Origin of the sequence: Streptomyces olivochromogenes, from assembly GCF_021538895.1 — a bacterium.
In the GTDB taxonomy this organism is placed as follows: Bacteria; Actinomycetota; Actinomycetes; order Streptomycetales; family Streptomycetaceae; genus Streptomyces; species Streptomyces olivochromogenes_A.
Map to the genome: position 1 here is coordinate 56,530 of NZ_JADDRL010000004.1, position 114,052 is coordinate 170,581.

Genomic DNA, 114,052 nt, shown 5'->3' on the forward strand with positions numbered 1-114,052 from the left:
GCTATTGGGAGGACCGCTCCATCGAGGAGACCGCCGACGCGATGAACGCCAGTTCGGCGGCCGTGCGGACGCGGTGCGTGCGGGCTCTCGCACGGCTGCGGGAACTGCTGGGCGAGGACCTCGCCGAGTACGCGCGACCCTGACGACTCCCCGCCCCTTCCAGCCAATTACCTCTCAGTACCTCTCATTTCCACTCATTGCCGTTCACTTCCTTCGCGTCACTTCAATCCCTGGGAAGCGGTGGTTCGCCATGTCCGTTGAACAGCACAACGACCCCTTCGAGGACCGGCTCTCCGGCGCCCTGCGCGAGACCGGTGGCGGCTTCGACACCGACCGGGCCGCGCTCGCCGCCGCCGGCCGGGTCCGCGGGCAGCGGCTTCGGCTGCGGCGCCGGGCCGCGGTCATGGGCGGGGCGGCCGGGCTCACGCTCATCGGCGTGGGCGGGGCGCTGCTCCTGCCGTCGAGCGCTTCCCGCGATCCGCAGCACTCCTCCGTGGCCGCGAAGCCGCAGCCCACCCGCACCACGGCTCCCGTCAGCGGTGACCAACTCATCCGCACGCTGGAGCATCTGCTGCCCAAGGGCAAGACCAGCGGCCAGGATGCGCGCGGCACGGACGAGTCACCGACGGCGGCGTACGCGAACCTCGTCTTCGACGACGGCAAGGGCGCGGGGGCCGTCGGTGTCAGCCTGGACCGGGTCGAGGCGGGCAGCGACCGGGCGCGTCAGACCACGACCTGCCCGGACAAGGCGTTCACCGCGTACGAGCACTGCGCCACCAGCCGGCTCCCCGACGGGTCCACGCTCATGCTCTTCAAGGGGTACGAGTATCCCGATCGCCGTGTGGACACGAAGTGGTGGAACGCGGAACTGGTTACCCCGGCGGGGCAGCACGTCTCCGTGAGCGAGTGGAACGCCGCCGCCGAGAAGGACGCGCCGGTCACCCGGGCCGAGCCGCCGCTGACCGAGGCCGAGCTGAAGAGGCTGGCCACGGCCGAAGCGTGGCGCGGATACATCGACTCGATCCCGCAGGACTCCGGCAAGCCGACCGCGGGTGCGATCCCTCCCCCCGCGATCGTCGGCGCCCGCACCACTCTCCTCGGGCTGCTGCCCAAGGGGCTGCACGTGGTGTCCAAGAGCGCCGACGACACCGACTTCGCCTACGCCGTCGTCGACGACGGCAAGGGCAAGAGCCTCGTCCAGGTCAATGTGCAGGCCGATATGCGGGATGTCGGCGACGACCTCTTCGGCACCGGCTCCGAGATCCTGGCGAACGGCACGCGGCTCGCCGTCCGCCAGGGTCCGGGCGAGAAGGGTGGGGAGGGAGTGGTGATGTGGACGGTCGACACCATGCGGTCCGACGGCCGGCGTGTCGTGATCAGCGCCTTGAACTCCGGCACTCAGCACGACGCCGCGACCCGCAAGACCCCCGCGCTCACCGTCGAGCAGCTCCGGGAGGTGGCCCTCAGCCCGAAGTGGGGTCGGTGACCGAAGTCGAACCAGTTCACGTTCACGCAGTCGGCCGACTGTCCGCTGGTGAACGTCAGATACACGTCATGGGTGCCGGTGACGGAGCCGATGTTCGCCGGTACGGCTGCTCGCCCACACGGACCTGCCGATCGGCCGCGTGGGCGCGGCCGTCGGCTTCCCGGACGCGGCGAACTTCGCCATGTTCTGCCATGTTCTTCAGGGTTCTTCCATCTGCACGCCGGCCGGACGTCGGTGGCCTTCCGCGCCGGGCCGCGCTGAAAGGGGCGGACCGCGCGGCCCGCCCCCTCCTCACCGCTCGTGCATCACCAGCCGATGCCGAGCGTCAGCCCGGTCGGCGGGTTCGAGTTGCCCAGGATCTGCACCGACGACTGGTCGTTGACGTCGTCGTAGGGGAAGGCATAGGCACGCTTGTCGAGGCCGACGGTGTGCAGGAACGCCGCGTAGTCGTTCTTCACACTCCCGGTGTAGTAGGCGGACGGGGTGTACCAGGTCGAGGTGTCGAGGGCCACGCCCCGGTTGAACGCGGCGCAGAACTCCGCGCCCAGCTGGTGCTCGGGGTCGCTGCCCGAGGCCAGCGCGCCGGCGCAGGCCACGACGTCCGGGGAGGACGGCTTCTGAAGCGTGTAGGGGCCGGCGCCGTTCTTGGTGAAGGTGAGGGTGTTCCCGGCGACCTGCCCCGAGAAGGTCTCACCGAGCCGGGTCAGCTTGAAGGGATGGGTGGAGTAGTAGGACCAGGTCTGATCGATGTACTGCTGGAAGTGGTTCGCCTGGGAGCCTCCCGCGAGGAAGAGGTTCGAGGAGCGCGGCGCGATGATCCGGTACGTGTTCTGCAGCGGCTTGAAGGCCGCGCCCACCGAGGCGGCGTACTGCGACATGACCTGGGCGCGGGTCAGCGTGATGCCCCGCGTGGTGTCGTAGCCGCTGGAGGTCTGCGTCAGCCGCGAGGCCATCGGGAAGCCGAACTGGTCGACCTGGGTGGTGTTGCCACCGAAGGCCACCTGGCCGTAGACGTACGTGTACTCGTACCAGTCGTAGGAGACGTCGGTGTTGGGGTCGTTCGGGTTGCGCAGGTCGGGGCCGCCCCAGCCCTGGTCGTCCAAGGAGACCGGGATGTACAGCGGGGAGCCGAGGGAGATGTAGATCCGGCCGCCGCGGATCGACGTGGGGGAGGGGACCGAGCCGCCGGACTGGGCCATCGTGAACGACATGTTGGGGTAGTTCACACCGTTCTTGGTGAGATGGCCGGGCGCGTTCGCGTCGAAGTGGTTGATGTGGGCCATGGTCCCGTCGGACTTCATGTACGACCACTGGCCGGGCGTCACCTGACCGAGGACGGTGACGTAGACCTGTGAATCGGCGTACGTGCCACGGGTGTTGTTCCGGAAGGAGATCGGGAAGCTGCCGGTGCCGCCCCCGCCGCCACCCCCGCCTCCTCCTCCGCTGCCGACGGTGTGGGTGAAGTGCGGGGTGTCGTAGAGCGGACCGCTCTTTTCGTACGTGAACCAGTACTCCAGGGTGAAGCCGCTCGGCAGGCCGCTGACGTTCTGCTGCCAGGTGCCGGCGCTGTTCGTCATCCGGAAGTTCTGCTGGCCGGCGCTGGGAGACAGGTAGTGCACGTCGACGAGCGACGCGGGTGTGGCCGGCTTGAACCAGATCTGCACCGAGCCGGAGCCGGTCGGGGTGATGCCCTGGGTGTAGTCGGTGGCGGCACTCGCGGGTACCGCCCCGGCCAGGCCGAACGCCAGCACCGTGAGGAGGGCGGTCAGGACGGCGGTGGCCAGCCGCCCGACCTCGGAGTGTGACGCGGCCGGCCCGGCCGGGGAGCATGTGATCATTGGTCAACTCCCCTTTCAGTGACCGAAGTCGAACCAGTTGACGTTCACGAAGTCGGCCGGCTGGCCGCTGGTGAAGGTCAGATAGACGTCGTGGGTGCCGGTGACGGAGCTGATGTTCGCCGGTACCGTCTTCCAGCTCTGCCAGCCACCGGTGTTGGCGACGGCGAAGCTGCCGATGGGGGAACTCGTCCGGCTGTCCAGGCGGACCTCCACCAGGCCGCTGACTCCGCCGGCCGCACCGCTGGCGACCCGGCCGTAGAACTGCCGGGCCGCCGTGGAACCGAAGTCGACGCCCTTGTAGAGCGCCCAGTCGCCGTTCGCGAGGGAGCCGATGTCCTGGCCGCCGCCCGAGTCGGTGGTCGCCTCGGTGCTCGTGCCACCCTGGCCGTCGTAGGACTCGGCCTGGATGGCGCTGTACGCGTCACGGTTGCCGGACGGCGGCGGGGTCGTACCGCCGCCACCCCCGTCGCCGCCGCCGGTCGACTGCAGGACCTGGACGTAGTCGACCAGGAGCGGGTGGCCGGGGTCGGTGCCGCCGTCGGGCCCGCCGCCGAAGGCCGCCGGGAACTCGCCGCCCATCGCGACGTTCAGGATGACGAAATAGCCGTGGTTGGTGGCGTTGGCCCAGGTCGTCGCGTCGACCTGGTTCTGCCGCACCGTGTGGAAGTTGACCCCGTCGAGGTAGAAGCGCATCTCCTCGGGGCTGGTCGACCGGTCCCATTCGACGGCGTAGGTGTGGAAGCCGCCCTGGCAGGTCGTGCCTGCGCAGACCTTCTGGCCGCCGATGCCGGACTTCTCGTTGCAGGGGCCGCCCGGGCTGGTGCCGCAGTGCATCGTGGCCCACTCGTTGTTGATGCCCTGGACGTTCTCCATGATGTCCAGCTCGCCGACGCCGGGCCAGTTCCACCAGTTGCCGCGGTAGGGGGCGCCCAGCATCCAGAAGGCGGGCCAGTAGCCCTTGGCGGCGGCGCCGGTCACGTTCGGCATCTGGAGCCGTGCCTCGACGCGCAGCTTGCCGCCGGCGGGCGGCTGGAAATCGGAACGCGTCGTCTCGATGCGGCCGGACGTCCAGTTGCCCGCACCGTCGCGGCGTGGCGTGATCCTGAGGTTTCCGGCGCCGTCGAGCGAGACGTTGTTGGTGCTGGAGGTCATCGTCTCGACCTCGCCGGTGCCGAAGCCCGCGGGGCCGCCGGGATAGCTCGTACCCGTCGTGTACTGCCAGTTGGCGGTGTTGATGCCTGATCCGGCGGCCCCGTTGAAGTCGTCCAGGAAGACCTGGGACCAGCCGGAGGGGGGTGGGGGAGCGGAGGCGTTCGCGGGCAGCGTCGCGGCTGTGGCCGCGGCCGCGGCCAGGCTCAGCGTGCCCAGTACGGCGACGAGCACGCGCCGCAGGGAACGGCGTCTGCCGGATGAGCCGGATGAGCCGAGTGTGCCGGAAGTTTCACTCATGGGTGCCTCTTCGCGTACGGAGTGGGGTGCGCGGGTGCCTTTTTGAGAGCGCTCTCAAGGCGCTGCGCGGCCAATGTGCTCCCCGTCACTCCGACCGTCAAGAGGTGAAGGCGAGAAAGTCCGTACGGCCTACGAGAGTTCACGCCTTGAAGAAAATCGTGAGGGCGTGCGTGAAAGGCGGGTCCCGGCACCTCGCCGGGATCCGCCGCGCGGCTCTCCTGTCAGTGACCGAAGTCGAACCAGTTCACGTTCACGAAGTCCGCCGGCTGACCGCTGGTGAACGTCAGATACACGTCATGGGTGCCGGTGACGGAACCGATGTTCGCCGGTATCGTCCGCCACGTCTGCCAGCCGCCGGTGTCGGCCAGGGCGAAGCTGCCGATGGGGGAGTTGCTGCGGCTGTCGAGGCGTACCTCGACCAGACCGCTCACCCCGGAGGCGGCGCCGCTCGCCACCCGGGCGTGGAACTGGGTGGCCGGCGTGGAGCCGAAGTCGACACCCTTGTACAGCGCCCAGTCGCCGCCTGCGAGCCAGCCGATGTTCTGGCCGCCGCCGGTGTCCGACGTGGCCTCGGTGCCCACGCCGGACTGGCTGTCGTAGGACTCGGCCTGGATGGTGCCGTAGGCGTCCCGGCCGCCGGACGGCGGAGGTGTGGTACCGCTCCCACCGTCCGCCGACTGGAGCACCTGGACGTAGTCGACGACCATCGGGCGGCCGGACGCGGTGTCGCCGTCCAGGCCGCCGCCGAGCGCGTCCGGGAAGGCGCCGCCCATCGCCACGTTGAGGATGACGAAGTAGCCGTGGTTGGTGGCGTTGGCCCAGGTCGTCGCGTCGACCTGGTTCGCCGTCACCGTGTGGTAGTTGACGCCGTCGACGGAGAAGCGGATCGCCTCGGGGCTGACCGAGCGGTCCCACTCCATCGTGTAGGTGTGGAAGCCGGACTGGCAGGTGCTGCCCGGGCAGGCGATGTTGTTGCCGATGCCGGTGGTCTCGTTGCAGGGGCCGCCGGGGTTGGTGCCGCAGTGCATCGTGGCCCAGACCTTGTTCAGGCCCTGGACGTTCTCCATGATGTCGAGCTCGCCGACGCCGGGCCAGTTCTGGTAGTTGCCGCGGTACGGCGCCCCGAGCGTCCAGAACGCGGGCCAGTAGCCCTCGGCGGCCGTGCCGGTGACGTTCGGCATCTGGAGGCGGGCCTCGACGCGCAGCTTGCCGCCGGACGGGGGCTGGAAGTCGGTGCGGTTGGTCTCGATGCGGCCCGACGTCCAGTTGCCGGCCCCGTCGCGCAGCGGGGTGATCCGGAGGTTGCCGTTGCCGTCGAGCGAGACGTTGTTCGTGCTGGACGTCATCGTCTCGACCTCGCCGGTGCCCCAGTGCGCGGGGCCTCCGGGGTACGAAGTGCCGGTGTCGTACTGCCAGTTGGCCGTGTTGACGCCGGAGCCGGCGGAGCCGTTGAAGTCGTCCAGGAAGACCTGGGTCCAGCCGGACGGGGGCGTGGGCGCGGAGGCGTTGGCCGGCAGGGTGGCGGCCGTGGCCGCGACGGCCGCCAGGCCGATCGTGGCGAGGACGGCGACGAGGGCCCGCCGCCGTCTGGGGATACCGGAGGTTTCACTCATGGGGGTGCCTCTCGGGTGCGGGGGAGTTGCGGGGGTTCCCTTGAGAGCCGGGCTTGAGAGCGCTCTCAAAGTGGGCCCAATGTGCTCTCCGCTCCTTCGGCCGTCAAGACTTGAATCAAAGAAAGTCCTTGTTTCTCAGTGGAGTTCATCCGGCGAAGCCACCCGCGTACGGCACGGCGCTGCCCGCCTTCGAGCCCGCCCCAGGACGGATTCCAGCCGTTCAGGCCGGTACCGCCGCCCGGGATTCGGGTGAGGACCCGCGGACGACACGGCCAAAAAGTGCGGTTGCCCCTGTCTATCCCGGTGTGAACGAGGTATGAACAGCCGACCGGCGTCCTGCTTTTCCCGGTGGGATCCCGCGCCCCGTACAGCATTTCCGGAGGTATCCGTGACCGAAGTCCGCAAGCGGCACACCGTGGCCGTCGTCGGAGCAGGCGCGGCGGGCACACTGACCGCCGTTCAGCTCTGCGAGACGGCGTCGCGCCGCCGGACTCCCCTCGACGTCGTCCTGATCGACCCGGCCCCGGAGGCGGGCCGGGGCACCGCCTACGCCACACCCGACCCGCGGCACCGCCTCAACGTGCCCGCCGGCAACATGAGCGCCTACCCCGACGACCCCGGCCACTTCACCCGCTGGCTGTGCCGGCACGGCGAACCCGAGGTCACCGGCGCCGACTACGCCACCCGCTACCGCTACGGCGCCTATCTCGCCGACACGCTCGGCCAGGCCGTCGTCCGCGCCCACGGCACGGTCGCCGTACGCCGTCTGCGCACCCGCGCGGAGAGCTGCGGCGCCACCCCCGACGGCCGGGTGGAACTGCGCCTGGCCGACGGGACACTGCTGGCCGCCGACGCCGCCGTCCTCGCCACCGGACCCGCCGGACCGGCCGCCGCCTGGGTGCCGCCCGCCCTGCGCGACTCGCCCCGCTTCGTCGGCGCGCCGTGGACGCCGGGTGCGCTGGACGGAGCGCGGGAGAGCACCGAGGCCGTGCTGCTCGTCGGGACCGGTCTGACCGCCGTCGACCTCGCGCTGACCCTCGACCGGCCCGGCCGCAGCGTGCACGCCCTCTCCCGCAACGGACTGCTGCCCCAGCCGCACACGCTGCGCCCGGCCGGTGTGATGCCCGCCCCGGCGGACCTGTCCGACACCTCGCTGGCACGGCTGCGCCGGGCGGTCTACCGCCATCTCAGCCGTTCGGTCCGCACCCACGGCGACTGGCGCCCCGGCCTCGACAGCCTCCGCCCGCACACCCCCCGACTGTGGCGCAGTCTCTCGCCCGAGGAGCGCGCGGAGTTCCTCGCCCGCGAGGGCGCCCTGTGGAACACCCACCGCCACCGCATGGCCCCCGCCACCGCCGAGCACGTCTCCCGCGCGCGGACCGCGCGGCGCCTGCACGTGCACACCGGCACGGTCGCCCGGGTGACCGCGCCGGACGACGGCCCGGTCGCCGTCGAGCTCTCCAACGGCCGTACCCTGCACGTGGGTTGGGTGATCGACTGCACCGGTCCCGGGCGGCTGCCGGACGGCCCGCTGTGGAGTTCGCTGTTCGCGGGCGGTACGACGGTGCCCGGTCCGCTGGGCATGGGTGTCGCCACCCGCGACGGCCGGCTCCTCGACGCGAGCGGCGCCGCCGGGCTCCCGCTGTTCACGCTCGGCGCTCCACGCCGCGGCGAGCTCTGGGAGACCACCGCCATCCCCGAAATCCGGGTCCAGGCAGCCGAGTTGGCCCAGCAGCTGCTGGCGCCGCTCGCCCCCCGGCGCCGTACCACCCGGCGCCCCGTCGACGGGCACGGACTGGCCCTGTCCACCCACGCCGAGGCGGCCACCGCCTACCGCAGCGGGCTCGACCGGGTCCTCAAGGTCCGCTCCGGCGCCCGGGACGCCTTCGCCCGCGCGGTGGCCCTCGACCCCGGCTTCGCCCTCGGTCACGCCTCGCTCGCCCTGCTGGGCCACGAGTGCGGCGCCGCCGTCGACGTGCCCCGGGCCCTCGCCGACGCCCAGCGCTCGGCCCGCGAACGGGCCGACGAGCGCGAGCGGTCCTTCGTGGACGTGGTCACGCGCCGGGTCACCGGCGACGACGGGGACGAGGCACTCGTACGCCATCTGCGGGAGCACCCCGGCGACGCGCTGGCGCTCGCCGCCGCCGTGCCCACCATCGCCTTCTCCGGCGTGAGCGACCTGCACGACGACGACGCGCTCGGCCTGCTCGACGTGACCTCACCGGCCTACGACGGGCACTGGTTCCACACCTCGCTGCTCGCCTTCCTGCGCCAGGGACAGGGCCGGCTGCACGAGGCGGGCGAGCTCGCCCACCGGGCGCTGGCCACCGAGCCCGCCTCCGGGCACGCGGTGCACGCCCTCGCGCACGTGCACTACGAGTCCGGCGCGCACGAGGCGGGCCGCGACTGGCTGGAGAAGTGGGTGACGGGGCGGGGCCGCGGCGCGGTCCACCGGGCGCACTTCTCCTGGCACATCGCCCTGCACGAACTCGCCCTGGACGACCCGGCGGCGGTCCGCAGGCGCTGGTTCGCCCAGCTCGCGCCCGGCCGGGTGACCGGGGTGCGGGCGCTGGTCGACTCGGGGTCGCTTTTGTGGCGGGCGCGGCTGAGCGACAGCTGGCGGGGCGACCTGCCCGCGACCGACGTGCTGGACGCCGTCGAGCGCGAGGTGCTGGAGCGGCCCGCGACCGCGTTCACCGCGCTGCACGCGGCCGTCGCCCTGACCGCCGCCGGGGACCTGCCCGCCCTGCGCCGGCTGCGCGACCACGCGGCCGGCGCGGATCCGGTGCAGCGGGAGGTCGTCGCGCCGCTGTGCGAGGCGTTCGCAGCGCTCGTCGAGGAGCGCTTCTGGGAGGCGGCCCGCGGACTCGACGCGCTGCTGCCCGTGCTGCGCCGGGTCGGCGGCAGCGCGGCCCAGCGCGAGGTGGTCGAGGAGACGCTGCTGTACGCGCTGGTGGCGGCCGGCCGCTGCGACGCGGCCCGCCGTCTGCTGGACGCCCGCCTCGACCGCAAACCGGCGCCCCGCGACCGGCGGTTGCTGGCCACCCTGCCCGGCTGACCCGGCACCCGTCTCCACCGGGCCCCGATCCGAGAACGAGTCGGACTCGGGGCCCTCTGGGTTCGTACACGTTCCTCGCCCCGGACAGGGGCACACTCCGGGCGGGCCGCGCACCCTCGCGCCGCACGAAAGCCCGGGTCACAAGCGCGGAACGAATGGTTCCGTACCCGGTGCTCGGCATATGCGGCGCTAGTCACGGGCGGACAGCCGCGTCCCCGATGTTCATCATCCTTTAACTATCAGCGCTTACCTACGTCTCCGTAACCTCACGGCCTGCTCAGCTTCACGTGCCTCTTCACCCCACAGAAGGGACGTACCGAGGTGATGTCACGCAGGTTGAGGAAACCACTGCCCAGACGAGCCGCACTCGTCGCCGCCACCGCCCTGCTCGGCGGACTGCTGACGGTGCCGGCGGTCTCCGCCGCCGCCGGGACACCGCGGGTGTGCGACGCCGCGGACGCCGACATCTACCGGCCCCCGGACCGCGCGAGCGCCGCGCCCGGTGCCGTCGTCGCGTGCCGCCGCGTCGACTCCCTCCCCATGGTGGTCGGCGCACCGCCGCTGGACGCCTGGAAGGTGCAGTACGGCTCCACCGACGGACGGGGCCGGCGGGTCGTCGTGGCCGGCACCGTCGTCGTACCGCGCAAGCCCTGGACCGGGCCAGGCGAGCGGCCGTTGGTCGCCTTCGTGCCCGGCACCCTGGGCATCGGGCCGCAGTGCGCGTTCTCCAAACAGCTCGCCGGCGAGTACCAGGACGCCTACGAGGGTCCGAACCTCGCGGCGCTGCTCAACGCCGGCTACGCCGTCGCCGCGACCGACGGCCAGGGGTACCTGGACGGCCAGGTCCATCCGTACGCGGTCGGCGCCGAGGCGGGCCACGCCACCCTCGACATGGCCCGCGCCGCCTCCCGGGTGCCCGGCAGCGGGGTCAGCCCCCAGGCGCCGGTGGGCATGTGGGGCTACTCGGAGGGCGGCTCCGGCAGCCTGTGGGCGGCCCAGCTGGCCCGCTCGTACGCGCCCGAACTGAACGTCGTCGGCTCGGCGTCCGGCGGCATCCCCGCCGACCTCAAGCAGGTGGCGCGCAACCTCGACGGGCAGTTCTTCGCCGGGTTCCTGATGGACGCGTTCATCGGTCTGTCCGTCACGCATCCGGACCTGCCGTTCGACGAACTCCTCGACGACGACGGCCGCAAGGCGGTACAAAACGCCGAGTCGTCGTGCGCCGTCGGCACGGTCGCGCGGTTCGCGGGCGCCCGGATCGAGCGGTACACCAAGGGCGGGCTGACGCTCGACCAGATCTACGCCCTGCACGCACCCGACGGCACGACATGGAGCGAGGCCGTCGACGAGAACAAACTCGGGACCGGCGTGGGCGCACCGGGCTCAGGCGCCCGCTACCAGATCGGCTTCCCCGTCCTGCAGTACCGCGGAATCCTCGACGAGGTGATCCCCGCCGAGACCGCCGACGCCACCCGCCGCGCCTACTGCGCCGCCGGCATCACCACCCAGTGGACGCCGTACCTCGGTGACCACCTCTCCGGCGACCCGCAGACGATCGGCGACGTCGTGAACTGGCTCGGGGACCGCTTCGAGGGGAGGAGCACGAAGGGCAACTGCTGACCCGGGCCACGAGCACCGCGGACGGCGGCGGGAGACCCGCCGCCGTCCTGCGGCGTCCGTCGCGGATCTACTGCAGGCGGTACGAGTAGACGGTCGTCGCCACCGCGCACACCCCCGGCGGGATCACCTCCGCGCGCAGGGTGCCCGACTTCGTGTCGTAGTCGACGCCCTCCGCCTCGAAGGTGCCCGTGCAGATGCTGGACTGGGGCACGGCGAACAGGCTCCGCACCGAACCGGTGACCGGCTTTCCGTCGAGCCGGTGCGGGAGGTCGACCTGGAGCAGTGGCCGGATCTCGGGGAACAGCGCGCCCGAGGCGTCGTCCGAGGCGCACACCAGACGGGTGTCGGTGACGAAGTCGCAGCCCTGGATGTCGCGCACCGGCCGGTCCAGGGTGATCTGGCCCGCCTCCGGCAGGTCGCCGCCTCTGGCCGGGGTGGACGGGTTGAGCAGGGGAGCGGGGAAGACCTGGAGCCTGCTCTGGTCACCCCACTCGCCCGACACCAGCCACTGCCCGTCGGGGGAGACGGTGGCGAAGGAGTTGTTCACCTTCTCGCCCGGGTTCAGCCGGTGGGTGTAGTCGTAGCGCTGACCGGACGGCGTGGTGACCGCGTACATCTTCGACGTGGCCGAGTCCGCGCCCTGGTAGGCGTCGAAGACGTAGCCGCGCGCGATGTCCGGGTCGCCGACGTGGTTCCAGCCCTTGATCCGCAGGTCCAGCGGGATGTCCAGGAGCCCGCGGTACAGCAGGGAGCCGTCCGCGCGGTCCGCGAGTCCCTGCCCGCCGCCGAGGGTGTCCGTGTACGACGTTCCGGTCTGCGCCCAGTGCGGTTCCCCGGCCGCGAAGGCGCTCGGGGTCCCGAGGGTCAGGGCGGCCGCTAAAGCGGTGAGGGTGAGCAGCTGACGCTTCATCAACAACCTTTCACGTCCACGAAGATGGGGTTGGAATAGAACCATGTGTCGACCCACGGGTCACCATTGCCGGGCTCGTGCGCGATCGGGCCGTGCGGGTCGACGGACGCGCCCAGAAGGCCCGCGCCGTGCCGGTTGCCGTCGCTGCCGCGCAGCCGCACGTAGAAGGACTCGTCACCGGCGGTCAGCGGGATGCGCAGGGTGTACGTCCCCGTGCGGCCGCTGACGTCCTTGGACCGCACGACCTTGGTGTCGGGCGCCTGCCAGGTGTCGCGGTCCCTCACCGGGCCGCGCACCGCGCCCCGGATCACGTCCACGTGCGCCAACTCGGGCAGGATGCCGTGCGGGTTGGGCCGGGAGGCGGTGGTCACCGTGACGTACAGCGTGAGCCGCTCGCCCTTGCGGACGCGCAGCCGGCCGCCGAGGGTGACGCCCCGCTCGCCGTCGCAGTCCCGCTTCAGCCGGACGTCGAGCCCGTCGAGCAGGTGCCCGTGGTCGAGCCAGACGCGGCCCGCGCGCAGGCCCGCCATCACGGCGCGGTAGCCGTAGCGGGTGACGCCGACGTGGGTGCGGCTGAACTCGCCGGGCCAGAAGTCGCTGCCCGGCTGCGGGGTGTCGGTGTCGACCGGGTCGGGCAGCCGTCCGGTGTTGTCGAAGTTCTGGCCGGGCGGCCAGTCGCCGTTCTTCCAGGTGTCGAAGACGACCCGGTGGACGTCGGAGTTGGTGGTGACGGAGAACAGCCGGCCCTCGGCGAGCATCGCGTCCCACAGGCCGCCCACGGTCGCCGTCGCCCAGTCGAAGCCGCCGTAGGTGACGTAGGCCTCCGCCGGGTAACCGGCCCAGGAGTTGGCGGACGGTTTGTTCTCGTACTCGCCGCGGATCGACGTGGTCGCGCCGCGCCAGCCGGGGATGGCCGCGCCCTGGGCGCCGGGCGCGCCCTCCATGCCGATCATGATCTCGGGCGCGGCGTCCCGCCAGTTGCGCAGCTCGTGCGGGGAGTCGATGCCGAGGCGCAGCGGGTGGTTGGCGAGGACCAGGACGTCGTCGACGTAGCCGGTGCGGCGCTGCTCGGCCAGCCACTGGATGGCCTTGACCGCGTGGGCCTCGTTGCGGGCGGTGTTCGGGTTGTCCGGGGCGCCGTCGGTGTAGCCGAGCAGCTTGCCGTCGTAGGCGAGCTCGAACTGCGTGAGCAGGTCGACCTCGTGGGGGCCGGGCGCGGCGAAGATCGTGGCGTGCTCGGCGCCCGGGATGTACCACTCCAGGCCCTGGAAGATCAGCTGGCGCGGGTTGGCGGCGCGCGCCTTGACGATCTCCTCGTGCTCCAGCTGGGCGCCGTAGCGGGCGTGCCCGAAGTTGGAGTGCTCGTTGAACACCATCCAGTCCAGGCCGTACCGGGCGGCGGCGCCGGCGATCTGGGCGAACGTGTACTTGGCGTCGTGGCTGTAGACGGAGTGGACGTGGTGGTCGCCGACGACGTAGGCGAGACGCGGGTCGCTCCCGCCCAGGGCGGGGCCGCGCCCGGCGGCCAGCGCCGGGGTCGCCGCCGAGCCCAGGGCGAACGCGGCGCCGAACAGGCCCGCGCGGCGCAGGAGATGGCGTCTCGACACGCCCTGGGGGTCGAGGCTCGCGGGGGAGACGGACGGGTCGGCCCAGGAGGGCAGCTGCTGCTCGGTCATGGTGATCCTCGGGGAGGTCCGCGGACAGGGGGTCAGTGGTTCATGAACGACGTGACCGGCAGCGCCCGTTCGACGATCCGGACGTCGCCGAGCCGGCCGTGCAGGATCTGGTCGATCTTCCCGCCGTACTCGTAGCCGCCGACCAGCCACGGCAGCCCGGCCGAGGCGAGCCCTACGGCGGGCGCGTGCGGGTTGCGGGCCACGGGGCAGCCCTGGACGTACATCGTCGTGTGCCGTCCGTCGTTGACCACGGCGACGTGCCACCAGGTCTCCCGCGCGGTCTCGTCACCCCAGTTGGTGGCGAGCTGCTGCTGGTTGAGCGGCCGGGCCGCCCACTGCGGACCGGGCCCGTCGGAGACGGACAGCGTGGCGAGCGGCTCGTCCGGATCGTCCGTGGACGGCCCGGCGGTCCCGTTGCGGCCGGCCCGGCCGACCAGCCCGGACCAGGCGTTGTGCGAGGCGTCCCAGTCCGTCGGCAGCCAGTAGAAGGCCTCGATGGTGTAACCGGAGCGGAGGGTGGCCGAGTTGAGCGGCGCTCCGTCGACCGTGCGCAGGTAGGCGCCCCGCAACGGGGACTTGTAGCCCTGGAACTCCAGGCTGCCGTGGCCCGGCTGGTCCGGGTGGTGCGCGGCGGACCACACGAGCCGGCCCTCGCCCACCGTGACCGGGACCAGGTCGTTGCCCCGCCCGGACAGGTCGCGGACCGTGCCGGTGAGGGCGGCGCCGTCCTCGTGGCCGTCGAAGCGCCAGTAGGCGACCGTGCCCGGGACGAGCATCCGCGCCACGGGACGCGCCGGACGCGGCGGCACCGGCACGAAGCCGGAGAACCGCTTCTCGAAATCGATGTCGACGGAGAACCGGTCCGCGGTGCCGGACAGTTCCATCTCCTGCCGCTCCAGCTCGTTCAGCCCCTGGGCGGCCCGGCCCAGGATCCACGGCGACAGCGTCTCGACGTCGATGGTCTCGCGGTCGAGGTCGAAGTGGTAGAGGCGGATCATCGCCGCGCCGCCGAAGTAGCGGTTCTGGTAGTTCGTCAGGTGCAGGTGGACGTCGTTGCCCGCCGCGTTCTTGCGGATCGCCCGCCCGGCCGGCCAGTAGTGGCCGTTGAGGGTGAGGAAGATCTGGTCGTGGTCCTCGATCAGCTGGTCCCACAGTTGCTGACCGTGGTCCGACAGCGCGTCGTCCGCCGCGACCAGTTCGTGCGTGGTGAGCACGACCGGCGTCCTGGGGTGCCGGGCCAGGACCTCCTTCGCCCAGGCGTAACCCTGCGCCGACGGCCGCCAGTCGAGCGCGAGCACCATCCACTCCCGCCCGGCCGCGCGGAAGAGGTGGAAGGTGTTGTAGCCGTCCGGGGAGGCACCGCCGAAGGTGGGCTTGCCCTGGAAGCGCCGCGGACCGAACGTGTCCAGGTACGGCGTCGGGCCGCGCTGGTCGTCCGTCGAGGACCGTACGTCGTGGTTGCCCGCGAGGACGCTGTAGCCGACGCCGCGCCGGTCGAGCAGCCCGAACGCCTCGCCGATCGCGGCGCATTCCTCCTTGGCGCCGTTCTGCGTGAGGTCGCCGAGGTGGGACAGGAAGACGATGTTGTCGTCCCGGCCGTGCTCCAGCAGATAGCGCAGCGAGGCCTCGATCGGCTTCTTGTCGATGCTGGGCCCGTCGAACAGGTACTGGGTGTCGGGCATCACCGCGAGCGTGAAGCGGCGGCTCTCGGCGTCGGGCCGCCACGCGGAGGCCGTCTCGGCGGTGGCCGCCTCCGCGGTGGCCGGGAGGACGGCACCGGCCGTGGCGGCGGCACCCAGCAGCGCGGTGGCCCTCAGGAAACTGCGTCGTCCGGCACCGGCCTGCGCGGCCTCGCCCTGGGCATGGTCATGCGACGTACACACGTGTGCTCCGTAAAGGTGGCAGTAGAGGTGGCGGAGGTGGCAAAGGGAGGAGGAGGTTCAGAGAGCGCGCAGCGTCCAGGTCCAGCGGTGGACGCCCGGTGCGACGAGGTGGGACGGCGAGGTGTCGGGGCCGCACGAGGCCGTACCCAGCCCCCGGTGCGCCGCGTCCAGGTGCACCACGCACCCGGGGCGCGGGACCAGTTCGTCGTGGTGGGTGGCGGAGGTCAGGTCCTCGGCGCGGTACCGGGTGACGGACACCTGGCGTGGTTCGTCCAGTTCGACCGCGAGCCCGGTGGCGTCCGGCGCCGACAGCGTGAAGCGGCGTACGCCGTGCCGGCCGCCGCTCTCCTGCGGCCGTAGATACGGGGTGAACAACTCGTCCACGCGCACCGCGTGGTGGCCGACGGGCGCGCCCGCACTGCGGTCCGGGTACGACTCCCAGGGTCCCTGCCCGAACCACTCCAGCAGGTCCTGCCCTGACACCGTCTCGAACACCGAGCCGACCCGTGCCACGTCGTCGAACTCGGCGGGCAGCTCGGCCGTTTCGGCCACGCGGACGCCGCCCGCGAGGGGCGTGAACTCCTGCCGGTGCCGGACGACGCCGACCGCGCCGGCGTACTCCGCGAGCACGGTCACCCGGTCGTCGTCCCGCCGTACCGACACCACCTTGCGGACCAGGGAGTCGAGCCCCCACCCGCGCCAGCGCCGGGCGATGCCGCCCAGCTCGTCGTTGTCGGTGGGCGCCCGCCACAGGGACAGGGTGGGGCCGGCGGTCAGCAGCGGGTGGATCAGCAGGCCCTCCCCGTCCACCTCGACGCCACGGTGCGCCGCCGGGGGCTCGCCCGCGGGGGCGGTGGCCGCCCGCAGCCGCACCTGCGGCGTGCACACCCGCGTACCGCGCGGCGCCCACGGCAGGTCCTCGGCCGTGGTCACCCGCAGCGTCAGCCAGGCCTCGCCGCCGTCGTGCGGCACGGCGAAGGGAAGCGGCACCGCGGCCGTCTGGCCCGGCCGCAGGTCGGGCAGCTCGGCGGGTGCGGTCAGGGTGCGGCCGTCGGCCAGGGACAGCTCCCAGCGCCCCGCCAGCCATTCCAGGCCGCGGAAGTGCTGGTGGTTGGAGAGGACGATGCCCTCGTGCCGGAAGCAGGCGATCCGCACCGGCGCCGCGAGTTCCCGGTGCTCGTACAGCACGGGCTTCGGGGTACGGTCCGGGAAGACGACCCCGTCCGCGATGAACGCGCCGTCGTGGATGGTCTCGCCGAAGTCGCCGCCGTACGCCCACCGGTACCCGGGCGCGGCGACACCGTTGTCATAGAGTCCGGCGCCCGCGCGCCCTGCCGGTCTTCCGTCGCTCACGCGCTGCAGAATTCCGTGGTCCCAGAACTCCCAGATGAAGCCGCCCTGAAGACCCGGGGTGGACTCGATGGCAGCCCAGTGGTCGGCGAGCGTGCCGTTGCTGTTGCCCATCGCGTGCGAGTACTCGCACAGGATGAGCGGTTTGGTCTGCCGACCGGACAGCGCGTGCGCCACGCAGTCCTCGATCGGCGCGTACATGGGGCAGGCGATGTCGGAGGCCGAGTCCGGGTCCGCCCAGCCGCGCTTGGCCGCGCCCCCCGACAGGTCGAACTCGGCGGCCAGGTGCGAGTCCTTGGAGATGCCCACGGGCCGCTCGTCGACCTGGACCAGGAGCACGCTCTCGGCGGCCCCGACCTGGAGCACGATCCGCCGGCCCGTCCAGTCGGCCGGGATGTCCACCGCACGCTCGTAGACGCCCGTCGGATTGGCCGCGGGCGCCAGCGGCGGAAACTCGGCGAACGGCATGCGGACGTTCGTGTACCGCGGCAGGTCGTCCGTGTCCTGCAGCGTCCACGCGCCGGGGACGCGGGCCGTCGACCAGGTGCCGTCGGCCGGCGCGTCCGGCGCCGGCAGCAGCCGGAACCGCCAGTCGCCGTCCAGGGACACCGCCCCCGGCCGACGGTCGACGGCACTCATCGGCAGCCGCCCCCAGGAGGTCACCTCGGGTGCCTCCCAGGGGCGCAGGGCGATCAGGGGATCGCGGGACATCAGCGGATGGCCCCCTTGGCGAGGTCGCCGATGATCTGCCGGGCGCCGACCGCGAACACGATCAGCAGCGGGACGAGGGCGAGCAGGGCGCCGGTCATCACCATGCCGTAGTCGGTCGTGCCGTGGGTGCCGTTGAGCTGGGACAGCGCGACCTGGAGGGTCACGTTGTCCGGGTTGGTGAGGGCGATCAGGGGCCAGGCGTAGTCGTTCCATTGGCCCATGAAGGTGAAGATGCCGAGGAAGGCCAGCCCCGGCCGGACCACCGGGAGCGCCACGTGCCAGTACTGGCGCAGGAAGCTCGCCCCGTCGATCCGGGAGGCGTCCAGGAGTTCGTCGTGGATGGCGCCCTTCATGTACTGGCGCATCCAGAAGATGCCGAACGCGTTGGCCGCCGCCGGGACGATCAGCGAGGTCATCGTGCCGATCCAGCCGAGCTTCGCCATGATCACGAACTGCGGGATGGCGGCGAGCTGCGCCGGCACCATGAAGATGGCCATCAGCAGGGCGAACAGCACGTTCTTGCCGGGGAAGTCGAACTTGGCGAAGACGAAGGCCGCCAGCGAGTCGAAGAACAGGACCAGGAAGGTCACCGAGCCCGCCACCAGCAGGGAGTTGAACATCGAGCCGAAGAAGTCGATGTTGTCGAAGAGGTGCCGGGCGTTCTCCAGGAAGTGGGAGCCCGGCAGCAGCTTCGGCGGGTAGGAGAAGATGTCCGACGTCGTGTGCGTCGACATGATGACGGCCCAGTAGAACGGGAAGGCCGACAGCAGCAGTCCGACGATCAGGACGGAGTGCAGGGCGATGCCCCGGCTCCGGGTGCCCTTCACGGCCCTGGGCCTGCGTGTGCCTGGGATGGTTGCCATGGTGAGCGGCCTTCCTAGTCTTCGCCCCGGCGCTGCACCAGGCGCCAGTTGACGATCGAGAAGAGGATGACGACGAGGAAGATGCCCCAGGCCACGGCGGCGCCGTAGCCGAAGTCGTTGTTGTCGAAGGTCTGCTGGAAGAAGTAGAGGACCATCGTCCGGCCGGCGTGGCCGGGTCCGCCGGAGAACGTCGAGTCGTTGGCGGTCGTCTGCAGCAGCACCTGCGGTTCGGAGAAGCTCTGCAGACCGGTGACCGTCGAGACGACCAGCACGAACAGCAGCACCGGCCGCATCATCGGCAGCGTGATCCGGAAGAAGGTCTGCACGGGACCGGCACCGTCCATCCGGGCCGCCTCGTACAGCTCGCCGGGGATCGTCTGCAGTCCCGCGAGGAAGATGATCGCGTTGTAGCCGGTCCACTGCCAGGTCATCAGGGTCGCGATGGCCACCTTGATGCCCCACGGCGTGTTCAGCCACGCCACCTGGTCCAGGCCGACGGCCTGCGACAGGGCGTTCACCAGGCCGAAGTTGGTGGAGAACACCGACCCGAAGATGATCGCGACGGCCACCACCGAGGTGACGTTCGGCAGGAAGTAGGCGAAGCGGTAGACGTTCTTGAAGCGGACCGCCGAGTTGAGCATCACGGCCGTCACCATCGCCAGCAGGACCATGGGGAAGGTGGCCAGCGCCCAGATCACGACGGTGTTCCCGACCGAGCCCCAGAAGTCGCTGTCGCCCAGCAGGTACCGGTACTGGGACAGGCCCGCCCACTCCATCGGGCCGAGGCCGTCCCAGCGGTGCAGGGAGACGTAGAGCGAGAAGCCGACGGGTATCAGGCCGAAGCCGAGGAAGAGGAGGTAGAAGGGGGAGATGGCGGCGTAGAGGTGCCAGTACTTCCGCCGGCCCCGCCGGGTTCGCGCGGCGGGCGCCGACGCCGGCGCGGCGGTGGGTTTCTGCAGTGCGGGGACGGTGGCCATCAGTGGCTCACCCCCAGGTGGTCCGCTATGCGCCGGCATGTGCTCATGGCGTCCCTCCAGGCCTTCTCCGGGTCCTTGCCGAGGACGCCGACGTTCTTGATCTCGTCCTTGACGGGCTGCCCGAGCGCTACGTCGAACGGGCTGTTGTAGGCGACCGCGATCTTCCGCGCGGCGGGCCCGAAGACGTCCATCGTGACCTGGCCGCCGAAGAACGGGTCGGGCTCGCGCAGTTGCTTCAGGGCGTAGGAGGCGGGGGTGGAGGGGAAGAGTCCGGCGTCGACGAAACCCTGGGCCTGGTTGGCCGCGTCGAGGATCCAGATGATGATCTCGAAGGCCCGCTCGGGCTCCCGGCACGCCTTGGTGATCGACAGGAACGAGCCGCCGTTGTTCGAGGGCCGCACGGGCATCTGCGCCACCCGCCATCGGCCCTTGGTCTTCGGCACACCGGTCTTGATGTCGTTGGTGGCCCAGGAGGCGCCGAGCTGGCTGGGCAGCTTGCCGTCCTGGATGGCGGACAGCTGGTCCGGGGTGCCGGTGACGAGGTCCGAGACGATCCCGCGCCGCTTCGCCTCCACGGCCAGCGCCCAGGCGGCGCGCACATGTTCCTGGTCGCCGATGAAGTGGCGGTCCCGGTCGACGAACCGCTTGCCGCCCTGCTGCACCGCGTTCTCGAAGACGGCGTTGACGTCGGTGAGCAGATAGGTCCCGGGGATCCGCTTGCGGAGCTGCTCGCCGGCCCCGAAGAACTTCTCCCAGGTGTTCAACTCCCGGGAGACGTCGGCCGGTTCGTGGGGCAGTCCGGCCTTGCGGAAGACGTCGTACTGGTAGAAGTGCGCGACCGGGCCGCAGTCGATGGGGAAGCCCACCATGGTGCCGTCGTCGGCGATGCCCTGGTCCCACTTCCAGGGCAGGTACTGGCTCCTGTACTTGTCCGCGCCCAGCGTCCTGAGGTCCACGAACTGGTCGGCGTTGGGCAGGTAGGAGGCCATGTCCTCGCCCTTGAGGCCCGCGATGTCGGGGATGTGGGCACGGCCGGTCATCGTGGTGATCAGTTTGGCGCGGTAGTAGCCGCCGATCTTGACGGCCCGCAGGTCGACCGACCTGTCGTAGCGGGCCCTGGCCTTGTTGACGACGGTGTCGCCGAGACCGCCGTCCCAGTACCACAGGACCATGTTCCGGCCGGTCGAGCCGGTCGGAACGGCGCAGCCGGTCGCCAGGCCGCCGAGCGCCGTGGCGGCCGAACCGGCCAGGCCCGCGCGCAGCAGGCCTCTTCGTGAGAGCCGCACAGCTCCCACCGCCTTTCGGATCTGTTCGGGACTTACGTACGGGGATCAGTGCTGCCGGTCGGGCGGGGTGACGGGGGCGTACGTCACGGGCGGGCCCACCCGCGCGGGGATGCGGTCGGCGAGGAAGCCGTACGACCGCCGGAGCTCGGGGTCGGTCAGCGCGCGCCACCAGCGGTCCACGCCGTACCAGCCGGGGGCCGCCAGCGCTCCGCCGTGGTGCCGTACGGACAGTCCCGCCGCCAGTACCGCGAACCGCAGCCGCTCCGCCAGCGGCCAGCCGCCCAGCGAGGCCGCGACGAAGCTCGCGCCGAAGACGTCACCGGCGCCCGTGGCGTCGAGGACATCGATGTCGAGGGCCGGGACCTCCGCGTACTCGCCGGTCGTCTGGTCGACGGCGACGGCCCCGTCACCGCCGCGGGTGACCACGGCCACCGGGACGAGCTCGCAGAGCGTGCCGAGGGCCGCCACCGCGCTGTCGGTGCGCGTATAGGCCATCGCCTCGGCCTCGTTGGGGAGGAAGGCGTGGCACAGGGCCAGCTGGTCGAGCAGGTCGGTGGACCACTGTCGGCTGGGGTCCCAGCCGACGTCGGCGTAGACGTGCGTGCCGTTCGCGGCCGCCTTGGCGATCCACTCGCGCGGTTCGGCCTCGATGTGGACGAGGGCCGTGCGCGCCTCGGGCGGGTCGCCCATCAACGCGTCCTGCGAGTAGGGAGGTTCTTGGCCGTGGGTGACGAGCGCCCGGTCGTGACCGTGGGCGAGGGCGACGGTGACCGGGGTGGGCCAGCCGTCGGCGGTGCGGGAGAGGGAGAGGCCGACGCCCTCCTGTCCGTCGAGGACGTCACGGCAGTACGCGCCGTAGAAGTCGTCACCGAACACCGTGGCCAGCGAGGTGCGCAGGCCGAACCGGGAGGCGGCGACCGCCAGGTTGGCGATGCCGCCCGGCCCGCAGCCCATGCCCTTCGTCCAGATCTCCTCGCCCGGTGTGGGCGGCTTTCCCAGTCCCGTGAGGACGAGGTCGTAGAAGAGCAGCCCGGTCAGCAGCACGTCGGGCCGGTCGTCGTCCACGTGCACGTCCTCTCGCTCGGGAGAGCTCGTCAAAACTCTTCATTTCGGTGACCGGAATCGTGCGCCGCCCCCACGAGATTGGTCAATACCCGAGCAGAACTGAGCATGGATTTGATTGAAGATGACGAGTAGTGTTCATGGCGTGCTGGCAGAACGACGACATCAACTCATCCTGCGGGCCCTGCGCTCCGGTGGCCCCGCGGCCGTGACCGACCTCTCCGAGGAACTGGGCGTCAGCCCCGCCACGATCAGGCGCGACCTGGTCAAACTGGAGGAGGACGGGCTGCTCACCCGGGTGCACGGCGGCGCCGTGGCGGACGAGGGCGACCAGCCCTTCGCCGAGGTCGCCGAGGTGCGCGTACCCGAGAAGGACGCCATAGCGGTGCGCGCGGCGGGCATGGTCCGGGACGGCCAGTCGGTGCTGCTCGACATCGGCACCACCGCCTACCGCCTCGCCCGCCAGCTGCACGGCCGCCGCCTCACCGTGATCACCAGCAACCTGGTGGTCTACGAGGAGCTCGCCGACGACGAGGGCATCGAACTCGTCCTGCTCGGCGGCATGGTCCGCCGCGAGTACCGCTCCCTGGTCGGCTTCCTCACCGAGGACAACCTGCGCCAGCTGCACGCCGACTGGCTCTTCCTCGGCACCAGCGGGGTGCGGCCCGGCGGGCAGGTGATGGACACGACGGTCGTCGAGGTGCCGGTCAAGCGCGCCATGATCAAGGCGAGCAACCGGGTCGTCCTGCTCGCCGACGCCGCGAAGTTCCCGGGTACGGGTATGGCGAAGGTGTGCGGTCCCGAGGACCTGGACGTGGTGGTGACGAACGCGCCCGTGGACCCGGCGACCCGGGCCTGTCTGGAGGAGGCCGGCGTCGAGGTGGTCGTGGCGGGAAAGGTGCAAGCGTGAGACTGACGATTCTGGGCGGCGGCGGATTCCGGGTGCCGCTCGTGTACGGCGCACTGCTGACGGACCGCGCCGAGGGACGGGTGACCGAGGTCGTCCTGCACGACCTGGACGACGGCAGACTGCGCGCGGTCGCCCGTGTCCTGGCCGAACAGGCGACGGCCGTCGCCGACGCCCCCCGGGTGACCGTCACCACCGATCTCGACGAGGCGCTGCGCGGCGCCGACTTCGTCTTCTCCGCGATCCGCGTCGGCGGCCTGGAGGGCCGGGCCGCCGACGAACGCGTCGCCCTGGCGCAGGGCGTCCTCGGCCAGGAGACGGTCGGCGCTGGAGGCATCGCCTACGGACTGCGGACGGTCCCCGTGGCCGTCGACATCGCCCGGCGCGTGGCCCGGCTCGCCCCCGATGCCTGGGTCATCAACTTCACCAACCCCGCGGGCCTGGTCACCGAGGCCATGTCCCGCCACCTCGGCGAGCGGGTCATCGGCATCTGCGACTCGCCGGTCGGCCTCGGCCGCCGTATCGCCCGCGTGCTCGGCGCGCACCCGAACGAGGCGTGGATCGACTACGTCGGCCTCAACCACCTCGGCTGGGTCCGCGGCCTGCGTGTCGCCGGGCGCGACCAGCTCCCGCGCCTGCTCGCCGACGACGACCTGCTCGGCTCCTTCGAGGAGGGCAAGCTCTTCGGCGTCGACTGGCTCCGCTCGCTCGGCGCGATCCCCAACGAGTACCTGCACTACTACTACTTCAACCGGGAAGCCGTACGGGCCTACCAGCAGGCCGAGAAGACCCGCGGCGCCTTCCTGCGCGACCAGCAGGCGCGCTTCTACGCGAACGCCCGGCACGCCGACATCTCGGCCCTGGACCTGTGGGACCGCACCCGCGCCGAGCGCGAGGCCACCTACATGTCCGAGAACCGGCAGACGGCCGGCGCCGGCGAACGCGACGCCGACGACCTCTCGGGCGGGTACGAGAAGGTCGCGCTGGCGCTGATGCGGGCGATCGCGCGCGACGAGCGCGCGACGCTGATCCTGAACGTGCGCAACCGGGGCACCCTGTCGGTCCTGGACACGGACGCCGTCATCGAGGTCCCGTGCCTGGTCGACGCCAACGGCGCCCACCCCGTCGCCGTCGACCCGCTGCCCGATCACGCCACCGGACTGGTGTGCGCGGTCAAGGCCGTCGAGCGCGAGGTGCTCGCCGCCGCCGAGTCCGGTTCCCGCGCGACGGCCGTGAAGGCCTTCGCGCTGCATCCCCTGGTCGACTCCGTGAACGTGGCCCGCAGGCTCGTCGAGGGCTACACCGCCGTCCACCCCGGCCTGTCCTACCTTGCGTAAGGGCTTTCACCCCGCCTCCTGGAGACTTCCATGCACGACGAACGCCGTCGCATCGAGGAGCGCGTAGAGCGCCTCCACCACCAGCGCGTCAAGCCGGCGATCCATGCGGCCACCGTCCCCTTCGAGGTGGAGGCCTGGCAGGCTCCCGGGGAGCCGGTGTGCTTCGAGGAGGCCGCGGCCGCCCCGTACGCACCCTTCGCGATGGACACCCCCTGGGGGCCGCCCTGGGGCACCACCTGGTTCCGGATGCGCGGACAGGTGCCGGCCGATTTCGCGGGCCGGCGCGTCGAGGCCGTCATCGACCTCGGCTTCGTGGGGGACTGGCCCGGCAACCAGGCCGAGGCCCTCGTCCACCGCACGGACGGCACCCCGCTCAAGGCGGTCAACCCGCTCAACCAGTACGTGCCGATCGCCAACCCGGCCGTCGGCGGCGAGGAGATCCACTACCTGGTGGAGGCCGCCTCCAACCCCGACATCCTCGCAGGCGACTTCGCGGGCCCGACCCCCTTGGGCGACGTACTGACGGCGGGCGACCGTCCGCTCTACACCTTCCGGCGCGCCGACATCGCCGTCCTCGACGAGGAGGTCTGGCACCTCGACCTCGACCTCCAGGTGCTGCGCGAGCTGATGCTGGAGCTCGGCGAGCACGACCCGCGCCGGCACGAGATCATGCATGCCCTCGACCGGGCCATGGACCTGATCGACCTGGACGACATCTCCGGCTCGGCGGCCGAGGTGCGCACCGCCCTGAAGCCGGTCCTGTCGAAGCCCGCGCACGCGAGCGCGCACATCCTCTCCGGTGTCGGCCACGCCCACATCGACTCCGCCTGGCTGTGGCCGATCCGCGAGACCAAGCGCAAGACGTCCCGCACGTTCTCCAACGTCACGTCCCTGGCCGACGAGTACGAGGAGTTCGTGTTCGCCTGCTCGCAGGCCCAGCAGTACGAGTGGGTGCGCGACAACTACCCGCACGTGTGGGCCCGCATCCAGGAGTCCGTCAAGAAGGGCCAGTGGGCGCCGGTCGGCGGCATGTGGGTCGAGGCCGACGGCAACCTGCCCGGCGGCGAGGCGATGGCCCGCCAGCTGATCCACGGCAAGCGCTTCTTCATCGAGCACTTCGGCGTCGAGACCAAGGGCGTCTGGCTGCCGGACTCCTTCGGCTACACCGCCGCCTACCCGCAGCTGGCCAGGCTCGCCGGCAACGAGTGGTTCCTCACCCAGAAGATCTCCTGGAACCAGACCAACAAGTTCCCGCACCACACCTTCTGGTGGGAGGGCATCGACGGCACCCGCATCTTCACGCACTTCCCGCCGGTCGACACCTACAACGCCCGCTTCAGCGGCGAGGAGATGGCCCGCGCGGTGCGCAACTACCAGGAGAAGGGCGGCGCCACGCGCTCGCTGGCCCCCTTCGGCTGGGGCGACGGCGGCGGCGGTCCCACCCGCGAGATCATGGAGCGGGCCCGGCGGTTGAAGGACCTGGAGGGCTCCGCGAAGGTCGAGATCGAGCATCCCGACGCGTTCTTCGCCAAGGCGCGCGCGGAGTACCCGGACGCCCCGGTCTGGGCCGGCGAGCTCTACCTGGAGCTGCACCGCGCCACCTACACCTCCCAGGCCCGCACCAAGCAGGGCAACCGGCGCTCCGAACACCGCCTGCGCGAGGCGGAGTTGTGGGCGACGACGGCCGCCCTGCACGCGCCGGGCTACAGCTACCCGTACGAGAAGCTCGACCGGCTGTGGAAGACGGTCCTGCTGCACCAGTTCCACGACATCCTGCCCGGCTCGTCCATCGCCTGGGTGCACCGCGAGGCGGAGGCCGAATACGCCCGGGTGGCGGGGGAGTTGGAGGAGCTGACCGCCGAGGCGGTCGCCGCGTTCGGAGCCGGCGAGGCGCGGGTGTTCAACACCAGCCCGTTCGACCGCGCCGAGGTGCTCCGCACGGCCGAGGGCGCACCGGCCTATGTCGAGGTGCCCGCCGGCGGCAGCGCGCCGCAGGCGAACGCCGAGCCGCCGCGGCCGGTGACGGTCGACGGGACGGTGCTGGACAACGGGCTGGTCCGGGTGCGGGTGGCGGACGACGGAACCCTCTCCTCCGTCCTCGATCTGCGGGCGAACCGCGAGGTCCTCGCCGACAGCGGCAACCTGCTGCGCCTGCACACCGACCTGCCCAACTACTGGGACGCCTGGGACATCGACAAGCACTACCAGAACCGCTACACCGACCTGCGGGACGCCGACTCCGTCACCGTCGTCGCGGCGGACCCGCTCCTCGCCGCCGTTCGCGTCGAGCGTTCCTTCGGCAAGAGCTCCAGGATCACCCAGACGATCACCGTTCGCGCGGGCAGCCCCAGGATCGACATCGAGACCGACATCGACTGGCACGAGACCGAGAAGATCCTCAAGGCGGCCTTCCCGGTGGACCTCCGGGCGCCGCACTCCTCGGCGGAGATCCAGTTCGGCCACGTCCAGCGCCCCACCCACACCAACACCAGCTGGGAGGCGGCCCGTTTCGAGGTCTCGGGCCACCGCTGGGTGCACATCGGCGAGCCCGGCTACGGCGTCGCCGTCGTCAACGACTCGACGTACGGCCACGACGTCTCCCGCACGGTCCGCGAGGACGGCGGTACGACGACCACCGTCCGCCTCAGCCTGGTGCGCGCCCCGCGGGTCCCGGACCCTGGCGCCGACCAGGGCCGGCACCGCTTCACCTACTCCCTCCTGCCGGGCGCGAGCATCGCGGACGCGGTCGCCGAGGGCTACGCGCTGAACCTGCCGCTGCGGGTGGCCCGGGCGGCGGGCGCGCCCGCACCCGTGGTCACCGCCGACGGCGAGGGCCTGACCGTCGAGGCGGTCAAGCTGGCCGACGACCGCTCGGGCGACGTCGTCGTACGCCTCTACGAGTCCCGCGGCGGCCGGGCCCAGGGCGTGCTGCGCACCGGCTTCCCACTGGCCGGCGCCCAGGTCACCGACCTGCTGGAGCGGCCGCTGCGGGACGCGGAGCTCGACGCGGGCGATGCGGTCCCCGTGACGCTGCGCCCCTTCCAGATCCTGACCCTGCGCCTGCGGCGCGCCGGGGTGAGCTGACCCGTGCCCATGCAACCCTGGTTCACCGACGCCAAGTTGGGGATCTTCGTCCACTGGGGCGTGTACGCCGTCGACGGCGTCCAGGAGTCCTGGTCGTTCTACGACGACCTCGTGCCCTACGACCGGTACATGTCCCAGCTGGACCGCTTCACGGCCGCCCGCTACCAACCCCGCGACTGGGCGGCCCTGTTCGCCCGCGCGGGCGCCCGGTACGCCGTGCTGACCAGTCGGCACCACGACGGCGTCGCCCTGTGGGACACCGCGCACGGCGGCCTGAACGTGGGCCGCGACCTGATCGCCGGCTACGCCGACGCGCTGCGCGAGCGGGGCCTCAAGGTCGGCCTCTACTACTCGCACTCGGACTGGAGCCATCCCGACTACGCCTCCACACGGAGGCCGGGCCGCCCGCCGGAGCTGGAGGACAACCGGTACTCGGAGGTCGCCGCCGGGTTCGAGGACCCGGCCGCCTGGGAACGGTTCATCGCCTACCGCGACGGCCAGATCCGCGAGCTCACCGGCCGCTACCGGCCCGACCTGATGTGGTTCGACGGCGAGTGGGAGCGCGCCGCGGAGCAGTGGCGCATCCCCGAACTCGCCGCGCTGATCCGCTCCGAGGTGCCCGACGTCGTCCTCAACGCCCGGATGCTCGACGAGGGCGACTACGCGACACCCGAACAGGGCGCTCCCGTAGTACCGCCTGAGGGGCCCTGGGAGCTGTGCCTGACCGTCAACGACTCCTGGGGTCATCAGCACCACGACCACCACCACAAGTCGGTGGACCAGCTGATCCGTTACTTCACGGAGACGATCGGCGGCGGAGGAAATCTGCTGCTCGGCATCGGCCCGCGCGAGGACGGCACCATCCCGGACGAACAGGCCGAGCGGCTGGAGGGACTCGGGGCCTGGATACGCCGGCACGCGGACGCCGTGTACGGGACTGTGCGGGGGCTGCCCGCCGGACACCACTACGGCCCGAGCACCCTGTCCCCGGACCGCCGCACGCTGTATCTGATGCTCTTCGACGCCCCGCGCGCCGAGATCAACGTCCGCGGGCTGCTCGGTTCGGTGCGCCGGGTCACCGTGCTCGGCAGCGGTACCGAACTGGCCCACCGGGTCACCGGTGGCCTGCACGAGACTCCCGGGGTGCTGTGGATCGAGCCGCCCGCCGGGGCCGACCTCGACCCGCACGCCACGGTGCTCGCCGTCGAACTCGACGGGGAACTGGAGTTGTACCGCGGCGGGGGCCGCTTCTAGGGAATTTCATCGGGTCGGCCGGTCGCTCCCCGTGACCGCGGCCGACCGACCCGATCCCCCGTTCCCCCGTTGGTGCATCCCCCGTTGGTTGGTGCTTCCCCCGTCGGGTTTCCCCCGTGGTTCCCCCGTTCCTGGTATGGAGAGCGCCCAGTTCGCCGCCTGATACACCCTCCGCGGAAAAAAAATCCCCCCGGCCCTGAGGCCGGGGGGATCTCGGTGGTGCCGGTGCGCCGGTCAGCCGGTGAAGCCGGCCGTGATCGAGGTGAACTGCCAGTTGTTCTGGCTGATCCCGGAGCAGTTGCTCACCACGCCGCCGCCCGGGCAGGGCCGGTCGCGGTTGGCCGACCAGAACGCGAGGCGGGCGATGTGGTGGGAGTTGGCCCAGTCGCGGATCTGGGTCCAGATCGCCGGGGTGGTGTTCTCCTGCTGGTCGGACAGTCCGTTCATGCCGGATATGCCGATGTGGGAGTAGGCGGTGGCGTCGTCCCAGCCGAAGGTGGACTTCAGCTTGGCCTTCAGCCCCTCGGCCGCGTTGACGGTGTTGCCGTACATGTCCGAGCCGCCGCCGAAGTCGAACGGCATGATGGTGAAGACGTCGACGTTGGCGCCGAGCGACTGCGCCTGCTCGATGAGCCGGTTGCCGTAGTAGGTCGGGCCGGTCGTCGAGGTGCCGAAGGTGACGATGGTCTTCAGGCCGGGGTTGTTGGCCTTGACCGTCTTCAGGGCGGTCAGGATCTTCGCCTGGACGGCCTCGTTCTCGAACTCGTCCGAGTTCTCGATGTCCATGTCGATCGCCTTCAGCGAGTAGGCGTCGATCACCCTCTGCAGGGCTCCGGCGAGCGCGCTCGCGGAGGAGCAGTTGGCGCCGAGCTTGCTGCCCTGCCAGCCGCCGAACGACGGGACGATGTCACCGCCCGCGGAACGGATCTGGTTGATGGCGCTCTGGTCGACACCGCCGGTCAGCGGCCTGCTGCCGTCCCAGGCGGGAGTGCAGCCACCGGAGTCCAGCACGAACGCCATCGTGAACCACTTGATGCCCGTCGCGCTCATCACCGTGGTCGGGCTCGGCGGATCGCCCCAGCCCTCGTACAGATACGGCGCGGCCTGCTTGAAGCCGGTGCCGCCGCCACCGCCCGCGTTCGTCGTGACGCTCACGGAGTTGGAGGCCCCGGAAGTGTTGCCGGCCGCGTCGCGCGCCCGGACCGTGAAGGTGTAACCCGTGCTCGGGGACAGCCCGCTGACCGTGGCGGACGTACCGGCGACGGTCATGACGTTGTTCGACCCGCTGTAGATGTCGTACCCCGTCACCCCGACGTTGTCCGTCGAGGCGTTCCACGACAGGGAGACGCTGGACGAGGTCTTGCCCGTGGAGGTCAGGCCGGTGGGCGTGGTCGGCGCCTGGGTGTCGCCACCGCCCCCGCCGCCCGGGCCGTCCAGGTTGATGTCGTCGGCGTAGTACGTGCCCTGCGCGTACCAGCCGTGGACGTAGATGGTGGCGCTGGTCTGGGAGGCGCCGGTGGTGAACGACACCGACAGTTGGCTGTACGCCGACGGGGAGGTCGTCCACGTCGAGGCGCCGCCGTTCACGCCGAGGTACACATAGCTGCCGCGTACCCAGCCGCTCAGGCTGTAGGTGGTGTTGGGCTGGACCGCGACGGTCTGGGTGCACTGCGCGTTGTCGCTCGAAGTCACCGCCCCCGCCAGGGCCTTGGAGCCGCCGTGCACGGGGGAGGAGACGATCGAGCCGAGGTTGCCGGTGCAGGTCCAGGGGGAGAGGCCGCCCGACTCGAAGCCGGGGTTGGTCAGGATGTTGGCCGCCTGGGCCGTGCCGGGGAGGGCGAGGGCCCCGCCGAACGCGAGGGCGACGGTGCCGAGCAGGGCGAGGAGACGGCGTCTGGAACGCCGGAGTGTGTTGCGCACGCGATCTCCCTGAGGAATGGGGGTGTTCGGGAGTGCACGGATGTGCGGAGGGGGTGCGCAACCAAGTTGGTATGGACCAATCCGGGTGTCAAGGGCTGCGCCGGAATTGGTCCATACCGGTGGCCGGCCGCGCGGCCGGCCACCCGAGTGTGCGGTCGACGACCTACAGGGGCAGCGCCGGAGCCGCGGCCCCGGTCGGTGCCGACTCCACGGGCGCGGCCACGGCCGGCGCGGAGTCCGCGGGTGCGGGCACGGCCGGCAGCAGCACCTCGGTCTCCTCGATCCGCTGCGAGGGCAGCGTCACCGGCCGCACCGGCCGCGGCCCCGAGACCACCGCGTAGTCCTGGCCCAGGAACGGCGGCGCCATGACCCCCGGGTCCTCGCCCAGAGCCAACTGCACCGCCGCCCAAGGCGCGTTCACCCCGCAGAGGGACAGCTGGTGCAGGCCTCCGGCGGGCCGCGTGTTGACGTCGAGCAGCACCGGCTCGTCCTCGTACATCCGGAACTGGATGTTGGACAGGTAGTGCAGCCCGAAGCCCTCGGCGATCAGCCGCGCCGGCTCCAGCCACCGCTCGTGCAGGGTGAACCCGCGACGGCGGCCGTTCTTGGTGCGGCCCACGGCCAGCCGGATCCGGTTGTCCGGGCCGGTCAGGCAGTCCACCGACACCTCCGGCTCCGCCAGGCGCGGCATCACCAGCCAGTCCACCGGGTGGTCGGCCTGCCTGAGCGCCTCGACGACCAGGTCGAGCTGGACGTACGGGCCGGGGAACCCGCTGAGGTGGAGGAGCGAGAAGGGTGCGCGTGTGATCACCCGGAAGCCCACGCCGCCGGCGCCGGCCGCGGGCTTGAAGCACGCCTTGTGTCCCGCCGCCTCCAACTCCTCGACGGCCGCGACGAGTTCGTCGGCCGTCCGGACCCGCCACCACGGCGGCACCGGGACCCCGACCGAGCGGACCGCCTCGTAGGCCGTGGCCTTGTCCTCGAAGACGGCCACCGCCTGCGGCGTCGGCGCCAGCAGCGCCGTACCGACCGCCTCGAAGTCGGCCCGGTGCGCCACGATCGCCGCCTGGTGCAGCCGGGGCACGAACACGTCGATGCCACGCCGTACGCACTGGTCCAGCGCGTACTCCATGTACGCGGCCGGGGACAGGCCCTCGGGCTCCAGGTCCGCGGTGTCGGCGGCGGCCAGCACGGGGGAGTCGGGGTCGCCGTGCGTCGCATGGATCTCGACCGCCCGATCGCTCGGATTTCTCCGCAGCTGATCCAGGAAGAACACGTTCTCCGCGTACGTGCGGTTGAGCCAGACGCGTACGCCAGAGAGCATGCAGGCCGCCTTTCGGGGAAATGCGGGCAGGACTCGGCGGCCCGTGCCCGGGCAGGGTGGTGTGGAGGGACACCAAACCGCCCTGTCGAAAGGGAAGTTCATGGCGGTGGTGTTGGGGCGATCATACGGGTTTCAAGGGCCTCGTCGTGCAACGCGTGTGTTACGGATTTCCCACCGGCAGGCGACCCGCCGTCCGGGTTTCCCCTTGTTCGGCGACCGTGGATGTGTTCTCGTGTTGCCATTGGGTGATCGGAAGGGGCGACGGGTGGAATCGACGGCCGGCGGTGCCGGACAGTTGCTGGCCATCAGCGACCTGCACATCGCGTACGCCGAGAACCGCGCGCTCGTCGAGCGGATGCGCCCCGAGACCCCCGACGACTGGCTGATCGTGGCCGGAGACGTCGCGGAGACCGCGGCCGACGTCCGCTGGGCCCTCCAGACGCTCTCCGCGCACTTCCGCAAGGTCCTGTGGGTCCCCGGCAACCACGACCTGTGGACCCACCCGAAGGACCCCGTCACCCTGCGCGGCGCCTCCCGCTACGAGCACCTGATCCATGTGTGCCGGGAGCTGGGCGTGGTCACCCCCGAGGACCCCTACCCCGTGTGGCACGGCCCCGGCGGTCCGGTGGTCGTGGCCCCGCTGTTCCTCCTGTACGACTACTCCTTCCTGCCGACCGGCTGTTCCACCAAGGAGGAGGGCCTCGCCTACGCGCACGGCACCGGCATCGTGTGCAACGACGAGTACCTGCTGCACCCCGACCCCTACCCCTCCCGCGAGGCCTGGTGCCACGCCCGGGTCGCCGAGACCGAGCGCCGGCTCGCCGAACTGCCGCCCGAGCTGCCCACCGTCCTGATCAACCACTATCCGCTGGACCGGCACCCGACCGACGTCCTGTGGCACCCCGAGTTCGCCATGTGGTGCGGCACCGCCCTCACCGCCGACTGGCACCGCAGATTCCGCGTCGCCACCATGGTCTACGGTCATCTCCACATCCCGCGGACCACCTGGCACGACGGCGTCCGCTTCGAAGAGGTGTCCGTGGGATATCCCCGCGAGTGGCGCAAGCGTCCGGAGCCCCCGGGCAGACTGCGTCGTATTCTGCCGATGGAGGTCGGATCCGGTGATCGAGGAGCTACTCCCGGACTCGGTCGTCGCCGTGGAACTGCACGGTGACGACGCGATCCAGGACGCCCCGCTCTACCCCGAGGAGGAGGCGCTCATGGCCCGGGCCGTGGCCAAGCGCCGCCGTGAGTTCTCTTCCGTGCGCGCCTGCGCCCGGCGTGCCATGGAGAAGCTCGGAGTACCCGCCCAGCCCGTGGTGACCGGCGAGAGCGGGGCCCCGCGCTGGCCGGCCGGCCTGGTCGGCAGCATGACCCACAGCGACGGCTACTGCGCCGCCGCCCTGGTCCGCGCCACCGACCTGGCCTCCCTCGGCATCGACGCCGAACCCGACGAGCCGCTCCCCGAGGACGTCGTCTCCTACGTCTTCCTGCCCGCGGAGAACGAGCGGCTGCGCCTGCTGGAGGCGCGGAGTCCCGACGTCCACTGGGACCGGATCCTGTTCAGCGCCAAGGAGTCCGTCTACAAGGCGTGGTTCCCCCTCACCGGACAGTGGCTCGACTTCGGCGAGGCCGACATCGAGCTGAGCGCGGACCCCGGCGAGCGGCGGCGGGGGACCCTGCGCGCCGAACTCCTCGTCCCCGGCCCCCAGGTGGGCGGCAGCCGCCTCCAGCGCTTCGAGGGCCGGTGGAGCGTGCAGCGCGGCGTCGTGACCACGGCGGTCGTCGTGCCGCACGCCGCCTGAGCGCCGGGCCCCGGTCCGGGTCCGGGTCCGCGGGCACCGGCCGGGCTCAGGTGCTCGGGCACCAATGGCGCAGCAGCCGGAAGAACTCCTCCTCGTTGCCCGACAGCCCCGCCCGCGCGAGGGCCCGGTCAGCCTCGGCGAGCACGGCGGGCGGGACGAGGGCGGGCCGGCCGCCGTCGGGTGGGCCGTCGAAGGCGGCGCGCACGGTATGCAGCAGGCGCAGATAGGCCTGTACGGCGGTGCGCTCACGGTCGGTCAGTACGGCGGTGGGCATCGTCGGCTCTCCCCTGTCGGCATCTCGGTCGCGCGCCCGCACGGCGCGTACCTCCAGCTTGCCGCCCACCACTGACAACGCCCTTTCTCCCGCGCTCTCGGCTTCGCCCGACCGGGGGGAGCGCGAGGGGAGCGCATCGGGTCGCTTCGCACGCTCGGCGCGGGCGGGAGCGCGGCTAAACCCCGTGGCGGAGCGACACGATGCGGGCCGACCCCGATCCCGGCTCCGTTCCTGGCCCCGGTCCTGGCCCTGGGGCGGGGCTCAGCCCTGCGGCCCCAGATAGCCCAGCGACGCCTCGATGCGCCCCGCCAGATGGTCCCGCTGCACGGGGCCGCGCACGGACGAACCCGCAAGCCAGGTACGGCACTTGCTGGCGAGAAGCAGGCCGAAGGTCTCGGCCTCGCGTTCCTCGTCGAGGTCGAAGCGGGTCCGCGCGGCGACCTTGTGGATGGTGGCCTGGAGGGCGTCCTGGTCGGTGTCGTCGCTCAGCAGGCGGGTGGCGACGCCGACGCCGACACCGTCGACGTGGTGGCCGCAGTGGTCCGCCTTCATGTGCCACAGCTCGTGGCCGAGGATCACCAACTGATGGTCGGGCGCGGTGCGTTCCTCGACGACGATCAGGTCACGGTCGGCCATGTCGAGCCACAGCCCGCTCGCGGTGCCGATCGGGAAGACGGCCGTACGGAACAGGACCGGGCGGCCGCGGCGGCGGCTCATCCCGTCGCACAGCGCCGCGTACAGGTCCTGCGGCCGGGCCGGCGCGGGCAGCGTCAGCTCTCCGACGAGCTCACCGCTCAGCCTCCGCATGTCCTTACCGATGCCCACAGTCCTCCCCCGGGTCACGACTCGGGTCGCTTGACGCTCTCCAGAAGCATGTCCAGCCACTCCGCGACCTTGTCCCGGTGCTGGTCGGTGGGCAGCTGTGCGGCCCGCCAGGCGATCCCGCGGACGCCGTGGTCCTGGAGCAGCCGCTCCAGCGGGTCCTGCGCGGCCGACGCCGCCGCCCGCTCCCGGTCGGCGAGCTTCTGCAGGAGCTCCTGCTCGGTGCGCTGCAGCGCGCCCGCGAGGGCCTCGGGGTCCTCCGCCGTGAGGAAACCGGCGTGCACGCGGAAGAAACGCTGGAGGGCGTCGCAGTGCTCCATGGTGGGGCGCCGGTCGCCGTTGATAAGGGCGCCGGCCTGCTGCCGGGACATGCCCGCGCCGTCGGCGATCTCCTGCTGGGTGTACCGGCGGCCGTTGGGCTTGAGCCGGGTGCGCCGCAGCAGGTCGAGGCGCTGCAGGAAGCGGGCCTGTACGTCGGGCTCGCCCGCCGGGCGGCCGCTCAGCAGGGCCCGGACGACGGGCTCGGGGACGCCACAGGCGACGGAGAGCCGCCCGACGTCGAAGACCTCGGCGTGCGGGACGCCGAGCCGGTCGGCGAGCGCGGTGACGCGGGCGACGACGGCAGGTATCTGGGCGGTCGCCGTGGCGCCCGGATCCGCGTAGCCATCGGTCACCGACAGAACTCCTACGTCTCTCAGAGGAATCAGCGCCTTCTCACAAGCGGTTCCCGTGAACTTCCCGGAGAGTAGCGGGTGCTTCGAACTCACATCCAGGTCTCGCCACAACTGTGGCCAATTTCAGCCGTCAACAGGCATGAAATGCCACGATAGTTGACATGACTCTTGTTGGAGCAGCAGGATCACAACGCCGCGTGAAGGCCGCATAGGCAAGAGGGGTGACCTCCCGATGGCATATCAGGCAGGTGGGCAGCGGCCGGCGCCGCGGCCCGTGCCCGAGGGTCTTGAGGCCCAGGCGTATCTCCAGGACTACGCCACGTTGCTGGAGGCTGTGCCCTTCCCGTCCGTCGTGTTCGACCACCGCTGGGACGTGGTGCTGGCGAACAGCGCGTTCGAGACACTTTTCCGTGGCGTCGGCCCGCATCCCACGGCCATGCCGTGCGACAACTTCCTGCGGTTCGTCCTGTTCCACCCCGACGCGGGGCGGGTGCTCGGCGAGCACGAGGCGCGCTGGTGCCTGCCGATGCTCGCGGCGTTCAAGTCCGCGGTCGAGCGGTACGGCCACGATCTCGAACTGCAGGCGATCCGCCGGGAGATCGCCCAGGACCCGATCATGGAGGCCGCCTACCGGCAGGGTCTGCCGCACTGGATCCGCGTGGTCGGCGAGGACGCTGCCGCGGAGCACGACGGCGCGGTCCGCCCGCTGCTGCACCCCGACCCGCGCTGGGGTGCCACCGAGTGCCGGGTGGTCGGTGAGACGCCGCGGATGCTGGAGGCCATGGGCTACACGCGCCTGACGTTCGTCCTGCGCGACGCGCGCCGCCCCGCCGCGGCCCCGCGTCGCCCCCGGCGCCTCGCGGGCGCCGCCACGCACCTGACCGTCGTACCGACACCGGAGGCCTGACCCGGCACCGCCGGCGTTCAGGTCGCCGACGGCGCCGGGCCGGCCGCGGACGCGCACCCCGGCCCACCGGCTTGGCGTGCCGCCCACGCGACTTGGCCGACCGTCAGGCCCTGCCGCCGTGGCTCGGAAGCAGGTTGTCGTGTTGCTGTGAGTCCGTCGCCTCGGTGCCCGGCGGGTTGCCCCGGCTCGGAGCCCGTCGTCGTGTTGCTGTCGGTCCGGTGCTTCGGTGCTCCGCTGGTTGTCGTGACCCGCGGCCTGTTGGTACGCGTCCGGCGGGTTGCCCCGGCTCGGAGCCCGTCGCCGCGCCGCCCGGTCCGTCGCCTCGGCGTTCAGCCCATTGCCACGATCCGCCGCCCGCCGGCAGGCGCTGCGCGTTGTCGTGCCCGGTGTCTGTCGGGCGCGCCCGGCACCCGTCGTCGCGGCTCGGAGCCCGTCACCGCGCCGCCCGGCACACCGCCTCGGCGCGCTGCCCGTTGCCACGATCCGCTGCCTGCCTGCCTGCCTGCCTGCCTGCCTGCCGGCAGGCGCTGCGCCTTGCCGTGCCCCGCCGCTTCTCGGGCGCGCCCGGCCCGTGCTCGCGGCTCGGAGCCCCTCGTCGCGTCGCCCGGTCCGTCGCCGCGGCGTTCAGGCCGTCGTCACGACCAGGACCAGCGGCACGCTCGGGCACGGCACCAGGCGTAGGGGGCCGAACGTCTTCGTGCGGGCCCGTTCCAGTACGGCGCCGAAGTCCGGGCCCTTTGTCAGGGAGCCGGCCAGGTGGGCCGGGTCCGCGGAGGCTGCCACCCGGCCGCGGGCGTTGACCAGGTGGGCGGGGCCGGGCAGCTCGCGGAGCAGGGGCAGTGCGGCCGCCTCGAAGTGCCGCAGGTATATGTCTGCCGCGGCCACGCCCACGAAACGGCCCGCCACCTCCACCGGCGCGGACAGGGTCAGGCTGTACTCGTCGGAGCAGAGGTAGTCGACGTACGGGCCGGCCACCGCCCGCCGCCCGGTGTCCCGGGGCAGGGCGAACCAGTCCCAGTGCGTGTAGTCCGAGTACGCCGACCGCTCCGGGTCGAGGTCCGGCAGCAGCGGCCGTACATCCCCGTCGGCGGTCGTCTGCCACCACTCCAGCCAGGCCGGCACGTCGCCCAACAGCCCCGGCGCGGCGATGAAACCCACCCCGGAGACCAGTTCCTGCCGGGCCAGCCGCAGATGCAGCCCCGGACGCAGCGCGGCCAGGTCGGCCGAGGCGGGCGCGCGGCCCTGCTCGCTCACCCGGGCCAGCAGCGCGGCCGTCTCGGCGCGGGTCTGCGCGACGGCGGCGAAGACGGCTTCCAGGGCGTCGCCCACCCGGGACGCGACGCGTTCCTCGGTCGACGCGTCGAGCGTCGTGGTGCCGCCAGGACCTGGGCTGCTGCGCATGGCGCCCTCCAGCGGACGGGGACCGAAGCGGCGCTTCCTACAGGGTCAGGCGCAACGCGATGAGCCGCGCCGTCGACTCCTGGACGCACCGTTCGGCCAGCGTACGGGCCGATTCGTGGGCCCCATCCTGCACGGCCGAGATCACGGACCGGTGACGGTCCGCCACTTCTTCACGATATGTGTCGTCCCCGAGCACGAGACACAGCAGCGCCCCGACCTCCGTCTGCAACGCGACCTGTTCCCGGGTGAGCCGCGCGGACTGGGCGGCCGCCGCCAGCTCCACATGGAACCGGCCGTACACCCGGCCGCGCGCCGCCGCGTCCCCGGCGTGCGCCAACTCCTCGGCACTGCGGCGCAGCTGCGCGAGGTCGTCCGGCTCCGTGCGCTCGGCCGCGAGCCGGGCCGCCGCGCCCGACAGGGCGGCCCAGTGGTCGCCGAGGTCGCGCAGCTCCTCGGTGCTCCAGCCGCGCAGCCGGACCTTGAGCCGCTCCTCGCCGGGGACGTCGGGCAGCGAGACGAAGCTGCCGCCGCCGCGGCCCCGGCGGGTGACGACCAGCCCTTGCTGGCGCAGTGCCATGAGCGCCTCCCGCAGCGTCACCGTGGACACGCCGAGCTGCCCGGCGAGCTCGCTCTCGCCGGGCAACTGCTCCCCGTCGGCGAGCAGCCCGAGCTCTATGGCGTCGCCCAGCCGGTGGACGACCGTTTCGACGCGGGCACGGTTGTCCACCGGCGTGAAGATGGCTCTGCGGGCCCCGCCGTCAGTGGGTTGCTTCACGGCCACCACCTTCCACATTGACTCAAGCTTTACCCTAAGGGGGCCTTGAGCTTTGAACTATGACTTCATATCTTTCCCGATAACGACAGCGAGTGCCAGAAAGGTTCCCGCCATGGAGGGAAGCGCGATCCGGCTACAGGATCTGCGGAAGTCGTTCGGTGAGACGACAGCGGTGGCCGGGGTCGACCTGGAGATCAGGGACGGGGAGTTCTTCTCCATGCTCGGCCCGTCCGGCTCGGGCAAGACGACCGTGCTGCGGCTGATCGCCGGCTTCGAGACCCCGAGCGGGGGCCGGGTCGAGCTCGCCGGTCAGGAGGTCACCGGCCTCGCCCCGTTCGAGCGGGACGTGCACACCGTCTTCCAGGACTACGCCCTCTTCCCGCACATGACGGTGGAGCAGAACGTTGCCTACGCCCTCAAGGTCCGCAAGGTGCCCAAGGCCGAACGCCTCGTCCGCGCCCGCAAGGCCCTCGCCGAGGTCCGCCTCGACGGCTACGGCAGGCGGCGCCCCGCCCAGCTCTCCGGCGGCCAGCGCCAGCGCGTCGCCCTCGCCCGCGCCCTCGTCGGCCGCCCCCGCGTGCTGCTGCTCGACGAACCCCTCGGTGCCCTCGACCTCAAGCTGCGCGAGCAGATGCAGGTCGAGCTGAAGGCGCTCCAGCGCGAGGTCGGCATCACCTTCGTCCTGGTCACCCACGACCAGGAGGAGGCCCTGACGATGAGCGACCGCATAGCGGTCTTCCACCAGGGCCGCATCGAGCAGGTCGGCACCCCCGCCGAGATCTACGAGCGTCCGGCGTCCGCGTTCGTCGCGTCCTTCGTCGGCACCTCGAACCTCCTGACCGGCGAGTCCGCCCAGCGCGTCGTCGGCACCGCGGGCACCTACAGCATCCGGCCCGAGAAGATCCGGGTGCTCAAGGAGTCCGCCGTCGCCGACGAGCCCGAGCACGCCACCGCCACGGGCACCGTCGCCGAGGTCGTCTACCTGGGCGACGCCACCCGCCTGCTGGTCGACCTCGACGCCGGCGGCCGCCTGACCGCACTCCAGCAGAACCTGGAGACCTCCGCCGAGGACGTCGCCGCCTACCGCGGCACCCGCGTCCGCCTGCAATGGCACCGCCGCCACACCGTGCGGGTCCCCGACGACGTCCGCTGACCCCCTCGTCACCCATGGAGAACGCCGTGCGCCTCACCCGAACCCTGCCGGGCGCGACAGCAGCCGCGCTGCTGCTCGTCGCCGCCACCGCCTGCGGCTCCGCCGACTCCGGCGGCTCCTCGGCCACCGGCCTCAATCCCCCCGACCTGAAGGCGCAGTCGACGCTCGGCAAGACCGAGGGCCAGGTCAACCTGATCGCCTGGGCCGGCTATGTCGAGGACGGCTCCAACGACCCCAAGGTGAACTGGGTCGGCGACTTCGAGAAGCAGACCGGCTGCCAGGTCAACTCCAAGGTCGCGGCCAGCTCCGACGAGATGGTCAAACTGATGAAGACGGGCCAGTACGACGCCGTGTCGGCCTCCGGCGACGCGTCCCTGCGCCTCATCGCCTCCGGCGACGCCGCCCCCGTCAACACCGGCCTCGTACCGAACTACAAGGACGTCTTCAGCGGCCTGAAGAACGGGGCCTGGAACTCCGTCGACGGACGGATGTACGGCATCCCGCACGGCCGGGGCGCCAACCTGCTGATGTACAACACCGAGAAGGTCACGCCCGCGCCCACCTCCTGGGCGGCCGTCTTCGACGACGCGTCGAAGCAGCAGGGGCACGTCACCGCGTACGACTCGCCGATCTACATCGCCGACGCGGCTCTGTATCTCAAGGCGACCAAGCCGGAGTTGAAGATCAAGGACCCCTACGCGCTGGACCAGAAACAGTTCGACGCGGCCGTGGCCCTGCTGAAGAAGCAGAACGCGAACATCGGCGAGTACTGGAGCGACTACCTCAAGGAGGTCTCCGCCTTCAAGAGCGGCGACTCCGTGGTCGGCACCACCTGGCAGGTCATCGCCAGCCTCACCGCCGACGAGGGCGCCAAGGTCAAGGCCTTCGTACCGAAGGAGGGTTCGACCGGCTGGTCGGACACCTGGATGCTGTCCGCGAAGGCCAAGCACCCGAACTGCGCCTACAAGTGGATGGACTGGATCATCTCGCCGAAGGTGAACGCCCAGGTCGCCGAGTACTTCGGCGAGGCCCCCGCGAACGCCAAGGCCTGCGCGCAGACCAGCGACAAGAACTTCTGCGCCACCTACCACGCCAGTGACGAGGGCTACTGGAAGAACATCGCCTTCTGGAACACGCCCATCGAGCAGTGCCTGGACGGCCGCACCGACGTCAAGTGCGTGCCGTACGCGAAGTGGGTGCAGGCCTGGACCGAGATCAAGGGCTGAGCCATGACCGTCGTCGCGCAGACCGCCGGACGGCGCCCCACGGGCACCGTCCGGCGGCTCGCCGGGCAGCTGCACCGCCGTCCCCGGCTCAGACTCGCCCTGCTGCTCACCGCCCCGCTGCTGTGGCTCGCCGTGCTCTACCTCGGCTCGCTGACGGTCCTGTTCGTCTCCGCGTTCTGGACGACGAACTCCTTCACCTCCGAGGTGGTGAAGGTCTGGTCGACCGACAACTTCCACGCCCTGTTCACCACCCCCGTCTACCGCCAGGTGATCCTGCGCAGCATCGGCGTGGCCCTCGCGGTCACCGTCCTGTGCGCCGTGATCGCCTTCCCGGTCGCCTTCTACACGGCCCGCGTCGCCCGGCCGAAGTGGCGCCCGCTGCTCGTGGTCGCGATCCTCACCCCGCTGTGGGCCAGCTACCTGGTCAAGGTGTACGCCTGGCGGCTGATCCTGTCCGAGGGCGGGCTCGCCGACTGGATGCTGAAGCCGTTCGGGCTGAGCGGCCCCGGGTTCGGGCTCCCGGCCACCGTCCTGACGCTGACGTACCTCTGGCTGCCGTACATGATCCTGCCGGTCCACACGGCCCTGGAGCAGCTGCCCGCCAACCTGCTCGACGCGTCGGCGGACCTGGGCGCCCGGCCCGGCCGGACCTTCCGGTCCGTCGTCCTGCCCATGGTCCTGCCGTCGGTCGCCGCCGGTTCGGTCTTCACGTTCTCGCTCAGCCTCGGCGACTACATCACCGTGCAGATCGTGGGCGGCAAGACGCAGCTGATCGGCAACCTCGTCTACTCCAACATCGAACTCAACCTGCCCATGGCCGCCGCCCTCGGCACGGTCCCGGTCGTCGTCATCGTGGTGTACCTGCTGGCGATGCGCCGCACGGGCGCCCTGAGCAGCCTGTAGAGGAGCCGACCGTGCAACTCTCCCGTTCCGCGCGCCTCGCGCTGCGCGTCGCCGCCGGGTTCGGCTTCGCGGTGATCTACGTGCCGCTGCTGCTGGTCCTCGTCAACTCCCTGAACCCGGACCGCAGCGCGAGCTGGCCGCCGCCCGGACTGACCCTGCACTGGTGGTCGGTGGCCCTGGACAACGCGGGCGCGCGGGAGGCGCTGTGGGTGTCGGTCAAGGCGGGACTGGGCGCCACCGCCATCGCGCTGGTCCTCGGCACGCTGATCGCCTTCGCGGTGGCCCGGCACCGGTTCTTCGGCCGCGACGCGATCTCCTTCGTGGTGGTCCTGCCGATCGCGCTGCCCGGCATCGTCACCGGCATCGCGCTCAACTCCGCGTTCGGCACGGTCCTCGCGCCGCTCGGCGTGGGCCTCGGGCTGTTCACCGTGATCGTCGGCCACGCCACGTTCTGCATCGTGGTCGTCTTCAACAACGTCGTCGCGCGCCTGCGCCGTACCGCCGGCTCGTACGAGGAAGCCGCGATGGACCTGGGCGCGGACACCTTCCGCGCCTTCGTCGACGTCACCTTCCCGCTGGTGCGTTCGGCGCTGCTCGCCGGCGGGCTGCTCGCCTTCGCGCTCTCCTTCGACGAGATCGTGGTGACCACGTTCACCGCCGGGCCCGGCATCGAGACCCTGCCCATCTGGATCTTCAACAACATGACCCGCCCACAGCAGGCCCCGGTGGTGAACGTCGTCGCCGCCGTCCTGGTCCTGCTCTCCGTGATCCCGATCTACCTGGCCCAGCGCCTGTCGTCGGACACGGCGACCGGGAGCCGGGTGTAGCGGACGCGCGGCCGCCGCCGTCGTTCCTCGCCGTTACGCAAGCAGCTTGCGTTACTTGCGCTATTCTTGCGCGCATGACGCGACGACTTGCTGAAGTGGCGAAGAAGGTCGGGGTCAGCGAGGCCACGGTCAGCCGGGTGCTCAACGGCAAGCCCGGGGTCTCCGAAGCCACCCGGCAGGCGGTGCTGTCGGCGCTCGACGTGCTCGGGTACGAGCGGCCCACCCAGCTGCGCGGGGAGCGGGCCCGGCTGGTGGGGCTCGTGCTGCCGGAGCTGCAGAACCCCATCTTCCCCGCGTTCGCCGAGGTCATCGGCGGCGCGCTGGCCCAGCTGGGACTCACCCCGGTGCTGTGCACCCAGACCAAGGGCGGTGTCTCCGAGGCGGACTACGTGGACCTGCTGCTGCAGCAGCAGGTCTCCGGCGTCGTCTTCGCCGGCGGACTGTACGCCCAGGCCGACGCGCCGCACGACCACTACCGGGTGCTCGCCGACCGCAACATCCCTGTGGTGCTGGTCAACGCGGCCATCGAGCGCCTCGGCTTCCCCGGCGTGTCCTGCGACGACGCGGTGGCCGTCGAACAGGCGTGGCGGCACCTGGCCTCGCTGGGCCACGAGCGCATCGGGCTCGTGCTGGGCCCCGGCGACCATGTGCCGTCGGCGCGGAAGCTGGCGGCCGCGCGGGCGCTCGCCGGGGAGCTGCCGGAGGAGTTCGTCGCGCGGGCCATGTTCTCCATCGAGGGCGGCCACGCGGCGGCCTCCCGGCTGATCGACCGGGGCGTCACCGGCATCATCTGCGCGAGCGACCCACTCGCCCTCGGGGCGATCCGGGCCGCCCGGCGCAAGGGACTCGCCGTCCCGTCGCAGGTGTCCGTGGTCGGCTACGACGACTCGGCGTTCATGAACTGCACCGAGCCCCCGCTGACGACCGTCCGCCAGCCCATCGAGGCCATGGGCAGGGCGGCCGTGGAGCTGCTGAACGCGCAGATCGGCGGCGCGACCGTGACCGCCGAGGAGTTGCTGTTCGAGCCCGAACTGGTGGTGCGCGGGTCGACCGCGCAAGCGTGCCGTGACTGAGACCCAGTAGATCCACCTCGCTGTCGAATAATTTCAGATTCTGCGCGACATCTTGCGGACGGGTGTCGCCGGTGCTTGAGTGTGCGGCGCCCACCGCTCCTGCCCAGAGGGGTCCACCGATGAGAAGCACCGGGTTCCGCCGTACCTTTGTCGCGATCGGCGTCTGTTCCTCCCTCGCGCTCACCGCCTCCGCCTGCGGGTCGGGCGACGAGGACGCGGGGAGCGGCAAGACCCGTATCACCGTCAACTGCGAGCCGCCGAAGAGCGCCAAGGTCGACCGGAGGTTCTTCGAGCAGGACATCGCCGCCTTCGAGAAGCAGCACCCGGACATCGACGTCGTCGCCCACGACGCGTTCCCCTGCCAGGACCCGAAGACCTTCGACGCCAAGCTCGCCGGTGGCCAGATGGAGGACGTGTTCTACACGTACTTCACCGACGCCAAGCACGTCGTGGACATCCACCAGGCGGCCGATCTCACGCCGTACGTCAAGGAGTTGAAGAGCTACGACACCATCCAGCAGCAGCTGCGGGACATCTACACCGTCGACGGCAAGATCTACGGCATCCCGCGCACCGGCTACTCGATGGGCCTGATCTACAACCGCAAGCTGTTCGAGAAGGCGGGCCTCGACCCCGACAAGCCGCCGGCCACCTGGGACGAAGTGCGCGCCGACGCCAAGCGGATCGCCGCGCTCGGGGACGGCACGGTCGGCTACGCCGACTACAGCGCCCAGAACCAGGGCGGCTGGCACTTCACGGCCGAGCTGTACGCGCAGGGCGGCGACGTCGTCGACGCCGACGGCGAGAAGGCCACGATCGACACCCCCGAGGGCCACGCCGTGCTGCGGAACCTGCACGACATGCGCTGGACCGACGACTCGATGGGCAGCAAGCAGCTCCTGGTCATCAACGACGTCCAGCAGATGATGGGCGCCGGCAAGCTCGGCATGTACCTCTCCGCCCCGGACAACATCCCGATCCTGGTCAAGGAGAAGGGCGGCAACTACAAGGACCTCGCCCTCGCCCCCATGCCCGGCGGCAAGGGCACGCTCATCGGCGGCGACGGCTACATGGTCAACAAGAAGGCCACGCCCGCCCAGATCCGCGCCGGCCTCAAGTGGCTGGACTCCATGTTCCTCACCCCGGGCGACGGCTTCCTCGGCGACTACGCCCGCGCCAAGAAGAACGACGCCCCGGTCGGCCTGCCCGAGCCGCGGCTGTTCACCGGCGCCGCCGACGCCAAGGACCAGCAGGTCAAGAAGGCCAACGCCAATGTGCCCGTGGAGAACTACCAGGCCTTCCTCGACGGCAACCAGAGCCTGCGGATGAAGATCGAGCCGCCGAACGCCCAGCAGCTCTACTCCGTCCTCGACGGGGTCGTCTCCGCCGTCCTCACCAAGAAGGACGCGGACATCGACCAGTTGCTGCGGGACGCCTCCGGAAAGATCGACGGCATCCTGGCCCGGAGCTGACACCCATGACGAAGACGGCTGCGCGGCGGCCCGCCGAGGCGATCGCCGTACGACCGGTCCGGGCGCCGTCCCCGGTAGGGGGCCGGGGGCGGCGCCGCCTCGCCGACCAGCTCCGCGCCTACGGATTCCTGCTCGGTGGCCTGCTCTGCTTCGCGGTGTTCTCCTGGTACCCGGCGATCCGCGCGGTCGTCATCGCCTTCCAGAAGTACACGCCCGGCTCCGAGCCCGAGTGGGTCGGCACCGCCAACTTCACCCGCGTCCTGCACGACCCGGAGTTCACGGCGGCCTGGCGCAACACCCTCACCTTCACCCTGCTGGCCCTGCTCATCGGCTTCGCGATCCCCTTCCTGCTCGCCCTGGTCCTCAACGAACTGAGGCACGCGAAGGCCTTCTTCCGGGTCGTGGTCTACCTGCCCGTGATGATCCCGCCGGTGGTCAGCGCCCTGCTGTGGAAGTGGTTCTACGACCCCGGCGCCGGCCTCGCCAACGAGGCGCTGCGCTTCGCGCACCTGCCCACCTCGAACTGGTCCAACGGCGCCGACACCGCGCTCGTCTCCCTCGTCATCGTCGCCACCTGGGCCAACCTGGGCGGCACCGTCCTCATCTATCTGGCCGCGCTGCAGTCCATCCCCGGCGAGCTGTACGAGGCGGCCGAACTCGACGGCGCCACGCTCCTGCAACGCGTCCGGCACGTGACGATCCCGCAGACCCGCTTCGTCGTCCTGATGCTGATGCTCCTGCAGATCATCGCCACGATGCAGGTCTTCACCGAACCCTTCGTCATCACCGGCGGCGGTCCGGAGAACGCCACGGTCACCGTCCTCTACCTCATCTACAAATACGCCTTCCTCTACAACGACTTCGGCGGAGCCTGCGCCCTGAGCGTGATGCTGCTGGTGCTGCTCGGCCTCTTCTCCGCCGTGTACCTGCGGCTGACCCGCTCCGAGGGGGACGCGTGAGCACCCGGACCCTGGTCTCCCCGGCGGCCCTGGCCCGCCCCCGCGGCAAGGCCCTCTACTGGACCGTCTTCACCGGCGTCGTCGTCCTTTTCGCGCTGGCCTTCCTCTTCCCCGTCTACTGGATGGTGACGGGCGCGGCGAAGTCCCCGGACGAGGTGGCACGGACCCCGCCCACGCTCGTACCGAAACACTGGCACCTCAGCGGCTACACCGACGCCTGGGACCTCATGCAGCTCCCGCAGCACCTGTGGAACACCGTGGTCCAGGCGGCCGGCGCCTGGCTGTTCCAGCTGGTGTTCTGCACGGCCGCCGCGTACGCCCTCTCCCGGCTGCGGCCCGCCTTCGGCAAGGTCGTCCTCGGCGGCATCCTGGCCACCTTGATGGTTCCGGCCCAGGCACTGGTCGTACCGAAGTACCTGACCGTCGCCGATCTTCCACTGATCCACACCAGCCTGCTCAACGACCCGCTGGCGATCTGGCTGCCGGCCGTCGCCAACGCCTTCAACCTCTACCTGCTCAAACGGTTCTTCGACCAGCTGCCGGCCGATGTGCTGGAGGCCGCCGAGATCGACGGCGCCGGGAAACTGCGCATCCTGTGGTCGATCGTGCTGCCGATGTCCCGGCCGGTGCTCGGCGTGGTCTCGATCTTCGCGCTGGTGGCCGTCTGGCAGGACTTCCTGTGGCCGCTGATGGTCTTCTCCGACACCGACGAGCAGCCCATCAGCGTGGCCCTCGTCCAGCTGTCGCAGAACATCCAGCTGACCGTGCTCATCGCCGCGATGGTGATCGCCAGCATCCCGATGGTCGCCCTGTTCCTCGTCTTCCAGCGGCACATCATCGCCGGGATCGGCGCGGGCAGCACGAAGGGCTGACGCCGCCCTCCTCCCCGACACAGAAAGGCAGGCACCGTGGGACAGCCCAGCCATGCCCGAAGGGCCGACTGGTGGCGCTCCGCCGTCATCTACCAGGTGTACGTACGCAGCTTCGCGGACGGCGACGGCGACGGCCTCGGCGACCTCGCGGGCGTCCGCGCGAAGCTCCCGTACCTCGCCGAACTCGGCGTGGACGCCCTGTGGTTCAACCCCTGGTACCCGTCGCCCATGAAGGACGGCGGCTACGACGTGGCCGACTACCGGGCCGTCGACCCGGCCTTCGGGACCCTCGTCGAGGCGGAGAAACTCATCGCCGAGGCCGCCGAGTCGGGCATCCGCACCATCGTCGACATCGTGCCCAACCACGTCTCCGACCAGCACGCCTGGTTCCGGGCGGCGCTGGCCGCTAGCCCCGGCAGCCCCGAGCGCGAGCTGTTCCACTTCCGGCCCGGCCGCGGCCGGCACGGCGAACTCCCGCCCAACGACTGGCCGTCCCAGTTCGTCGGCTCCACCGCGCCCGTCTGGACGCGGCTGCCGGACGGCGACTGGTACCTCCACCTGTTCACCCCCGAACAGCCGGACCTCAACTGGGCCCACCCGGCGGTCCGCCGCGAACACGAGGACATCCTGCGCTTCTGGTTCGAGCGGGGCGTCGCGGGCGTCCGCATCGACTCCGCCGCCCTGCTGGCCAAGGACCCGGCACTGCCCGACCTCGCCACCGCACCCGACCCGCACCCCTTCGTCGACCGCGACGAACTGCACGACATCTACCGCTCCTGGCGGGCGGTGGCCGACGATCACGACGGCGTCTTCGTCGGCGAGGTCTGGCTGCCCGACCCCGAACGCTTCGCCCGCTACCTCCGCCCCGACGAGCTGCACACCGCCTTCAACTTCGCTTTCATGACCTGCCCCTGGGAGGCCGGACGCCTGCGCGCCTCGATCGACGAGACCCTCGCCGCCCACGCGCCCGTGGGCGCCCCGGCCACTTGGGTGCTGTGCAACCACGACGTGACCCGCACGGTCACCCGGTACGGCCGCGCGGACACCGGCTTCGACTTCGCCACCAAGGCCTTCGGCACGCCGACCGACCTCGCCCTCGGCACCCGCCGGGCCCGCGCCGCCGCCCTGCTGTCGCTCGCCCTGCCCGGCGCGGTCTACGTCTACCAGGGGGAGGAACTGGGGCTGCCGGAGGCGGACATCCCCGCCGGCCGGGTCCAGGATCCGATGTACTTCCGGTCCGGCGGCACCGCCCCGGGCCGCGACGGCTGCCGGGTGCCGCTGCCCTGGGCGGCCGCGGAGCCGTACGCCGGCTTCGGTTCGCGCGAGGAACCGTGGCTGCCGCAGCCCGCCGACTGGGCGTCGTACGCGGTCGACCGGCAACAGGACGACCCCGGCTCGATGCTCGGCCTGTACCGCGAGGCGATCCGGCTCCGCCCGGTGTTCGGCGACGGACCGCTGCGCCCGCTGCCCGCGCCCGAGGGCGTGCTCGCCTTCACCCGCGCCGAGGGAGCGATCTGCGTGGTGAACCTCGCGGCCGCGCCCGCCGCACTTCCGGTGCACAGCGAACTCCTGCTCAGCAGCGGCCCGTTGGACGACCGGGGCCGCCTCCCGCAGGACACGGCGGCCTGGCTCCGGGCCTGAGCCGCCGCTCCGCGCTATCCCCGTACCCCCACCACGAAGGGATCAGCACATGCACAGGAGCACCGCCAGGTATGTCAGGCGCATGCCAGCCATCGGGGCGACCGTCGCCCTCACCGCCGGCATGCTCGTCGCCCTCGCCCCGGCCGCCCACGCGGCCGCCGGCGCGAGCCTCCCCCTCACCTCGGTCGAGGCCGAGTCGGCCGCCACCACCGGAACGAAGATCGGCCCGGACTACACCCAGGGCACCCTCGCCTCCGAGGCCTCCGGACGGCAGGCCGTCCGGCTCACCGCCGGGCAGCGCGTCGAGTTCACCGTGCCCCGCGCGGCCAACGCCGTGAACGTCGCCTACAGCGTCCCGGACGGCCAGTCCGGCTCGCTCGACGTCTACGTCAACGGCACCCGGCTCGCCAAGACCCTGCCCGTCACCTCCAAGTACTCCTACATCGACACCGGCTGGATACCCGGCGCCAAGACGCACCACTTCTTCGACAACGCCCGCCTGCTGCTCGGGCAGAACGTCCAGCCGGGCGACCGGATCGCGCTCCAGGCCACGGGCACCCAGGTCACCGTCGACGTCGCCGACTTCGAGCAGGTGGCCGGGGCCGCCGGTCAGCCCGCCGGATCGGTGTCCGTGACCTCCAAGGGTGCCGACCCCAGCGGCCAGGGCGACTCCACCCAGGCCTTCCGCGACGCCATCGCGGCCGCCCAGGGGGGAGTGGTCTGGATCCCGCCGGGGGACTACCGGCTGACGTCCTCGCTCAGTGGCGTGCAGAACGTGACCCTCCAGGGTGCCGGCAGCTGGTACTCCGTCGTGCACACCTCGCGCTTCATCGACCAGTCCGGGTCCTCGGGCAACGTCCGCATCAAGGACTTCGCGGTCATCGGCGAGGTCACCGAGCGCGTCGACTCCAACCCGGACAACTTCGTCAACGGGTTGCTGGGGCCGAACAGTTCGGTGTCCGGGATGTGGATCCAGCACCTCAAGTGCGGGTTCTGGCTGATGGGCAACAACGACAACCTGGTCGTCGAGAACAACCGCATCCTCGACACCACCGCCGACGGCCTCAACCTCAACGGCACGGCGCGCGGCGTCCGCGTGCGCAACAACTTCCTGCGCAACCAGGGCGACGACTCGCTCGCCATGTGGTCCCTGTACGCCCCGGACACCGACAGCAGCTTCGAGAACAACACCGTCTCGCAGCCGAACCTCGCCAACGGCATCGCGATCTACGGCGGTACGGACATCGCCGTGCGCAACAACCTGGTCTCCGACACCAACGCCCTCGGCAGCGGCATCGCGATCTCCAACCAGAAGTTCCTCGACCCCTTCAACCCGCTGTCCGGCACGATCACGGTCGACGGCAACACGCTGGTCCGCGCCGGTGCCATGAACCCCAACTGGAACCACCCGATGGGCGCGCTGCGCGTCGACTCGTACGACAGCGCCATCAACGCCACCGTCAACATCACCAACACGACGATCACCGACAGCCCGTACAGCGCCTTCGAGTTCGTCTCCGGCGGCGGGCACGGCTACCGGGTCGGCAACGTCACCGTGGACGGTGCGACCGTACGCAGCACCGGGACGGTCGTCGTCCAGGCCGAGGCCCAGGGCGCCGCCACGTTCCGCAACGTCACGGCCGGCGGGGTCGGCGCGGCGGGCATCTACAACTGCCCCTACCCGTCCGGCTCGGGCGCCTTCACGCTCACCGACGGCGGCGGCAACTCCGGCTGGAACAGCACCTGGTCGGACTGCTCGACCTGGCCCCGGCCCGGCCAGGGCAACCCCGACCCCGACCCCAGCCGCAACCTCGCCAAGGGCCGCCCCGCCACCGCCACCGGTTCGCAGGACGTCTACACACCCGGCAAGGCCGTCGACGGCGACGCGTACAGCTACTGGGAATCGGCCAACAACGCCTTCCCGCAGTCCTGGACGGTCGACCTCGGCTCGTCCTACGCCGTGCGCCGCCTGGTCCTGAAGCTGCCGCCGCTGTCCGCCTGGGGCGCCCGCACCCAGACCGTCACCGTGCTCGGCAGCACCGACGGCTCCACCTACACCACGGTGCTCGGCGCCCGCGACTACCGCTTCGACCCGGCCACCGGCAACACCGCCACGGTCACCCTGCCGGACGGCACCGACCTGCGCCACCTGCGCCTGACGGTCAGCGCCAACACGGGCTGGCCGGCAGGCCAGTTCAGCGAGGTGGAGGCATACCTGACGTCGTGACCCGGCCACACACCCGCGCTTCGCCGGCCCCTTCCGTGACCGGGCGAGGCGCGGGTACGCGGCCGCGAGGGAGGATGGGGGCGATTCATACGTCTGCGGCACGGACGCGGGAGCCCCGCCGAACCCGAGGGTCGATCTGGACTCGGGGCGCGTGGTGATTCGCGCGACGGGTGACCACGTGCGTGCAGAACGCGCGGGACCGGACGACCGGGGTCGCCGTACACCTCGACAGCGGTAGCGCGCCCTCCCGGGCGGCTCAGGGGCGGTCAGCGGGGGGCAACCCGGCCCAAAGGTTGCGGAGTTCGCCTGTGCGGGGCCGGACACCGCGGCACCTCGGGCGTGGGCGGTGCGGACGGCGAGGCGGACGCGGCGCGGGCCCATTTTCGGCCATGTGCCGATTTCCAACCCTATGGTGTCGCGAAGCGCTTGCTTGGTGAGGACTTGGCCGCGCGTACCGGTGGTCGTCACATTGGCGCCATCAGACCCTTCCCTGACGTTTGCTGCTCTTGGAACACTCGCAACGCGCACAATCCGTCATCGCTACGGCCATCCCGCACATCAGGATGAGAGGTTCCTCACTCATGTCCGAAGTCAACCGGCGTCGGTTCCTCCAGATCGCGGGCGCCACCACGGCGTTCACCGCACTCTCCAGCAGCATCCAGCGCGCGGCCGCGCTGCCCGCGAATCACCGCACGGGATCGATCGAGGACGTCGAGCACATCGTCGTCCTGATGCAGGAAAACCGTTCGTTCGACCACTACTTCGGCTCGCTCAGAGGCGTCCGCGGCTTCGGTGACCCGCGCGCCGCGGTGACCCGCCAGGACGGCAAGCCGGTCTGGTACCAGTCGGACGGCACGAAGGACCTCCTGCCCTTCCACCCCGACGCCGACGACCTCGGCATGGCCTTCCTCCAGGACCTCCCGCACGGCTGGAACGACGGCCACGCGGCCTTCAACGGCGGCAAGTACGACAAGTGGGTGCCGTCCAAGGGCGCCACGACGATGGCGTACCTGAACCGTGAGGACATCCCGTTCCACTACGCGCTCGCCGACTCCTTCACGATCTGCGACGCCTACCACTGCTCGTTCATCGGCTCGACCGACCCGAACCGCTACTACATGTGGACGGGTTACACCGGCAACGACGGCCAGGGCGGCGGCCCGGTCCTCGGCAACGACGAGGCCGGCTACGCCTGGACGACCTACCCGGAGCGGCTGGAGAAGGCCGGGATCTCCTGGAAGATCTACCAGGACATAGGCGACGGCCTCGACGCGAACGGCTCCTGGGGCTGGATCCAGGACGCCTACCGCGGCAACTACGGCGACAACTCGCTCCTCTACTTCAAGCAGTACCAGAACGCCCAGCCCGGCGACCCGCTGTACGACAAGGCCCGCACCGGCACCGACGCCCGCAAGGGCGAGGGCTTCTTCGACCAGCTCAAGGCCGACGTCTTGGGCGGCAAGCTGCCCCAGGTCTCCTGGATCGTGGCCCCCGAGGCGTTCACCGAGCACCCCAACTGGCCCGCCAACTACGGTGCCTGGTACGTCGCCCAGGTCCTGGACGCGCTCACCTCGGACCCGGCGGTGTGGGCGAAGACGGCCCTGTTCATCACGTACGACGAGAACGACGGCTTCTTCGACCACATGGTCCCGGCGTTCCCGCCGGCCTCCGCGGCCCAGGGCAAGTCGACGGTCGACGTCGGCCCCGACGTCTTCAAGGGCGACGGCGGCAAGGTGGCCGGCCCCTACGGCCTCGGCCAGCGCGTGCCGATGCTCGTCGTCTCGCCGTGGAGCAAGGGCGGCTTCGTCTGCTCCGAGACCCTCGACCACACCTCGATCATCCGGTTCATGGAGAGCCGCTTCGGTGTGCACGAGCCGAACATCTCGCCCTGGCGGCGCACGGTCTGCGGCGACCTGACCGCCGCCTTCGACTTCTCCCGCAAGGACACCAAGCCGGTCGACCTCCCGGAGACCGACGGCTACCGGCCCACGGACACCGACCGTCACCCGGACTACGTCCCGACCCCGCCGGCCAACCCCGTCCTGCCCAAGCAGGAGCGCGGCCTGCGCCCGGCCCGCCCGCTCAAGTACGCCCCGCTCGTGGACGGCTCCGTCGACCCGGCGTCCGGCAAGCTCACGCTCACCTTCACCTCCGGCGCGAAGGCCGGCGCCGCCTTCCTCGTCACCTCCGGCAACCGCACCGACGGCCCCTGGAGCTACACCACCGAGGCCGGCAAGACGGTCTCCGACACCTGGAACTCGGCGTACTCGAAGGGCTCGTACGACCTGACCGTGCACGGCCCGAACGGCTTCCTGCGCGTCTTCAAGGGCCCGAACAAGACGGCCGGTCCCGAGGTCACCGCGCGGCACTCCGGCGGCGACGTCGTGCTCACCTTCACCAACAAGGGCTCCTCGGCGGTCGAGCTGAAGATGGCCAACGGCTACGGCGGCCGGCCGCTGCGGTTCCATGTCCGTCCGGGCGCCACGGTGCGGCACAGCGTCGACCTCTCGGTGACCCGGCGCTGGTACGACCTCACGGTCACCTCGGACAACGACCCGGCGTTCGTGCGGCGTTTCGCCGGACATGTCGAGAATGGCTGCCCCGGCGTCAGCGACCCGGCGATCGTGTCCGAGTAACGACCGGATGAACGGCGCTGAATACGGCACGAGGGGTCTGGTCAGGTGCCGGTCGGCTCACGGTAGTGTGCCCCGGTGACCACGCAATCGAACACTCCTGCAGGCTGGTACCCGGATCCGCACGGCGCACCCCAGACGCTCCGTTACTGGGACGGCGTGCAGTGGACCGACCACACGAGCCCTGATCAGCAGGGCGCTCAGCCGTCAGCGCCGCAGGGGGCCGCCATTCCGCAGCAGCCCACCGGTGACGCCCGCGTGCACAAGCAGGTGCAGCAGCAGGCGGGCGTCGCCGCCGGTGGTCCCGGCGGCGGCACCCTGTTCACCGAGCCGGTCCTGGTGGTGAACCAGAAGGCCAAGCTGATCGAGCTGACCAACGAGTACAAGGTCATGGACCAGAACGGCCGGGACATCGGCTCGGTCGTCCAGGTCGGTCAGGGCGTGCTGAAGAAGATCCTGCGGTTCGTCTCCAGCCTCGACCAGTTCATGACGCACAAGCTGGAGATCCGCGACGCCCACGGCCAGCCGCAGCTGCTGCTGATCCGGCCGCGGAAGTTCATCAAGTCCCGCGTGCTTGTGCAGCGTCCGGACGGCTCGCCGATCGGTGAGATCGTGCAGCAGAACATGATCGGGAAGATCAACTTCGCGATGAACGCGAACGGCCAGAAGGTCGGCGCGATCAAGGCGGAGAACTGGCGGGCGTGGAACTTCGCGATCGTCGACCACGCGGACAACGAGGTCGCCCGGATCACCAAGACCTGGGAAGGCCTCGCCAAGACGCTGTTCACGACCGCGGACAACTACGTCCTGCAGATCCACTACCAGCTCCCCGAGCCGCTGCTGAGCCTCGTGGTGGCGACGGCCCTGACCGTCGACACCGCGCTCAAGCAGGACTCGCGCGGCCTGGGCTGACCCGGGTCCCTCGGGACAACGGCAACGGCGGCCGGTGTGTGCGAAGTTCCGCACGCACCGGCCGCCGCCTTTGTCGGTGCCTCAGCAGGGCACTCCTTGCGTTCGCTACAGGGGTGTGAGGTGGCCGGGCTCCGACTGCCGGGGCACCATGGCCGGTTCGGGCGAGGCGGTCCCGGGCTCCAGCGCGAGCACCTTGACGACCGGGTGTTCCTCGTCGTGCTCCGCGGGCGTCGGACCGGGCGTCGCCCGGGTCAGCAGCACCACGCCGCAGGACGCCACCGCGGCGCCGGCCAGCGCCAGCAGCACGCCCGCCGCGCCGCCCCGCAGCCCCTGCCCGAGAAGTGTGAGCCCGATCACCGCGGCCGCCATCGGGTTGGTCAGCGTCACCAGCGCCAGCGGACCGCCGAGGCCGCCGCGATAGGCGGTCTGCGACAGCAGCAGCCCGCCGACGGCGAACGCGGCGACGAGCAGCGCCACCACGACCACCTCGGTGCTGAGGACCGGACCGGAGCGGTCGGTCGCCGCCACCGTCACGGTCTGGGTGAGCGCCGAGGCCACGCCGGAGGCGAAGCCGGACGCGGTGGCGTGCCGCAGGCCGGGCCGGGCGCCGGGCCGGGACAGCACGCCGATCAGGGCGGCCGTCGTCCCCGCGACCGCGAGGGCCTCGGTGAGCGTCAGCACCCGCTCGGGCGCCGGACCCGAGGCGCAGATCAGCAGTGCGCCCAGCCCCAGCAGCGTCAGGCCGGTGCCCCGCCACTCGACCGCGCTGACCCGCCGCCCGGCCAGCCGCGCCCCCATCGGCACGGCCGCCACCAGGGTGAGCGCGCCGAGCGGCTGCACCACGGTCAGCGGACCGTACTTGAGGGACACGACGTGCAGCAGCGCGGCGGCCGCATTCAGCCCGACCGACGACCACCAGGCGCCGGTGCCGAGCAGCCGCAGCAGACCCGTGCCCGCGTCGCGCCGGGCGAGCCGCTCCTGGGCGACCGCGGCGGCCGCGTAGGCGACGGCCGAGACCAGGGACAGGGCGACGGCGATCAGTGCGGCGCTCATCGGCCCGCTCCGACCAGGACCGGCTCCTCGGGTACGAGCCTGCGGGTGCCGCGGCCGGCCGTGGTCGCCGTGCGGTGCGGCGGGTGGATCAGCGCGAGCGCGACGCCGAGCATGGCCGTGGCGATGATCGCGTCGAGCCAGTAGTGGTTGGCCGTGCCCACGATCACCAGCAGCGTGATCACGGGGTGCAGCAGCCACAGCCAGCGCCAGCGGGACCGTGTCGCCACGATGAGGCCGATCGCCACCATCAGGGCCCAGCCGAAGTGCAGTGAGGGCATCGCCGCGAACTGGTTGGAGAGGTGGTCGGTGCGCGGCGGACCGTACACCGAGGGCCCGTACACCCGGGCGGTGTCCACCAGGCCGGTCGACGCCAGCATGCGCGGCGGGGCGAGCGGGAACGTGAAGGGCAGCACCAGCGCGGCGGCGGTCACCACGGCGAGGACCCGGCGGGCCCAGACGTAGTGCGCCGGGCGCCGCAGCCAGAGCCAGACCAGGAAGGCCAGGGTGGCCGGGAAATGGACGGTCGCGTAGTAGGTGTTCGCCAGTCGGGCCAGTCCGTCGCCGTGCAGCAGCACCGACTGCACGGAGCCCTCGCCCGGAAGCCGCACGGCCCGTTCCAGGTCCCATACGCGGTGGGCGTTGTGGAGGGCTTCGCCGGTATGGCCCGTGGCCAGTTGCCGGCCGAGCTTGTAGACGAGGAAGAGCCCCGCGACGAGCAGGAGCTCACGGACGAGCGGCGGCCGGGCTATGGACCCTGGCTCGGGCTCTGCAGGCTCGGTTCGGGCATTCATCCCCCGGCCCCTTCGCTGACGGTGGTGCGTGTGGTGGTGCGTGCTGAGACCCGGGCAGCGGCCCGAACTCATCGATACGTCCCCGTACCGATACGCCAGTGTACCGATACGCCCGCGTACCGGTACACTGGCGTATCGCTAGACATGCGACACACTGGTGACAGGTTTCGAAACCGCGCTTGAGAACCGCTTCAGCCGGGGTCGAGTCCTGGCAGGGCACCCGAGTCGTTCACGAGTGAGGAGAGAGCACATGACGTCGCAGGCCGCGGACGGACCGGACACGGTCACCGCCTCGCGCCGCTCCAAGATCACGCCGGAGCGTGAGCGGGAGTTCTTCGACACCGTGCTCGACCAGATCCGCGAGTGCGGCTACGACTCCCTCACCATGGAGGGCGTCGCCAGCAGCACCCGGTGCAGCAAGTCCACGCTCTACCGGCAGTGGAAGAGCAAGCCGCAGTTCGTGGCCGCGGCGCTGCGCGCCAACCGCCGGGTGCGGTTCGCCGGCATCGACACCGGATCGCTCGCGGAGGACCTGCGCCAGGCCGGGCGGGCCGCGGGGGACTGGACGGGCAAGGACACACGACTGCTCCAGGCCCTCGGTCACGCGATCACCCAGGACCGCGAGCTGCAGGAGGCGCTGCGCGAGACGCTCGTCGACCCCGAGATCGCCGCGCTCCAGGACATCCTGCGGCGGGGTGTCGAGCGGGGCGAGGTGCGCGCGGACCATCCGGCGCTGGAGTACGTGCCCGCCATGATGTACGGCGTATTGCGCGTCCGCCCGATGCTGTGCGGCGAGTACGCCGATTCCGACTATCTCGTGCGGTTCGTGGAGGCCGCCGTGCTGCCCGCACTCGGGCTGACCTGAGACTCAGGCCGCCGTCCACGGGATGACTGGACGGCGACCTGTCCGCGCCGCACCGTGGGGACGGGGGCGGCGCACCACCCGGCCGGGTGGGGTGCCTCTGGAGCGGAGAGACACCCCACCCGGCCGATCATCGTGCCGGGTCGATCAGACGCTCTGGCCGTTGCCGCCGCCGGACGACACCTTGATCCCCCGGGTGATCTCGTCGATCACCGACTCCTGCTGACCGACGTCGACGCCGAAGCGGACGACGACGATGTTCCGCGGGTCGGCCGGGGAGGGGAAGGCGAGCGACTCGACGTAGCCGTCGGCGCCCTTGCTGGTGATCGCCTTCCAGCGGACCAGGTAGCCCTTCTGGCCGGCCACCGTCACCGCCTTGGAGGCGAGCACCTCGTGCGAGGTGATCGCGCCGTAGGTGGCACCGCCGTACGAGTCCTTGGCGCTCTTGGCGATGTCCGCCTTGGCGACCTCCTCGGCCGTGCCGCCCTTGGCGCCCAGCAGCTTGGCGGGCGCCGAGTAGGCACCGCCGGTGGTGCACACCTTCGACGTGTCGCCGGGGCACTTGTAGGACTTGTCCGAGCTGACCTGGACGCCCGCGGTGCTCGCCTGGCCGGTCCAGCCCTGCGGCACGGGCAGGCTGATCCCGTTGAACGCGTCCGGCACGGTGCCGCCGCCCTCGACCTTCGGCGCCTCGGTCCGGCCGGGCGAAGGGGACCGATCGCCCGGTCCGCCGGACCCGCCGCCCGATCCGTCCTGGCCGCCGCTTCGGCCGTCGGAACCGCCAGGCCCCGGCCGCTGCTGCGAACCGGCCCGGTCGCGGCCGCCGGAATCGCCCTTGGACAGCGCGTACACGCCGACGCCGATGCTCACGAGCACCGCGGCCGCCGCCACGACCGCTATGCCGATGCGCAGACCGCGCCGGGGAGCGGCCGGCGGCGGGGCCGGATACGCCGGATAACCCGGGTAGCCCGCCTGGGCCGGATAGCCGGAATGGGCCGGGTAGGCCTCGCCGGCCGGCTGTGTCGGGGGACCCCATGCGGCGGCCGGCGCGGCGGGGCGGGTCTGGGCCGTCCATGCCGCGCCGTCCCACCAGCGCTCGGTGGCGGGAGAGTCATTCGTCTGCCCGGGGTCGGGGTACCACCCGGGAGGAGTCACCTGCGTCATGCCCCCACCGTATGAGGCGTCGGTGAAAGTGCGATGAGAGGCCCCGGCAACAATTTCGTGGCGGCGGCCGCCCGCCGGTTGCGGCGACGCCCGCCCGCCGGGATCCCGCCGCCACCGTGGGCGTCGCGCCGTCCCCGGTCAGCGCGGCTCCAACTCCAGCCGCACCGGCCCCTGCCGGGCGGGCGCGGGCAGCCGCAGACCGTCCCGCCCCGGGGTGAGCGACCCCAGGACGCTCGGCCGCCGGGCGCCGGTGGCGACCGGATCGGTGCCCGGCAGCCCGTGCGCGGTGAGGAAGCCGAGCACGGCGAACGCGTACGCCTCCTTGGCGTCCGCGGGCAGCCCCAACTCGTCGGAGGTACGCAGGGCGACCCCGGACAGCCGGTCCCGGAGCAGCGCCATCAGCGCGGGGTTGCGGGTGCCGCCGCCGGAGGCGAGCACCTCCGTGGCGCCCACGGACCGCACGCCGTCCGCGACCGTGCGGGCCGTCAGCAGGGTGAGCGTGGCGAGGACGTCCTCGGCGGGCAGGCCGTCGACGCCGGCCGCCCGCAGATAGCCGTGGTGGAACAGCTCCTTGCCGGTGGTCTTCGGCGCGGGCAGCGCGTAGTACGGCTCCGCGAGCAGCCGCTCCAGCAGCGGCTCGCGCACCCGGCCGCGGGCGGCCAGCGTCCCGTCGGCGTCGTAGGCCAGCCGCCCGCCGCTGAACTCCCGGGCGGCCGCGTCGATCAGCGCGCAGCCGGGACCGGTGTCGAAGGCCGTCCCGTCCGGCGCGGTGAGGTTGGCGATCCCGCCGATGTTGAGGGCCACCGGCGTGCCCGGCCGGCCCCGCAGCCACAGCCGGTCGACCAGGCTGACCAACGGGGCGCCCTGGCCGCCGGCGGCGACGTCCCGGGGCCGGAAGTCGGCGACCACGGTCAGCCCGGTCGCCTCGGCGATCCAGGCGGGCTGGCCCAGCTGGAGCGTGCCGTGCACCCGGCCGTCCTGTGCCCAGTGGTAGACCGTCTGGCCGTGCGAGGCGACCAACTCGGCTGCTCCGTCGCAGAGTTCATGGTTCGCGCGGACGGCCGTCGCGGCGAAGGCCTGCCCGATCCGGGTGTCGAGCCGGCACACCCGGGCGAGCGGCACGGCGGCCGGGGGCAGCGACCCCGCGAGGTCCTCCCGCAGCTCCTCCGGGTAGGGCTCGCTCACCATGCCGAGCGGCCGCAGGACGAGGCAGTCGCCGGCGAGGCGCAGCTCGGCCGCCGCCGCGTCGACGGCGTCGTACGACGTCCCGGACATCAGACCGATCACCAGCATCGCGTCAACCCGCCTTTCCCATGGGTCCCTTGGCCAGTGCCACCGCGCTCACCGCGCAGGCGGCCGCCGCGTAGTACGCGGGCACGTCCGCGTTCCCGGTCCGCCGCACGGCCTCCGTGATGACGAGTCCGGCGCAGCCCGAGAACACGGCGTTCGACAGCGCGTAGGCGAGCCCCAGGCCGGTGCAGCGCACGTGCGTCGGGAACATCTCGGCCAGCAGCGCGGGCCCCGGCCCGGCCATCAGCCCCACGACCGCGCCGGCCGCGAACACGGCCGCCCCCTGGCCGGCGGCCGAAGTGCCCGGGTCCTGGAGGACGTCGAGGAGCGGCACCGCCAGCACCACCACCAGGACCGCCCCGGTCAGCATCACGGGACGGCGCCCGACCCGGTCGCTCAGCAGCCCCGCCGGGAGGATCGTCGCCGCGAAACCGAGGTTGGCCACGACCGTGGCGAGCAGCGCCCGCCGGACGTCCGTGTGCAGCGTGGTCTGCAGATACGACGGCAGGACCACCAGGAAGGTGTACCCGGCCGCCGACCAGCCCATGACCCGCCCGACGCCCAGGGCCACGGCCCCCGCGAGCCGGCGCCCCGGCAGGCGCCCCACGGCCCGCTCCCCGTCCCGGAACGACGGCGTCTCCTCCAGCCTCAGCCGCAGCCACAGCGCCCCCAGCCCCATCGGCAACGCCAGCAGGAACGGCAACCGCCAGCCCCAGTCGGCCAGCTGATCGCCGGTCAGCACCGTCGCCGCCCCGGTGGCCGCCCCGGCCCCGCCCAGCAGCCCCAGCGCCACGGTGAACGACTGCCACGCCCCGTACAGGCCGCGCCGGCCCGGCGGGGCGAACTCCGTCATCACCGACACCGCGCCACCGAACTCACCGCCCGCCGAAAGGCCCTGAAGCACCCTCAGGAACGTGAGCAGCCAGGGCGCCAGGACGCCCACCGCGGCGTACGTCGGCAGCACGCCGATCAGCGTGGTCGCCCCGGTCATCAGCGCGACGACCAGGATCAGCACCGGCCGCCGGCCGATCCGGTCACCCAGCCGGCCGAACAGGGCCGCGCCGACCGGCCGGAAGAAGAACGCCAGCGCGAAGGAGGCGTACGTCTTCACCAGCGCCTCGACCGCGCCGCCGCCCTCCGGGGTGAAGAAGCGCTGGGCGATGACCGGCGCCAGATAGCCGTAGACGCCGAACTCGTACCACTCGATGAAATTGCCCACCGATCCGGCGGCCAGCGCCCGGACGGCGGGGGGCCGTGCCACAGTTCGGCGATCTTCGAAAGTCAGCTTCATTTCCAGGCCTGTTGACGGTCCGTTGGCTCAGTTTCCGGCGGGTCCGGGCCGTGGCGCGTCGCCTGCCCGTACCCGGGTTCACCCGTCCCGGCAACAGGTGCCGGGACGGGCCTCCGCATAGCCAAGCGGACGGCTACGCTCGTGGTCTGTACGTCGTTCGGGCGACTTGGGGAGGTAATGGGATGACGGAGGCACGGCCCCCAGCGGCCGCCTCGGCTTCCCTGTGGGAGCGCGACGCGGAGATCGCCGCCGTCGCGCAGGCGCTCGACGGCCTGTGCGCGGACCGTTCGTCCTCGGGAAACCTGCTGGTCTTCCGGGGCGAGGCGGGCATCGGCAAGACCGCGCTGCTGGCCGAGACACGGCGGGTCGCCGAACGGCGCGGCTGCACGGTCTGGTCCGCCCGCGGCGGCGAGACCCTGCGCTCCGTCCCCTTCAACGTGGTACGGCAGCTGTTGCAGCCCGCGCTCGTCTCGCTGATGCCCGAGGAGGCGCGCGAGTACCTCGGCGACTGGTACGAGATCGCGGGCCCCGCGCTCGGCATAGCGGAGCCCACCGAGGGACAGGCCGACCCACAGGGCGTGTGCGACGGACTGGTCGCCGCCGTGCGCCGGCTCGCCAAACGCGAGTGGCCGCTGGTGCTGCTGATCGACGACGCGCACTGGGCCGACCAGGAGACCCTGCGCTGGCTCGCCGCCTTCGCCGAGCGCCTCGACGACCTGTCCGTCCTGGTCGTGGTCGCCCGCCGCCCCGGCGAGGTCACCGGCGACAGCGCCCGCCACCTCGAAGCGGTCGCCGCCACCGCGGGCGACCCCGTCGCCAACCTGGTCGCCCTCACCCCGGAGGCCGTCGCCGGACTCACCCGAGCCGCCCTCGGCCGGTACGCCGACGCCCCGTTCTGCCGCGAGGTCTGGGCCGTCACCGGCGGCAACCCGTACGAGACCGTCGAACTCCTCGCCAAGGTGCGGGACAACGAGATCGAACCCGTCGAGGCACGGGCCGGCGAACTGCGGCCGCTCAACCGCTCCGCCCGGGGCGGCGGACTCGTCGCCCGGCTGCAGGAACTCGGCATCGACGCCACCCGGTTCGCCTGGGCGGCCGCCATCCTCGGCACCGGCATCACCGTGGACCTGGTCGCCCAGCTCGCCATGATGAGCCTGGACGACGCGGAGCGCTGCGCCGAACTGCTGACCAATGCGCGCATCCTCACCGAGCCGGACCCGGCCGGCGCCCGGCACGACGACGGCGACCTGGAGTTCGTCCACCCGCTGATCGCCTCCGCCGTCTACAACTCCATCCCGCCGTCCACGTGCACCGCCATGCATGGCATCGCCGCCCAGATCGTCACCGACATCGGGCGCGGCGCCGCCGCGGCCTCCCGCCACCTCCTGGAGGTGCATCCGGACGACGACGAGGAACTCGTCGAGCAGCTGCGCGAGGCCGCCCGCGAACACCTCGCCGTCGGCGCTCCCGACGCGGCCCGCCGCTGTCTGGAACGCGCCCTGGTCGAGCCGCCCGTGCCCGAGATCCACGCGCGGGTGCTCTACGAACTGGGCTGCGCCACCCTGCTGACCGCGCCCGCGACGACCATCCACCACCTGCAGAGCGCGCTCGCCATGCCCGGCCTCGACAGCGGCGAACGCGTCGACGCCGTCGTCCGCCTGTCCCAGGCCCTGCTCCACAACGACCAGCTGGAGGAGGCCGTCCGCACCGTCGGCGCCGAGGCCGCACGCCACGAGCCCGGACCCGCACGGATGCGGCTGCAGGCCGTGCAGTTCATGTGGGAGGGCATCTACGCGGGCGAGGCGACCTCACCGGGGCGCTCGGAGCGGCTCGCCGAACTCGCCGGGATGTGCGCCGGCCGGGACAACGCCGAGCGCGCCCTGCTGATTCTGCGCGGCTTCGACGCCCTGACGCACGGCGAGAGCGCCGAGGAGGTCGTCGGGCACTGCGACCGCGCGCTCGTCAACGGACGGCTGGCACCGGGCCTCGGCTGGACCGACACCGAGTGGGGCATCGAACTCCTGCTCATGCTGGCCAACGCGTACGCCTACGCCGACCGGCTCGACCGGGCCGAGGCCCTGTACAACGAAGCCCTGCGCACCTACGAGACCGCCCGCTGGAGCGGCGGCCACCTCGCCCTGGCCCACGCCTACGTCGGCTTCGGGCACCGCAGGCGGGGCCGGCTCAGGGAGGCGGAGGCGTCCCTGCGGGAGGCGCTCGGCCTCGCCGAGCGCGTCGGCCGCGGCCTGCCCCTGTACTGGACCGCCGCCTGCAACCTCGTCGACACGCTGCTCGCCCGCGGTCAGGTCGACGAGGCGTGGGCGATCGCCGAACAGGGCGGATTCGCCCCGCCGTACCCGTCCACCATCGTGCTGCCGGATCCCCGCTCCGTGCGCGGCCGGCTGCTGCTCGCCGTCGGCCGCGTCGACGAGGGCATCGACGAACTGGAGGCGGCGGCCAAGGCCGCGGCCGTCCGCGGTCACCACAACCCGGTGATGGTTCCCTGGACGGTCGACCTCGCACGGGGCCTGGCCAAACGGGACCCGGGCCGCGCCGCCCAGCTCGTCACCGACGCCCGCCGCCAGGCCGAGCGGTTCGGCACGGACACCGCCATCGGCGAGGCCCTGCGCTGTGCGGCGGCCCTGGAAACGGGCCAGCGTGCGGTCCGGCTGGCCGCGCAGGCCGTCGCCTACCTGGAGGCCTCGCCCTGCCAGTACGAACACGCGGCCGCCCGCGTCGAGTACGGCATCGCCGCCCGCTCGGTCGCCGAGCTCAACCGGGGCCTGGCGCTGGCCCGGTCGTGCGGCGCCGACGGGCTGGTGGCCCAGGCGAGGGAGGTCCTGGACACGGGCCGCGGCCTGGTCTGACCGGGTGACCGGGTCCGGAGCGTGGGCCGAGGGGCCGCGCGGTACGCGCTCGCGGGCCGGGCAGCCTCAGAGCGCCAGCAGCTGCGCGGTGACCGCCGCCAGCCGCTTGCGCACCTCCGGGTCGTACGCCTTCTCGTGCGCCCGCGCCGGACGCGTGCCGTCGAAGTAGCCGCCCGAGCCCAGGTCCCGCGTGGCCAGCGCCAGTACGCCGGGCGCCCCCTCCGCGACCGTGCGCCGCGGGGTGATCCCCGCCTCGCGCACCATCGCCGTGTCCATGTGGGTCGCCGGGTGCAGCACATTGACCGACACGCCGCTGCCCGCCAGCTCCTCGGCCAGCGAGAAGGTGTGCGCGGCGAGGGCGAACTTGCTGCGGGCGTACGCCGACAGCCCGCTGTAGCCGCGCGTGAGCTCGGGGTCGGCGAAGTCGAGCGGCTCCTGGGCGGCCGAGCCGACGTTGACGATCTGGGCCGGCGCGTTCGCGCGCAGCACCGGCAGCAGGGCCCGGGTCAGCACGACCGGGGCGAGGTGGTTCACCGCGAGACACAGCTCGTGCCCGTCGGCACTCAGCTGCCGGCCGGAGTCCAGCGCGCCACCGCCCACCCCCGCGTTGTTGATCAGCACATCGAGCCCGGGACGCGCCTCGGCGACCCGGGCCCCCAGCTCCCGTACCTGACGCAGCGAGGCCAGGTCCGCGACGAACCCCTCGGCCTCACCCTCGGCGCGCAGTTCACCGACGAGCCGCTCGGTGCGCTCCGGGTCGCGTCCGTGGGCGAGGACGACATGGCCGGAGCGGACCAGCTCGAAGGCGACGTACCGGCCGAGCCCGGAGGTGGCGCCGGTGATCAGAACAGTGGACATATCGCCAGCCTAGGCACGGTCCGGTCGCGGTGCGTGGTGCCGCTGAGGCTACGACCGGCAGGGTCACCCTCGGCCGGTCTCCTCCCCGGTCTCCTCCTCGGCGTCCTCCTCCGCGAGCGCGCGCTGGGCCGTCGCGAACGCCGAGTTCGCGGCGGGGACCCCGCAGTACACGGCCGTCTGCAGCAGCACCGCGCCGATCTCCTCCGGCGTGAGCCCGTTGCGCCGGGCCGCCCGCACGTGCAGCGCCAGCTCCTCGTAGTGGCCGTGCGCGACCAGCGCCGTCAGGGTGATCATGCTGCGCTCGCGGCGCGACAGCGTCGGGTCCGTCCAGACCTCGCCCCACGCGTACCGGGAGATGAAGTCCTGGAAGCGGGCGGTGAAGGGGGTCTGCCGGGCCTGGGCCCGGTCGACGTGCGCGTCGCCGAGCACCTCCCGGCGTACCACCATGCCGCGCCCCGGAACGCCGTCCAGGTGGGCGCGCAGGGCGGCGACCACGGCCCCGGGACACTGCGCGGGCGCCAGGTGCGAGGCCCCGGGCAGCTCCACCAGCGTCGACCCCGGCACCGCCTCCGCGATCTCCCGCAGATGGGCCGGCGGCGTCGCGGGATCCTCCCGGCCGGCGATCAGCAGGGTCGGTACGGAGATGTCCGCCAGCCGCTCGCGCACATCGAAGGCGGCCAGCGCGTCGCAGCAGGCGGCGTAGGCCGCCGGGTCGGCCTCCCGGTGCGCGCGGACGAGCCGGGGCACCGTGAAGCCGGGCGTGAACCAGCGGGCGTCGGCGCTCTCGACAAGCCACTCCAGCCCTTCACGGCGGACCCGCTCGGCCCGTTCCCGCCACGGCCGGGCGCCGTTGAAGTGGGCGGAGGAGCAGACGACGGCCAGCGACTCCAGCCGCTCGGGGTGGTGCACGGCCAGATGCAGACCCACCGCCCCGCCGAGCGACACCCCGGCGTAGCCGAACCGCTCGATGCCGAGGGAGTCGGCGAGCGCGAGGACCAGCTCCGCCAGATCGCCGACCGTGGCACCCGGCCCGATCAGGTCCGCCGGGGAACCACCGTGCCCCGGCAGGTCCCAGCGGACCACCCGGTGGGTCGCCGACAGCTCCGGCGCGACGTCGTCCCACAGGGCGTACGAGGTGCCGAGCGACGGTCCGAGGAGCAGCGGGGGAGCCGAAGCGGGCCCCTCGGTGCGGTGGTTGAGGAGTTTTCCGGTCATCAACGTCGCTCCAGAGCACGGTCGGTGAGCGTTCCGGCGGAGCCGGTGCAGCGGGCGGGATCGGTGAGCTCGTCGAGGTCGAGCCCGAGGTCGGGGTCGATGCCGAGGGCGCGGGTGTTGTCCGTCAACTCGGGCTGCTCGGCGAGGAGTTCGGCGAGCGTGCGGCCCTCGGTGCGGGTACGGCGGGCGAGTTCGGTGAGCAGTTCCTTCGCGCGGGCGCGGCCGAGGACCGGGGTCAGCGCGGCGGACAGCCGCTCCGAGACGATCAACCCCCCGGTGAGATCGAGGTGGTGACGCATCGCGTCCCCGTCCACCCGCAGCCCCTCGGTCAGCTCGGCCGCGTCGCGTGCCGCGCCGCCGACCAGCCGGAGCAGATCGCGCAGCGGTTCCCACTCGGCGTGCCAGGCTCCGGCCGGCCGCTCGTCCTCCGCCACCATCGACCCGTACAGCGTGGCGGCGAGCTGCGGGGCGCGCCGGGCGGCGGCCGCGACGAGCGTGGACCGTACGGGATTCGCCTTGTGCGGCATCGCCGACGAGCCGCCGCCGCTGCCCTCGCCGACCTCCGCGATCTCGGTGCGGGAGAGGGTGAGCACATCCGCGGCGAGCTTGCCGAACGCTCCGGCGGTGAAGGCCAGGCAGCCGGCGAGGTCGGCGATCGGAGTGCGCAGGGTGTGCCAGGGCAACTGTGGTGCGGCGAGCCCGACTTCGCGGGCGAACGCCTCGGTCAGCGCACGCGTGTCCTCGGCGCCGTACGCCTCGAAGGCCGCCAGCGTGCCGGCCGCGCCGCCTAGTTGGGCGGGGAGCGAGACCCGTACCCGGGTGACGCGGTCGCGCGCGTCGAGGACCAGCGAGCGCCAGCCCGCCGCCTTCAGGCCGAAGGTGGTCGGCACGGCGTGCTGGGTGAGCGTGCGCCCCGGCATCGGGGTGTCGCGGTGCGCGGCGGCCGTTCGGGCCAGGGCACGCTCGGTGCGGGCGAGGTCGGCGAGGACGAGGTCGAGGGTGCGTACGGAGACCAGCATCGCGGCCGTGTCCAGGATGTCCTGGCTGGTGGCACCCCGGTGGACGTACGGACCGTACTCCGCGCCCACCGCCCCGGTCAGATCGGCCACCAGCGGGATGACCGGGTTGCCGCCGCCCAGGGCCCGCTCGGCGAGGGAACGCACGTCGAAGCGGGTGGCGTCGGCCGCCTCGGTCACCGCCGTCGCCGCCCGCGCCGGGGCGAGCCCCAGCGCGGCCTGGGCGCGGGTCAGCGCGGCCTCCGCGTCCAGCAGCGCCCGCAGGTAGGCGGTGTCGTCCGTCGCGGACGCGGCGGGAGAACCGGCCCACCCGGGGCCGAGCAGCCCGGTGCCGGACTCTTCGGGTGTCACTGGAACTCCAGGAAGACCGTCTCGCCCTCGCCCTGAAGGCGGATGTCGAAACGGTACGTTCCCCGGCCCTCGTCGACGGCGATCAGCGTGTCGCGCCGCGCCTCGTCGAGCCGGGCGAGCAGCGGGTCGGCGGTGAGCGCCGCCGGGTCGCCGGGCAGGTAGATCCGGGTGAAGAGGTGGACGAGCAGGCCGCGCGCGAAGACGCAGACGCTGAGGTAGGGGGCGCTCCGCCCGCGTGCGCCGGGCCGCAGCGTGCGCGCGTGCCAGTGGCCGGCGGCATCCGTCTGGACGCGGCCCCAGCCGGTGAACTCCACGCCGTTGCGGCCCAGATGGCCGCCGGTCGCGGGGTCGCGGCGGATCGAGCCGTCGGCCGTCGCCACCCTGCCGTCCGGATCGGGCCCCCACAGTTCCAGCAGCGCGTCCGGCAGCGGGGCGCCCTCGCCGTCGTGGACGTGTCCGTGGACGGTGATCGTGTCCGGATGGCCGAGCGGGGCGATGTCACCGCCGCCCGGGAACGGCAGCGCGTACCCGTAGAACGGGCCGACCGTGTGCGACGGGGTCGGCAGGACGCTCTCGGGCCCGCTCGGGTCGGTCGTCGTCATGACAGGTCAGCGTCCTTCCTGGGGCCAGGTGGCGGCGGGGCCGTCCAGCACGATGTCCCAGTGGTAGCCGAGCGAGAACTCCGGCACCGACAGGCTGTGGTCGTACGTCGCGACCAGCCGCTGCCGGGCCGCGTCGTCCGTGACCGACTGGAGGATCGGGTCGTACGGGAACAGCGGGTCGTTCGGGAAGTACATCTGCGTCACCAGCCGCTGGGTGAACGCCGTGCCGAAGAGGGAGAAGTGGATGTGCGCCGGGCGCCAGGCGTTGACGTGGTTGCGCCACGGGTAGGGGCCCGGCCGGACGGTGGTGAAGCGGTAGCCGCCGTCGGCGTCCGTGAGCGTGCGCCCCATGCCGGTGAAGTTCGGGTCCAGTGGCGCGTCGTGCTGCTCGCGCTGGTGGGCGTAGCGGCCGGCCGCGTTCGCCTGCCAGATCTCGATCAGCTGGCCCCGGACCGGGCGGCCTTCCCGGTCGAGCAGGCGGCCGGAGACGGTGACGCGCTCACCGATCGGCTCGCCGGTGTGCTGCCGGGTGAGGTCGTTGTCGGTCTCGGTCAGGTCCCGCTCGCCGAACGCGGGGGAGTGCAGCTCCACCAGCTCCGGGTCCGCGCGCACCTCGATGGTGACCGGCGGCCGCTCGGGGTGGCGCAGCGCGGAGGAGCGGTACGGGGCGTAGTCGCGGCGCGGGTGGTGCTCGACGGGGGCGCCGTCGGCGACCCGCTTCCGGTACTCGGCGCGCCGTGCCGCCATCTCCTGGTCGACGTCCTGCTGGGTGAGAGGCATGAGGGGCTCCTGGAGGTCCTGGGGGTCCTGGCGTGGCACGGCGTCCACGCTGTGCACCGCGTTCACAGCAGGTCCTTCGTGACGACCAGCCGGGTGCCCGTCCTGACGATGACCTCGTCGACGGTCACATCGGGCGCGGTCTCGATCAACATCAGGCCGTCGTGTGTCACGTCGAGCACGCCCAGGTCCGTGACGACTCGGTTCACACATGCCTTGCCGGTGAGCGGAAGCGTGCACTCGTCGAGGATCTTCGGGCTGCCGTCCTTGGCGGTGTGGGTCATCACCACGATGACCGTGCCGGCGCCGTGCACCAGGTCCATCGCCCCGCCGATGCCGGTGATCAGCTTCCCGGGGACGGCCCAGTTGGCCAGGTCGCCCCGCGCCGACACCTGCATCGCGCCGAGGACGGCCACGTCGATGTGCCCGCCCCGGATCATCGCGAAGGACAGCGCCGAGTCGAAGAAGGAGGCGCCCGGCAGGACCGTGACGGTCTCCTTGCCCGCGTTGATCAGATCCGGGTCGACCCGGTCCTCGGCGGGGTAGGGGCCCGTGCCCAGGATCCCGTTCTCCGACTCCAGGACCACATGGACGCCCTCGGGCAGGTGATTGGGGATCAGCGTCGGCAGCCCGATGCCGAGATTGACGTACTGACCGTCGCTCAGTTCGCGCGCCGCGCGGGCGGCCATCTCCTCGCGTGTCCAGGCCATCAGGAGCTCACCGTCCGCCGCTCGATCCGCTTGTCCGCCGCCTGCGCGGGCGTGAGCGCCACGACCCGCCGCACGAAGACACCGGGCAGGTGCACCGCGTCCGGGTCGATCGCGCCGGGCTCGACGAGTTCCTCCACCTCGGCGATCGTCACCCGGCCGGCCATCGCCGCCAGCGGGTTGAAGTTCCGGGCGGACCTGTGGAAGACGAGGTTGCCGTGCCGGTCGCCCTTGGCCGCGCGTACCAGGGCGAAGTCGGTGCGGATGCCGCGCTCCAGCACGTACTCGGTGCCGTCGAACGCGCGGACCTCCTTCGGCGGCGAGGCGAGCGCCACACCGCCCGAGCCGTCGTAGCGCCAGGGCAGTCCGCCCTCGGCGACCTGGGTGCCCACTCCGGCCGGGGTGTAGAAGGCGGGGATCCCGGCCCCGCCGGCCCGCAGCCGCTCGGCCAGCGTGCCCTGCGGGATCAGCTCCACCTCCAGTTCCCCGGCCAGGTACTGGCGGGCGAACTCCTTGTTGGCGCCGATGTAGGAGCCCGTCACCCGGGCGATCCGGCCGGCCGCCAGCAGGACGGCGAGGCCGGACTCCAGCGCCCCGCAGTTGTTGGAGACCACCGACAGCCCGCCGACCCCACGCTCGTACAGAGCCTGGATCAGGACGTCCGGGACCCCGCTCAGCCCGAAGCCGCCGACCGCGAGGGACGCGCCGTCCGGCACATCGGCCACCGCCTCCAGGGCCGTGGCGACCACCTTGTCCATCCGTGAAGCCCCATTTCTTCCTGGCGTCCCGTCCGCGGCTGGATGATCGCGAATTAATCAGGGCACTGAGTATTTGGCGAGCCGCTCCTCACGCTGCCATCACGCTGCCGAAGCGTCAAGAGCTGGAATGATGACCGATGTGGCTGCAGACAGGTCGCCGGGCGAGGGGTATCGTTCAGTGCACCAACGAAAAAATGCACCGACGAGGAGCGCACATGGCCGCGGTGGACCTCACCACCCACCCCGGGCACCTGGCCCGGCGGCTGCAGCAGGCGCACTACCTGCTGTGGAACACGATGGTCTCGGAGGAGATCACCTCGCCGCAGTTCGCCGTCCTGAACGCGCTCGTCGCCGAGCCGGGCCTCGACCAGCGCACCGTGGGGGAGCGGGTGGGGCTCGACCGTTCGACCATCGCCGAGGTGATCAGCCGGCTCTCCCGGCGCGACCTCCTCGACAAGGTGCGCGACCCGCAGGACGGCCGCCGGTTCCTGCTGCGCCTCACCGACGAGGGACTGCGCACCCACCGCAGGCTGAGCGTGCGCACGGCCCGGATGAACCAGGTCTTCCTGGCCCCGCTCTCCGTCGAGGAACGGACCCTCTTCCTGGACCTGATCCGCCGGGTCTCGGACGCGGCGGAGGGGCTGCGCCATCCCGCGGAGCCCCTCGCCGCACAGCCCTGATCAGCCGTCGGACTCCGTGAACACCACCCACACCTGGCCGTTCGCGAAGTTCACCGGCGCGCCGTCCGGGCCGGTGAAGTCCGTGCCGTCGTGCACGGTGGGGCGCGTCCAGGTGGCGTCGAAGGCGCGCCCGTCCCGCAGCACCTCCGCCTTCCCGGCTCCCACCGTCTCGGTGAACGGCGTGTTGTTGCCGAGCACGTCGTGGTACGCCGAATCGCGCACCGTCACGTGCTGCACGACGACCGTCGCCGGGGCCACCGGCTCGCCGTCGGCCGTCACGGCGGGCGTGCCGTCCATCGCGACCAGATAGCGGTGCCGGCCGGGGGACCAGGTGAAGGTGAAGCGGGCGGCGGGGTAGCGCACGGTGCGGGTGGCCTCGGCCCGGCCGCCGGCGGGCGCCGCGCCGTAGTGGAAGCCGGTGGTCAGCGCGGCCGGGCCCGGCGCGGAGGGCAGCAGCCGGTCCGGGTGCAGATAGAGGTTGTGCGGGGCGGGCCGGTCGGTGCCCCGGTAGTACGCGCCGGACGTCCCCTCCGGGGTCTCCGGTCGCAGCGAGGCCTTGTCGATCAGCGGCAGCAGTTTGTGCTGCGCCCCGGAGAAGGCCAGGACCGGCCGGTCGAACTGACCCAGCAGCTCCAGGTCGGACTCGCGGGCGCTGCGCACCGGCCCGACGGCCTCGGGCAGCCGGGAGGCGTACACCGCCATCAGCCGGCTCAGCCCGCCCTCGACCTGCTCCGCGTACACGACGTCCGCCGCGTCCAGCCCTCGCTGCGGGCGGGCCGCGCCCACGTTGTCGATCTTCACGGCGAGGACCGGACCCGTGTCGCCCACGCTCCGGCCCGTGCCCCCGCCCATGCCCGGCGCCGTCTGCCGGCCCCGCCCGTCGTCGGCCGGGGCGTGCCCCCTCGTGCAGCCCGCCGCGAGGGAAGCCGTCAGCGCGGCGGCCAGCAGTGCCGCCGCTCCGACGCGCCGTGAGCGCGACCGCTCTCTCATGTCCACCGCCGTTGCCACCCCGTCCGTGTCGTCGATTGTGCGCTCATACGTTCAGTAATGGCCATACCCGATTGATCCCGATCAGGAGCGTTTGATTCTGATTGGGTTACTTCAATGCTCTGATCGGCTTACGTCGGCGGACGCGGGGGTACCCGGGCGGCACCGTCACGCGGGCGGCACCGTCACGGAGGGAGCGCGACGCCATGAAGGCAGTGACGTGGCAGGGCAGGCGGGACGTACGGGTGGACGACGTGCCCGACCCGCGGATCGAGGAACCGACGGATGCCGTCATCCGCATCACGTCCACCGGGCTGTGCGGCTCCGATCTGCACCTGTACGAGGTGCTGACCGCGTTCATGACCCCGGGCGACATCCTCGGACACGAACCCATGGGCATCGTCGAGGAGGTCGGCGCCGGGGTGCCGGACCTGCGGGCGGGCGACCGGGTGGTGGTGCCGTTCCAGATCGCCTGCGGCGGCTGCTGGATGTGCCTCACCGGGCTGCCCACGCAGTGCGAGACCACCCAGGTCACCGGCGAGGGCATGGGCGCCGCCCTGTTCGGCTACACCCGCCTGTACGGCGCGGTGCCGGGCGCCCAGGCCGAGTACCTGCGGGTCCCGCAGGCGCAGTACGGCCCGATCAAGGTGCCCGAGGGGCCGCCGGACGACCGTTTCCTCTACCTCTCCGACGTCCTGCCCACCGCCTGGCAGGCGGTCGCCTACGCCGGCGTCCCGGCCGGTGGCAGCATCGCCGTCCTCGGCCTCGGACCGATCGGCGACATGGCCTGCCGGATCGCCCGGGTGCGCGGCGCGGAGCGGGTGTTCGGCGTCGACCTGGTCCCCGAGCGCCTGGAACGGGCGCGCCGGCACGGCGTGGAGACGTACGACCTCACCGACTTCGACGACGAGAAGGACCTGGTCTCGGCGATCCGCGACGCGACCGGCGGCCGGGGCCCGGACGCCGTGATCGACGCCGTCGGCACCGAGGCCCACGGCAGCGCCGCCGCGCGCCTCGCCCAGCAGGCCTCCTCGTTCCTGCCCCGCAGGATCGGCGGCCCGCTCGCGGAGCGCTTCAGCGTCGACCGGCTCGCCGCCCTGTACGCCGCCATCGACCTCGTCCGGCGGGGCGGCACCCTCTCGCTCGTCGGCGTGTACGGCGGCACCGCCGATCCCCTGCCGTTGCTCACGCTCTTCGACAAGCAGGTGCAGATCCGGATGGGCCAGGCCAACGTGCGCCGCTGGAGCGACGACATCCTGCCCTATCTGACCGACGAGGACCCGCTCGGCGTCGACGACTTCGCCACCCACCGGCTGCCGCTGAACGAGGCGCCGCACGCGTACGAGATGTTCCAGCGCAAGCAGGACGGTGCGATCAAGATCGTCATGCGGCCCTGAACCGGCCGTGGCTTCACCGGCTCCACTGGGCTCACCGGTTCAGCCGGCGGAGCCGCCGGTGTCGCCGGTGCCGAGGATCTCCGCGAGGTCGTAGCGGACCGGCTCCTCCAACTGGGCGTAGGTGCAGCTCTCCGGCGTGCGGTCGGGGCGCCAGCGGCGGAAGCGGGCGGTGTGCCGGAAGCGGGCCCCGTTCTCCATGTGGTCGTACGCCACCTCGGCCACCCGCTCCGGCCGGAGCGGCACCCAGGACAGGTCCTTCTTGCCCGACCAGCGGCTGGGCGCTCCGGGCAGCCGGGCACTCTCGTGCGCGGTCTCGTCCGACCAGGCCGCCCACGGATGTCCGGTCACGTCCGCCATCCGCAGCGGCTCCAGCTCCTCGACCAGTTCGGCGCGCCGCTTCATCGCGAAGGCGGCCGACACGCCCACGTGCTGCAGGGCGCCGTGCTCGTCGAACAGGCCGAGCAGCAGCGAACCGACCACCGGGCCGCTCTTGTGGAAGCGGTAGCCCGCCACCACGACGTCCGCCGTGCGTTCGTGCTTGATCTTGAACATGGCGCGCTGGTCCTGCAGATAGCGCAGGCCCGGCGGTTTGGCGATGACCCCGTCCAGACCGGCCCCCTCGTACTGCTCGAACCAGGTGTGCGCCACCTCGATGTCGGTCGTCGCCGGTGCCAGGTGGACCGGGGGCGTCACCCCGGCCAGGGCCCGTTCCAGGAGCGCCCGGCGGTCCGTCAGCGGGACGTCCAGCAGCGACTCATCGGCCAGCGCCAGCACGTCGAAGGCGACGAAGGAGGCGGGGGTCCGCTCCGCCAGCGTCCGCACCCGGGAGTCGGCCGGGTGGATGCGCTCGGTGAGCGCGTCGAAGTCGAGCCGCCCCTCCCGCGCGATCACGATCTCGCCGTCCAGCACACAGCGCTCGGGCACCCGCTCCTTCAGCGCCGCGACCAGCTCGGGGAAGTACCTGGTCAGCGGCTTTCCGGTACGGCTGCCGAGTTCGACCTCGGCCCCGTCGCGGAACACGATGGCCCGGAACCCGTCCCACTTCGCCTCGTAGTGCATGTCCGGCGGGATCTTCGCCACCGACTTGGCGAGCATGGGCTTCACGGGTGGCATCACCGGCAGATCCATACTGCGATTTTGCGCGCATCGGCGCGCTGTCGCCCGGTATGCGCACTGTGCGCCGTACGCCTACCGTGGCCGCATGGGTGACGCGGTGGAACTGGAGGCGGGCGGCCGGACCGTACGGCTGTCCAGCCCGGACAAGGTCTTCTTCCCGGAGCGCGGTTTCACCAAGCTGGACCTCGCCCGGTACTACGTCGCGGTCGGCCCCGGCATCCTGCGCGCCCTGCGCGAGCGTCCCACCACCCTGGAGCGCTACCCGGACGGCGTCGCCGGCGAGTCCTTCTTCCAGAAGCGGGCGCCCAAGAACATGCCCGACTGGATCCCCACCGCCCACATCACCTTCCCCAGCGGCCGCACCGCCGACGAGATGTGCCCCACCGAGGAGGCCGCCGTGGTGTGGGCCGCCCAGTACGGCACGCTCACCTTCCACCCCTGGCCGGTCCGGCGCGGGGACGTCGACCGCCCCGACGAACTCCGCATCGACCTCGACCCGCAGCCCGGCACCGACTTCGACGACGCCGTGCGCGCCGCCCACGAACTGCGCGCCGTCCTCGACGAGTTCGGCGGGCTGCGCGGCTGGCCCAAGACCTCCGGCGGCCGCGGTCTGCATGTCTTCGTGCCCATCGAACCGCGCTGGACCTTCACCCAGGTGCGGCGCGCCGCCATCGCCGTGGGACGGGAGCTGGAGCGGCGGATGCCGGAGCAGGTGACGATCAAGTGGTGGAAGGAGGAACGCGGGCGCCGTATTTTCTTGGATTACAACCAGACAGCGAGAGACCGCACCATCGCGTCCGCCTACTCCGTACGTCCCCGCCCGCACGCCCCGGTCTCGGCCCCCCTGCGCTGGGAGGAGGTGGGCGAGGCCCACCCCCGGGACTTCGACCTGGCGACCATGCCGGCCCGGTTCGCCGAACTCGGCGATGTGCACGCCGACATGGACGACCACGCCTTCTCGCTGGACGCCCTGCTCGAACTCGCCCGCCGCGACGAACACGACCACGGTCTGGGCGACCTGCCCTACCCGCCCGAGTACCCGAAGATGCCCGGAGAGCCCAAGCGCGTCCAGCCCAGCCGGGCACGGCAGGACAAGAATCCGCCGCCCTCGCCCGAGCCGAACGCGTCCTAGCCGTCCTCAGCCGAGGTCGAGCACGGTCCATTCCGTGCACGGTCCCACCTGGACGTAGAGCCGGGCGCCCCGGCAGACGATCCGGCGGCGGCCGAGTGCGCCGCCGTCCGGGCCCACCAGGCGGCTCTCCGCCACGGGTTCGACCGCCTCCTCGGTGAGGCGGCAGTCGACGATCCGGTCGTGGTCGTCGCCGAATCCGCCGAAGAACACCAGCCGCTCGCCGCGCACGGCGAGACCGCTCGCGCCCCGCACCGGGTTCGCGCGCACCCGGACCACCCGGTCGTCGCGGATCTCCAGCAGGGGGAAACGGGGGTACGGACAGGACCAGACGGCGCGCCGGGCCACGTTCAGGGCGTAGCAGTCGATGAACCATTCCGATCCGGACACCGGCCGGTACTCCCACAGCGGTTCGCCCGTGCCGCTCCACCGGCGCAGGCCCGCGGCGCTCAACTCGTCGCCCACGATGCCCTCGTCGAAGTGGCCGACCCAGAGGTCGCCCGCCTCGTCGGCCAGCAGATGCTCGATGCCGTCCCCGACCCGGAACGTCCAGGAGGGTCGTCCCAGCGCGTCGAAGACCTGGATCTGTTCCTCGTGCGGAGCCGCTCGCGCGGCCGCCAGCACGAACCCGCCGTCCGCCAGGACCTCGACGCGGTCGCACCGCGGCAGTACCCCGCCGAGGTGCGTCTCGTACGGGGTGCCGTCCTCGACGGTGACCACCAGGGCGTCGTACGGCTGGGTCCCGCCCGGGTCCGTCTCCCGCTCGGTGAGCAGCCAGTGCGCCCGGCCGAACGCGTCGACCGTGCTGTGTGCGATGTGCCGGTCGTGATAGGTGCGCGGCAGTCGGGCGTGGGGCGCGAGCCGCGTCTCGGGCCGCCTACTCGGCATGGGCCTTTCTCGTCGTCATGCCGCGATCCTCACCGACGCCGCCTGTCGGGCGCAACCCCGATCCACGGCGAGAGCGCTCTCTCGGCGCCGGGTCCGCCGGGCTATCCTGATCGGCAATCGCCAATGAGGAGTGCCGAAGTGAGCGAGACGGCGTCGCGTCCCACCCTGGAGGCCGTGGCCGCGCGGGCGGGGGTGTCGCGGGCCACCGTGTCCCGAGTCGTCAACGGCGGGGACGGGGTGCGGGAACCCCTCGTGGAGCGGGTCCGGCGAGCGGTCGAGGAACTCGGCTACGTCCCGAACCAGGCGGCCCGCAGCCTGGTGACCAAGCGGCACGACGCCGTCGCCGTCGTCATCGCCGAACCGGAGACCCGGGTCTTCGCCGACCCGTTCTTCGCGCTCCAACTGCGAGGAATCAGCAAGGAGTTGACTGCCCATGACAACCAGCTCGTCCTGCTGCTGACCGAGGGCCGGGACGACCACGCGCGCGTGGCCCGCTATCTCGCCGGAGGGCACGTCGACGGCGCGCTCGTCTTCTCGCTGCACCTCGACGACCCGCTGCCCGGGCTGATCCGGGGGGCGGGGATACCCACGGTGTTCGGCGGGCGGCCCGGCTGGAGCGACGCGACGCTCCCCGGGGCATCCGGCCCCGCCGCGGTCGAGGGGATCCCGGCCACGGCGCCCGCGGCGTACCCCGCGCCCGCGGCGTCAGGAGCGGGACCGACGGTGTATGTCGACAGCGACAACCGCGGCGGCGCCCGCGAGGCCGTACGCCATCTCGTCGGCCTGGGCCGGACCCGGATCGCGCACATCACCGGTGCCCTCGACCAGACGTCCGCGGTGGACCGGCTCGACGGGTTCCGGGACGTCATGAGGGACGCCGATCCGCGGCTGATAGTTGAAGGCGACTTCACCCCGGCCGGCGGCGAGCGCGCCATGCGCGAACTTCTCGACCGCTGCCCGGACGTGGACGCCGTGTTCGCCGCCAACGACCTCTCGGCCTCCGGCGCCCTGCGCGTACTGCGTGAACAGGGGCGGCGCGTGCCCGAGGACGTCGCCGTCATCGGCTTCGACGACATGCTGATCGTCGCCGAACAGACCGACCCGCCGCTGACGACGGTCCGTCAGGACATAGAGGAGATGGGCCGGCTGATGGCCCGCCTGCTGCTGCGCCGCCTCGACCGCCGGACCGGCCACGACCCGGCGGAGGCGCCGACCAGCGTCGTCACGCCGACGACACTGGTGCGGCGCGCCTCCGCCTAGGGTCTTTCGTTTGACTCAAGCCTGCGGCGGCTCGCTCTTGATCACCGCGAAACGGGCCCCGTACGGGTCGGCGAGGCGGGCCATGCGGCCCACGCCCTCCATCGTCGTGGCGGGAACGCGGACCGTACCGCCCAGCTCCTGGGTCTTGGCGACCACGGCGTCGGTGTCCTCGACCTCGAAGTACGGCAGCCAGTAGGCGCTCTCCTCGGCCGGGTCGTCGGCCAGCGGCACGATCCCGCCGAACATGGCGTCCTCACCGCCCTCGGCGGGGTTCACACAGGTGTAGGTGCCGCCGGGGAACGGTACGGCCGAGGTCTCCATGCCGAGCACCTGCTGGTAGAACGCGGCGGCCGCCGCCATGTCCGGCGTGTACAGCTCCAGCCAGCACAGCGAACCGGGATCGCCGGCCAGGTCCACGCCCTTGATCTCCGCGGGCTGCCAGAGGCCGAACGGCACGCCCGCCCGGTCGGCGAGGATCGCCATGTGACCCTTGCCCATCACGTCCATCGGCTGGACCAGCACGGTGCCGTGCGCCTGCTCGGCGGACTTGGTCGTGGCCTGCGCGTCCCCGGTCTGGAAGTACACGGTCCACGACGGCGGACCCTGCTCCTCGGAGATCTGCATGGCGCCGGCCACGGTCCTGCCGTCCAGCTGGAAGAAGCCGTAGCCGCCGGCTTCCGGTCCCGCCGACTGGAACTGCCAGCCGAAGAGACCGTTGTAGAAGGAGGTGGCGCCCTCGATGTCGGGTGTGCCGATGTCGAGCCAGTTCGGAGCGCCGTTGACGAAACGGGTGGTGAGCATTCTCGCCCTCCTCGGAAGGGTCCCGTCCTTGCACTGCCGAGTCTTGCACCGCCCACTGACAAACGCCGGGGAAGTGCCGCCGCGCGCCGGACCGGCCCCCGAGATCACCCTGGGTGACCGGCCGCCTTCCCCCGGTTTACCTTTGCTTCCGCGCGCCGCCGTGCGTCTACGCGCAGAGCCGGAGCATCATCGAGGCGGCCGGAGGCCCGTGGGCACGGCGTTGAGCCCGCGTTGATCGAACGTTTTTCGCCGTTCGGCACGATCCTGGCCATGCACATCGAAACGATCAGCTCGCCCGACCTCGCCTGGCAGGAGGAGGCGTTGTGCGCGCAGACCGGGGCCGACTTCTTCTTCCCGGAGCCCGGGAGCTCCGTGCGGGAGGCGAAACGGATCTGCGGCCTGTGCCCGATCCGCACCGCCTGCCTGGAGTACGCGCTCGACAACGACGAGCGCTTCGGCGTCTGGGGCGGCCTGTCCGAGAAGGAACGCCTGGAACTGCGGCGCACAGCGCCGTGAGCCGCCGTATGGCATCGCCGCAAGCCGTCGCGGGTAATCGGTGTGACCGCGGTCGGCGGGTGCGGTTAGGATCCGGGGGCGCGTCCGGGCGTAGCGCAGAGGCAGACGCACGCCATGCACAGGCGAACTACGCCGGTTCGAATCCGGTCGTCCGGATGCGTCGCGCGGTCCTGTAGAGCAGAGGCAGACTCGCCACCTTCTCAGGGTGGATACGCCGGTTCGAATCCGGCCGGGACCACGGTCGTACGGCGGACACGGGGCGGGACGGATGGGCGAGGCGGTCACCGAGGCGGAACTGGCGGCATTCCACCAGGCGGTGGGCAAGCTGCGGGGGCTGCCCGTCGACGACCCGGTGCGGCTGCGGGCCGAACAGGTCGCCGCCTCCTTCGCCCGTGACGGCCGGCTGCGCCGCCGCAAGGCGCGGGGCGCCGAGGTCTCGTCCGCCGACGCGGCGGCCATGGCGGCGACCGCCACCGGCGCCGTGGACCGACGCGAGGACGCGCCGCTGACCGCGCCCGGCGCCGGGGGAGTCTTCCTCAAACCGCGCACCTGCTACGTCTGCAAGTCGCCCTACCGACAGGTCGACACCTTCTACCACCGGCTCTGCCCCGACTGCGCCGCCGACAACACCGGCCGCCGCGCCCTCCGCACCGACCTGAGCGGACGCCGGGCGCTGCTCACCGGCGGCCGGGTGAAGATCGGCTTCCAGCTGGCGCTGATGATGCTCCGGGACGGCGCCGAGGTCCTGGTCACCTCGCGCTTCCCGCACGACACCCTGCGCCGCTTCCGGGAGGCGCCGGGCCACGAGAAATGGCTCGATCGGCTCACCGTCCTCGCCGTCGACCTGCGCGACCCGCGCCAGGTGCTCGGCCTGTGCGAGGAACTGCGCCAGGAGGGCGAGCCGTTGGACATCCTGGTCAACAACGCCGCACAGACGGTACGCCGGCCGCCCTCGTCGTACGCGCTGCTCGCCGGCGGAGAGTATGACGCGCTGCCCGAAGGCGCCCGCCAGGCACCGGGCTTCACGCCGATGCGGATGCTGGCGGGGTCCGCCGCGGCCCTGCCCGTCGCGCTGCGCGAGGCGGACGAAGCGGGACTGCTGCCCGACCCGTCCCCCGAGAACTCCTGGTCGGCCCGGCTCGGCGCGCTCGACCCGGCGGAGGTGCTGGAGACCCAGCTGGTCAACGCCCTCGCCCCGGCCCTGCTCTGCGACCGGCTGCTGCCGCTGCTGCTCGCCTCGCCGCACCCCCGCCGCTACGTCGTCAACGTGACCGCCGTCGAGGGCCGCTTCGCCGTCCGCAACAAGATGCCCGGCCACCCGCACACCAACATGGCCAAGGCCGCCCTCAACATGCTCACCCGCACCAGCGCCGCCGAACTCGCCGAGCGGGGCGTGCACATGTGCGCCGTCGACACCGGCTGGATCACCGACGAGAACCCGGCCCCGAAGAAGGCCCGGATGGCGGACGCCGGCTTCCGCACCCCGCTGGACATCGTGGACGGCGCGGCCCGGGTGTACGACCCGATCGTGCGGGGCGAGGCCGGCGACCCGGTGTCCGGGGTGTTCCTCAAGGACTACCGGGAGGCGCAGTGGTGAGCGAGACCCCTGATACGGACCCGGGCGGCTTCGCCGGGGTGCCGCGCGTGCTGCCGCGTCCCCTCGCCGAACTCGCCCCGTTGCTCGACTGGTTGCGCGCCGGGCGGCCCGCCGGCGAGCGGCTGGACTTCGCCGCGGGTACGGCGCTGCCCGACGGGCGGCTCGACCTGTGCAAACAGGGGGTCGGCGCGCGGGGGGCCGCCCTGATCGCGGACGCCCTGGCCCAGGGGCCCACTCCGGTACGGCACTTGCTGCTCGGCACGGACGGGCTGGGGGACGAGGGCGCCGCCGCCGTGGCCGGGACGGGCGCCGAGGTCGAGACGCTCTACCTCGGCTGCAACGGGATCACCGCGGGCGGCGCCTGCCGGATCGCCGACCAGTTGCGTGCCTCGCCGCAGGTCGTCACCGGCGTGTGGCTGAAGAGGAACCCGCTGGGCGGCGGGGGCGGGCACGCCGCGGCCGAACTAATGGAGTCGGCACGGTCGTTGCGCACCCTCGACCTCGTACAGACCGGACTGGACCCGGCGGGCGCCGCCGTCCTGGCCGACGCGCTGCTGGCGGCGGCCGTCGGCGGGCGCCGGATCGAGCGGCTCTTCGTCGGCGGCAACCCGCTGGGCGAGGCGGGCGCGCGGGCGCTCGCCGCCGTGGTCGCCGCGGGCGCCGTCGACGAACTGTACGTGTCCGCGGCCGGGTTGGGGGACGCGGGCGCGCTCCTGCTGGCCGAGGCCCTGGACAGCGCTCCGCCCGGGCGGTTGGCCCGGCTCTCCGTCGCCAGCAACGGCATCGGACCGGACGCCGCCGTGCGTCTGGTGCGGGCGGCGACCGGCGCCGGTGTCACCCTGCTCGACCTCGGCCGGGTCCGGGCGGCGGGGGCCCTCGGCGCGCGGGACAACCGGATCGACCTGGCGGCCGCCGAGGCCATCGCCCACAGCCTCGCCGACGCCGAACACCGCCTGGCCCACCTGGTCCTGACCCACACCGGCATGCGCAGCCGCGAGGCCCACCGCCTCCTCGACCACGCCCCGCACGCCCGCACCCCCACCCGTTTCCGGCTCGGCTCCGGCATCGCCGCCAGCATCAAGCGCCGCCTGGACGGCTTCAGCGCGCACATCCCCGCCCCGGCGGTCCCGGCCGACGTGGCGGCCGTACGCAGCGTCCACCGCACGGCACCGCCGGAGGGCTGAGCCGGCGCCGGTACCGGCAGCCGGCGGGCTCACCCGCCGGCGGCCGCGGACGCGTTCAGTCCCGCCCCGCCCCCGTGAACACCTCCGTCCAGAACCGCTGTTGCCGCTCCGATGCGCCCACCAGATACGTCGCCCGCAGCTTGGGAGGCAGCAGCCGCACCAGCCGGGCCACCACCGCCTTGTGCTTCTTCAACTGGGACAGCTCCGCGTTGGCGAGGATCTGGTGGACGACGTCGCTGTCGTCGCCGCCCTCGTCCGAGCGCTCGGCCGCCCGCCGCAGCCGGGCCTCCCACGCGTCGGCGTCCCGGGCGAGCTCGCGCAGCCCCGTGACCGGGCGGCCCCGCAGCCGGTCGATCAGCGCGGTGAGCGGCACCGGCGCGTACTCGCCGTCGCCGAGGTAGACGGTGCCCATCTCCAGCGGCAGCCCGCGCCGGTGCAGCTTGATGAGCCGCTCCAGGGTGCGCTTGGTGATCCAGGCGCGGCCGTCGTCGTCGATGTCGTGCTTCCACCACTCCAGCACCGTCTCGGCGTCCGTGCCGTACCGCGCGAGCAGCCACTCGTTGGCCGGTATGTCCTCCGGCTCCACGGTCAGCGAGGCCGTGAAGCGCGTCGCCTGGGCGATGTTGTTGCGCGAGACCAGCAGCTTGCGGCCGAGGTGGTACGGCCAGCCGCTCGCCGTCGCGCAGTCTGGAGGCGACCACGTCGATCAGCCAGCGCTGCCACCAGTGCACGGTCCGCGTGCGCGCGGTCTCGCGGCGCAGCACGCCCGCGCCCAGGCTGCCCCAGATCCGGGCGGCCCGCGCCGAACCGTCCTCGGTACGGCCCATCAGGTCCAGCAGCTCGCGCTCCGCGCCCGTGTGCCCGCGCCGGGCCGCCAGCAGGGAGTTGAGCAGGGCGGAGGACGTCACCGCGTCCACGGTCTCCTGGTCGGCCGGCACGAGCCCGTCCACCAGGTGGACGCACAGCCGCGGTTCGGGCACCGGCGGGTGCCGCATCCGCTTCAGCTCGCCGTACACCCGCATGTCCGTCTCCGTGAACGTCTCGTACGGCACCGGCTCCAGGCCGTGCGCCGTCAGGTCCGCGGTGTAGGCGTCGTACACCGCGCGCGGGTCGACGCCCGTGGGGCGGCCGTCGAGCAGCGGCAGCCGCGTGCGGCCGAGCCGGACCAGGGCCACGTGGTTGACGGCGACCTCGGCGGCCAGCTCGAAGACCGGGTCCGCGCGCAGTTCGGGGTCGGCGAACAGATGGCGGTGCACGAGGTGCCGGGCCTCGTGGAACAGCACGAACTTCACGCCGTCCAGGCCGAGTCCGACGAAGAAGTCCGGGTTGTACAGCAGCAGGCAGGTGCCGTCGCCGGAGGCCACCACGGCCGCCGTGTCCACCGCCGTCGTCGGGATCTGGTGATGGCACTTCGCGTACAGCCAGGAGGCCACCGCCGACTCGGTCAGCCCGAAGTCCAGCAGCGCGGCCTCCTTCAGCCGCCGCGCCTCCTCGACGACCGCCTCGTCGGCCGGGCGATAGCGCTCCAGCGCCCTGCGGTCGGCGAGATCGACCACCGCGGGACGTGCGCGTCCCCGCTCTCCGTACGCCATGTGAAGCCCCCCGTGCCCCCTGCGTGCCCCCGTCGTCCTCGCGCTTCATTGGTACCAGGCCGCACCGACAACGGGCCAAGGCATTACGCTTCGACGCAAGGACGGGGCCGTAGCGCAGGGGCAGACGCGCCGGTCTCCAGAACTGGAACACGCCGGTTCGAATCCGGCCGCCCCGTCCCCTCTCCACGCGGGCGCCGTTCAGGCGAGGGCGCCCGCCGTCATCACCAGCTCCCGCGGGTTTCCGTGGAAGGTGTCGGCGAGCCGCGCCAGCACCGCCCAGGCGTCCTCGCGCGTGCCCAAGTGGTCGTGCACGAGCGGGCGCAGGGCGTCCTCGGCCTCACGCATCCGGGCCGGGAACAGCCAGGTCCCCAGGGACAGGACCTGGAGCACGGACGCGGCGGGGCCGTACGTCGTCGCGTACACGGCCGGTCCGTCCAGGATGCCCACGTCGCGCACCCGGTTGGTGAACTTGCGGTGGGAGCCGAACCGCGCGCGCACCTCGGGCGGGCAGTCCGGGCGTATCGACAGCGCCCAGCGCGCGTACCCGGGCAGCGGACGCTCGGCGTCGGCCTCGGCGACCGTCCGCCAGTCGGCACGGGTCAGGACCATCGAGGCGCCCGCCCTGCCCTCCCGCATGGAGCCGGCCTCCCGCAGGGCGCCCACGAGGCCGTGGCGGACGTAACCGAAGGGGATGTCGGGTTCCTGCTCGCGCAGGCTCTGCTCCACGGGCACGGGTGCCGTGCGGCCGGGCCCGAACGGCACCCCGCGGGCGACGGCCCGGCGCAGCCCGGCGTCGAGGGAAAGGTACTGCCAGACCAGGAGGTTCAGCGCCGGATCGTCCTGTTCCAGGATCCACAGGACCACGGAGGCAGGCAGTCCGTTCCCCCAGCCCCACGCGCGGTACAGACGGCGCCGGGCCGCCTCGGGGTCTTCGGCGTCGGGCAGGCCGATCCGGGCCCGGACCCGTTCGGCGGTGTCCGCGTCGGTCAGGCCGAGGAGGAAGGCGACCGCCTGCTCCGCCCTGGTGTAGTCACGCATGGCGGCATGATGCCGCAGGCCACCGACAGGGCGCACCGGGAAATCGGCGCGCCCCGCCGAGCGGCGATCAGGCGCTCGCGCGCGCCGCCATCCGCGCCTTGCGGGCGGCCAGCTTCTCGTCGAACTTCAGGGCCTCGGAGTCGAGTCCGCCCATGAACAGGCCGAGCTCCTCCTGCGCCTGGCGTCCCTCCGGGCCGAGTCCGTCGATCTCCAGGACCTTCAGGTGGCGCAGCACCGGCTGGAGGACGTCGTCGTGGTGGATGCGCAGGTTGTAGACCTCGCCGATCGCCATCTGGGCGGCGGCGCGCTCGAAGCCGGGGATGCCGTGGCCGGGCATGCGGAAGTTGACCACGACGTCCCGGACCGCCTGCATGGTCAGGTCGGGAGCGAGTTCGAACGCGGCCTTCAGCAGGTTGCGGTAGAAGACCATGTGGAGGTTCTCGTCGGTCGCGATGCGGGCCAGCATGCGGTCGCAGACCGGGTCGCCGGACTGGTGACCGGTGTTGCGGTGCGAGATGCGGGTCGCGAGCTCCTGGAAGGCGACGTAGGCGATCGAGTGCAGCATCGAGTGCCGGTTGTCCGACTCGAAGCCCTCGCTCATGTGGGACATGCGGAACTGCTCCAGCTTGTCCGGGTCCACGGCGCGCGAGGTGAGCAGGTAGTCGCGCATGACGATGCCGTGCCGGCCCTCCTCGGCCGTCCAGCGGTGCACCCAGGTGCCCCAGGCGCCGTCCCGGCCGAACAGCGAGGCGATCTCGTGGTGGTAGCTGGGGAGGTTGTCCTCGGTCAGCAGGTTCACCACGAGCGCGATGCGGCCGATCTCGGTGACCTTGGAGTGCTCCTTGTCCCAGGCCTCGCCGTCCTCGAAGAGGCCGGGGAAGTTACGGCCGTCGCTCCACGGGACGTACTCGTGCGGCATCCAGTCCTTGGCGACCTTCAGATGGCGGTTCAGCTCCTTCTCGACCACTTCCTCCAGTGCGTACAGCAGCCGGGCGTCGGTCCACACGGACGGGCTGCCGAGATGGGGAGAGGTGAGGGTCACGGGAACTCCAGGGGGACGCCGTACAAAGGGGGATGAAGCAGGGGGCGTGCCGGCGAGCGGCGCCGGAACCTACGAGATCGTAGGCTACGAAGCCGTAGGTTACGAAGCCGTAGGTTAAGTGTGACGTAAAGATCGCTGATCAGGTGCCGTTCCCGTGCCGGACCCGGACATGCCGAACGGCCCCGGGACGCGCAGGTCCCGGGGCTGGAGTCGCGGTGGCGTCACCCGGTCAGACGTACAGCTCCCGCAGGCGCACCGAGAGGCACGTCACACAACCTTCGAGCTTCTCGAACTCGCTGATGTCCACGGTGACGACCTGGTGGCCGAGGTCGGTGAGCAGTTCCTCCGTCTTCGGCGCGGCGGCCGACATCAGCAACTTGCCGCCGCCGAGCAGCACCACATGGGCGCCGGCCTCCTCGGGCACGGACAGGAAGCCGGGGAACAGCGACGGGCGGTCCACCTTCGGGATGTGCCCGATCACCGTGCCGTCGGGGAGCGCGGTGACCGCCGACTTCAGGTGCAGCACCTTGGTCACGGGCACGGCCACCACCCGGGCGCCGAGCGGCTCGAAGGCGGCCCGAACCTGCTGCACGCCCAAGGCGTTGGTGCGCCCGCCCCGGCCGACGTAGATCGTGTCGCCGACCTTCAGGACGTCGCCGCCGTCCAGCGTGCCCGGCTCCCATATCCAGTTCACCGAGCAGCCGAGGCGAGCCACGGCCTCCTCGACCCCGGCGGTCTCCTCGCGCCGGGACTCGGCACCGGGCCGCGTGATCAGCGCCACGTTCTTGTACATGACCACGGTGTCCTCGACGAACACGGAGTCCGGGCAGTCGTCCGCCGGGTCCACCTCGATCGTCTCCCAGCCGTTCGTGCGCAGCGCCTCGACGTACGCCTCCCACTGCTCGACGGCGAGCTCCACGTCGACCTTCTCCCGCTTCATGTGCGTCACCAGGCCTTCGGCGAGGCGCGGGCTGGGGCGGCGGACGAGGGCCTTCTTGCTGGGCACGACAGTCTCCGTATCGGCGGGACGAAATCCGGCACCCGTGATGGGTTCCGGTCCGCCATCATGCAGGGCGTCCGGGCCGGCACAAAACCCAGGTGGCCGGGCTGTGTCCGTCCTGAGACGCGGCGCCGGACGCTCAGGAGGCCTCCGCGATCTTGTCCGGTGTGGTCTCCCGCAATTCTCCCTCCTCCAGCAGCAGCCAGCGCGTGATGCCGATGGACTCCAGGAACGGCAGGTCGTGGCCGGCCACGAGCAGGGCTCCCTCGTAGGACTCCAGGGCCGTCCGGAGTTGGCGGACGCTGGCCATGTCGAGGTTGTTCGTCGGTTCGTCGAGCACCAGCAGCTGCGGGGCGGGCTCGGCGAGCATGAGCGCGGCCAGGGCCGCCCGGAAGCGCTCGCCGCCGGAGAGGGTCCCCGCCTTCTGGTCCGCCCGGGCGCCCCGGAACAGGAAGCGCGCCAGGCGTGCCCGGATGCGGTTGTTGGTGGCGGCCGGCGCGAACCGGGCCACGTTCTCCGCGACGCTCAGCTCGCCGTCGAGGACGTCCAGCCGCTGTGGCAGGAACCGCAGCGGCACATGGACCGTCGCCTCGCCCGACACCGGCTGGAGCTCCCCGGCGATGGTGCGCAGCAGCGTCGTCTTGCCCGCGCCGTTGGGCCCGATCAAGGCGATCCGCTCCGGACCGCGCACGTCCAGCAGACCCTCGACGCGTGCTCCGTACACCGTCGTCAACCGGTGCAGGGTCAGGACGTCGCGGCCGGGCGGCACGGCCGTGTGCGGCAGGTCGACGCGGATCTCGTCGTCGTCCCGTACGGCCTCCACCGCTTCGTCGAGCCGCTCCCTGGCCTCGGCGAGCCTCTCCTCGTGCATGATGCGGTGCTTGCCCGCGGACTCCTGCGCCGCGCGCTTGCGCGCCCCCATGACGATCTTCGGCTCGCGCTTCTGGTCCCACATCTTCTGCCCGTACCGCTTGCGGCGGGCCAGTTTGACCTGGGCGTCGACCAGTTCGCGCTTCTGCTTGCGAAAGTCCGCCTCGGCGGCGCGCACCGTGCGCTCGGCCGCCTCCTGCTCGACGGCGAGGCACTCCTCGTACGCCGAGAAGTTGCCGCCGTACCAGGTGATCTCCCCGGCGCGCAGGTCGGCGATCTGGTCGACCAGTTCGAGCAGTTCGCGGTCGTGGCTGACCACGACCAGCATGCCCGGCCAGGACGTGACGGCCGCGTACAGCCGGCGGCGCGCGTACAGGTCGAGGTTGTTGGTGGGCTCGTCGAGCAGCAGCACGTCCGGCCGGCGCAGCAGCAGCGCGGCCAGGCGCAGCAGCACGCCCTCGCCGCCGGACACCTCGCCGACCGTGCGGTCCAGGCCGAGGTGGCCGAGGCCGAGTTCGCCGAGGGTGGCGAGGGCGCGCTCCTCGACGTCCCAGTCGTCGCCGAGCGTCTCGAAGTGCGCCGGTGCCGCGTCGCCCGCCTCGATGGCGTGCAGCGCGGCCCGCCGCTCGGCGATGCCGAGCACCTCGTCGACCCGCAGGGCCGTGTCGAGCGTGACGTTCTGCGGGAGGTGGCCGATCTCACCGGTCGCCCGGACGGCGCCGTCGGACGGGGTGAGCTCACCGGCGATCAGTTTCAGCAGCGTCGACTTGCCCGATCCGTTGACGCCGACGAGCCCCGTCCGGCCCGGTCCGAAGACCGCGTCGAGATCGTCGAAGACGGGGGTGCCGTCGGGCCAGGCGAAGGACAGGGACGTGCAGGTGAGAGAAAGGGTGGGAGACATACGGGCCTCGCGGTTGCTGGATGCGGTCAGGGCACACGCGTGACGAGACACCGCAAGGCACAAACCGGGAGGCGGAAAGGAGCCCTGTGTCCGAGGACGGCTCGCACGCCGAGGTCGCACGCTGCGCACACACCTCAGGTGTGTGACGCGGTGTCTCAAGACCTCAGACGAGCAACGTCCTTCTCCGATCGACGGCAACAGAACCGTCAAGCAACGTAAGAGGGGGCCGCCGCCGGCGTCAACGCAATTAACGCGCCACGAGTGCCGTCTCGCCGCCCGCCGGATCCCACGTACCTGTCGGATTCCTGCCAGCGCCCGGCCCCGGACCACTGCTTGAGTGGCACGCATGACGAACCAGCAGCCCCTGCGTGACCGTGCCCTCGCCTTCCGCTCCCTGCACGTCCCGGGACGCCCGCTCGTCCTCCCCAACGCCTGGGACGCGATGAGCGCCCGGCTCACCGAGGACGCGGGCGCCGCCGCGGTCGCGACCACCAGCGCCGGGCTCGCCTGGGCGCTCGGCGCCGCCGACGGCGACCGGCTGGAGCGCGGCCGCGCGCTGGACGCCGTCGCGCGCATCGCCGCCACGGTCCGGGTGCCGGTCAGCGCCGACATCGAGAGCGGCTACGCCGACGATCCGGCGGGCGTCGCGGACACCGTCCGCGCGGTGCTCGCAGCGGGCGCGGTCGGCGTCAACATCGAGGACGCGCTGTACGAGGAGGGCAGCGGCCCGCTGCGACCGGTCGGCGAGCAGGCCGAGCGCATCGCCGCCGCCCGCGAGGCCGCCGACGCCCAGGGCGTGCCGCTGTTCGTCAACGCCCGGATCGACACGTTCCTGCGCGGTGCCGGCGACGTGGACGCCACCCTGGAGCGGGCCGCCGCCTTCCGCGCCGCGGGTGCCGACGGGATCTTCGTCCCCGGGGCCGTCGACCCGGGGACCGTCAAAGTGCTCGCCGACGGCGTCGACGGGCCGCTCAACATTCTGGTCGGCCCCGGCGCGCCGCCGGTGGCCGAACTCGCCGCGCTCGGCGTGGCCCGGATCAGCACGGGGTCCGCACTCGCCGAGGCCGCCCACGCGGTCGTCCGCCGCGCCGCGCGGGAGCTGCTGGACGCGGGGACGTACGGGGCACTGGCCGGCGGACTCGCCTACGGCGAGCTCAACGCCCTGCTGGCGCAGGGGAGCTGAGTCAGCAGGCGTCCCGCATCAATTCGGCCAGATCGTGGTCGAGGTCGAGCTGGAGGTGCTCCAGGCCGACGGGCACCAGGTCGCTCGTCGCCTGCAGGAAACGGCGGATCTCGCCCGTGCGGACGTGCACGACGGCCGTGCCCTCCGAGGCGTGGAACTCCAGGACGGTGCGGTCGTACCCGTACGGCCGCACCCGCACGTCGCCGTGGCCCTCGGGCTGTTCCAGGCCCGCGGTGAGCAGGTCGCGGGAGAAGGTCCAGCAGACCTCGACCCCCTCCAGGGTGGCCGGGGCGGGGAAGGTCATGCGGACCGCGAACGGGTCGCTGCGGTCGTAGCACAGCATCGCGGGAATGCTCGGCATGCGCGGTGCGGCGGCGACGAGTCGGGCCTCTACGGGCTGCTCGATGACGGTGGACAACGCCTTGCTCCCTCGTGACGGCTGGACGGATTCCGGACGGCTGGTGTCTGGCACAGGAAGAGACGACGGAATCGGCCAATCCGTGCACAGGAATTCCGAGTGACCTCGGTCACCGCGTTCATGCGCCCCCGGGGGACGGACGCGCGCCGGTGAATCGGGAGGGGCCCGTGGGCACCCTGGACGGCGGCGGGGCGGTGGACTAGCTTCGCCCGCCATGAGGCGCTTGGGGAGCACGCGACGCGGGAGACGTACGAACCGAGTGGTCGCCGCGGGGGTGGCGTGCGGGGCGGCGCTGGCCGCGCTGACGATCGCGCCGGCCGAGGCCCGGCCGCAGGACCACCGGGCACCGCACTGGGCACTCAAGGACACCGGCACCCCCACGGTCCGCTACCGCGGGCTGTCCGCGGTCGACCGCGACACGGCCTGGCTGGCCGGAACCGGCGGTACCGTTCTGCGCACCACGGACGGCGGAACCACCTGGCGCGATGTCTCGCCGCCGGGCGCCGCCGAGCTGCAGTTCCGGGACGTCGAGGCGTTCGACGCGCGGCGCGCCGTGGTGCTGGCCATCGGCGAGGGCGAGGCCTCGCGCGTCTACCGGACCGACGACGGCGGAGCCACCTGGACCGAGTCGTTCCGCAACACCGACCCGAAGGCGTTCTACGACTGTCTCGCCTTCTTCGACCGTCGGCACGGCCTGGCCATGGGCGACCCGGTGGACGGAAGGTTCCGCATCCTGTCCACCGGCGACGGCGGCCGCTCCTGGACCGTGCTGCCGGGCGACGGCATGCCGGCCGCCCTCGACGGCGAGGCGGGCTTCGCGGCGAGCGGCCAGTGCCTGGTGACCTCCGGCCCGAGGGACGCCTGGCTGGCCACCGGCGGCGGGGCACGCGCGCGCGTGCTGCACTCCGCCGACCGCGGCCGGACCTGGACGGCCGCCGACACGCCCGTCCCGGCCGGCGACCCGGCGCGCGGCGTCTTCGCGCTCGCCTTCCGCGACCGTGTCCACGGCCTCGCGGTCGGCGGCGACTACCGCGCCGACCAGCCCTCACCGCAGGCGGCGGCACGGACCCCGGACGGCGGCCGCAGCTGGACGCCCGCCGCGACGCCCCCGCCCGCCTACCGCTCCGGCGCCGCCTGGCTCCCGCACAGCCGCACCGCCGCCCTCGCCGTCGGCCCGACCGGCACCGACCTGACCACCGACGGCGGCCGCACCTGGCGGACGATCGACACCGGCTCGTACGACACCGTGACCTGCACCGCCGACCTGAGCTGCTGGGCGGCGGGGGAGAAGGGGCGTGTGGCGCGGCTGGAGCGCTGAGGTAGCGGGCCGGAGCGCGGGTACTCGGTCACCGCACACGACACGAGAGGAAGTGAGCGGTCGTGCCACGCGGTTCCAGCCCCAAGCGGGAACGTCAGTACGAGCACATCAAGGAGAGCGCGCTGGAGCGGGGCGAGAGCACGGAGCGCGCCGAGGAGATCGCCGCGCGGACGGTGAACAAGGAACGTGCCAGGTCCGGTGAGTCGAAGACCGCCAGTCGCACCTCGATCGAGGACATGTCCTCCGGCGAGCGCGGCGGCAGGCGGTCGCACCAGGGCGCCCAGGGACCCACCTACGACCAGCTGTACGAGGAGGCCAAGCGGCGCAACATCGAGGGCCGTTCGGACATGAACAAGGAGCAGCTGCAGCGCGCGCTGGGCGGCAGGAAGAGCTGACCTCGCGGGCTCAGCCGAGCGTCTCGCGGTAGCGCTCCAGCCCGGGGGCCGTCTTCGTGGCGACGAACTCCGTGACGCGGTACGCGCACACCCCGGCCGCCACGAAGGGGTCGCCCGCGACGATGTCCTCGATCCGGGCGCGGTCCGCCGCGGCGGCCAGGATCACCCCGCCGTCGCGGGGGTTCTTGCGCCCGGAGGCGAGGAAGACGCCCTGGTCGTACTGCTCGTCGAGCCAGACCACGTGCGCCGGGAGGACGGCGTCCACGGCGTCGAGCGGTGCGGTGTAGGTGAGTTCGAGCACGAACATGATCACGAGCCTACCCCCGGGCCCCGCGCGGCCGGCCCCGGGCCCGTACAGTCGTGCCCACCATGACGACCGTACGCGTTCCCGCGGGCTGGCCCGCGACCGAGGAGCAGGCCTGCGCCGTCCAGGACGAGCTGCGCGGGCGGGTGGTGCTGGACGAGCCGGGACCGCCGCCCGGTACCGGTCGCGTCACGGGGGTGGACGTCGCCTACGACGACGAGCGGGACGTGGTCGTCGCCGCGGCCGTCGTCCTGGACGCGGCGAGCCTGGAGGTGGTGGCCGAGGCGACGGCCGTCGGCCGGATCTCCTTCCCGTACGTCCCCGGTCTGCTGGCCTTCCGGGAGATCCCCACCGTCCTGGCCGCCCTCGACGCCCTGCCCTGCCCGCCCGGCCTGGTCGTCTGCGACGGCTACGGACTGGCCCACCCCCGGCGCTTCGGACTGGCCAGCCACCTCGGCGTGCTCACCGGCCTGCCGACGATCGGCGTCGCCAAGAACCCCTTCACCTTCACGTACGACGACCCGGACCCCCGGCGCGGCAGCGCCTCCCCGCTGCTCGCGGGCACCGAGGAGGTGGGCCGCGCCCTGCGCACCCGGCACGCCGTCAAGCCGGTCTTCGTCTCCGTCGGCCACCGGATGAGCCTCGACAACGCCTGCGCCCACACCCTCGCGCTCACGCCGGAGTACCGACTCCCGGAGACGACGCGCCGGGCGGACGCGCTGTGCCGGCGGGCCCTGCGGGAGGCGACGCGCGGGCGGAGCCCACTCGTCGAGTACGCGGCCGCGGATCCCGAACGGAGCTGGGGCCGTTCCCTGTTCGAGCGCCAGCCTCTTCCCGTCGTCTGGGCGGGCCGGGTGCTCCGGGCGGCGGCACAGGGGCCGGGCCGGACACCGGAGATCGATGCCGCGCTGGAACTCGCGGACGATCGCGATCGCTGGGGCCAGGGGCGCGAGGTGTTCGCGCTGGTGCGCGGGCGCGGACTCGCGGCCTGGGAGCATCCCACGGAGGAGCAGCGGCTCCTGGTCCGCCTCGCGGAGCTGGTCGGCAAGCTCGCCCACAACGAGGCGGGCCCGCCGCCCTTCTTCGACCATCACACGGGGTGGCAGATCGGCCCCCTCGCCGTCCGGCTCGCCACCGCCGCGCACGATCCCGCCGTGCGGGACCGCATCGCGGACGCGTTGGGGGACTGGCCGCCGACCGAGCACGACGACTGAGGACGGCGTGCCGAGCGCGCTGTGACAGCCGCGCCCGGGTGCCGTCGGGGTCGATCAGAAGGTCGCCGCCACCCGGAACGTGATCCCCGCTACGCGCAGGCGCTCGGTGAGCGCGTCGCCCATCGACTGGGCCGTGGTGACCTGGCCGGCCGTCGGTGGCAGGTCGTCGAAGGCCAGGCACAGGGCGGACTCGGCGAACATCTTGGCCGTCTCGTCGTAGCCGGGGTCGCCGCCCGCGACCTCCGTGAACACGCGCCGGCCACCGCCCTCGCCGACGAAGCGGACAGAGAACCAGCTCTTCGCCCGCTTCTCGGCGCTCGGCCCGTCCCCGGGCCTGAGCCGGTCGGACAGCCAGCGCCGGGCGGGCGGCAGCTGGGCGGCGGTGACGAGCGCGCCCACGGCCGCGACCCCGCCGAGGGCCACGGGCAGCCGGCGCACGGCCGCGTAGTGCCGGTAGCGGAAGTCGGGGCCGTAGCGCTCCAGCGTGCGCGCGGAGCGGCGCACGATCTGCGCGTCGATGGTCGGCAGGGGCAGGGCCCAGGCGCCGATCTCCTTGGCGAACCGCGGCGCGCCCGTCGGCGCCGTCGCCCGGCGTCCCATCAGGCGCGGCTCGTGCCGGCCGCGGTCCCGCGAGGCGGCCAGCATCTGCGGCCCGCGCGCCATCTGGGTCAGCGCCGAGGCGAGGGTGCCGCCCGAGAAGGTGGCGTCCGCGGTCACGTATCCGTCCACGGTCAGCGGCACGCCCTCGGGCAGCTGCCGGACCGTGAAGTACGCCCCCAGGTCGTGCGGAATCGAGTCGAAACCGCAGGCGTGCACCAGCCGGGCGCCCGTCTCACGCGCGCGTGCGTCGTGGCGGACGTACATCAGGTCCACGAACTCGGGCTCGCCCGTGAGATCGAGATAGTCCGCCCCGCTGTCGGCGCAGGCGGCGACGAGTTCCTCGCCGTAGCGGACGTACGGCCCCACGGTCGAGGCCACCACGCGCGCGTGCTCCGCGAGTGCGCGCACCGTGGCGGGTTCGCCCACGTCGGCGCGCAGCACCCCCACGTCCGCGCCGAGCCCCAGCCGGTCGCGCAGGGCGCGGAGCCGGTTCTCGTCGCGGCCGGCCAGGGCCCAGCGCAGGCCCTCGGGCGCGTGCGCGGCGAGGTACCGCGCGGTGAGCGTCCCGACGAAGCCCGTGGCTCCGAAGAGCACGATGTCGTGGGGACGGTCCGTCCTCTTCAGCCTGCTCATGACACCTCTCGGTCGTACATCCCGCGCCGCTGTCGGTGGCTGAGGCTAGCGTGAGAAGGACGAGGCGCGACGCGCGGCCCGGCGCAGCGCGACGAGCCCGTCCGGGTAACTTGGCTAAGCGCTTGCTCGTCCGGGTCTTGTGCCAGGTGGAACACGTTCTTAGCATCATTGGTGTTACATCGGTTGTGTCACATGACTGGGGGCGCCATGACGGCAGGAACGCCGGGGCAGGGCCCGCTCGCGGGCGTGCGCGTGCTGGAGCTGGCCGGAATCGGGCCGGGCCCGTTCGCGGCCATGCTCCTCGCCGACCTCGGCGCCGACGTCGTGCGCGTGGACCGTCCCGGCGGCGCCGGCCTCGCGATCGACCCGGCCTACGACATCACCAACCGCAACAAGCGCTCGGTGCTCGTCGACCTGAAGGCGCCGGACGGCCCGGACCGCGTCCTGGACCTCGCCGAGCGGGCCGACATCCTCATCGAGGGCTACCGCCCCGGCGTCGCCGAACGCCTCGGCGTCGGCCCCGACGACTGCCACGTCCGCAACCCCCGGCTGGTGTACGGCCGCATGACCGGCTGGGGCCAGGAGGGCCCCCTCGCCCAGCGCGCCGGCCACGACATCGCCTACATCGCCGTCACCGGCACCCTCGGCATGATCGGCGACCCGGACGGCCCCCCGGCCGTCCCCGCCAACCTCGTCGGCGACTACGCCGGCGGCTCCCTCTACCTGGTCGTCGGCATCCTCGCCGCCCTGCACCACGCGCGCGCGACCGGCACCGGCCAGGTCGTCGACGCCGCCATCGTCGACGGCGCCTCCCACCTCGCCGCGATGATCCACGGCATGCTGGCCGCCGGCGGCTGGCAGGACCGGCGCGGCGCCAACCTCCTGGACGGCGGCTGCCCCTACTACGGGACCTACGAGACCGCCGACGGCAAGTACATGGCGGTGGGCGCTCTGGAGCGGCAGTTCTACGAGGAGTTCCTCGCCCTGATGGGCCTGGACGACCTGGCACCGGCCCGCAAGGACTGGACCCGCTGGGGCGAGCTGCGCGAGGCGGTCGCCGCCCGCTTCAAGTCCCGCACCCGGGACGAGTGGACGGCCGTCTTCGAGGCCTCCGACGCCTGCGTGGCCCCGGTCCTGTCCCTGCGCGAGGCCCCGCGGCACCCCCACCTCGCGGCCCGCGGCACCTTCACCGACCACGGCGGCATCACCCAGCCCGCGCCCGCGCCCCGCTTCTCCGCCACCCCCACAGCGATCCGCACCGGCCCCGCCCGGCCGGGCGCCGACGCCGACGACGTGGCCCGTGACTGGGACGTGCCCCGGCTGCTGGACGCCGACGTGCCCCGGCCCGCCGACGCTCAGGACGACCAGCGGGAGCCGCTGCCATGAGCGCGTCGCCGTGTCCCCCGAGTCCGGGGTCCGCATGCTGAAGGACACCCCGCGTCACCCCGCCGACCTCCGCCCCGAAAACCCTCGTGGAAAGGCTTGTCAGTGAGCACCGAAGCGTACGTGTACGACGCGATCCGCACCCCGCGCGGCCGCGGCAAGGCGAATGGCGCCCTGCACGGAACGAAGCCCATCGACCTGGTCGTCGGTCTCATCCACGAGATCCGCGACCGCTTCCCGGGTCTCGACCCGGCCGCCGTCGACGACATCGTCCTCGGCGTCGTCGGCCCGGTCGGCGACCAGGGCTCCGACATCGCCCGGATCGCCGCCGTCGCGGCCGGGCTGCCGGACACCGTGGCAGGCGTCCAGGAGAACCGCTTCTGCGCGTCCGGCCTGGAGGCCGTCAACATGGCCGCCGCCAAGATCCGTTCCGGCTGGGAGGACCTCGTCCTGGCCGGTGGCGTCGAGTCGATGTCCCGGGTACCCATGGCCTCGGACGGCGGCGCCTGGTTCAACGACCCGATGACCAACCTCGCCGTCAACTTCGTGCCCCAGGGCATCGGCGCCGACCTGATCGCCACCATCGAGGGCTTCTCGCGGCGCGACGTCGACGAGTACGCGGCCCTGTCGCAGGAGCGCGCGGCCGCCGCCTGGAAGGAGGGTCGCTTCGAGCGCTCCGTGGTCCCCGTGAAGGACCGCAGCGGCCTCGTCGTCCTCGACCACGACGAGCACCCGCGGCCCGGCACCACGGCCGACTCGCTCGCCAAGCTGAAGCCGTCGTTCGCCGACATCGGTGAGCTCGGCGGTTTCGACGCGGTGGCGCTGCAGAAGTACCACTGGGTCGAGAAGATCGACCACGTCCACCACGCGGGCAACTCCTCCGGCATCGTGGACGGCGCCTCGCTGGTCGCGATCGGCTCCAAGGAGGTCGGCGAGCGCTACGGACTGACCCCGCGCGCGCGGATCGTCTCCGCCGCCGTCTCCGGCTCCGAGCCGACCATCATGCTCACCGGTCCCGCGCCCGCCACCCGCAAGGCGCTGGCCAAGGCCGGGCTGACCATCGACGACATCGACCTCGTCGAGATCAACGAGGCGTTCGCGGCGGTCGTGCTGCGCTTCGCGAAGGACATGGGCCTGTCCCTGGACAAGGTCAACGTCAACGGCGGCGCCATCGCGCTCGGCCACCCGCTCGGCGCCACCGGCGCGATGATCCTCGGCTCGCTGATCGACGAACTGGAGCGCCAGGACAAGCGGTACGGCCTCGCCACCCTGTGCGTGGGCGGCGGCATGGGCATCGCCACCATCGTCGAGCGTGTCTGACCCCCTGCGGATTCACGAGACTTCTACGGAGACCCCTGTCATGACCGAGAGCACCACCATCCGCTGGGAGCAGGACGACACCGGTGTCGTCACCCTCGTCCTCGACGACCCCAACCAGTCCGCGAACACCATGAACCAGGCGTTCCGCGACTCCCTCGCCGTCGTCGTCGACCGCCTGGAGGCCGAGCAGGACTCCATCCGCGGCATCATCGTCACCTCCGCGAAGAAGACCTTCTTCGCCGGCGGCGACCTGCGCGACCTCATCCGCGTCACCCCCGAGACCGCCCAGGACCTGTTCGACGGCGGCCTCGCCATCAAGCGCAACCTGCGCCGCATCGAGACCCTCGGCAAGCCGGTCGTCGCCGCCATCAACGGCGCGGCCCTGGGCGGCGGCTTCGAGATCGCCCTCGCCTGCCACCACCGGGTCGCCCTCGACACCTCCGGCACCAAGATCGGCTGCCCCGAGGTCACCCTCGGCCTGCTCCCCGGAGGCGGCGGCGTCGCCCGCACCGTCCGTCTGCTGGGCATCGCCGACGCCCTGCTGAAGGTCCTGCTCCAGGGCACGCAGTACAACGCGCGGCGCGCCCAGGAGAACGGCCTCGTCCACGAGGTCGCCGGCACGCCGGAGGAACTGCTCGCCAAGGCCCGCGCCTTCATCGACGCCAACCCCGAGTCCCGGCAGCCCTGGGACAGGCCCGGCTACAAGATCCCCGGCGGCACCCCGGCGAACCCGAAGTTCGCGGCCAACCTGCCCGCCTTCCCGGCCAGCCTGCGCAAGCAGACGGGCGGCGCCCCCTACCCGGCCCCGCGCAACATCCTCGCCGCCGCCGTCGAGGGCTCCCAGGTCGACTTCGAGACCGCCCAGGTCATCGAGGCCCGCTACTTCGTCGAGCTGGCGGCGGGCCAGACCTCGAAGAACATGATCCAGGCGTTCTTCTTCGACCTCCAGGCCGTCAACTCCGGCGCCAACCGCCCCCGGGGCATCGAGCCGCGCCCGGTCCGCAAGGTCGCCGTCCTCGGCGCGGGCATGATGGGCGCGGGCATCGCCTACTCCTGCGCCCGCGCGGGCATCGAGGTCGTCCTCAAGGACGTCTCGCCGGAGGCCGCCGCCAAGGGCAAGGCCTACTCCGAGCAGCTGTGCGCCAAGGCCGTCGCCAAGGGCCGTACGACCCAGGAGAAGGCGGACGTGCTGCTCGCCCGCATCACGCCCACCGCCGAGGTCCAGGACCTGGCGGGCTGCGACGCGGTCATCGAGGCCGTCTTCGAGGACACCTCGCTCAAGCACAAGGTGTTCCAGGACATCCAGCACGTCGTCGAGCCGGACGCGCTGCTGTGCTCCAACACCTCCACCCTGCCCATCACCGTCCTCGCCGAGGGCGTGGAGCGTCAGGGAGACTTCATCGGGCTGCACTTCTTCTCGCCCGTCGACAAGATGCCGCTCGTCGAGATCATCAAGGGCGAGCGCACCGGCGACGAGGCCCTGGCCCGCGCCTTCGACCTGGTCCGGCAGATCAACAAGACGCCGATCGTCGTCAACGACTCGCGCGGCTTCTTCACCTCGCGGGTGATCGGCCACTTCATCAACGAAGGCGTCGCCATGGTCGGCGAGGGCATCGAGCCCGCCTCCGTCGAGCAGGCGGCCGCCCAGGCCGGCTACCCGGCCAAGGTCCTCTCGCTCATGGACGAGCTGACCCTCACCCTCCCGCGCAAGATCCGCAATGAGTCGAAGCGGGCGGTGGAGGAGTCCGGCGGCACCTGGACGCCGCATCCGGCCGAGGCGGTCATCGACCGCATGGTGGACGAGTTCGGCCGCCCCGGCCGCAGCGGCGGCGCCGGCTTCTACGAGTACGGCGAGGACGGCAAGCGGGCCGGACTGTGGCCGGGACTGCGCGAGCACTTCACCAAGCCCGGCCACGAGGTCCCGTTCCGCGACATGCAGGAGCGCATGCTCTTCGCCGAGGCGATCGACACCGTCCGGCTCCTCGAAGAGGGCGTGCTGACCTCCGTCGCCGACGCCAACATCGGCTCCATCCTCGGTATCGGTTTCCCCGGCTGGACCGGCGGTGTGCTCCAGTACATCAACGGCTACGACGGCGGCGCCGGGGCAGGTGCTGGCGCCGGGGCGGGTACCGGTGTCGCCGGCTTCGTGGCACGCGCGCGTGAACTCGCCGAGCGCTACGGCGACCGGTTCCAGCCGCCCGCGCTGCTGGTCGAGAAGGCGGAGCGGGGGGAGACCTTCACCGGCGGGCACTGAGTGCGCCGTACCGCCGGGTGCCTCACCCGGCGGTACGCCGTCCTCGCTCCCGGGGCGTGAACCGGCCCCGGGAGCCGGGGGGTTGAGACGGCCTCCGCGCGCGGGGGCGCTGTTGCGGAAGTGACGGCCGGGGGAGCCGGGGGCGAACCGGGCGAGAAGTTCCTGCACGCCTGTGGACTGGCGGGGACTCGGGGACGCACCGTGAGGGCGAGCGAACTCGGCCACACCGCTCAGGGGGGTCCTCATGCCGTACTCGCGCTCCGCCCTGCGAAGATTCCTCGCCCTCACCGCCGCCGGCCTCCTCGGCGGCGCCTTTGCCCTGGCGGTCGCTCCCGTCGCCACGGCCGAACCGGCCACGCCGGTCGGCTACCCGGCGGGCTCGACCGCCACCCGCTACTCGGGGCTCGCCCTCGACGCCTGCACGGCCCCGCCGCTCACCACCGTGCAGGCCTGGAACGCCTCGCCCTACCGCGCCCTCGGCGTCTACCTCTCCGGTGTCAACCGCACCTGCGTACAGCCCCAGTTGACCGCGTCCTGGGTAGCCTCCGTGACGGGGCTGAAGTGGCGCCTGCTGCCCATACACAAGGGCCTGCAACCGCCGTGCGGGGCACGCCCGTCCGACGCCAAGATCAGTACGAGCCCCGCCACGGCCCGCTCGCAGGGCACCGCGGCCGCCACGGAGGCGATCGCCGCGGCGAAGGCCCTCGGCATGCTGCCCGGCAGCGCCCTCTACAACGACATCGAGCACTACACCCAGACCGACGCCACCTGCCGCACGGCCGTCCTGACGTACATGTCCGCCTGGACCAAGGAGCTGCACCGGCTCGGCTACGTCTCCGGCGTCTACATGAACCTCAACCTCGGCGCCCGCCAACTCGCCGACGCCTACACGTCCACGGCGTACGCACGCCCGGACGCCCTGTGGATCGCGCGCTACGACAGCGTGGACTCCCTCAAGGGCTGGACCGGCATCGCCGATGCCAAGTGGGCCGCCCACCAGCGCGCCAAGCAGTTCCGCGGCGGCCACGACGAGACCTACGGCGGGGTCACCCTCAACATCGACACCGACCGGCTCGACGCTCCCGTCGCCACGGTGGCGTACCCGTACAAGGTGACCAGCACGACCCCGCTCAACGCGCGCACCGGGCCCGCGACGAGCTACCCGGTCACCGTGACCTACGCCCCCGGCTCGACGCTGAAGGTCGTCTGCCAGACGCCCGGCACCAAGGTCGGCACCACGTCGGTGTGGGACAGGCTCACCAACGGCGGCTACGTCTCGGACCGTTACGTCAGCACCCCCTCCGGCACCGGCTACAGCGCGCCGCTGCCCCGCTGCGCCTACCCGTACCAGGTGACCGCCCCGGCGGGCGTGACCGAACGCAGCGGCCCCGGCTCCGGGTACACCGCCGTCGGCACCTCGCCGAACGGAGCGCTGGCGTGGGTCACCTGTCAGCGGTCCGGTGCGGCGGTCGGCCCCACCCGGATCTGGGACCGGCTCGACAACGGCCACTACGTCTCGGACCACTACGTGGCCACGCCCGGCACCACCTCGTACAGCAAGCCCGTGCCCCGCTGCTGAGCCGCGCGACGTGCCGGTGCGTCAGGAGGCTCCGTCCGCCCGCGACTCCTCCAGCCACACGCGCAGCTCCTGCTTCAAGGACCGCTGGAACGTGGTCAGCAGGGCCTGCACGACCAGGGGCTGCATATGGGCGGACAGCGACCGCACGTCCTCGGCGTCCCGCTCGGACACCTCGCCGCGCAGCACCTGGGACAGTTCGTGGGCCGCCGCGCGGGAGTGTTCGAGCAGGACGTTCCGGGCCGCGAGGATGGCCTCCTGGGACAGCGGCACGTCGAGCAGTTCGACGCCCAGGCGGAGCAGGCCCAGGTCGACGCGGTAGGCGTCACCGGCCCGCGTCACGACGTTCATCGCCGCCAGCCGGTCCAGGTCCTCCTCGGTCAGGTCCCGGCCGGCGCGCCGCCCGAGCTCCTCGCGGGAGAGCGTCTCGGCCGAGTCCGGGGCCCAGGAGGAGACGACGGCCCGGTGCACGGCGAGGTCGCGCGCGGTCAGGTCCGGCGGCAGCTGCCGCAGATACCGCTCGATCGCCGCCAGGGTCATGCCCTGGTGCTGCAGTTCCTCGATCAGCACCAGCCGCGCCAGGTGCTCCGGGCCGTAGTGACCCACCCGGCGCGGACCGATCACCGGGGGCGGCAGCAGGCCCTTGGTGCTGTAGAAGCGGACCGTGCGGACCGTCACGCCCGTCCGGGCGGCCAGCTCGTCGATCGTGAGGGTCGGCTCCTCGGCGTCGGTCGTCATGTGCAGCAGTATCGCTGTCTCACCACTGGTGTGAAACCTCTGATCCGTGTGTGACAAGTGCCGCTCTGTGACATGGACCATCGCATACCTGATGATCATTCTGGGAAGGTGCTGCCTTGGTCTGTACCGCGACACAGGGGTGCGGGCCGGGACTGTACGACACCCGGGCCCACGAGGCCCGTGCGCACCAGAGAGTGGAACCACCCCGTGAGCAAGGACTCCCTGGAATCGGCACAGGTCGCCGCCCGTCCCCAGGCGACCGGAACACCCGCGGACGCGGGCGATGCCGGCTACAGCAAGGACCTCAAGGCCCGCCACGTCAACATGATCGCCATCGGCGGCGCCATCGGCACCGGACTCTTCCTCGGCGCCGGCGGCCGCCTGCACAACGCGGGCCCAGCGCTCGCCGTGGCCTATCTGATCTGCGGCGTGTTCGCCTTCTTCGTCGTTCGGGCGCTCGGCGAACTCGTCCTGTACCGGCCCTCGTCCGGATCGTTCGTGTCGTACGCGCGCGAGTTCCTCGGCGAGAAGGGCGCCTACGTCGCCGGCTGGATGTACTTCCTGAACTGGTCGACCACCGGCATCGCCGACATCACCGCCATCGCGCTCTACACGCACTACTGGAGCATGTTCACCAGCATCCCGCAGTGGGTGCTCGCCCTGGTCGCCCTCGCGGTGGTCCTGGCCGTGAACCTCATCTCCGTGAAGATCTTCGGCGAGATGGAGTTCTGGTTCGCGATCATCAAGGTCGCGACCCTCGTCGGCTTCATGCTGATCGGCATCTTCCTGCTGGCCACCCAGCACAAGGTCGGCGGCCAGACGCCGGGCCTGAGCGTGGTCACCGACCACGGCGGCGTCCTCCCGCACGGTCTGATGCCGGTCGTCCTGGTCATGCAGGGCGTGATCTTCGCGTACGCCGCCCTGGAGCTGGTGGGCGTCGCGGCCGGCGAGACCGCCGAGCCGGAGAAGGTCGTCCCGCGCGCGGTGAACTCGATCATGTGGCGCGTCGGCCTGTTCTACGTCGGCTCGGTCGTGCTGCTCGCCCTGCTGCTGCCGGGCTCGGTCTACTCCGCCGACCAGAGCCCCTTCGTGACCGTGCTCTCGAAGATCGGCGTCTCGGGCGCCGGTGACGTGATGAACCTGGTCGTCCTGACCGCCGCCATGTCGTCGCTGAACTCCGGCCTGTACTCCACCGGCCGCATCCTGCGCTCCATGGCGATGGCCGGCTCCGCGCCGAAGTTCACCGCCCGCATGAACCGCAGCCAGGTCCCCTACGGCGGCATCCTGCTCACCTGCGCGGTGTGCGTGCTCGGCGTCGGCCTGAACTACCTCATGCCGAGCCAGGCCTTCGAGATCGTGCTGAACGTCGCCTCCCTCGGCATCATCAGCACCTGGGTGATCATCATGATCTGCCACATGATCTTCGTGCGCCGCGCCCGGGCCGGTCTGGTCACCCGGCCGGACTTCCGCCTGAAGGGCAGCCCGGTCACCGAGATCGCCACGATCGTCTTCCTGCTGGTCTGCCTCGGCATGATGTGGAAGGACCCCGAGGTGGGCCGCAAGACCCTCCTGCTCATCCCGGTGATCGCCGCGCTGCTGGTCGGCGGCTGGTACGGGGTGCGCCGCCGGGTCTCGAAGGAAGCGGACCGGGAGCTGAGCGAACTCACCCGCTAGCGCGGGCTCTCGAAGCGGCGGGCCGCGGCCACTGTCAGTGGCATCGCCTACGGTGGCGTCATGTCGGAGATCACGTTTGTCCGGGGTGACGCCACCGTGCCGTCGGTCAAGGGCGTCAAGGTGATCGCCCACGTCTGCAACGACATCGGGGGATGGGGGAAGGGCTTCGTGCTGGCGCTGTCGCGCCGCTGGCCGGAGCCCGAGGCCGAGTACCGCGCATGGCACCGCCACCGCGCGTCCAACGACTTCGGCCTGGGCGCGATACAACTCGTGCGGGCCGAGCGGTACATCTGGGTGGCCAACATGATCGGCCAGCGCGGCACTCGCACGGGCAGTAAGGGCGTGCCCGTGCGGTACGAGGCCATCGACACGGCACTCGCCCGGCTCGCCGACGAAGTGATCGAACGCGGCGCCTCCGTGCACATGCCCCGCATAGGCTGCGGTCTGGCGGGCGGCAAGTGGTCCCGGATCGAGCCGCTGATCACGGAGCGGCTGGTGCGGCGCGGGATCGCGGTGACGGTGTACGACCACGGGGAGGGCGCCGGATGAGCGGCGAGAACGACGTCCTGGTGCTGGGCGGCGCGGGCGTGGACACGATCGTGTACGTCCCGGAGTTGCCGCTCCCGTACGCCGACAGCTATCCGATCGACTCCGGGATCCGCACCCGCGCCGGGCAGACCGGTGACTTCGTCGCGGTGGGCCTGAGCGCCCTGGGCCTGCGCACCCACCACCTCGACCTGCTCGGTGACGACCCCGAGGGCGACCTCGTCCGCGCCCTGCACCGCGAGCGGGGCATCCCGCTCACCGCGATCCCGCAGCCGGCCGGCACCAAGCGCGCGGTGAACCTGGTCGGCCCGGACGGACGCCGGCTCTCCCTGTACGACACCAGCCGCGCCCACGCCGACGACCGCCTCCCGGAGCACACGGTCCGGGACCTCGCCGCGTCGAGCCGGCACGTCCACGTGGCCATCACCCACCCGTGCGCCCAGGCCCTGCCCGCCCTGCGCGAGACCGGCGTGACCCTCTCCACCGACCTGCACGACTGGGACGGCGAGAACCCCTACCACGAGCCCTTCGCCCACGCGGCGGACATCGTCTTCCTCTCCACGACCGCGCTCACCGACCCCGAGCGGACCATGCGCCGCATCGCCGAACGGGGCAGCGCCCGCCTCGTCGTCGCCACCGCCGGGGCCGAGGGGGCGCATCTGCTGGCCGACGGCGAGCTGTGCCACGTCCCGACGGTGACACCGCCCGCGCCGGTGGTCGACTCCAACGGCGCGGGCGACGCCTTCGCCGCCGGTTTCCTCTTCGGTCACCTCACCGGGCAGCCGCCCCGGCGGTGCGCCCTGTACGGGGCGGTGGCCGGGGCGTACGCCTGCACGGTGCCTTCGACCGAGACGGACGCGATAACCCGGGACGAGCTGCTCGCCCGAGCGGCCGAGCCGGCGCCGGCCACGCGGTGACCCGTGCGGCGGCTCAGCCGCCGTGCGCCTCGTTCGTCGCCTCGATCCGCTGCCAGGACTTCGGCCGGGCCACAGCCGCCGCCTTCGGGGCGAGGGACGAGGCGCGCGCCGCCGCGGCCGCGGGCTTCTCCGGCTGGAACAGCCAGGTGTCGAAGAGGGCGGACAGCGGCTTGCCGGACACCTTCTCCGCGTACGTCCGGAAGTCGCCCACGGACGCGTTGCCGTAGGCGTGCTCCTTCGGCCAGCCCTTCAGGATGGCGAAGAAGGCGTCGTCGCCGACCGCGTTGCGCAGCGCCTGGACGGCCAGCGCGCCCCGGTCGTAGACGGCGGTGTCGAACTGGTCGTCCGGGCCCGGGTCGCCCGGTTTGACCGTCCAGAACGCGTCGTCGGCCGGGTGCGAGGCGTACACGTAGTCGGCGAGTTCCTGCGTGGTGCCCTCGCCCTCGTGCTCGGACCACAGCCACTGCGCGTACCGGGCGAAGCCCTCGTTGATCCAGATGTCCTTCCAGCCCTTCAGCGACACCGAGTCGCCGTACCACTGGTGTGCCAGCTCGTGCACCACGACCGAGGTGTTGGAGCCGTTCGCGAACTGCCGGGGGCTGTAGTACACGCGGGTCTGCGTCTCCAGCGCGTACCCGGTGGTGGTGTTGGGCACATAGCCGCCGGCCGAACTGAAGGGGTACGGGCCGAAGTAGCCGCTCAGCCAGTCCACGATCTCCCCGGTCCGCTCCACGCTGGCCCGCGCCGCCCCGTCGTTGTCCCCGAGGTCCTTGCTGTACGCGTTGACGATGGGGACGCCGCCCTCGGAGGTCCCGGTCGTGATGTCGAACTTCCCGACCGCCAGGGTGGCCAGATAGGTCGCCTGCGGCTTGTTCTCACGCCAGTTGTAGCGCGTCCAGCCGAGCTTCGAAACGGTGGACTGGAGGGTGCCGTTGGAGATGACCTGGGTGCCGTCCGGCACCGAGACCGACACGTCGTAGGTCGCCTTGTCCAGCGGGTGGTCGTTGCTCGGGAACCACCACCAGGCCGCCTCGGGCTCGTCCGCCGCGACGGCCCCGTCCGGGGTGCGGTGCCAGGTCGAGAACCCGTACGCGCTCTTCGTCGACGGCGCCCCGCTGTAGCGGACCACCACGGTGACCGGCGTGCCCTTGGCGAGCGGGTTCTTCGGGGTGACGACCAGTTCGTGCTGTCCGGAGGTGGTGAAGGCCGCCTTGGCGCCGTTGACCCGCACCTCGCTCACGTCCAGCAGGAAGTCCAGGTCGAAGCTGGACAGGTCCTGTGTGGTCCGCGCCTCGATCGTCGCCGTCCCGGCCAGCTCGTCCGTCCCGGGCCGGTAGGTCAGCCGCAGGTCGTAATGGGAGACGTCGTAACCGCCGTTGCCGTAGTTCGGGTAATAGGGATCGCCGATGCCCGGTGCGCCGGGTGCGTAGCTCGCGGCCGATGCCGGGATCGCCAGCAGGAGGGAGGCCGCCGCGAGCGCGCCCGGTGCGAAGATTCTGCGGTGCACGAGAACTCCAAGTCGTAGGGGCACGAGGACTGTTCGGAGCCTATTGAGTCCCGGTGGCCCCTGGCCTGTCCACGGCCCCCGCTGTCACACGATCGCCATTCGGCCGTCACGACCCGACACGACCCGCCGGTCACTCAGCCGCCCTCTTCTGTAAGGGAGTTGACCGGGGTACCGTCCGCCCATGCCGACACGCACGCGCTTCACGCTCTGGAGAACGCTCGCGACAGCGGCCGTCGCAGCCCTGCTGGCCGCCCTGCTCACTCCGGCCGCGGCCCAGGCCGCCCCACGGGAGAGCCGGCCCGTCTACTCGTACGCCCACGCGATCCGTGAGGCCGTCTGGGTGGACACCGGCCTCGACGCGGACGGCGACGGGAAGGCCGACCGGGTCGCCGCCGACATCGTCCGCCCGTCCGAGCCCGCCCACCAGGGCCGCAAGGTTCCCGTCATCATGGACGCCAGCCCGTACTACTCCTGCTGCGGGCGCGGCAACGAGAGTCAGAAGAAGACCTACGACGCGCACGGCCATGTCGTCCAAATGCCGCTGTTCTACGACAACTTCTTCGTTCCGCGCGGTTACGCGTTCGTCGGCGTCGACCTCGCCGGCACCAACCGCTCCGACGGCTGCGTCGACGTCGGCGGCCGCTCCGACATCCGGTCCGCGAAGGCCGTCGTCGACTGGCTGAACGGCCGCGCCAAGGCGTACACCAGCCGCACCGGCGGCACCCGGGTGAAGGCCGGCTGGACCAACGGCCGGACCGGAATGATCGGCAAGAGCTGGGACGGCACCATCGCCAACGGCGTCGCCGCGACCGGCGTCAAGGGGCTGAAGACCATCGTCCCGATCAGCGCGATCTCGTCCTGGTACGACTACTACTTCGCCAAGGGCGCCCCGCTGTACGACTCCGGCCCCGACTGGCTGTCCGACGCCGTCGAGAGCGACGGTGCCCGCGCCCACTGCGCCGCCGTGCAGCGCAAGCTCGTCGACGGGGCACCGCGCACCGGCGACTGGACCGGCCTGTGGACCGAGCGCGACTACGTCAAGGACGCGGCCAAGGTGCGGGCCAGCGTGTTCCTGGTGCACGGCATGCAGGACCTCAACGTCCGCACCAAGCACTTCGGCCAGTGGTGGGACGCGCTCGCCGCGCACGGGGTCGAGCGCAAGATCTGGCTCTCCCAGACCGGGCACGTCGACCCCTTCGACTACCGGCGCGCCGGCTGGGTCGACACCCTGCACCGCTGGTTCGACCACGAACTGCTCGGCTACGACAACGGCATCGACCGTGAGCCGATGGCCGACATCGAACGCCACCCCGACCAGTGGGTCACCACCAAGGTCTGGCCGCCGCGCGACACCCGGACCACCACGCTGCTGCCCGCCGCCGGCACCCAGGCGGGCGTCGGCACCCTCGGCCTGCGCCGGGGCACCGGCACCGAGACCTTCACCGACAACCCGGCGCTGAACGAGACCGACTGGGCCGCGCGGATCGGCACGTCGACACCGGAGAAGGCCGGATTCGTGACCCGGCCCCTCACCCGCGACCTGAGGCTGTCCGGTTCCTCGAAGGTCACCGTCACGGCGACCCCGACCACCTCGACGGCCCACCTCTCCGCCGTCCTGGTCGACCTGGGCCCCGACACCATCCGGGACTACGCGGACGGCGCCGAGGGCATCACCACGCTCACCGACCGCACCTGCTGGGGCGCGAGCACCGCCGGGGACAGCGCCTGCTTCAAGGCGACGCGCGCGAAGACGAAGGCCGTCGACTACACCGTGTTCAGCCGCGGCTGGGCCGACCTCGGCAACTACGCCTCCGACGGCAAGGGCGTCCCGCTCACCCCGGGCAAGGCGTACACGATCACGCTCGACCTGGCGGCCACCGACCATGTCGTGCCCAAGGGCCACCGGCTGGCGCTGATCGTCGCGGGCACGGACAAGGACCTCATCGACCCGCCGGCCGGCACACCGACGCTCACGCTCGACCTGTCCCGTACGGGGGCAAAGGTGCCCCTGGTGGGCGGCGCACCCGCGTTCACGAGGGCGACCTCGGGCGCTTCGTCCGCCGCTCCCCGGGCGACGCCCCTGACCGGGGTCCACGCACCGCGGACGGTGCAGCGCGTGCCGCGGGGCTGATCGCGCTCCCGCCGCTTGAACGCCCTTCCCGGGCGGCCGTCGGCCGACGGCCGCCCGGGACCAACCGGCCGATCCGATCCGGTCGGGTCAGTCCGCCGGGCGCGCCAGCCCCGCCGCCTCCCGTGCGCACCCCCACGCCACGGTGACGCCGGCGCCGCCGTGGCCGTAGTTGTGCACCAAGGCCCGCCCGTCCGGCAGCGCCCGGCGTTCCAGCCGTACCGCGTCCCGCGTCGGCCGCAGTCCCACCCGGTGCGCCAGCACCCGTGCCCCGGCGATCTCCGGATGTACGGCCGCGCACCGCGCGACGATGCCGTCCGCCACGCGGGGGTCCGGCGTCAGGGACCACGCGTCCTCCTCCGCCGTGCCGCCCAGGATCAGCCCGCCCGGCTGCGGGAAGAGATACGTCGAGGCACCCGCTGCGCCCGAGGCGTCGCCGACGGACGTGAACCACGTGGTGATCCCCGGGTTCTCCACGACCACCAGTTGCCCGCGCACCGGCCGCACCGCCGGATCCGGTACGAGGGACCGGGCGTCCAGCCCCGCGCAGTTGACCACGACCGGCGCGGGTACGGCGGCCAGGTCGGTGACCGCCCGCTCCTCGACCGTTCCGCCCGCCTTCAGCAACCGCTCCCGCAGCCACGCCAGATGGACCGGCATGTCGATCAACGGCAGCCGCGCCCCCAGCCCTTCTGCGAGGTCCCGCAGCCCCGGCACCCGTGCCGCCCACGGGCCCAGCTCGTCCAGCCGCATCCCACGGTGTACGCCCTCGACCATCCGTACGCCCGTCTCCTCGGGCCGCGCCGCCAACTCCTCGTACACGACGAGGGACGCGAGCGCCCACGGGCCGACGAGCGCCTCCGGCTCGATGCGGTACGGCCACCACAGGGCCCCGGCGACCGCCGAGGTCGTGCGCTCCGCGGGCTCCCGCGTCCACACCCGGACCCGGATGCCGCCCTCGGCCAGCACCACGGCGGTGGTGAGCCCGATGACACCGCCGCCCACCACGATCACACCGTCACTCGGTTCACGCTCCACGCGGGGACGGTAACGGAAATATGTCATGCCGCGCTCACATCCGTCCCAGTCTGGGGATACTCACAGCATGTCTGCCGCATACGTGTCCTTCGGCCTGGCACCGGCGATGCGCGCCGGCGGCGTTCTCGCCGACGGTGGCTACCAGGTGCACCGGGACTTCGTGGACTTCGTCGTCGACGGGCGTCCCCTGCTGTTCCAGCTCTCCGACCTGGACGCCGTCTCCCCGCTCGCCTCCGACGTGCCGCCCGCCATCTTCACCGCGCAGGTCCGCAGCCTGCTCCTGGAGACGGAGGCGCCGCTACCGCAGGGGCGGTACGTCATCTACGGCTGCCCCGAGTGCGAGGATCTGGCCTGCGGCGCGGTCACCGCCGTCATCGAGTCCGAGGGCGACGACTACATCTGGCGCGACTTCGCCTGGCAGACCGACGAGAACGCCGACCTGGAGCTCAACGGGTACCACGGCATAGGGCCCTTCCGCTTCCACGGCACCGAGTACCGCGCGGCCCTCGGCGCCCTGCTCGACGGCGCCGACGCCCCGGCCGCGTCCCGTCGGCGGGTCCTGCTGATCGGCGCCCGTGTCGCCGTCCTCGCCAAGCTCGCCGCCGCCCTGCGCACCATCGGCATCGGCGCCGACATCGCCCATGACGCCACCGGGGTCCCCGCGGAGGAACTGCGCGCGTACGGCGCCGTCGCCTTCGGCCGCGCGATCGGCGAAACCGAAACGGCCGCCGTACGCCGGGCGTTCGAGCGCGCCGGGGTCGACGTGGCCTTCGTCGACGGACTCGCCCCGATCGTCCCCCTCCTGGTCGCCCAGATCGAACACGCCCTGGACCGCCGTCCCCCGGACCAGCGCCGCCTGACCCGCCTGACGGTCACCGACGGCGCCGCGGACATAGAGGTCACCTCGCCGTGCCGGGTCCGACTCACCGCGTACCGCCTCGACCGCCTCTACCGCACCCACACCCGAGAACTCTTCGACGACGTCCTGGAACCGGGCCGCCACCGCATCCCCCTCGACGCGAAGGCGGTGAAGGGGGAGTCCTTCGTGGTCGCCCGGACGTCCGGGAGCGTGCTGGTGGAGGCGACGGCCCGCGGACCGGCTCGCCACGGCCATTAGGATCGGCGTTCTGATGACTGCCACCCTCGTCGCCAAGAACCTCGCCGCCGGCCACGGCGACCGCTCGCTCTTCTCCGGGCTCGACCTCGTCGTCGCGCCCGGGGACGTGATCGGGCTGGTCGGTGCCAACGGCGCGGGCAAGTCCACGCTGCTCCGGCTGCTCGCCGGGCTGAGCACGCCCGAGCAGGGGGAGCTCCGGCTCTCCCCGCCGACCGCGACCGTCGGCCACCTGCCCCAGGAGCCGGAGCGCAGGCCCGGTGAGACGGTGCGGGAGTTCCTCGCCCGCCGCACCGGCGTCGCCGAGGCGCAGCGGATCATGGACGAGGCGACCCAGGCCCTCGTCGACGGGGCGCCCGGCGCCGACGACGCGTACGCGACGAGCCTGGAGCGCTGGCTGGACCTGGGCGGCGCCGACCTGGACGAGCGGGCGGAGGAGGTCGCCGACTCGCTGGGCCTGGCCGTGGACCTGGACCAGCCGATGACGTCCCTGTCCGGCGGCCAGGCGGCCCGCGCCGGCCTCGCCTCGCTCCTGCTCTCCCGCTACGACGTCTTCCTGCTCGACGAGCCCACCAACGACCTCGACCTGGACGGCCTGGAGCGCCTCGAACGCTTCGTGACCGGCCTGCGCGCGGGCACGGTCGTCGTCAGCCACGACCGCGAGTTCCTCACCCGCACCGTCACCAAGGTCCTCGAACTCGACCTCGCCCAGGGTCGGATCAACCTCTACGGCGGCGGCTACGAGGCCTACCTGGAGGAGCGCGAGACGGCCCGCCGGCACGCGCGCGAGGGCTACGAGGAGTACGCCGACAAGAAGGCCGCCCTGCAGGACCGCGCGCAGATGCAGCGCTCCTGGATGGACAAGGGCGTCAAGAACGCCCGGCGCAAGGCGAGCAACGACAACGACAAGATCGGCCGCAAGTTCCGCAGCGAGGCCAGCGAGAAGCAGGCCGCGAAGGCGCGCCAGACCCAGCGCATGATCGAGCGCCTGGACGTCGTCGAGGAGCCGCGCAAGGAGTGGGAGCTGCGCATGGAGATCGCGGCCGCGCCGCGCTCCGGCGCCGTGGTGGCCACCCTGCGGGACGCGGAGGTACGGCGCGGGGACTTCACCCTCGGACCCGTCTCGCTCCAGATCGACTGGGCCGACCGGGTCGCGGTGACCGGCGCCAACGGCGCGGGCAAGTCCACGCTGCTGGGCGCGCTGCTCGGCCGCGTTCCGCTGGACGCGGGGCACGCCGCGCTGGGTCCGGGCGTCCTGGTCGGCGAGGTCGACCAGGCCCGCAAGGCGTTCCACGGTCCACAGGCGCTGCTGGACGCCTTCTGCGCGGCGGTGCCCGACACCGAGCCGGTCGAGGTCCGCACCCTCCTGGCCAAGTTCGGCCTGAAGGCCGACCACGTGCTGCGCCCCGCCGCCGGCCTCTCCCCGGGCGAGCGCACCCGGGCGGCCCTCGCCCTGCTCCAGGGCCGGGGAGTGAACCTCCTGGTCCTCGACGAGCCGACCAACCACCTCGATCTGCCGGCCATCGAACAGCTGGAGTCCGCCCTCGACGCCTACGAGGGCACGCTCCTGCTGGTCACCCACGACCGGCGGATGCTGGACGCGGTCCGGGTCACCCGGCGACTGGAGGTCGCGGCGGGCAAGGTCACCGAACGCTGACCCGACCTCGTGCCGCACCGGGGATCGGTCCCGCCCGCCGCGTAGGCTCACGGCTGTTGCGCAGACGGTCGTTCGGGGAGTGGGCATGGGCGGTGCGATGAGCGGTCCGGGGCGTCCGGGTGGTCCGGGTGGTCCGGGTCTGCGGCTGCTGCGCGAGCAGGACGTGCTCGCGCGGATACGGGGCACCGAGGACAAGATCGCGGACGCGATCACCGCCTTCGCCGGGACGATGCTGTTCGTCTACCTCCACGCGGCGTGGTTCACGGTCTGGATCGCCTTCAACGAGGGCGCGTTCGGGCAGGGGGCGGTCTGGGATCCCTTCCCCTTCGGGCTGCTCACGATGATCGTCAGCCTGGAGGCGATCTTCCTGTCCACCTTCGTGATGGTGAGCCAGAACCGTCAGGCCGCCCGCGAGAACGTCCGCGCCGACCTCGATTTCGAGACCAATGTGCGCTCGGAGGTGTGGTCGATCCAGATGGGCCGCGCCCTGGGCGTCGACCCGGAAGAGGTCGAGCGCAAGGTGCAGGAACTCCTCGCGGAGAACCGCGCCCGGATGACCGGTTCCGGTCACTCCTCCTCGTAACCGGTCCGCCCGGCGGGGACCGGTTCTGGCCCCGCCCGCGGTGGGACGATGAGAGGGGTGTCCGGGCCAGGCCGGACGACGTCCCCAGGGAATGAGCGCATGGGCCGCTCTCGCGTCCCGGCCGGGGGCCGGAGGTGACCGGGCACCGCGACATGATCCTGTCCGCCGACATCGTGGGCAGGGCGGACGACCGGGCCGCGCCGGTGATCGACGCGCCCCCGCCGCGCGATGTGCGCCGGGCCGCCGATCTGTCGCGGCTGCTGGTGTCCCTGGCGGTGCTCGGACTGACGGCGCTGGTGGCGGTCGTCACCCGTGGGTTCGCCCGCAGGGCGCAGGAGGGGCTGATGTCGGCGGCGGCCGCGCTGTCGCCGGGCCTGCGCGACGGCCTGGTCGGCGCGGTGCAGGTGGTCGCCCTGGCGGCGCCCGTCGCGGCCTTCGCCGTGCTCGTCGCGCGCCGGCGGGGCGAGGCGGTGCTCAGGGTCCTGCCCGCGGCGGCGCTGGGCGCGGCGACCGCCTGGGTGCTCACACATCTGGCGCTGGCCCGCGGCCGGCCGGAGCTGTGGCCCGAGGTGCTGGACGGCCGGAGCGGAGTGGTCCGGGCGGGCGTTCCTGAGCTCGGCCGGGTCGACCATCGCCGGGATCGCCACCGACCCCACGAAGATCGCCCTCGGCGTGGTGGGCGCGCTCGGACTGCCCCTCGTACAGGTCGTGGGCCTCGCCCTGAGCGTGCACGCGCTCGGCGGCGACCTGCCCTTCATCCAGGTCGGCGCCGCCTACATGGCGGCCCGGCTGCTCGCCAACGCGGCTCCGGTGCCCGGCGGTCTGGGCGCGCTCGAAGCGGGGCTCATCGCCGGCCTGACCGCGCTCGGCGTGCCGGCCGGGCCCGCGACCTCGGCGGGCCTGGTCTACCGGCTGCTCACGTTCTGGCTCAACGTCCCGCTGGGCGCGCTGGCCCTCGGCTTCGTCCAGCGACGCGGGTACGTGTGACGCCGGCTCACATCCAGGCGTCGGGACCGGGGTCGCCGCCCTCCGCGACGACGGCGAGCCGGTCGGTGTAGTGCGTCCAGCCCTCCTCGTGCGCGGCGCAGGCCTCGGGGGAGGGCAGGTCCCGGTGGACGAGCCGCAGGAGGGTGCCCCCGGGCACCGGTTCCAGGGTGATCTCGACCGTCGAGGAGCCGGGCGGCACCGGCATTCCGATCTCGGACTCGGCCCAGCCCCAGGTGAACACCAGCCGTTTGGGCGGGTCGATCTCGACGAAGCGGCCCTCCGCGACGTTCGCGCCGTTGACCCTCGTCCGGTAGGCGCCGCCCGGTTCGAAGCTGAACTCGCCGTCGGCGCCCATCCAGGACAGCCACTTCTCCCGGTCGGTGAAGAAGGAGAACACCGTCTCGGGGCGCGCCGCGATGTGCCGCTCCACGGTGGCCGTGTTGATGCTCACGAGTCCGTCCCTTCGGATCGTCCGTCCCGCTCCGCCGCCTCCGCGAGTTCGGCGAGCGTGTCCAGCTTGGCCGACCACATGGACTGCAGATACGCCGCCAGCGGACCCAGCGCCTCCCGGTCGGCCCGGTAGAAGCGCTTCTTGCCTTCCTGGCGCAGCGTGACCAGGCCGGAGTCCCGCAGCACCTTGAGGTGCTGGGAGACCGCCCCGAAGGTGACGTCGAACCGCTCGGCGATCTCGCCCGCGGACAGCTCCGCGTCCCACACCAACCGGAGGATCTCGCGTCGCCTCGGCTCGGCGACCACCCGTACCGCATCCATGGAAGTCATTTTAGTCGCCACTTGAATTTG

General features: G+C 72.2%; 93 protein-coding genes, 3 tRNA genes and 4 pseudogenes (1 of these 100 cut by a window edge). 51 read left to right on the forward strand and 49 right to left on the reverse strand.

The window, feature by feature from the left end:
- Both IPZ69_RS03030 and IPZ69_RS03035 read left to right on the forward strand, forming a co-directional pair.
- Positions 1 to 143, forward strand: partial view of a SigE family RNA polymerase sigma factor gene (locus IPZ69_RS03030; RefSeq protein ID WP_235452062.1) — the 3' portion only. The gene continues 364 nt to the left of window position 1, outside the view; 143 of the gene's 507 nt are visible here — the last part of the coding sequence; its start codon lies beyond the left edge, outside the window; the stop codon is at positions 141 to 143.
- 107 nt (positions 144 to 250) lie between these two features.
- Entirely contained in the window at positions 251 to 1,486 is a 1,236-nt protein-coding gene (locus IPZ69_RS03035) for a hypothetical protein (RefSeq protein ID WP_235452063.1), read from the forward strand.
- Here the strand turns inward: IPZ69_RS03035 and IPZ69_RS47335 are convergent.
- The 4 genes and pseudogenes from IPZ69_RS47335 to IPZ69_RS03055 all read right to left on the reverse strand — a co-directional run.
- Positions 1,483 to 1,590 (reverse strand): annotated as a pseudogene (locus IPZ69_RS47335) (carbohydrate-binding protein); the annotation flags it as partial. The gene IPZ69_RS03035 and the pseudogene IPZ69_RS47335 sit on opposite strands and share 4 nt — an antisense overlap.
- 201 nt (positions 1,591 to 1,791) lie before the next feature.
- Positions 1,792 to 3,324, reverse strand: a complete 1,533-nt coding sequence (locus tag IPZ69_RS03045; protein WP_235452064.1) for a glycoside hydrolase family 64 protein — start codon at positions 3,322 to 3,324, stop codon at positions 1,792 to 1,794.
- A gap of 15 nt (positions 3,325 to 3,339) precedes the next feature.
- Positions 3,340 to 4,773 (reverse strand): glycoside hydrolase family 16 protein, encoded by a 1,434-nt coding sequence (locus IPZ69_RS03050; protein WP_235452065.1) that lies wholly within the window; start codon positions 4,771 to 4,773, stop codon positions 3,340 to 3,342.
- 221 nt (positions 4,774 to 4,994) lie between these two features.
- Positions 4,995 to 6,386 carry a glycoside hydrolase family 16 protein gene (locus IPZ69_RS03055; RefSeq protein ID WP_235452066.1) on the reverse strand — a complete coding sequence of 464 codons (1,392 nt, stop codon included), beginning with the start codon at positions 6,384 to 6,386 and terminating at the stop codon, positions 4,995 to 4,997.
- A gap of 388 nt (positions 6,387 to 6,774) precedes the next feature.
- On the opposite strand from IPZ69_RS03055, the gene IPZ69_RS03060 reads away from it, so the two are divergent.
- Together IPZ69_RS03060 and IPZ69_RS03065 are read left to right on the forward strand one after the other, a co-directional pair.
- Positions 6,775 to 9,444, forward strand: coding sequence for an FAD/NAD(P)-binding protein (locus tag IPZ69_RS03060; protein WP_235452067.1), 2,670 nt, complete (start codon positions 6,775 to 6,777; stop codon positions 9,442 to 9,444).
- Between the two features lie 324 nt (positions 9,445 to 9,768).
- A complete protein-coding gene (locus IPZ69_RS03065; RefSeq protein WP_235452068.1) occupies positions 9,769 to 11,064 on the forward strand; it encodes a lipase family protein in 1,296 nt (431 codons plus the stop codon).
- A 67-nt stretch (positions 11,065 to 11,131) separates the two neighbouring features.
- Here the strand turns inward: IPZ69_RS03065 and IPZ69_RS03070 are convergent, their stop codons facing one another.
- The 8 genes from IPZ69_RS03070 to IPZ69_RS03105 are packed head-to-tail and all read right to left on the reverse strand — an operon-like array spanning position 11,132 to position 21,785.
- Positions 11,132 to 11,974: a hypothetical protein gene (locus IPZ69_RS03070; RefSeq protein ID WP_235452069.1), complete on the reverse strand. Its 843-nt coding sequence runs from the start codon at positions 11,972 to 11,974 to the stop codon at positions 11,132 to 11,134.
- Positions 11,974 to 13,650 carry a histidinol-phosphatase gene (locus IPZ69_RS03075; RefSeq protein WP_235452070.1) on the reverse strand — a complete coding sequence of 559 codons (1,677 nt, stop codon included), beginning with the start codon at positions 13,648 to 13,650 and terminating at the stop codon, positions 11,974 to 11,976. Before IPZ69_RS03075 ends, IPZ69_RS03070 begins: the two co-directional genes overlap by 1 nt.
- Before the next feature lie 32 nt (positions 13,651 to 13,682).
- Positions 13,683 to 15,533: a LamG-like jellyroll fold domain-containing protein gene (locus tag IPZ69_RS03080; RefSeq protein ID WP_235452071.1), complete on the reverse strand. Its 1,851-nt coding sequence runs from the start codon at positions 15,531 to 15,533 to the stop codon at positions 13,683 to 13,685.
- A 57-nt stretch (positions 15,534 to 15,590) separates the two neighbouring features.
- Positions 15,591 to 17,594, reverse strand: a complete 2,004-nt coding sequence (locus IPZ69_RS03085; RefSeq protein ID WP_235452072.1) for a glycoside hydrolase family 2 TIM barrel-domain containing protein — start codon at positions 17,592 to 17,594, stop codon at positions 15,591 to 15,593.
- Positions 17,594 to 18,457 (reverse strand): carbohydrate ABC transporter permease, encoded by an 864-nt coding sequence (locus IPZ69_RS03090; RefSeq protein WP_235452073.1) that lies wholly within the window; start codon positions 18,455 to 18,457, stop codon positions 17,594 to 17,596. The genes IPZ69_RS03085 and IPZ69_RS03090 overlap by 1 nt, the downstream gene beginning before the upstream one ends.
- 14 nt (positions 18,458 to 18,471) lie before the next feature.
- Positions 18,472 to 19,434: a carbohydrate ABC transporter permease gene (locus IPZ69_RS03095; RefSeq protein WP_235452074.1), complete on the reverse strand. Its 963-nt coding sequence runs from the start codon at positions 19,432 to 19,434 to the stop codon at positions 18,472 to 18,474.
- A complete protein-coding gene (locus IPZ69_RS03100) occupies positions 19,434 to 20,720 on the reverse strand; it encodes an ABC transporter substrate-binding protein (RefSeq protein ID WP_235452075.1) in 1,287 nt (428 codons plus the stop codon). The genes IPZ69_RS03095 and IPZ69_RS03100 overlap by 1 nt, the downstream gene beginning before the upstream one ends.
- Positions 20,721 to 20,765: 45 nt before the next feature.
- Positions 20,766 to 21,785 (reverse strand): carbohydrate kinase family protein, encoded by a 1,020-nt coding sequence (locus IPZ69_RS03105; RefSeq protein WP_235452076.1) that lies wholly within the window; start codon positions 21,783 to 21,785, stop codon positions 20,766 to 20,768.
- A 142-nt stretch (positions 21,786 to 21,927) separates the two neighbouring features.
- Between IPZ69_RS03105 and IPZ69_RS03110 the strand changes: the two genes are divergently transcribed.
- The 4 genes from IPZ69_RS03110 to IPZ69_RS03125 are packed head-to-tail and all read left to right on the forward strand — an operon-like array spanning position 21,928 to position 28,364.
- Complete coding sequence (locus tag IPZ69_RS03110) at positions 21,928 to 22,692, forward strand: DeoR/GlpR family DNA-binding transcription regulator (protein ID WP_235452077.1); 765 nt, start codon at positions 21,928 to 21,930, stop codon at positions 22,690 to 22,692.
- On the forward strand, positions 22,689 to 24,026 hold the full coding sequence (locus IPZ69_RS03115; protein ID WP_235452078.1) for a 6-phospho-beta-glucosidase: 1,338 nt from the start codon (positions 22,689 to 22,691) through the stop codon (positions 24,024 to 24,026). The genes IPZ69_RS03110 and IPZ69_RS03115 overlap by 4 nt, the downstream gene beginning before the upstream one ends.
- Before the next feature lie 30 nt (positions 24,027 to 24,056).
- Positions 24,057 to 27,110 carry an alpha-mannosidase gene (locus tag IPZ69_RS03120; protein WP_235452079.1) on the forward strand — a complete coding sequence of 1,018 codons (3,054 nt, stop codon included), beginning with the start codon at positions 24,057 to 24,059 and terminating at the stop codon, positions 27,108 to 27,110.
- A gap of 3 nt (positions 27,111 to 27,113) precedes the next feature.
- Positions 27,114 to 28,364, forward strand: a complete 1,251-nt coding sequence (locus tag IPZ69_RS03125) for an alpha-L-fucosidase (protein ID WP_235452080.1) — start codon at positions 27,114 to 27,116, stop codon at positions 28,362 to 28,364.
- Between the two features lie 234 nt (positions 28,365 to 28,598).
- Here the strand turns inward: IPZ69_RS03125 and IPZ69_RS03130 are convergent, their stop codons facing one another.
- Together IPZ69_RS03130 and IPZ69_RS03135 are read right to left on the reverse strand one after the other, a co-directional pair.
- The gene (locus IPZ69_RS03130) at positions 28,599 to 30,284 is read right to left on the reverse strand and encodes a carbohydrate binding domain-containing protein (RefSeq protein ID WP_235452081.1); all 1,686 of its coding nucleotides are present in this window, start codon (positions 30,282 to 30,284) and stop codon (positions 28,599 to 28,601) included.
- Positions 30,285 to 30,447: 163 nt separating this feature from the next.
- Complete coding sequence (locus tag IPZ69_RS03135; protein WP_235452082.1) at positions 30,448 to 31,608, reverse strand: ATP-grasp domain-containing protein; 1,161 nt, start codon at positions 31,606 to 31,608, stop codon at positions 30,448 to 30,450.
- Between the two features lie 265 nt (positions 31,609 to 31,873).
- Between IPZ69_RS03135 and IPZ69_RS03140 the strand changes: the two genes are divergently transcribed.
- Together IPZ69_RS03140 and IPZ69_RS03145 are read left to right on the forward strand one after the other, a co-directional pair.
- Complete coding sequence (locus IPZ69_RS03140; RefSeq protein ID WP_235452083.1) at positions 31,874 to 32,782, forward strand: metallophosphoesterase family protein; 909 nt, start codon at positions 31,874 to 31,876, stop codon at positions 32,780 to 32,782.
- Positions 32,730 to 33,413, forward strand: coding sequence for a 4'-phosphopantetheinyl transferase family protein (locus IPZ69_RS03145; RefSeq protein WP_235452084.1), 684 nt, complete (start codon positions 32,730 to 32,732; stop codon positions 33,411 to 33,413). Before IPZ69_RS03140 ends, IPZ69_RS03145 begins: the two co-directional genes overlap by 53 nt.
- A gap of 46 nt (positions 33,414 to 33,459) precedes the next feature.
- Here IPZ69_RS03145 and IPZ69_RS03150 read toward each other — a convergent pair whose 3' ends face one another.
- From IPZ69_RS03150 to IPZ69_RS03160, 3 genes are all read right to left on the reverse strand, one after another.
- On the reverse strand, positions 33,460 to 33,687 hold the full coding sequence (locus tag IPZ69_RS03150) for a hypothetical protein (protein WP_235452085.1): 228 nt from the start codon (positions 33,685 to 33,687) through the stop codon (positions 33,460 to 33,462).
- A 261-nt stretch (positions 33,688 to 33,948) separates the two neighbouring features.
- Complete coding sequence (locus IPZ69_RS03155) at positions 33,949 to 34,494, reverse strand: toxin-antitoxin system, toxin component (protein ID WP_235452176.1); 546 nt, start codon at positions 34,492 to 34,494, stop codon at positions 33,949 to 33,951.
- 32 nt (positions 34,495 to 34,526) lie between these two features.
- Positions 34,527 to 35,183 carry a helix-turn-helix domain-containing protein gene (locus IPZ69_RS03160; protein ID WP_235452086.1) on the reverse strand — a complete coding sequence of 219 codons (657 nt, stop codon included), beginning with the start codon at positions 35,181 to 35,183 and terminating at the stop codon, positions 34,527 to 34,529.
- A gap of 232 nt (positions 35,184 to 35,415) precedes the next feature.
- Between IPZ69_RS03160 and IPZ69_RS03165 the strand changes: the two genes are divergently transcribed.
- Positions 35,416 to 36,090: an MmyB family transcriptional regulator gene (locus IPZ69_RS03165; protein WP_235452087.1), complete on the forward strand. Its 675-nt coding sequence runs from the start codon at positions 35,416 to 35,418 to the stop codon at positions 36,088 to 36,090.
- A 624-nt stretch (positions 36,091 to 36,714) separates the two neighbouring features.
- On the opposite strand, the gene IPZ69_RS03170 is transcribed toward IPZ69_RS03165, so the two are convergent.
- Together IPZ69_RS03170 and IPZ69_RS03175 are read right to left on the reverse strand one after the other, a co-directional pair.
- Positions 36,715 to 37,491, reverse strand: coding sequence for a cache domain-containing protein (locus IPZ69_RS03170; protein ID WP_235452088.1), 777 nt, complete (start codon positions 37,489 to 37,491; stop codon positions 36,715 to 36,717).
- Positions 37,492 to 37,528: 37 nt separating this feature from the next.
- The gene (locus IPZ69_RS03175; protein WP_235452089.1) at positions 37,529 to 38,284 is read right to left on the reverse strand and encodes a FadR/GntR family transcriptional regulator; all 756 of its coding nucleotides are present in this window, start codon (positions 38,282 to 38,284) and stop codon (positions 37,529 to 37,531) included.
- 94 nt (positions 38,285 to 38,378) lie between these two features.
- Between IPZ69_RS03175 and IPZ69_RS03180 the strand changes: the two genes are divergently transcribed.
- The 12 genes from IPZ69_RS03180 to IPZ69_RS03235 all read left to right on the forward strand — a co-directional run bounded on the left by IPZ69_RS03180 (position 38,379) and on the right by IPZ69_RS03235 (position 54,164).
- A complete protein-coding gene (locus IPZ69_RS03180; RefSeq protein ID WP_235452090.1) occupies positions 38,379 to 39,419 on the forward strand; it encodes an ABC transporter ATP-binding protein in 1,041 nt (346 codons plus the stop codon).
- 26 nt (positions 39,420 to 39,445) lie between these two features.
- Complete coding sequence (locus IPZ69_RS03185; RefSeq protein ID WP_308407421.1) at positions 39,446 to 40,645, forward strand: ABC transporter substrate-binding protein; 1,200 nt, start codon at positions 39,446 to 39,448, stop codon at positions 40,643 to 40,645.
- A 3-nt stretch (positions 40,646 to 40,648) separates the two neighbouring features.
- On the forward strand, positions 40,649 to 41,548 hold the full coding sequence (locus IPZ69_RS03190; protein ID WP_235452092.1) for an ABC transporter permease: 900 nt from the start codon (positions 40,649 to 40,651) through the stop codon (positions 41,546 to 41,548).
- Positions 41,549 to 41,559: 11 nt separating this feature from the next.
- On the forward strand, positions 41,560 to 42,375 hold the full coding sequence (locus IPZ69_RS03195; RefSeq protein ID WP_235452093.1) for an ABC transporter permease: 816 nt from the start codon (positions 41,560 to 41,562) through the stop codon (positions 42,373 to 42,375).
- A gap of 74 nt (positions 42,376 to 42,449) precedes the next feature.
- The gene (locus IPZ69_RS03200; RefSeq protein WP_235452094.1) at positions 42,450 to 43,448 is read left to right on the forward strand and encodes a LacI family DNA-binding transcriptional regulator; all 999 of its coding nucleotides are present in this window, start codon (positions 42,450 to 42,452) and stop codon (positions 43,446 to 43,448) included.
- A 119-nt stretch (positions 43,449 to 43,567) separates the two neighbouring features.
- Entirely contained in the window at positions 43,568 to 44,920 is a 1,353-nt protein-coding gene (locus IPZ69_RS03205; protein WP_235452095.1) for an ABC transporter substrate-binding protein, read from the forward strand.
- Positions 44,921 to 44,925: 5 nt separating this feature from the next.
- Positions 44,926 to 45,879, forward strand: a complete 954-nt coding sequence (locus IPZ69_RS03210) for a carbohydrate ABC transporter permease (RefSeq protein ID WP_235452096.1) — start codon at positions 44,926 to 44,928, stop codon at positions 45,877 to 45,879.
- Complete coding sequence (locus tag IPZ69_RS03215; RefSeq protein WP_235452097.1) at positions 45,876 to 46,751, forward strand: carbohydrate ABC transporter permease; 876 nt, start codon at positions 45,876 to 45,878, stop codon at positions 46,749 to 46,751. Before IPZ69_RS03210 ends, IPZ69_RS03215 begins: the two co-directional genes overlap by 4 nt.
- Before the next feature lie 36 nt (positions 46,752 to 46,787).
- Positions 46,788 to 48,392 (forward strand): glycoside hydrolase family 13 protein, encoded by a 1,605-nt coding sequence (locus IPZ69_RS03220; protein WP_235452098.1) that lies wholly within the window; start codon positions 46,788 to 46,790, stop codon positions 48,390 to 48,392.
- Between the two features lie 49 nt (positions 48,393 to 48,441).
- Entirely contained in the window at positions 48,442 to 50,619 is a 2,178-nt protein-coding gene (locus IPZ69_RS03225; protein ID WP_235452099.1) for a discoidin domain-containing protein, read from the forward strand.
- Positions 50,620 to 51,200: 581 nt separating this feature from the next.
- Positions 51,201 to 53,255, forward strand: a complete 2,055-nt coding sequence (locus tag IPZ69_RS03230; RefSeq protein ID WP_235452100.1) for a phosphocholine-specific phospholipase C — start codon at positions 51,201 to 51,203, stop codon at positions 53,253 to 53,255.
- A gap of 75 nt (positions 53,256 to 53,330) precedes the next feature.
- Complete coding sequence (locus IPZ69_RS03235; RefSeq protein WP_235452101.1) at positions 53,331 to 54,164, forward strand: phospholipid scramblase-related protein; 834 nt, start codon at positions 53,331 to 53,333, stop codon at positions 54,162 to 54,164.
- A 105-nt stretch (positions 54,165 to 54,269) separates the two neighbouring features.
- Here IPZ69_RS03235 and IPZ69_RS03240 read toward each other — a convergent pair whose 3' ends face one another.
- Together IPZ69_RS03240 and IPZ69_RS03245 are read right to left on the reverse strand one after the other, a co-directional pair.
- Positions 54,270 to 55,217, reverse strand: coding sequence for a hypothetical protein (locus IPZ69_RS03240; RefSeq protein WP_235452102.1), 948 nt, complete (start codon positions 55,215 to 55,217; stop codon positions 54,270 to 54,272).
- Positions 55,214 to 56,008, reverse strand: coding sequence for a phosphatase PAP2 family protein (locus IPZ69_RS03245; RefSeq protein WP_235452103.1), 795 nt, complete (start codon positions 56,006 to 56,008; stop codon positions 55,214 to 55,216). The genes IPZ69_RS03240 and IPZ69_RS03245 overlap by 4 nt, the downstream gene beginning before the upstream one ends.
- 250 nt (positions 56,009 to 56,258) lie before the next feature.
- Between IPZ69_RS03245 and IPZ69_RS03250 the strand changes: the two genes are divergently transcribed.
- Complete coding sequence (locus IPZ69_RS03250) at positions 56,259 to 56,873, forward strand: TetR/AcrR family transcriptional regulator (protein WP_235452104.1); 615 nt, start codon at positions 56,259 to 56,261, stop codon at positions 56,871 to 56,873.
- A 144-nt stretch (positions 56,874 to 57,017) separates the two neighbouring features.
- On the opposite strand, the gene IPZ69_RS03255 is transcribed toward IPZ69_RS03250, so the two are convergent.
- The 3 genes from IPZ69_RS03255 to IPZ69_RS03265 form a co-directional block, all read right to left on the reverse strand.
- Complete coding sequence (locus IPZ69_RS03255; RefSeq protein WP_235452105.1) at positions 57,018 to 58,034, reverse strand: DUF2510 domain-containing protein; 1,017 nt, start codon at positions 58,032 to 58,034, stop codon at positions 57,018 to 57,020.
- 138 nt (positions 58,035 to 58,172) lie between these two features.
- Positions 58,173 to 59,327 carry an anhydro-N-acetylmuramic acid kinase gene (locus IPZ69_RS03260; protein WP_235452106.1) on the reverse strand — a complete coding sequence of 385 codons (1,155 nt, stop codon included), beginning with the start codon at positions 59,325 to 59,327 and terminating at the stop codon, positions 58,173 to 58,175.
- 4 nt (positions 59,328 to 59,331) lie between these two features.
- A complete protein-coding gene (locus tag IPZ69_RS03265; RefSeq protein WP_235452107.1) occupies positions 59,332 to 60,615 on the reverse strand; it encodes an MFS transporter in 1,284 nt (427 codons plus the stop codon).
- A 182-nt stretch (positions 60,616 to 60,797) separates the two neighbouring features.
- Here IPZ69_RS03265 and IPZ69_RS03270 point away from each other — a divergent pair, with 182 nt between their 5' ends.
- The gene (locus IPZ69_RS03270) at positions 60,798 to 63,482 is read left to right on the forward strand and encodes an ATP-binding protein (RefSeq protein ID WP_235452108.1); all 2,685 of its coding nucleotides are present in this window, start codon (positions 60,798 to 60,800) and stop codon (positions 63,480 to 63,482) included.
- Positions 63,483 to 63,548: 66 nt separating this feature from the next.
- Here the strand turns inward: IPZ69_RS03270 and IPZ69_RS03275 are convergent, their stop codons facing one another.
- The 7 genes from IPZ69_RS03275 to IPZ69_RS03305 form a co-directional block, all read right to left on the reverse strand.
- Positions 63,549 to 64,340 carry an SDR family NAD(P)-dependent oxidoreductase gene (locus tag IPZ69_RS03275; RefSeq protein WP_235452109.1) on the reverse strand — a complete coding sequence of 264 codons (792 nt, stop codon included), beginning with the start codon at positions 64,338 to 64,340 and terminating at the stop codon, positions 63,549 to 63,551.
- 63 nt (positions 64,341 to 64,403) lie between these two features.
- Positions 64,404 to 65,555 (reverse strand): bifunctional 3-oxoadipate enol-lactonase/4-carboxymuconolactone decarboxylase PcaDC, encoded by a 1,152-nt coding sequence (pcaDC, locus tag IPZ69_RS03280; RefSeq protein ID WP_235452110.1) that lies wholly within the window; start codon positions 65,553 to 65,555, stop codon positions 64,404 to 64,406.
- A complete protein-coding gene (gene pcaB / locus IPZ69_RS03285) occupies positions 65,555 to 66,922 on the reverse strand; it encodes a 3-carboxy-cis,cis-muconate cycloisomerase (RefSeq protein ID WP_235452111.1) in 1,368 nt (455 codons plus the stop codon). Before pcaB ends, pcaDC begins: the two co-directional genes overlap by 1 nt.
- Positions 66,919 to 67,524, reverse strand: a complete 606-nt coding sequence (pcaG, locus tag IPZ69_RS03290; RefSeq protein WP_235452112.1) for a protocatechuate 3,4-dioxygenase subunit alpha — start codon at positions 67,522 to 67,524, stop codon at positions 66,919 to 66,921. Before pcaG ends, pcaB begins: the two co-directional genes overlap by 4 nt.
- A gap of 6 nt (positions 67,525 to 67,530) precedes the next feature.
- On the reverse strand, positions 67,531 to 68,304 hold the full coding sequence (pcaH, locus tag IPZ69_RS03295) for a protocatechuate 3,4-dioxygenase subunit beta (protein WP_235452177.1): 774 nt from the start codon (positions 68,302 to 68,304) through the stop codon (positions 67,531 to 67,533).
- 62 nt (positions 68,305 to 68,366) lie between these two features.
- On the reverse strand, positions 68,367 to 69,011 hold the full coding sequence (locus IPZ69_RS03300) for a CoA transferase subunit B (RefSeq protein WP_235452113.1): 645 nt from the start codon (positions 69,009 to 69,011) through the stop codon (positions 68,367 to 68,369).
- The gene (locus IPZ69_RS03305) at positions 69,011 to 69,766 is read right to left on the reverse strand and encodes a CoA transferase subunit A (protein WP_235452114.1); all 756 of its coding nucleotides are present in this window, start codon (positions 69,764 to 69,766) and stop codon (positions 69,011 to 69,013) included. Before IPZ69_RS03305 ends, IPZ69_RS03300 begins: the two co-directional genes overlap by 1 nt.
- 215 nt (positions 69,767 to 69,981) lie before the next feature.
- Here IPZ69_RS03305 and IPZ69_RS03310 point away from each other — a divergent pair, with 215 nt between their 5' ends.
- Positions 69,982 to 70,446, forward strand: coding sequence for a MarR family winged helix-turn-helix transcriptional regulator (locus tag IPZ69_RS03310; protein WP_235452115.1), 465 nt, complete (start codon positions 69,982 to 69,984; stop codon positions 70,444 to 70,446).
- Here IPZ69_RS03310 and IPZ69_RS03315 read toward each other — a convergent pair whose 3' ends face one another.
- Positions 70,447 to 71,436, reverse strand: coding sequence for a DUF3048 domain-containing protein (locus IPZ69_RS03315; RefSeq protein ID WP_235452116.1), 990 nt, complete (start codon positions 71,434 to 71,436; stop codon positions 70,447 to 70,449).
- A gap of 203 nt (positions 71,437 to 71,639) precedes the next feature.
- Between IPZ69_RS03315 and IPZ69_RS03320 the strand changes: the two genes are divergently transcribed.
- On the forward strand, positions 71,640 to 72,830 hold the full coding sequence (locus tag IPZ69_RS03320; RefSeq protein ID WP_235452117.1) for a zinc-dependent alcohol dehydrogenase: 1,191 nt from the start codon (positions 71,640 to 71,642) through the stop codon (positions 72,828 to 72,830).
- 39 nt (positions 72,831 to 72,869) lie between these two features.
- Here the strand turns inward: IPZ69_RS03320 and IPZ69_RS03325 are convergent, their stop codons facing one another.
- On the reverse strand, positions 72,870 to 73,958 hold the full coding sequence (locus tag IPZ69_RS03325; RefSeq protein WP_235452118.1) for an ATP-dependent DNA ligase: 1,089 nt from the start codon (positions 73,956 to 73,958) through the stop codon (positions 72,870 to 72,872).
- A gap of 73 nt (positions 73,959 to 74,031) precedes the next feature.
- Between IPZ69_RS03325 and ligD the strand changes: the two genes are divergently transcribed.
- On the forward strand, positions 74,032 to 75,078 hold the full coding sequence (gene ligD, locus IPZ69_RS03330) for a non-homologous end-joining DNA ligase (RefSeq protein ID WP_235452119.1): 1,047 nt from the start codon (positions 74,032 to 74,034) through the stop codon (positions 75,076 to 75,078).
- Positions 75,079 to 75,084: 6 nt separating this feature from the next.
- On the opposite strand, the gene IPZ69_RS03335 is transcribed toward ligD, so the two are convergent.
- Positions 75,085 to 75,963: a hypothetical protein gene (locus IPZ69_RS03335; protein ID WP_235452120.1), complete on the reverse strand. Its 879-nt coding sequence runs from the start codon at positions 75,961 to 75,963 to the stop codon at positions 75,085 to 75,087.
- Between the two features lie 138 nt (positions 75,964 to 76,101).
- Between IPZ69_RS03335 and IPZ69_RS03340 the strand changes: the two genes are divergently transcribed.
- A complete protein-coding gene (locus IPZ69_RS03340; RefSeq protein WP_235452121.1) occupies positions 76,102 to 77,223 on the forward strand; it encodes a LacI family DNA-binding transcriptional regulator in 1,122 nt (373 codons plus the stop codon).
- Between the two features lie 15 nt (positions 77,224 to 77,238).
- On the opposite strand, the gene IPZ69_RS03345 is transcribed toward IPZ69_RS03340, so the two are convergent.
- A complete protein-coding gene (locus tag IPZ69_RS03345) occupies positions 77,239 to 78,024 on the reverse strand; it encodes a VOC family protein (protein WP_235452122.1) in 786 nt (261 codons plus the stop codon).
- A 270-nt stretch (positions 78,025 to 78,294) separates the two neighbouring features.
- Between IPZ69_RS03345 and IPZ69_RS03350 the strand changes: the two genes are divergently transcribed.
- The 5 genes from IPZ69_RS03350 to IPZ69_RS03370 all read left to right on the forward strand — a co-directional run bounded on the left by IPZ69_RS03350 (position 78,295) and on the right by IPZ69_RS03370 (position 81,321).
- Entirely contained in the window at positions 78,295 to 78,540 is a 246-nt protein-coding gene (locus tag IPZ69_RS03350; RefSeq protein WP_235452123.1) for a WhiB family transcriptional regulator, read from the forward strand.
- A gap of 84 nt (positions 78,541 to 78,624) precedes the next feature.
- Positions 78,625 to 78,696: transfer RNA gene (locus IPZ69_RS03355), tRNA-Cys, on the forward strand.
- Between the two features lie 10 nt (positions 78,697 to 78,706).
- Positions 78,707 to 78,778, forward strand: a tRNA-Glu gene (locus tag IPZ69_RS03360).
- 30 nt (positions 78,779 to 78,808) lie between these two features.
- Positions 78,809 to 80,137 (forward strand): SDR family NAD(P)-dependent oxidoreductase, encoded by a 1,329-nt coding sequence (locus IPZ69_RS03365; protein ID WP_235452124.1) that lies wholly within the window; start codon positions 78,809 to 78,811, stop codon positions 80,135 to 80,137.
- The gene (locus tag IPZ69_RS03370) at positions 80,134 to 81,321 is read left to right on the forward strand and encodes a ribonuclease inhibitor (RefSeq protein WP_235452125.1); all 1,188 of its coding nucleotides are present in this window, start codon (positions 80,134 to 80,136) and stop codon (positions 81,319 to 81,321) included. The genes IPZ69_RS03365 and IPZ69_RS03370 overlap by 4 nt, the downstream gene beginning before the upstream one ends.
- Positions 81,322 to 81,376: 55 nt before the next feature.
- Here IPZ69_RS03370 and IPZ69_RS03375 read toward each other — a convergent pair.
- Positions 81,377 to 81,985: pseudogene (locus tag IPZ69_RS03375) on the reverse strand (AAA family ATPase); the annotation flags it as partial.
- Positions 81,972 to 82,913, reverse strand: a pseudogene (locus IPZ69_RS03380) (DUF2201 family putative metallopeptidase); the annotation flags it as partial. The pseudogenes IPZ69_RS03375 and IPZ69_RS03380, both read right to left, overlap by 14 nt.
- Positions 82,914 to 83,015: 102 nt before the next feature.
- On the opposite strand from IPZ69_RS03380, the gene IPZ69_RS03385 reads away from it, so the two are divergent.
- Positions 83,016 to 83,089: transfer RNA gene (locus tag IPZ69_RS03385), tRNA-Trp, on the forward strand.
- 22 nt (positions 83,090 to 83,111) lie between these two features.
- Here IPZ69_RS03385 and IPZ69_RS03390 read toward each other — a convergent pair.
- The 4 genes from IPZ69_RS03390 to IPZ69_RS03405 all read right to left on the reverse strand — a co-directional run bounded on the left by IPZ69_RS03390 (position 83,112) and on the right by IPZ69_RS03405 (position 87,764).
- On the reverse strand, positions 83,112 to 83,951 hold the full coding sequence (locus IPZ69_RS03390) for a hypothetical protein (RefSeq protein ID WP_235452126.1): 840 nt from the start codon (positions 83,949 to 83,951) through the stop codon (positions 83,112 to 83,114).
- A gap of 67 nt (positions 83,952 to 84,018) precedes the next feature.
- Complete coding sequence (locus IPZ69_RS03395) at positions 84,019 to 84,993, reverse strand: acyl-ACP desaturase (RefSeq protein ID WP_235452127.1); 975 nt, start codon at positions 84,991 to 84,993, stop codon at positions 84,019 to 84,021.
- 229 nt (positions 84,994 to 85,222) lie between these two features.
- Positions 85,223 to 85,999: a dimethylargininase gene (gene ddaH / locus IPZ69_RS03400; RefSeq protein WP_235452128.1), complete on the reverse strand. Its 777-nt coding sequence runs from the start codon at positions 85,997 to 85,999 to the stop codon at positions 85,223 to 85,225.
- 133 nt (positions 86,000 to 86,132) lie between these two features.
- A complete protein-coding gene (locus IPZ69_RS03405) occupies positions 86,133 to 87,764 on the reverse strand; it encodes an ABC-F family ATP-binding cassette domain-containing protein (protein ID WP_235452129.1) in 1,632 nt (543 codons plus the stop codon).
- 346 nt (positions 87,765 to 88,110) lie between these two features.
- Here IPZ69_RS03405 and IPZ69_RS03410 point away from each other — a divergent pair, with 346 nt between their 5' ends.
- On the forward strand, positions 88,111 to 88,947 hold the full coding sequence (locus tag IPZ69_RS03410) for an isocitrate lyase/PEP mutase family protein (RefSeq protein WP_235452130.1): 837 nt from the start codon (positions 88,111 to 88,113) through the stop codon (positions 88,945 to 88,947).
- A gap of 1 nt (position 88,948) precedes the next feature.
- On the opposite strand, the gene IPZ69_RS03415 is transcribed toward IPZ69_RS03410, so the two are convergent.
- Complete coding sequence (locus IPZ69_RS03415) at positions 88,949 to 89,365, reverse strand: SsgA family sporulation/cell division regulator (protein WP_235452131.1); 417 nt, start codon at positions 89,363 to 89,365, stop codon at positions 88,949 to 88,951.
- A gap of 214 nt (positions 89,366 to 89,579) precedes the next feature.
- Between IPZ69_RS03415 and IPZ69_RS03420 the strand changes: the two genes are divergently transcribed.
- Positions 89,580 to 90,683 (forward strand): WD40/YVTN/BNR-like repeat-containing protein, encoded by a 1,104-nt coding sequence (locus IPZ69_RS03420; protein ID WP_235452132.1) that lies wholly within the window; start codon positions 89,580 to 89,582, stop codon positions 90,681 to 90,683.
- 62 nt (positions 90,684 to 90,745) lie between these two features.
- Positions 90,746 to 91,078 (forward strand): plasmid stabilization protein, encoded by a 333-nt coding sequence (locus IPZ69_RS03425; RefSeq protein ID WP_235452133.1) that lies wholly within the window; start codon positions 90,746 to 90,748, stop codon positions 91,076 to 91,078.
- 10 nt (positions 91,079 to 91,088) lie between these two features.
- Here IPZ69_RS03425 and IPZ69_RS03430 read toward each other — a convergent pair whose 3' ends face one another.
- The gene (locus tag IPZ69_RS03430) at positions 91,089 to 91,385 is read right to left on the reverse strand and encodes a YciI family protein (protein ID WP_235452134.1); all 297 of its coding nucleotides are present in this window, start codon (positions 91,383 to 91,385) and stop codon (positions 91,089 to 91,091) included.
- A gap of 62 nt (positions 91,386 to 91,447) precedes the next feature.
- Between IPZ69_RS03430 and IPZ69_RS03435 the strand changes: the two are divergent.
- Positions 91,448 to 92,131: pseudogene (locus IPZ69_RS03435) on the forward strand (endonuclease V); the annotation flags it as partial.
- 519 nt (positions 92,132 to 92,650) lie between these two features.
- Here the strand turns inward: IPZ69_RS03435 and IPZ69_RS03440 are convergent.
- A complete protein-coding gene (locus tag IPZ69_RS03440; RefSeq protein WP_235452135.1) occupies positions 92,651 to 93,829 on the reverse strand; it encodes a saccharopine dehydrogenase family protein in 1,179 nt (392 codons plus the stop codon).
- A gap of 207 nt (positions 93,830 to 94,036) precedes the next feature.
- Here IPZ69_RS03440 and IPZ69_RS03445 point away from each other — a divergent pair, with 207 nt between their 5' ends.
- The 4 genes from IPZ69_RS03445 to IPZ69_RS03460 all read left to right on the forward strand — a co-directional run bounded on the left by IPZ69_RS03445 (position 94,037) and on the right by IPZ69_RS03460 (position 100,365).
- A complete protein-coding gene (locus tag IPZ69_RS03445; protein WP_235452136.1) occupies positions 94,037 to 95,215 on the forward strand; it encodes a CaiB/BaiF CoA transferase family protein in 1,179 nt (392 codons plus the stop codon).
- Positions 95,216 to 95,317: 102 nt separating this feature from the next.
- Complete coding sequence (locus IPZ69_RS03450; protein ID WP_235452137.1) at positions 95,318 to 96,532, forward strand: acetyl-CoA C-acetyltransferase; 1,215 nt, start codon at positions 95,318 to 95,320, stop codon at positions 96,530 to 96,532.
- A gap of 40 nt (positions 96,533 to 96,572) precedes the next feature.
- A complete protein-coding gene (locus tag IPZ69_RS03455; protein WP_235452138.1) occupies positions 96,573 to 98,786 on the forward strand; it encodes a 3-hydroxyacyl-CoA dehydrogenase NAD-binding domain-containing protein in 2,214 nt (737 codons plus the stop codon).
- 244 nt (positions 98,787 to 99,030) lie between these two features.
- Positions 99,031 to 100,365, forward strand: a complete 1,335-nt coding sequence (locus IPZ69_RS03460) for a glycoside hydrolase domain-containing protein (RefSeq protein ID WP_235452139.1) — start codon at positions 99,031 to 99,033, stop codon at positions 100,363 to 100,365.
- A 21-nt stretch (positions 100,366 to 100,386) separates the two neighbouring features.
- Here IPZ69_RS03460 and IPZ69_RS03465 read toward each other — a convergent pair whose 3' ends face one another.
- Positions 100,387 to 101,100, reverse strand: a complete 714-nt coding sequence (locus IPZ69_RS03465) for a MerR family transcriptional regulator (RefSeq protein WP_235452140.1) — start codon at positions 101,098 to 101,100, stop codon at positions 100,387 to 100,389.
- Positions 101,101 to 101,307: 207 nt separating this feature from the next.
- On the opposite strand from IPZ69_RS03465, the gene IPZ69_RS03470 reads away from it, so the two are divergent.
- From IPZ69_RS03470 to IPZ69_RS03480, 3 genes are read left to right on the forward strand one after another with little or no spacing between them, the layout of a single operon-like run.
- Positions 101,308 to 102,774: an amino acid permease gene (locus IPZ69_RS03470; protein ID WP_235452141.1), complete on the forward strand. Its 1,467-nt coding sequence runs from the start codon at positions 101,308 to 101,310 to the stop codon at positions 102,772 to 102,774.
- A 60-nt stretch (positions 102,775 to 102,834) separates the two neighbouring features.
- Positions 102,835 to 103,323, forward strand: a complete 489-nt coding sequence (locus tag IPZ69_RS03475; RefSeq protein WP_235452142.1) for a macro domain-containing protein — start codon at positions 102,835 to 102,837, stop codon at positions 103,321 to 103,323.
- The gene (locus IPZ69_RS03480) at positions 103,320 to 104,237 is read left to right on the forward strand and encodes an adenosine kinase (protein ID WP_235452143.1); all 918 of its coding nucleotides are present in this window, start codon (positions 103,320 to 103,322) and stop codon (positions 104,235 to 104,237) included. Before IPZ69_RS03475 ends, IPZ69_RS03480 begins: the two co-directional genes overlap by 4 nt.
- Before the next feature lie 13 nt (positions 104,238 to 104,250).
- On the opposite strand, the gene IPZ69_RS03485 is transcribed toward IPZ69_RS03480, so the two are convergent.
- On the reverse strand, positions 104,251 to 105,744 hold the full coding sequence (locus IPZ69_RS03485; RefSeq protein WP_235452144.1) for a M1 family metallopeptidase: 1,494 nt from the start codon (positions 105,742 to 105,744) through the stop codon (positions 104,251 to 104,253).
- A gap of 181 nt (positions 105,745 to 105,925) precedes the next feature.
- Between IPZ69_RS03485 and IPZ69_RS03490 the strand changes: the two genes are divergently transcribed.
- Positions 105,926 to 107,875, forward strand: coding sequence for a Xaa-Pro dipeptidyl-peptidase (locus IPZ69_RS03490; RefSeq protein ID WP_235452145.1), 1,950 nt, complete (start codon positions 105,926 to 105,928; stop codon positions 107,873 to 107,875).
- Positions 107,876 to 107,962: 87 nt separating this feature from the next.
- On the opposite strand, the gene IPZ69_RS03495 is transcribed toward IPZ69_RS03490, so the two are convergent.
- On the reverse strand, positions 107,963 to 108,886 hold the full coding sequence (locus IPZ69_RS03495; protein ID WP_235452178.1) for an FAD-dependent oxidoreductase: 924 nt from the start codon (positions 108,884 to 108,886) through the stop codon (positions 107,963 to 107,965).
- A 91-nt stretch (positions 108,887 to 108,977) separates the two neighbouring features.
- On the opposite strand from IPZ69_RS03495, the gene IPZ69_RS03500 reads away from it, so the two are divergent.
- The 4 genes from IPZ69_RS03500 (at position 108,978) to IPZ69_RS03515 (ending at position 113,251) form a co-directional block, all read left to right on the forward strand.
- On the forward strand, positions 108,978 to 110,027 hold the full coding sequence (locus IPZ69_RS03500; protein ID WP_235452146.1) for an oxidoreductase: 1,050 nt from the start codon (positions 108,978 to 108,980) through the stop codon (positions 110,025 to 110,027).
- A 13-nt stretch (positions 110,028 to 110,040) separates the two neighbouring features.
- Positions 110,041 to 111,681: an ABC-F family ATP-binding cassette domain-containing protein gene (locus IPZ69_RS03505; RefSeq protein WP_235452147.1), complete on the forward strand. Its 1,641-nt coding sequence runs from the start codon at positions 110,041 to 110,043 to the stop codon at positions 111,679 to 111,681.
- 85 nt (positions 111,682 to 111,766) lie between these two features.
- Positions 111,767 to 112,264 carry a DUF1003 domain-containing protein gene (locus IPZ69_RS03510; protein ID WP_235452148.1) on the forward strand — a complete coding sequence of 166 codons (498 nt, stop codon included), beginning with the start codon at positions 111,767 to 111,769 and terminating at the stop codon, positions 112,262 to 112,264.
- Between the two features lie 609 nt (positions 112,265 to 112,873).
- A complete protein-coding gene (locus IPZ69_RS03515) occupies positions 112,874 to 113,251 on the forward strand; it encodes a lysylphosphatidylglycerol synthase transmembrane domain-containing protein (RefSeq protein WP_235452179.1) in 378 nt (125 codons plus the stop codon).
- A gap of 7 nt (positions 113,252 to 113,258) precedes the next feature.
- On the opposite strand, the gene IPZ69_RS03520 is transcribed toward IPZ69_RS03515, so the two are convergent.
- Both IPZ69_RS03520 and IPZ69_RS03525 read right to left on the reverse strand, forming a co-directional pair.
- Positions 113,259 to 113,702 (reverse strand): SRPBCC family protein, encoded by a 444-nt coding sequence (locus tag IPZ69_RS03520; protein ID WP_235452149.1) that lies wholly within the window; start codon positions 113,700 to 113,702, stop codon positions 113,259 to 113,261.
- Entirely contained in the window at positions 113,699 to 114,022 is a 324-nt protein-coding gene (locus tag IPZ69_RS03525; RefSeq protein WP_235452150.1) for an ArsR/SmtB family transcription factor, read from the reverse strand. Before IPZ69_RS03525 ends, IPZ69_RS03520 begins: the two co-directional genes overlap by 4 nt.
- Between the last annotated feature and the right edge of the window lie 30 nt (positions 114,023 to 114,052).

What these genes read in the sequence shown, in the direction of transcription:
- IPZ69_RS03035 (WP_235452063.1), top strand. Translation starts at nt 251, where the DNA reads ATGTCCGTTGAACAGCACAACGACCCCTTCGAGGACCGGCTCTCCGGC.
- IPZ69_RS03045 (WP_235452064.1), bottom strand. Translation starts at nt 3,324, where the DNA reads ATGATCACATGCTCCCCGGCCGGGCCGGCCGCGTCACACTCCGAGGTC.
- IPZ69_RS03050 (WP_235452065.1), bottom strand. Translation starts at nt 4,773, where the DNA reads ATGAGTGAAACTTCCGGCACACTCGGCTCATCCGGCTCATCCGGCAGA.
- IPZ69_RS03055 (WP_235452066.1), bottom strand. Translation starts at nt 6,386, where the DNA reads ATGAGTGAAACCTCCGGTATCCCCAGACGGCGGCGGGCCCTCGTCGCC.
- IPZ69_RS03065 (WP_235452068.1), top strand. Translation starts at nt 9,769, where the DNA reads ATGTCACGCAGGTTGAGGAAACCACTGCCCAGACGAGCCGCACTCGTC.
- IPZ69_RS03070 (WP_235452069.1), bottom strand. Translation starts at nt 11,974, where the DNA reads ATGAAGCGTCAGCTGCTCACCCTCACCGCTTTAGCGGCCGCCCTGACC.
- IPZ69_RS03075 (WP_235452070.1), bottom strand. Translation starts at nt 13,650, where the DNA reads ATGACCGAGCAGCAGCTGCCCTCCTGGGCCGACCCGTCCGTCTCCCCC.
- IPZ69_RS03085 (WP_235452072.1), bottom strand. Translation starts at nt 17,594, where the DNA reads ATGTCCCGCGATCCCCTGATCGCCCTGCGCCCCTGGGAGGCACCCGAG.
- IPZ69_RS03090 (WP_235452073.1), bottom strand. Translation starts at nt 18,457, where the DNA reads ATGGCAACCATCCCAGGCACACGCAGGCCCAGGGCCGTGAAGGGCACC.
- IPZ69_RS03095 (WP_235452074.1), bottom strand. Translation starts at nt 19,434, where the DNA reads ATGGCCACCGTCCCCGCACTGCAGAAACCCACCGCCGCGCCGGCGTCG.
- IPZ69_RS03120 (WP_235452079.1), top strand. Translation starts at nt 24,057, where the DNA reads ATGCACGACGAACGCCGTCGCATCGAGGAGCGCGTAGAGCGCCTCCAC.
- IPZ69_RS03135 (WP_235452082.1), bottom strand. Translation starts at nt 31,608, where the DNA reads ATGCTCTCTGGCGTACGCGTCTGGCTCAACCGCACGTACGCGGAGAAC.
- IPZ69_RS03150 (WP_235452085.1), bottom strand. Translation starts at nt 33,687, where the DNA reads ATGCCCACCGCCGTACTGACCGACCGTGAGCGCACCGCCGTACAGGCC.
- IPZ69_RS03155 (WP_235452176.1), bottom strand. Translation starts at nt 34,494, where the DNA reads ATGCGGAGGCTGAGCGGTGAGCTCGTCGGAGAGCTGACGCTGCCCGCG.
- IPZ69_RS03165 (WP_235452087.1), top strand. Translation starts at nt 35,416, where the DNA reads ATGGCATATCAGGCAGGTGGGCAGCGGCCGGCGCCGCGGCCCGTGCCC.
- IPZ69_RS03170 (WP_235452088.1), bottom strand. Translation starts at nt 37,491, where the DNA reads ATGCGCAGCAGCCCAGGTCCTGGCGGCACCACGACGCTCGACGCGTCG.
- IPZ69_RS03175 (WP_235452089.1), bottom strand. Translation starts at nt 38,284, where the DNA reads ATGTGGAAGGTGGTGGCCGTGAAGCAACCCACTGACGGCGGGGCCCGC.
- IPZ69_RS03180 (WP_235452090.1), top strand. Translation starts at nt 38,379, where the DNA reads ATGGAGGGAAGCGCGATCCGGCTACAGGATCTGCGGAAGTCGTTCGGT.
- IPZ69_RS03190 (WP_235452092.1), top strand. Translation starts at nt 40,649, where the DNA reads ATGACCGTCGTCGCGCAGACCGCCGGACGGCGCCCCACGGGCACCGTC.
- IPZ69_RS03200 (WP_235452094.1), top strand. Translation starts at nt 42,450, where the DNA reads ATGACGCGACGACTTGCTGAAGTGGCGAAGAAGGTCGGGGTCAGCGAG.
- IPZ69_RS03205 (WP_235452095.1), top strand. Translation starts at nt 43,568, where the DNA reads ATGAGAAGCACCGGGTTCCGCCGTACCTTTGTCGCGATCGGCGTCTGT.
- IPZ69_RS03210 (WP_235452096.1), top strand. Translation starts at nt 44,926, where the DNA reads ATGACGAAGACGGCTGCGCGGCGGCCCGCCGAGGCGATCGCCGTACGA.
- IPZ69_RS03225 (WP_235452099.1), top strand. Translation starts at nt 48,442, where the DNA reads ATGCACAGGAGCACCGCCAGGTATGTCAGGCGCATGCCAGCCATCGGG.
- IPZ69_RS03230 (WP_235452100.1), top strand. Translation starts at nt 51,201, where the DNA reads ATGTCCGAAGTCAACCGGCGTCGGTTCCTCCAGATCGCGGGCGCCACC.
- IPZ69_RS03240 (WP_235452102.1), bottom strand. Translation starts at nt 55,217, where the DNA reads ATGAGCGCCGCACTGATCGCCGTCGCCCTGTCCCTGGTCTCGGCCGTC.
- IPZ69_RS03245 (WP_235452103.1), bottom strand. Translation starts at nt 56,008, where the DNA reads ATGAATGCCCGAACCGAGCCTGCAGAGCCCGAGCCAGGGTCCATAGCC.
- IPZ69_RS03250 (WP_235452104.1), top strand. Translation starts at nt 56,259, where the DNA reads ATGACGTCGCAGGCCGCGGACGGACCGGACACGGTCACCGCCTCGCGC.
- IPZ69_RS03255 (WP_235452105.1), bottom strand. Translation starts at nt 58,034, where the DNA reads ATGACGCAGGTGACTCCTCCCGGGTGGTACCCCGACCCCGGGCAGACG.
- IPZ69_RS03260 (WP_235452106.1), bottom strand. Translation starts at nt 59,327, where the DNA reads ATGCTGGTGATCGGTCTGATGTCCGGGACGTCGTACGACGCCGTCGAC.
- IPZ69_RS03265 (WP_235452107.1), bottom strand. Translation starts at nt 60,615, where the DNA reads ATGAAGCTGACTTTCGAAGATCGCCGAACTGTGGCACGGCCCCCCGCC.
- IPZ69_RS03270 (WP_235452108.1), top strand. Translation starts at nt 60,798, where the DNA reads ATGACGGAGGCACGGCCCCCAGCGGCCGCCTCGGCTTCCCTGTGGGAG.
- IPZ69_RS03275 (WP_235452109.1), bottom strand. Translation starts at nt 64,340, where the DNA reads ATGTCCACTGTTCTGATCACCGGCGCCACCTCCGGGCTCGGCCGGTAC.
- pcaDC (WP_235452110.1), bottom strand. Translation starts at nt 65,555, where the DNA reads ATGACCGGAAAACTCCTCAACCACCGCACCGAGGGGCCCGCTTCGGCT.
- pcaG (WP_235452112.1), bottom strand. Translation starts at nt 67,524, where the DNA reads ATGACGACGACCGACCCGAGCGGGCCCGAGAGCGTCCTGCCGACCCCG.
- pcaH (WP_235452177.1), bottom strand. Translation starts at nt 68,304, where the DNA reads ATGCCTCTCACCCAGCAGGACGTCGACCAGGAGATGGCGGCACGGCGC.
- IPZ69_RS03300 (WP_235452113.1), bottom strand. Translation starts at nt 69,011, where the DNA reads ATGGCCTGGACACGCGAGGAGATGGCCGCCCGCGCGGCGCGCGAACTG.
- IPZ69_RS03305 (WP_235452114.1), bottom strand. Translation starts at nt 69,766, where the DNA reads ATGGACAAGGTGGTCGCCACGGCCCTGGAGGCGGTGGCCGATGTGCCG.
- IPZ69_RS03310 (WP_235452115.1), top strand. Translation starts at nt 69,982, where the DNA reads ATGGCCGCGGTGGACCTCACCACCCACCCCGGGCACCTGGCCCGGCGG.
- IPZ69_RS03315 (WP_235452116.1), bottom strand. Translation starts at nt 71,436, where the DNA reads ATGAGAGAGCGGTCGCGCTCACGGCGCGTCGGAGCGGCGGCACTGCTG.
- IPZ69_RS03320 (WP_235452117.1), top strand. Translation starts at nt 71,640, where the DNA reads ATGAAGGCAGTGACGTGGCAGGGCAGGCGGGACGTACGGGTGGACGAC.
- IPZ69_RS03325 (WP_235452118.1), bottom strand. Translation starts at nt 73,958, where the DNA reads ATGGATCTGCCGGTGATGCCACCCGTGAAGCCCATGCTCGCCAAGTCG.
- ligD (WP_235452119.1), top strand. Translation starts at nt 74,032, where the DNA reads ATGGGTGACGCGGTGGAACTGGAGGCGGGCGGCCGGACCGTACGGCTG.
- IPZ69_RS03335 (WP_235452120.1), bottom strand. Translation starts at nt 75,963, where the DNA reads ATGCCGAGTAGGCGGCCCGAGACGCGGCTCGCGCCCCACGCCCGACTG.
- IPZ69_RS03345 (WP_235452122.1), bottom strand. Translation starts at nt 78,024, where the DNA reads ATGCTCACCACCCGTTTCGTCAACGGCGCTCCGAACTGGCTCGACATC.
- IPZ69_RS03350 (WP_235452123.1), top strand. Translation starts at nt 78,295, where the DNA reads ATGCACATCGAAACGATCAGCTCGCCCGACCTCGCCTGGCAGGAGGAG.
- IPZ69_RS03365 (WP_235452124.1), top strand. Translation starts at nt 78,809, where the DNA reads ATGGGCGAGGCGGTCACCGAGGCGGAACTGGCGGCATTCCACCAGGCG.
- IPZ69_RS03390 (WP_235452126.1), bottom strand. Translation starts at nt 83,951, where the DNA reads ATGCGTGACTACACCAGGGCGGAGCAGGCGGTCGCCTTCCTCCTCGGC.
- IPZ69_RS03405 (WP_235452129.1), bottom strand. Translation starts at nt 87,764, where the DNA reads ATGTCTCCCACCCTTTCTCTCACCTGCACGTCCCTGTCCTTCGCCTGG.
- IPZ69_RS03410 (WP_235452130.1), top strand. Translation starts at nt 88,111, where the DNA reads ATGACGAACCAGCAGCCCCTGCGTGACCGTGCCCTCGCCTTCCGCTCC.
- IPZ69_RS03420 (WP_235452132.1), top strand. Translation starts at nt 89,580, where the DNA reads ATGAGGCGCTTGGGGAGCACGCGACGCGGGAGACGTACGAACCGAGTG.
- IPZ69_RS03430 (WP_235452134.1), bottom strand. Translation starts at nt 91,385, where the DNA reads ATGTTCGTGCTCGAACTCACCTACACCGCACCGCTCGACGCCGTGGAC.
- IPZ69_RS03440 (WP_235452135.1), bottom strand. Translation starts at nt 93,829, where the DNA reads ATGAGCAGGCTGAAGAGGACGGACCGTCCCCACGACATCGTGCTCTTC.
- IPZ69_RS03445 (WP_235452136.1), top strand. Translation starts at nt 94,037, where the DNA reads ATGACGGCAGGAACGCCGGGGCAGGGCCCGCTCGCGGGCGTGCGCGTG.
- IPZ69_RS03455 (WP_235452138.1), top strand. Translation starts at nt 96,573, where the DNA reads ATGACCGAGAGCACCACCATCCGCTGGGAGCAGGACGACACCGGTGTC.
- IPZ69_RS03460 (WP_235452139.1), top strand. Translation starts at nt 99,031, where the DNA reads ATGCCGTACTCGCGCTCCGCCCTGCGAAGATTCCTCGCCCTCACCGCC.
- IPZ69_RS03465 (WP_235452140.1), bottom strand. Translation starts at nt 101,100, where the DNA reads ATGACGACCGACGCCGAGGAGCCGACCCTCACGATCGACGAGCTGGCC.
- IPZ69_RS03475 (WP_235452142.1), top strand. Translation starts at nt 102,835, where the DNA reads ATGTCGGAGATCACGTTTGTCCGGGGTGACGCCACCGTGCCGTCGGTC.
- IPZ69_RS03480 (WP_235452143.1), top strand. Translation starts at nt 103,320, where the DNA reads ATGAGCGGCGAGAACGACGTCCTGGTGCTGGGCGGCGCGGGCGTGGAC.
- IPZ69_RS03490 (WP_235452145.1), top strand. Translation starts at nt 105,926, where the DNA reads ATGCCGACACGCACGCGCTTCACGCTCTGGAGAACGCTCGCGACAGCG.
- IPZ69_RS03500 (WP_235452146.1), top strand. Translation starts at nt 108,978, where the DNA reads ATGTCTGCCGCATACGTGTCCTTCGGCCTGGCACCGGCGATGCGCGCC.
- IPZ69_RS03505 (WP_235452147.1), top strand. Translation starts at nt 110,041, where the DNA reads ATGACTGCCACCCTCGTCGCCAAGAACCTCGCCGCCGGCCACGGCGAC.
- IPZ69_RS03510 (WP_235452148.1), top strand. Translation starts at nt 111,767, where the DNA reads ATGGGCGGTGCGATGAGCGGTCCGGGGCGTCCGGGTGGTCCGGGTGGT.
- IPZ69_RS03525 (WP_235452150.1), bottom strand. Translation starts at nt 114,022, where the DNA reads ATGGATGCGGTACGGGTGGTCGCCGAGCCGAGGCGACGCGAGATCCTC.